This window comes from Spirosoma arboris, assembly GCF_009754945.1.
In the GTDB taxonomy this organism is placed as follows: domain Bacteria; phylum Bacteroidota; class Bacteroidia; order Cytophagales; family Spirosomataceae; genus Spirosoma; species Spirosoma arboris.
Genome location: NZ_WPIN01000001.1, coordinates 400,350 through 515,692, shown reverse-complemented (window position 1 = coordinate 515,692; position 115,343 = coordinate 400,350). Strand labels below are relative to the sequence as shown.

Sequence of the window (115,343 nt, the reverse complement as noted above, 5' to 3'; positions counted from 1 at the left end):
CCGACTGATTATCAACGATTCGCTGAGCACGCCATTGAATATTCTACGGATTGGGCACTATGAGCAGTTAGCGTCTATGAGAGCTTATTCAATTATTCCAAACATATCGTTTTCACAGCGTGATAGCAGCGATAAAAACACATATATCCACCTTGTTCGCCCAAATGATGCCCGATTTGATAAACTTACCATTTTAGTCAACGCTTCACTCCCATTCCGTCGTCGGGCTGATATTGGGCAGTTTCGTACCCGGAGGCTAAAACGAGGGCGTATTGATCATTGGTTTGAGATTGTGCGAACGATTGAGTTGAATTCAACCGATAGTAACGTAGTCGATCTACCAGGTTTAAAGGCGAAAGACCTATATGTTGTTGTTGCTAATGACGACAATCCACCGCTTGTTATTCGGGAGGTTCGAGCGTATCAGTTAACAACCTACTTGCTGGCTAATTTAACGGCTGGGCAATCCTACCAGCTTCATTTTTCGGCAGACAACACGGCCGCTCCAACTTACGATTTAACACCATTCAAAACAGTCGCTCTTACCAGCCAACCCATTATTGGTATTGGAAACCTCCGTTCAATTGGTGTCGATAGCGATCGGTCAACCTCCTTTTTCACTGACAATCGCGTTATCTGGCCAGCATTGAGTTTGGTCTTGCTGGTGCTAGGGATTATGTCGTATCGAATGCTGCGAGAAATGGGGCAGAAACAAACGGATGAAGTCTCTTAGGTAGCCAAACAAAAACGCCCAGCAATTGCTGGGCGTTTTTGTTTTTGACCGAACGGTCAAGCTCTATTCTTCTTTATCATCTTTCTTCTTATTCTTGTTCGGGTCACGCTTGCTGACAAGTTCACCATTTTTGAGTTTTTTCGATACAGCGATAAATGGTCCGGAAACGATCTGTTCACCGAGTTTAAGGCCCGACAGAATTTCGATATTTTCGAAATCGCTGATGCCCGTTTTCACTTCGCGCTGCATGGCTTTGCCACCAACATTCACAAAAACAATTTCTTTAGGCTTATCCTTTTTATCGACCTGACTGGCTGGTTTTTCTTCAACTGTCCCGTTACTATTATCTTTCATCTTCTCAGTATCAATAGCGGTCGAATCGGCGCCACGGGTAGTTACGGCAGCAATCGGTACTGATAGTATTCCTGCTTTTCGTTCTGTCAAAATCTCTACTGAAGCAGTCATACCAGGCTTAAATGGGTAACCTTTTTTGTCTTTTTCAGCCAATAAATCGGAGTAGGAATTATTTAAGATTTTCACCTTCACCTCAAATTCTGTTACGGCGTCAGTTGAGAGAGACGTTGCCGCTCCCGATGCGCTTGTTAATCCGTTTGCCGTATTTCCAATTTCATAGACAACGCCTTTGAATTTCCGACCAGCGGTCGTGTAGGAATCCACTTCAATATCAGCCGTATCACCAAGATTTACGCGTACGATGTCGTTCTCATTGACGTTCACGCGAACCTCCATATTTTGCAGGTTGGCAATTCGCATGATTTCGGTACCGGCCATTTGCGATGTACCAACTACGCGTTCGCCCAGTTCGACGTTCAATTTTGACACTGTTCCGTTTACGGGGCAATAAATAGTCGTTTTACGGAGGTTCTCGGTCGCATCGCGCAGGCTGGCTTCGGCGCTTTGAATGTTAAACTGTGCGGCCCGAACGTTGGCATTGGATGCTTCTACTTCCTGCTTAGCCACATTATAATTGGCTTCGCTGGTTTCCAGATCGGAAGACGAAATTACTTTATCTGCAAAGAGTTTCCGGTTGCGCTCATAGTCGGCTTTAGCCCGAATAAGCCGTGCCGCTGACTGCGCTACCGACGCTTTCGATTGCTCTAGTTGTGCCCTGCTTTGGTTGACTGTTGCCCGCGCCCGCGCCAGCAACGACTCATAGTTATCAGGGCGAATACGGCATAGCAACTGTCCGGCTTTAACGGGGTCGCCTTCATTGACATACAAGCCAATAATCTCCCCTGATACGTCTGGGCTTATTTTTACCTCAACTTGCGGTTGAACGCGCCCCGAGGCACTGACACGCTCAGTAATGTCAAGCCGTTTAACCAATGCAAAATCAACTTCTGTTGCCTTTGGCTTCCCGATTAGTCCGGTCTGTTTAGCAGCTACAAGACCACCCACGATCAGGACAACTAGTCCTCCCAATATCCACCAAATACGGTTTGACTTCTTCTTCATAATGAATGGTTGTGTGAATGAGCCAATAGGTGAATACAAGTTGACGCGAATTTATTCGCTCATTCACAAATTCATTCATTCACTAATTAAAACTAAGCGGTTTATTTTGGTAAAAATCTAAAATTTTGGTTCGAAACACATAATCGTATTTAGCCTGCACTAACTGCGCACGGGCATTATCGAATCGGAGTTTGGCAAGGCTATAATCAACAGCGTTGATGGCTCCAGCATTGAAACGACTTTCGGCTGCTTTAAACGCCCGTTCTAAAGATGACACTGATGCATCGGTAGCCCGGTAACGATTCGACGCTGCCAACAGATTGGTGTAAGCCGTTTCGATTTGCTGACGCAGTTGCAGACGTGTATTATCGGCAGTAAGTTGCGCATTTTGCTGCTGAATAATCGCAGTGGTTACGTTAGTGTGGTACTGGCGATTCGTAAAAATAGGAATGTTGAGGTTAAGCGATACACCCCGGTTGAGGGTATTGGTTAATTGCTCAAAAAATCCATAGGTCTGGTAAGTCCCCCCCGGCTGCGAGGTAACAATGGTAACTGGTTGCGTTATGCCACCTATAATAACATTAGCATCTGTCCTATTCTCTGTCGTTGTCCCGTCGGCAACAAACCGCTGAAGGCCTACTGTCGAATAAATCGACGATAAATTACCGCTGAGACTAAGACGTGGGTAAAGTCCCGCTTTTGCCACATCAATGCCAATACGAGCGCTTTCGGTACGAAGATCAGCAGCAATAATTTGTGGCTGTGTACTCAGAGCGGTTTCATAAACCTGCAACGCCGTTGCCGTATAGCCTTCTATACGTGGATCGGGCAGTTTGATATATTCAATTTCAAATGCCTGTCCACCAGGTAGATTCATAGCTTGTAACAACGCCAACTTTGCCAGATCAACCGTATTTTGTGCATTTACAATTGCTAGTTCATCATTCGCTAGTGTAGCCTTAATTTCAAACAGGTTCGCTTCGGGTGCCGAACCAGCGTTCACTAATTTTTGGGTACGCTCTACCTGTAATTGCGACGTTTCAGCCTGCCGCTTAGCAACGGTCAGCTGTTCAGCTCCTGTCAGTACATTCAGATACTGCTGAATAACATTAAGGATTACTGTATTTTCAGTTGCATCCAGTTCTTTTTCCGTCGCTTTAACAATCGTCTGGTTCTGACGAATCAGATTTCTTAACTGATAACCCTGAAAGACAGGCACCGAACCAGAAAGCTGAAAATTATTAGACCGTACGCCAACATCAACGAACTGGTTAGTACTGGGGTTGATGTTCCGTCCAGAACTAAAGCCTTGCGATGCAAAGCCGTTAACGGTAGGTAGCTGATTCAGCTTAGATTGTTTTAATTGCAGTGTACTACTTTGTACCTGCAATTGGCCTTGTCGAACGGTGATGTTGTTCTTTAAGGCAATATCAATGCACTGCGGTAAACTCAGCACGGGTAACGTATCCGCTTTGCCGGTAGTCGCGCCTGGCGCTACGGCTCCCGGTACGCTCTGCGCCTGTAAGCTTGTCAAGCTTATAGACAGCAAACAACCCACGATTCCGATTCCTAAAAAAAGCTTACGCTGCATACACATAATTTTGATGGTTCAATGTTACAAACTTACCTTCGACGCAGCTATCGTTTTAGGATAAACGGCGCAAACTAAGCATGTTTCTGGTTTATAATTCGGATATACTTTCTGAAAATGAGTTTTGCCTATTGGCAAATGACCGCGCGTTTCAGTACGGCGACGGTCTTTTTGAAACTATTCGGTACGAGAATGGACGGGTTTGGTACTGGCCCGATCACTTCGCCCGTCTTACAGCCGGGATGGCAGCCCTTCAACTCAATCAGCCAGATGGCTTCAGCACCGAAACGGTTTATCAGGGCATTCGACACTTACTTTCGGTAAACGATTTAACGGAACAGACCGCCCGAATAAAAATCCAGATTTGGCGGCAATCAGGGGGTCTTTATACGCCATCCACAAACGATGCTCACATTCTGATTTCGGCTCGTGCTGGACAGGGATTTTCGCTGACTGAGAAATCGATAACGGGCATTTATGAGGCATTTCGGCTCGTGCAATCGCCGGTTTCGGCATTCAAAACGCTCAATGCACTCCCCTACGTAATGGCTGGTCTTTACAGACAGCAGCATGCATTCGACGACGTTATTTTGCTCGATACAACTGGTAACCTCGCCGAATGTCTTGCTTCAAACCTGTTCTGGTATACTAACCAAACCCTGTTTACCCCTTCACTCCAGACCGGCTGTATCGGTGGTATTGTTCGACAGCAGTTACTTCGAATAGCTCCCTCCGTTGGCATTATTGTCTCCGAGGGAATTTTCAAACCAACTGTACTAACGCAGGCTGAAGTCGTGTTTTGTGCAAACGTAATGGGTATTCAGTCGTTGCGTCAAATAAGCGGTTTATCTCTGCTGAGTCAGGTATCAGGCTTTTCTACCAATTCATTACTTAACGCCCTGTTCGCTCAACTTCAGCGCTGAGTCTTCCAGCCAACCATCTTTCAGGCGAATCACTCGCGATCCATATTCGGCATTGAGTTCAGAATGAGTCACCTGCACAATAGTCACCCCATCTTTCTGATTCAATTCGCGGAACAGCTCCATAATATCACGGGCCTGATCGGAGTGCAAATTTCCGGTTGGTTCATCGGCGAATATAACGCTTGGCTCAGCGGCCAGCGCCCGCGCAATGCCGACTAACTGTTGTTGTCCACCTGACAATTGGGCTGGAAACAAATCTTTCTTGGCCACCATATTGAAGCGGTCAAGCAGTTCGGCCACACGGCTTTTGCGCTCAGATCCGCTCAGACCTTTGTAGAGTAGTGGTGTTTCAATGTTTTCATACACAGTTAGTTCGTCAATCAGGTGATAAGCCTGAAACACAAAGCCAATACGTGTTCGGTGAAGTTCGGTACGTCTTTTTTCCGACAGTTTCTGAACAGGTTGGTCGTCAAAGAAATATTCACCTTCGGAGGGTTCCTCGAGCAGGCCCAGAATGTGCAGCAAGGTTGACTTGCCTGATCCCGATGGCCCCATGATCGATACAAACTCGCCCTGATTAATTTCGAGGTTGATGTTACGCAACACATACACCCGACCAAAACCAGCGGGGTAGAATTTCGAGACGTTGCGGAGTTGAATCATATTTAATTACTTTAGTAAAGATTTTAGTTAAGTTAAGCCGATTGATCGTCAGGAGTGTTTACTGTTCAAAAATCAATTCGTATAAACAAATATCGCAAAGCAATTGAGCATTCACAGCGTATTCTGTTTATATCAATACGTTCGATTAACTAGTAGCGGCTCAAGCGTCATGCCAAACTCATAGCCTACTGATAAATAGACATTTACAGCGAGCAACTCTCATTATGGCGTCCGTTACCGGACAAAGATATCCTTAAAACCGGACATCTTTTTTCGGGTTATCATGCAACATTAATCTTCATTTTTGCATCTTCTTAATAAATCGAATCAAACACCTTCACCAATGAAAGCGATTATAGCAGGAATTTTCATACTTACGACCAGTATAAACTCAGCCAGTACTGACGATTGGAAGAAAGATCGTACCGTTTCTGGTTTTACTGGGCTGAGCGTCAGTAGCGGTATTGACGTTTATCTGACGCAGGGCAGCTCGGAGAAGTTAACTTTTGAAGCCAAAGGTATTGATGAAGATCGGGTAATTTCTGAAGTCAAAAGCGGCACTCTAAGACTCTATATCGAGCGTAAGGGATTTAGCGGCTGGAATTTTGGCCGTAATACCTACGTAAAAGCATACCTGACATTCAAGCAGTTGAACAATTTACAGGCGTCAGGCGGAGCCGATGTATTCGGGCAGGGCAAGCTGTCATTCGATGACCTGAACCTGGAAGCATCGGGTGGTTCAGATATAAAGCTGGATCTCAAAGCGGATAAATTGAATGTATCGGCATCAGGCGGAGCAGATGCTATTTTGCAAGGTTCGGCCCGGTCGCTTAACGCCAATGGCTCGGGTGGTGCCGATCTAGATGCCCGTAAACTGACCGTTGATATTTGCAATGCCAACTCGTCGGGCGGTTCTGACGTGTATGTCAACGCCAGTAAAGAGTTGACTATGAAAGCATCGGGTGGCGCAGATATCTATTATTATGGCTCAGCCAAAGTGCTATCCAAAAGCGAATCTGGCGGGGCCGACATTAAGCATAGAGACTAAAGAAAGGCTTACTAAGCAAGAAAAAGAGCGAAAGAGTGAAAGAGCGAAAGCACGAAGAGGTAACTTTGCGTGCTTTCGCTCTTTCACTCTTTCGCTCTTTCACCATTTTGACACCTACTATTGGCATTCTCGGCGGTGGCCAGCTTGGCCTGATGCTTCTGCAAGCCGCCATCGACTGGAATCTCCGCGTTCATATTCTCGACCCTGACGCTGAAGCCCCCTGTCGCCATCTCTGTACTCAATTCTCGCAAGGTTCACTAACCGATTACGATACAGTTTATCAATTCGGGCAGGCAGTTGATGTGCTGACCATTGAAATTGAGCGCGTTAATGTCGAAGCGCTCGAAGCGCTTGAGCGCGAAGGTAAACGAGTATTTCCTCAACCGTCGGTTATTCGGATTATTCAGGACAAGCGGCTCCAGAAACAGTTTTACCGCGACCATAATCTTCCCACCGCCGATTTTATTTTAACTGAAAATCGGGCCGATGTAGCCCTGGTCGAAATCTATCAGCCTGACTTTTTTCCGGCCTTTCACAAACTTGGTCGCGATGGCTACGACGGACGGGGTGTTCAACGCATCGCATCGGTGGAAGATGTTGGCAAAGCCTTCGATGCGCCCGGTGTATTGGAGAAAGCTGTTGATTTCGAGAAAGAACTGGCCGTGATTGTCGCCCGAAACGAACGGGGTGACGTACAGACATTTCCAACCGTTGAGATGGTCTTTCACCCGGAATTAAATCTAGTTGAATACCTATTTGCCCCTGCCGAAATCTCGAACGAAATCAATCAACAAGCGCAGGACATCGCTCGCCGAACTGCCGACGCCTTTGGAATCGTAGGCTTGCTGGCGGTAGAACTGTTCCTGGATAAGTCTGGTAATGTGCTGATTAACGAAGTAGCACCACGCCCACACAACAGTGGTCACCAGACCATCCGGGCCAACGTAACGTCTCAGTTTGAACAGCACTGGCGCGCCATTCTGAATTACCCCCTTGGCGATACATCCGCCTATCAACCAGCCGCCATGGTGAATCTCCTCGGCGAGGATGGTCACACAGGGCCAGCCGTTTACGAAGGTTTGGAACACCTGTTAGCTATGCCCGGAGTCTTCCCATTTTTCTACGGTAAAGCCATTACGAAACCCTTCCGCAAAATGGGCCATGTAACGGTCATGGACGATTCGTTGGATGCGCTTCGGGAGAAGGTTGCCGAGGTGAAAGCGGGAATTCGCGTAGTGAGTAAAAATTAGGCTAATTCACTCACATCAATCGCTTTAGCATTTCTGGTAAGTAGGTGAATAATGAGCCATGCTGTCAGGTACGTAAAGCCGCAAATGGTAAACAGGATGTTGTACCCTCCTGCCAGATTTCCGCTGGCTTTGTATTCATCCAGTAAACTACCAACCAGCATCGGAAACAGAATTCCGCCTAGGGCACCCGCTGTTCCTCCTATACCGACAACAGAACTAACCGCCTGCTTGGGGAACATATCGGAGGCTAATGTAAAGATGTTTGTGGCCCAGGCTTGGTGCAGCGCAACAGCCAGACTGATAAGCCCAACGGCTACCCAGACACCCGTAGCAAATTGGGCCAGAATAATCGAAAGTTCCAGGGTTGCCAATACGAGCAGAACAGTCTTGCGCGCTTTTATGGTAGGCCACCCTTTTTTAATTAACCAGGACGACAAATAGCCACCCCCAATACTGCCTACCGTAGTGGCCGTATAGATAAGCATTAGTTCCAGACTTGGCTTTTTCAGATCCAGATTGAATGTGGACGAAAAATAAGAAGGAAGCCAGAACAGGAAGAACCAGTAAATCGGATCAATCAATCCTTTGCCCGTAATGTAAGCCCAGGTTTGTGGGTATGTGAATAGCTTAAACCAGTTAACAGGCTGCGTAGTTGACGTTTCGCTATTGGCCGATTCCTGCCCACTCGTAATATAGTCTAGCTCTTCGTCAGTAAGGCGGCTTTGCTTTGCCGGAATCTCATAGAATAGTAACCAGAAAATAAGCCATACAAAACCCAGGGCACCTGTAATCCAAAACACTTCGTGCCAGCCGTAGTGATTTAATATCCAGGGCACAATCAGTACAGCGACAACCACACCAATGCTCGTGCCTGCATTGAACAAACCTGTGGCCAAACCTCGTTCTTTCTTGGGAAACCATTCAGCAACCGTCTTTACTGCAGCAGGATAGTTTCCAGCCTCGCCAATGCCGAGGCCAATGCGAGCCAGACTAAATCCTGTAACGCTCCGGGCTACAGCATGAAGCATACCCGCAATGCTCCAGATAATAATGGTAATGGAATAACCTGTCTTTGTTCCGATTTTGTCAATAATCCATCCGAATAACAAAAGCCCAACCGCATAAGCCGCTGTAAATGCCATGACGATATGCGCAAAATCGGTTTCACTCCAGCTAAATTCTTTTTCAAGAATTGGCTTCAGTAAACCAATTATTTGCCGATCGAGATAATTAATTGTCGTTGCAACAAATAATAGAAAAACAATAAGCCAGCGATAGTTTTTAATTTTCGAATTGAACATTTTAATAGACTATTAGAGAAGGGACCTAGGGCTTATATGAGTGAATTTTTATCAATCTTAAACGGCTTTACTCTTTTGTAAAAACTTTTCAAAATGTTCTTTCAAACCTGACCAGTTTTTCTGCTGAATGAGCGTCTTGTCAAATAGATGACTACCAATGCCCACGCCATCAGCGCCAGCTTTAAAATAGGCGGCCATATTATCAAGACTAATGCCGCCCGTTGGGATTACTTTCAACTGATTCAGCGGTGCTTTGAGATCCTTTATATAATCGGGGCCTAGTGACGTAGCGGGGTAAACCTTTACCATTGATGCCCCAAATGACCAGGCATTATAAATTTCAGAGGGCGTAAAGGCACCCGGAAAAATCGGCACGTTACGTTTCACGCAGGCTTTGATCACTTTCTTATTGACAATAGGTGTGACAATAAACTGTGCCCCTGCATCCAATGCCTTGTCAAGATCCTCTGTTGTACAAACCGTACCTGCGCCAATATTCAGCCCTTCGCTATTCGTTTCTAATGTCTGCTGAATCATGGCCTTGGCTCCGGGCGTATTCATCGTTATCTCAATGGTAGTCAGACCTGCTTCCCGATAAACAGGGAGAATCTGGGCAACCACTTCGGCAGATAAACCTCGAATAATTCCGACAATGGGCGCTTTTGAGAATAACTCCCAGGAGAATGAATTTTGTGACATACTATTTATTTGCTTAGGGATAACAGCTGATTCTTCGCTATCTTGACTTGTCCGGCAATCGTCGCTTTATCAATTAAATCGGCCGAAATAGTGATTGTCCGACCTATTAAATTTAGTTCTATCATTGCCTGCTTATATAGCTCATATAGATTGTTTCCGCTACATAAAATCAATTGTGAATCTGGCTGCTGTAATAATGATTTAAGCTCATTACCAATCAATAAACCACTTAAATAAAGAGCGTTTTGTCGCTTGGTCAACTGACTAAATAATTGATTTGTCCTGACTCTAAATAAGCTATTCAGAATTGACGAATTAGTTAATTGGTTGATGCCACTTTTAAAGGCCTTCAATTCACTTTCGTCAAAGACAGCCAAGCCTGTTGACTCTACAGAATCTTTTAAAATACTGTAATGTGACATGAGATTAAATACTTCTCCCGTCATAAACGTTTGAAAGTCGATAACCTGCTGATTCTGGATGTAGATGTGTTTCGAATGAGTACCCGGAAATAGTAGAATTGACTCTTCAGTATTAAGATGCAGATTATCCAATAAAGCTAGCAACCCAATTAATTGAGTTTCTTCGCCACGCATCACATCGTGCTCCGTTCTGACACCTGATATAAGTATAATGTCGTGCGCAAAATCGGGTTGTGTATCGAGTCGCTTAATGCTGGCCCGGCTTCCATCAATAGGAAACGGCAACGTAGCATACGGAACTTCGTCCATACCAATGGATGACGACGCCATGCCGGAAATTACCACCGGAATATCGTCCAGATTAATGGCCAGTTGCTTCGCCAGTAGATTAATCTGTCGCTGTAGCTGCACTCGAAAAAACTGCTCCCGAGAGATTCCTTTCGTTTCACTATTTGCTTTCCAGCGTGTGAATGTATTGGCGACGCCTTCCTGAGACGTAATTTCTCCAATGAGTTGGACATCGCTACTGTTTATGAGTCGTAGGCGGAAAGAGGACGTCCCCCAATCACAACCTAATAGATAGGATTTCATTGTTTCAATCGTTTTCATACACTACTTACGGCAATGCAAACGCAACATAAGAACCTCCTGGCTTTAAGCCATATCGGGTACCGCCGGCAGCTATAACTACGTATTGCTTTCCATTCGCCATGTACGTAATTGGTGTGGCAAAGCCTCCCGCAGGCAACTTATATTCCCACACGATTTTACCCGTTTTTTTGTCAAAAGCACGAATTTTTTCGTCATACGTAGCTGCAATGAAAAGTAAGCCCCCAGCCGTTACAATTGGCCCACCATGATTCTCCGTACCCGTAGGTGGCAAGCCTTGTTTGATGAGTTCAGGGTATTCGCCTAGTGGCACTTGCCAGAGGTATTCGCCGGTGTTCAGGTTAATGGCGTTGAGCGTTCCCCAGGGCGGTTTAATGGCCGGATAATTATCCTGATCCCGGAACTGTGTGTTCCCATTGTTCAGGTAAGGAGGCATGTACGGGAAGTCAGCGCCCTCGGCCACGGGTGACGTAACAACCGAACTATGGATGTCTGGCGCAGCGGGTTTCGCTTCTGTCTTCAGCAAAAAATTAATAATGGCATCACGATCCTCTTTGGAGAGGTGACCAAAGGATGGCATTCGACCGCGACCGGTTGCCAGGAGCGTGTTGATCTGCTCGCGATCCAGTCGTTTGCCCACATCGGTCAGGTCAGGATAGGCTTGCGCTGTAGATGCGCTTGCTTTGGCATCAGCACTTCCTTTGCCACTCATACCATGACAAACCGAACAGTTCGTGTTAAAGAGGGATGAGCCGCGCGTCATGGCTACGTTTTTTTCCTGCATTCGACTATCACGCATCTTGAGCCACCAAAGCATGGTGTTGGCATTCTGGTATAAAATACCCTCAGGATCAGCGGCATTCCCACCCCATTCGGCACCTCCACCAAAACCATAATACAAGGTTCCTTCTTCGCTTGGAGGCATGTATTTGCTGCCTTTGCGACTATCCTGGAACCGCTCCAATACGTACTTGTGGGCTTCGGGCGTGCGGGTTGTGATTTCGTTTTCCGTTAATTCCTGTCGAACAAAAGGAGCAGGTTTAGTTGGAACAGGCTGCGTTGGCCAGGGCTTTTCGCCGGGCAAAGCGGGCGACGTTGGCACTCGAACTTCATTTACGGGAAACAGCGGTTTCCCGGTATCCCGGTCAAACACAAACACATAGCCATCTTTAGTCGCCTGCGCTACTGCATCGACCATTCGGGGCCGACCGTCGGGGCCGTTGTGTTTAACCGTTATCAGGTTTGGCGGACAGGGTAAATCGCGGTCCCATAGGTCGTGGTGAATGGTCTGAAAATGCCATACGCGTTTACCTGTTTCGGCATTCAGCGCGATAACACAGTTGGCAAATAGGTTCTGTCCCGGACGAGCGCCCCCGTAAAAATCAACGGAGGGTGAGCCGGTGCCCGCATAGACCATACCCCTCTTTTCGTCGATGACCATACCGGCCCAGCAGTTCGCTCCACCCAGTTTTTTGTACGAATCTTTTGCCCAGGTTTCATACCCATACTCACCCGGCAACGGAATGGTGTGGAATACCCAGGCCAGTTTACCCGTACGGACATTAAACGCACGGATGTAGCCCGGAGGAGCATCTCCGCCCTCGTTAACGGCAGAGCCTGTAATCAATAAATCTTTGTAGATAACGCCAGGTGTTGTGACACGTATTGAGAAGTTCGTCAGATCGTGGCCAATAGTTTCCTTATCGCCAAGTCCTTCGTGCAAATCGACCTCGCCGTTCTTGCCAAAGCTCTCAATCAGCTTTCCCGTCGATGCATTGATGGCATACAGAAAAGACCCCACCGAGTATAGTATACGTTTATCTTCATCATCTTCCCAATAAACAACCCCACGAACCGGATGGAAACGAGGTCGTTTTTCGGGATTGGCAAAGGGGTCAAATTGCCAGAGTTGCTTACCTGTGGCGGCATCCACAGCAAAGAGTTTCATTCGGGGCGACGTACCGTAGAGCACTCCTTTTATGACAATCGGCTGACATTGAATGTCCATACCTCGTTGTCCAGGAGTGGTATTGTCGCCGGTTTCATAGGTCCAGGCAAGCGTCAGATTCTTGACATTCTGCGTATTGATCTGGGTCAGCGTTGAGTATCGGTTACCGGCATTATTGCCACCATAAGTCGGCCAATCATCAGCTGGCAACTGTGGTTTCACTACGTTACTATCCCAGTTAGCAGACAGGAAGCTCCCAAGAATCAGGGTTCCGAAGCAGGATTTCAGGAAGAAATTCATTGAAAAGTTGAGTTGGGTATTAGGTTAAGGAGAACGGGGACTTTACGGCTTCTGTTTTTCGTAAAATTCATAGGCTATTTTCCATTTCACCTCCTGGCCGGGTTCCGCTTTCAGTTGTATGTATGGCTCAGGGCACGACGTAGTGGCGCAAGCCCAGTACACTAATTTTTGAAGAGGTTGATCGCCTGTGATGTGCACGCCCGCTCCCGTTTTCTGATTTTCAATTCGAATGTCATAATCGGTCGATGTAGTACCAAACCCTTGGAGGCCAGCGCTATATACCTGCTCTTTTTTTGCCAATTCGCGTGAGTAAAGTAGCTGTTTTCCCTGTGGCAGAATGGTACTACCGAAGCCTTTGCCCTCCCCTTTCACTTCAAAAGGAAATTCGATTGCTACGGTTGGGCCAGTAGGTTGTTTGTCGATGATGAAGAAGTTGTGATCATAGGTGCTCGTTTCAATGGGCAGCTCACCCGTATTTTTCAAGCTGTGTTCCAGTACGAGTTCAGGTTTTCCTTTTGTGAGTTTCACCGTTTTGCGGTAAACGTATGCGTAACCCGTTGGACTAGTGAGTTCATGCGTAAACTCTAGGTAGTCTTTGTGCTTTTTCACTTTCCAGGTTCCCTGATCTACAATGTCATAGTACTTCGCGAAGGCATAGGTTTTATCGTCGGGTTTGCGAAGTGTGCCCACGCCAATCTTTACGAACGTATCGCCAGGTTTTGCGTCGGCGTATCCTAGCGGTGTAAACTCTTCCACTGGGCCGCTGATGGCATCGTGTAGTTTGGGGTCGTAATTTTCGAACCACGGCTCAATAAAACTGTGGCCTTTGTACGTCAAATCTTTAAACGCCCCCGACCAGTCGAAACGAGTGCCCTGGTAATAACCCTGGCTAGCATCTGGCAGGTATAGGGTCGTCTGAATAAGGTCGTTGGATAACTCAGCCTGTGGCCATTCGGCAAAAGGCATCATATTGCTACACAACCCCAATACTGTAAAAGTGGAAATGAGTGCCTTTTTCAAAATCGTATGTGATTAATGTGATTTACCCCACCCTAACCCTCCCCTGAAAACAGGAGAGGGAATTGACTCTCTCTGGAAGGTAGTTATTTGTCGCTTGGGAATCCCCCTCCCCTTGAACTAAGGGGAGGGGTTAGGGGTGGGGTAAAAGCACGGACTACAAATTCGGATTTATCGACGTATCCGTGTACGGAAGCGTGAACCAGTAATTCGCTTTGGTAATTGGTTTGATCGGTTGAAGATCATCCGGACTTTTGGCTGCGTTAGCGGCTTCTACCTGTTCGAGACGGATCAGGTCAAACCAGCGAGTACGTTCGCAGGCGAATTCCCAGGCGCGTTCCTGAACTACGGCATCCGCAAACTGGGCGGCTGTCAGGCCATCGCCGGGTGCAAGTGCCTTGGCTCCTGCTGGTAAACCCCGCAAGCGAACGGCATTTAGTGCATCATATGCCGTCTGATCCGGGCCACCTGTACCACGTGCTTTCGCTTCGGCATAAATGGTCAATACGTGTGGGTAGCGCATCATGACGGATGGCAACGAAATGCTGGACGTAACAATGTTGCCTTTGATGTACCACTTTTTGTAATAAGGGTGTTTCGTCAGGCTTTGTTGCCAGGGAATTGTGGTAGTACCCAAACCAAACGCGGTGCGGAACGTAGCGTCTTTCCGAGGACCTTCGGGGAAATTTTTGAAGAAATTAAGCTCGGCAAACATATCATCCCAGCCACCTTCTTCACCGGGCATCGTCGTGTTACCATAAGTAGCATTCGCGGTACCGCTGCCGCCTGTAAACCCGTTGATTTGAAACACTGATTCCGGAATAATCGCTACGGCTGGATCATTATCGAACACAGCGGCAAATGTCGGCATCAACGCAAAACCATACGTAGCGCGGTTGTCGATTACTTCTTTTGCCTTCGCTGCCGCCAGATCATATTTGTCGGTTTGCTTCAGCGGCCAGCCTGCCATCGTCAGGTAAACGTCAGCGAGAAAAGCTTTTGCCGAACCTGCGTTTGGCCGACCTGGATCACGTCGGGTGTTGGGCAACATGGTTTCTGCTTTTTTCAGGTCCGCAACGATCAGATCGTATACTTCAGCAGGTGTCGATTTTTTGATCGTGAGCAGATCGGCAGAGTATTCACCAGCCGTAACCAGTGGGATATTGCCATAAAAGCGGGTTAACCAATAGTAAGAAAAGCCACGAATGAAAAAGGCTTCGCCCGCAATAATATCAATCGTTGCTTTGGTACCAACCGTTTTCGAGTAGTTATTAATTACGTTATTGGCTCCCTGAATCGCTTTATAACAACCCGTATAAACGGCCCCAGAGCGCTGATTCGTGGTCGATACATTAAATTGATCGAATTCGCGCCAGTCGGCTTTGTTACTGGCTGGGTGCGTCGTTACGTCGTCGCTACCAATCGTAGCGGCATTGGCCGATGGGTGAAGAAATCCATACGTCCATTGGTTCCCAAGACCCCGGTAGGCTCCGGTCAGGGCCGATTCCAGCCCGTCCTGAGTTGAGAGAACGTTGCCGCCATAGAGTAGGCCGGTTGTATCTTCTTCGAGGTAACCTTTGCAGCCTACCGTGAGCATGGCTGCTAATCCAAGTATTGCTAATTTTTTCATGGTTCGTTAAAGGAGTTTAGAAGCCCAGGTTGATACCGAGTGTATATTGTTTTGCATTTGGATAGGAACCGTAGTCAATACCGATGGCTGTATCAGTAGCTGAACCAACCCGAGCAGATTCTGGATCTGGCCCTGTATACTTTGTGAACGTCAGTAGATTTGTAGCGCTGGCAAATACCCGAAGAGTTGCTTTGTTATGAATGAAACCGGTTGGTACGTTATACGAAAGGCTCACGTTTTTCAGCCGAACGAAGCTGCCATTTTCTAGGAATCGGCTCGATTGTGTGAAAGGCTGATAGGTTTTCGTAAACGCTGGAACATTAGACGTTTCATTACCTGGTCGGTAGTAATCCCGGATTTCAGATAGAATGAACTGCCGTGCATCGCCCGAACCGGACATAGCGGCCGCGCGCGTGTAGTTGAGTTTATCGACCCCAAACACCCCATTGAAGAATACGTTCAGCGTAAACCCTTTGTATGTAAATGTGTTGTTCCAGCCACCCGTTACTTTTGGGAAAGCCCGGCCTATGATCTGAAAGTCATCCGTCGTGATTGCGTTGTCGCCGTTAAGGTCCTGATAATGAGGATCGCCCGGTACGCGACCTTGTTTAGCTGCCGCATCAGCTTCATTTGGCTTCCAGGTACCCAAATAATTCAGCCCCCAATAAGAACCTAGCGGCTCGCCTGGTATCAGCATAAACTCATTGGTGGTCGACATCCCTGCACCGACACCCGTACCCTGGCCCAGTCGTGGCAGACCGCCCAAACTAATCACCTTGTTTGCCAAAGTGGAAAAATTGAAATTCGTTTCCCAACGGAAGCCCCCTGCTACCACAGGTGAACCGCCGATCGAAAATTCAAAGCCTTTGTTCTCAATTTCACCCACGTTCCGAGCCTGTGTTCCGCCACCAGCATAGCTTGGGATGGCTACATTCAGAAGAAGGTCGGTCGTATTTTTCTTGAAGTAATCGGCTTCAATATGCAATCGGCCGTTCAGGAATTCCATTTCCAGACCCACATCCACCTGCTTGGTTGTTTCCCATTTGAGATCAGGGTTGCCGGGGTTCCCCAGCAGTACACCGGCTGTAGCGGCTGAGTTGTTGTAGGCTACAACCGCTGTACTATAGGTCGACAACGTAGCATAAGGGTTAATGGCCTGACTACCTGTCATACCCCAGCTACCCCGCAATTTCAGGTTATTGAATATGTTCAGCTTTTTGATAAACTCCTCTTCCGACAGGCGCCAGCCCAGCGCTACAGACGGGAAAACGCTATATCGGTTGGCAGAAGCAAACTTAGATGATCCGTCACGCCGGACGGCGGCTGATACCAGGTATTTGTCCTTGTATCCGTAGTTTACGCGTCCCAGCAAAGACAGTAACGTCCATTTTTGATAACTCGAAGCCACCGTTGCGGCTGTGTTAAGCCCAATGTTGTCGTAGCCCAACTGAGGAAACCGTAGTCCCGATGCACTGGCTGTAAAGTCTCTACTTGTAAATTGCTGTGTTTCCAGAACGGCAACGGCATTAATCGAGTGATTACCTATTTTGACGTCGTAGTTCAAATTATTCGTGTTTTGCAGCGTCACCTGCTCCGCCGAATATCGGCTTGCTGTCGGTACGTTGTTCGATAGTCGCTTGCCCGTCAAATTCAGGTTTTGCAGATTCAGGTAGTTGACGGCATACTGCAAATCGAGTGACAGCCCTTTGATAGGAAGTTTATAGTTTAGACCGCCATTGACGTTGAGACCACTCTTGTTCGCATCAATCGATTGATCATACAAATAATCGAGCGGATTGCGATAAACCGAACCGATTGGATCTGTAAATGTAGGCTGGCCATCAGCACCGTAGGCAGGTGTTGTGGGGGCCCAGGCCAGTGCCTGAACAATAGCTCCTCCGTCGACAGTGTTGTGGTTTTTTGACTGCGTTCCCCACAAATTCAGTCGAAACGAAAGCTTATCGTTGATCTGTGTATTTATGTTGGTTCGCAGGTTATACCGCTTAAACCCACTGTTGTTCACGATACCATTTTGATTTAAATAGTTTCCCGAAATCAGAAAGGTCGTTTTGTCACTACCGCCCGATAGTGTAATCTGGTGTTGTTGTCCGCTGCCGTTACGGAATACCAGACTCTGCCAGTCGGTACCCCCGTTTTGTTTGAACTGAGCAATCTGGTCAGTTGTGAACGGCAGACCTGAACCAACAGCCGTGGCACGGGCATTAACAATTTCGGCAAACTCACCCGCTGGTAATACGTCGTATTTTTTGATGACTTCCGACGTACTGAACTGACCTTCATAGTTGACTTTAAGCCCTTTTGATCCTTTCTTGGTCGTAATGATCACAACTCCGTTGGCACCGCGACTACCATAAATGGAGGTCGATGCGGCATCTTTCAGGATCTGGATGGTTTCAATATCGCTGGGGTTCACGAAGTTAAAATCAGCACCAACAAACCCATCGACAATGTACAGGGGGTTGTTGCTGCCCAATACAGAGTTCGCACCTCTAATCCGGATACGGGCATCACCACCTGGCGCGCCGTTCGTTTGGCTTACCTGCACACCTGCAGCACGGCCTTGCAATACCTGATCCAGACGGGTAACGGGTTGTTGGGCAAACTCCTTGGTTGAAATGGCCGTCAGAGCACCCGTAACATCGGTTTTTTTCTGGGTACCGTACCCAACCACAACCACTTCGTTCAGGGTTTTCTGATCTTCGGCTAACTCTACATTGATGACCGAGCGTCCATTAACAGGCACCGTTTGTCCAACATAACCGATAGTCGAAAACACAAGAGACGCATTACTCGCTGCATTTAACGAAAAGTTACCCGATGCATCGCTGGATGTACCAACCGTTGTACCACTCACCTGAATATTGACACCAGGCAACCCCTGATTGTCTGGACCGGTAACTTTACCAGTCACTCTGGCATTCTGGGCGAAGACATAGCTTTGCCCCAGAATCAGTAGTAAAACCAATAGTTTTACAGTTTTTTTCATGATTATAGGTTTATTAAGGAAAAAGAAAATTGAAGGTATAGTCTTAATTACCAGTCTACTACGGAGCCATCGAGCGCATTATATACCTCGGGGTTTTTCCAGTCGTGACCGATTTTATCTTTCATGAGTGCTTCATCTAGTTCGACTCCCAGACCCGGTCCTTTGGGAATCATTACCGTACCGTCGCTTTGTAGCTTGAAGGGATTCTTGATGTAGCCATCCCCCAACGAGACTTGCTCCTGTACCAGAAAATTTGGTACGCTGGCCGCCAGATGTAGCCCTACCGCCAATGAGATTGGACCCATCGGGTTATGGGGAGCAATGGGAACGTAATAGGCTTCGGCCATACCCGCGATGATACGTCCCTCGGTAATGCCACCAGCATGACAGAGATCAGGCTGAACGATGCTGACGGCTTTCTTTTCCAGGAGCTCCCGGAAGCCCCATTTGGTAAAGATCCGTTCTCCAGCTGCTATCGGGAGGTGAGTACCCCGTGCGATGTCGGCCATAACATCCACGTTCTGCGCCTGGCAGGGCTCCTCAACAAACATGGGCTGAAAAGGCTCCAATTGCTTGATGAGCACCTTGGCCGTTTGGGGTGAAATGTTTCCGTGAAAGTCGATGGCAATGTCCATGTCCGGGCCACCGGCTTCACGTAACGACGCGAAATTGTCAACCGCGTACTTAATGAATTGGGGATTCTCGACAATATTGGCCGGGTTCTTATGCGCAACGCCTGTTTTGATAACCGTGTACCCTTCCGCTTTCCGCTTCTTAATGTCTTCCGCATTGCTGGCCCGACCGTATATCCGAACTCGATCGCGGGTAGGCCCGCCCAGTAATTCATAAACTGGTACGTTCAACAGCTTACCTTTAATGTCCCAAAGTGCATGGTCGATACCACTCAGCGCACTTGTCAGAATCGGCCCACCCCGATAAAAAGCATGTCGGTAAATAGCCTGCCAGTGGTGCACAATGTGGCGCGGATCTTTACCAATCAGGTACGGTTCTACTTCCTTAATGGCGGTTTGGATGGTCAGTGCCCTGCCTTCAAGAAGCGGTTCACCCAGGCCATATACGCCGACATCGGTGTGAATTTTAAGGAAAACCCACCGAGGTTTGACCAGAAAGGTTTCAAGTTTTGTAATCTTCACTTTGCTGTAATCGGCAAAATGACCGGGACTGGCAGAATAAGATGTTTTTGGCAATACCATCGTACTCATACCAGCAACACCCAATACGGATTGTATGACGCTACGTCGGGACACGCCTGTTTTTTTCATACGTTTTATTCGGCAAAGGTTTATTTAATCGATTAAGCAGTTCTAGAAAAAGAAGGGTTAAGTACAAGTTTACGGTGGTCTTACCAACCTATGTAAGTTCGTGATGTCAGGTTATAAACCCGACGCTCTGTAGTTGTGCTGTTAATTACGGCCGAATAATGGTTCCGTCCATCTTGCGAACCTGCCAGTTGGACTTGGTTGTGATGGGATATTTAGCTGCTTCTTTTTCGTCAATGTCGACACCCAAACCAGGCACCTCATTGACTGACATGTAGCCTTTGTTCATCGTCGGGCAACCGCTAAACACGGCCTGTGTTTTCTCTGAAAACTGTACTGCTTCCTGAATTCCGAAGTTCCATACGGCCAGATCGATGTGCGCATGAGCCGCGTGACCTACTGGTGAGACATCTCCCGGTCCGTGCCAGGCTGTGCGAATGTTGAACCACTCCCCTAATCTGGCTACTTTCATGGCTGGGGAGATACCACCAATTTGCGAGACGTGAATTCGGATAAAATCGAACCATTGATTTACCATTGGCTCTTTAAACTCATTGATATTGTTGAACAATTCGCCCATCGCGATAGGTACAGAAGTCGCCTGTCGGAGTTGGGCAAACCACTTCATATTCTCGGGCGAGAAGGGATCTTCAATGAAAAAAGGCCGGTATTCTTCCACCCGCTTTATCATATTGATGGCATCAATAGGTTGCACCCGTTCATGTATGTCGTGGAGCAACTCAATTTCATCTCCGCACTCCTTCCGAACAACTTCGAACATTTTGGGCACCGATTTCAGGTAGAGCCGCTCGTTCATGTAGTTATCGGTTTCTCCTCCGAAGTTGGCCACTTTGAAATCGGGTTTGTCGGCCGTAGCACCCACAGCGCCGTAGCCTCCCTGCTGAATTCGGATATATTTGAAACCATCGGCCATGAACTTCTTGACGCTATCGGCTGCGGCTTCAGGTGTGTTGCCGCCCGCGTGGGTATAGCAGGGAATAGCAAAGCGCACTTTACCGCCAAGTAATTGATATACTGGCATTTTTGCCCGTTTTCCTTTTATATCCCAAAGCGCCTGATCGAGTCCAGAAAGCGCGTTATTGAGCACGGGGCCGTTGCGCCAGTATGAACTGACATACGTAGATTGCCACATATCCTCAATATTGTCCACGTCTTTGCCGACGCAAAACTCATTCAGATACGTGTTGATAGCCACGATAACCGCAGCGGCTCGTTGGGTAAACGTAGCGCAGCCAAGCCCATAGAGCCCCGGTTCCGTTGTTTCAACCTTAACGACGATGAGGTTAGAACCCTGGGGCGCCGTGGCAATAGCCTTGACACTTTTGATTTTAACGGGTGGCGCCCCAACGGCATACTGGGGCTTACCTTGCTGTTCACGAGCTTCGGCAGTAGAGACGCCACCAAACAAACCGAGTAGTCCGGCTGATGAGCCAAATCCCAGCATTTTTAAGGTGTCCCGGCGGCTTTGGTCAAGGTGATTCATGAGAAAAAGAAAAGGGTTTAGAGACAGTATAGGGCAACGAGAAGACTAAACAAAGTCGATTTATCACTAATAAATAGAGCCAAAATCCAATTTTTGCAGAAGTAAAAAAATAAGTACCCATTCAGAACAAAGTTCCATGCGTCTATTTCCAGTTTAGATTTTGAATCGGTTTCCGGTACTTCTTTTCCTGCTTATATCTTTATTGCCCACCCTCTGCGGGCAATAAAGAACCGTGTCCTTACCAGTTATGAATCGCTCCGTCTGGGCTTTTCAAAACTGGGTGCGGGAACTGCGTCTTGGTCGTGACTTCCATAACGAACGTTGCTTTTTTAGGATCGAATTTCACCCCCAACCCTGGGTTTGGATTCAGATATAACTTACCATTTTTGAAGTTTATGAAATCCTCGTTGAAGTAAGCCGGACGTTCAGGTTCGCCACCACCCAATTCCATTAAACAGCGATTTGGACTGCTAGACCCTAAAACGTGTACTAAAGCCGCTGTCGATAAAGGACCTGTAAAATGTGGGATCATCCCTGCATAATGCGTCTCACAAATGGAAGCGATCTTTTTAAATTCACCAATGCCGCCGGTATTAGGTAGCGTAACGCGCGTGTAATCAATCAAGCGTTGTTCAATCAATTCATTAATATCCCAGCGATCGCCAAACTGCTCCCCAACTGCAATGGGTACGTTGGTCATCTGGCGCACCGTTTTGTAGACACCTGGGTTTTCAGAACGAACAATATCCTCTACGAAATAAGGCTCCAGATTTTCAAGCGCCTTGCATATTTTGATGCCCTCCGTTAAGTCAAATCGAGTATGCAGATCAAGTGCCCATTTGCCACCACCGCCCACGGCAGCGTCGATACGCTTACAGAATTCAATTGTCTTTTTGGCGTTATCGTAGAAATCAAACGGTTGCTCCCCATTGCCTCCCGTTGGCCCAATCCGATAGGCTCGTAAGCCAGCTTCTATGCAATCTCTGGCCCGTTCTTCCTCAGTTTTGGCTTTCGACGCCCGGAAACCAGTTGCATAACACTCAACATAATCGCGGGTAGCACCACCTAATAAATCATATACTGGTACGCCCAGCGCCTTTCCCTTAATGTCCCACAACGCCATTTCCAGGGCGCCCAACGCATGGAGCTTTTCGCGGCCTGGCGGATAAAACATGCCTCGATAGACATTCTGCCAAAGGTGTTCTACTCGGAACGGATCTTCGCCAATGATCATCTGCGCACATTGCTCAATCATATCTTTTGAACCACCTTCCCCGATCCCAATAATGCCTCCATCGGTTTCGATTTCGACAATTCCGCGTGCCTGATTAAACAAAGGTTTGTTGTACCCAGGCGCAGCATAATACCGGATTTTGGTGATTTTCAATTTAGGTGCAGCCAGAGTGCTTAGCGGTAAACCCGCTACAATGGCTGCTGAACCGACGAGGGACGATTTGAGAAAGTTTCTACGTTGCATGTAGTGTAAAGGAATAGGAATAGTCGAATCAATAATCAGCTTAAACGATTAAGCAACTAAATAAAATTAAGTATGAACAAGCTGTTTTGTCTTTGACGAATCTCGTATAATCAATTCTGCGTCCATGAGTATCTGAGATGGCTCTGCCTGAGGGTGTTTCAATTTTTTCATTAAGAATTCAACCGCTGTTTTGCCTAAAAGGCCAATGGGCTGCTTTACATACGTTATTGGACAATAGTACAGGTCAAATGCTTCTGCCTGCCCGAAACTGACAATGGCCAGATCAGTAGGAACGTTTAAGCGTAGTTCATTAATGTATTTTAAGCCACTGATAGCCAGGCTATATGTAGCAAAAACTATTGAGTCAATTGGTTGCTCCATTGCCAGCATTTCATCAATCGCAGCTTTTACACCTTGCTCAATTGTGCTGATACGTATCTGCTTTAACCAATGCTTTTGAAACGGTACGTTATTACCAGTCAATGCTTCTACATATCCTCTTATCCGTTCCTGCATATGAAAAAGCTGCGAGTCATAAGCAATCATTCCAATGCGTCTATACCCGTTTTTGACTAAGTGCGCCCCAGCATTAAAGGCTGCTTTATAATGGTCGGTGGATACGAAATCTGTTTGTATATCTGGAAAATACCGGTCTAATAAAACAAACGGAATGTTCTTCTCTTGTAGATCCCGAACTTGCTCGGCCGAATCTTCGGAGGAAACAATTATGAAACCATCTACCTGTCGATTAATCAATACGTTTAATAAATCCCGCGATTTTTCGGCGTTTTCGTCTGAACTACCAATAATGACGGTGTACCCATTCCGTTTTGCTTCGTCTTCAACTACCCGGGCAATATTCGCGAAAAAGGGGTTCGATATATCTGCAATAATTAACCCGATGGTATGTGTTTTGCCGCTTCGTAAACTTTTGGCTAAGTGGTTAGGCTGGTAGTGAAGTTCCTCAGCTATTTGCTTGATCTTACCAGCAATCTCCTGCCCTACCCGACTCTCTTTTTCTTTGCCATTCAGAACATAAGACACGAGCGCCATAGAAACACCCGCGCGTTGTGCTATATCCTTTAACGAAGTTTTTTTAGCACTCATCTAGTATTAATTGCGCTCAAATCTATGCTTAAACCTTTAAACAAAAAAGAATTTGGCAATATTTTTTTAATGCTTTTTAAATGAATAGTACTATTCATAACCAGACGGCGGTCAACTAGTCTCCTAAAAATTATGGGAGCGATAGACAACGAATTGCCTATGGCTCCCATAATTAACCGTAAATAAACTATGCTTATCTATTCGACGACATTCGTCAGTGTTCCAATTTCGCCAATACTAATGCTGATTTCGTCGCCAGCACGTAGCGTAAAATCATCAGGAGGAACGATACCGGTACCGGTCATCAGGAAACAACCGTGTGCAAAAGAACACTCTCGATAGAGAAACGAAACCAGTTCAGTATGTTGCCGCTTCATCTGATTGATAGCGATATTATTCGTAAAGACAGCCTGCCCATCCCGGACAATTTCCAGGCGAATCTGCGTTTCGGGAGCGATTAGCGTTTGAGGAACGTACAAACAGGGGCCTAAGGCGGCACTGCCGTCGTAGCTTTTTGCCTGGGGCAAATACAGCGGATTTTCGCCTTCGATACTCCGCGAACTCATGTCATTGCCACAAGTGTAGGCAACAATTTTACCCGACGATGTAATGAACAGCGTCAGTTCTGGCTCGGGTACGTTCCAGGTCGAATCGGCGCGAATACGCACATTAGCACCTTGTCCTACAACACGTTCGGGGGTGGCTTTAAAGAATAATTCAGGGCGGTCGGCATCATAAACGCGATCATAGAAATTATCACCACCCGATTTTTTAGACTCCTCCATACGAGCATCGCGGCTACGTAGATAGGTAACTCCCGAAGCCCATACTTCCTGACGACCAATGGGAGCTAATACGCTCGTTTGTGTCCAGATCTGGTATTCTTCCGATGGTTGAGTAATTGCAGTTGAGGTTACCAAAAAGTCATGCAAATTGTCGCGATTGACCAGTTCGTCCCAATCATCGGCAGGGATGGAATAAAACTGATTTTCGAATTCAGCAACGGTACCGAAGCGGGTTTTGTAGAGTTTCATGAAAGGCTAATTTATCAGCAATTATAGCGCACCCAGGCGACTTTTACAGTAAAAAGCGTTATATTAGATAGTTTACTGCTTTCCAGGAAATGCTGCAAAAAACCCGGGGCCTTGCTCTCAGTTACCTTCGTTACCGCGAAACGTCCATCATCGCCCGTATCTACACCGAAGAATTCGGTTTGCAAAGTTATATTGTCAATAGCGTCCGTACGGCCCGAAGTAAGAACAACAAAATAGCGCTGTTTCAACCGTTGACCTTACTGGACATGGTCGTTTACAATAAGCACGACCGGGATTTACACCGCCTTTCGGAGGTTAAAACCAGCTACCCATTTCAAAGCTTACCGTTTGAAGTAGCGAAGTCGACCATCGCGATGTTCGTGACCGAAATGCTGAATAAAGTACTGAAAGAAGAAGCTAGTAGCCCTATGCTATTTAAGTTCCTGGTCGATTCGGTCTTATTTCTGGAAGAAGCCCGCACGAACTACGAAAACTTTCACCTTGCTTTTCTGCTCAAGTTGTCCTTTTTCTTAGGCTTCGGCCCTGAGTCAGCTCGTGAGTTTGACGATCAGCTTCGCGAAAACTCCTATCCCTTTTTGCCAGACAATGAGATGGAAACGGCGCTGAACATCATGCTGCGTCAGCCAGTAGGAACGCCCATCAAACTGCAACGATCGGCACGGAATGAATTGCTTGATGCGCTGGTAGCGTACTACCAAATTCACATTGATTCGGTAGGAGAAGTGAAATCGCTACCGGTGTTAAGGGAAGTGTTGGGGTAAATAGTGTACCTACGGGCTTCAGCCCGTGTTGGCATTGAATTTATTTGAAACACGGGCTGAAGCCCGTGGGTACACTTATTAAATCTTCCGTTTTAACTCAAAATGCTGCCCCAGATACACCCGTCGCACTTGCTCGTCATTGGCTAAGTCTTCGGCGGTACCCTGTTTCAGAATTTTCCCTTCGAATAGCAAATAGGCCCGATCAGTGATCGAGAGGGTTTCGTTTACGTTGTGATCGGTAATGAGGATACCTATGTTGCGATGCTTCAACTTGGCAACGATGCTCTGAATATCTTCTACAGCAATCGGATCGACGCCCGCGAAGGGCTCGTCCAAAAGGATAAACTTCGGGTCGACAGCCAGCGCACGGGCAATTTCAGTACGTCGGCGTTCACCGCCGGATAGTACCTTGCCTTTGCTCTTTCGAACGTGCGTCAAACTGAATTCCTCTAACAACTCTTCTACTTTTTCCTTCTGTTGCTTCTTAGGGATAGACGTCATTTCGAGTACCGCCAGCACGTTTTCTTCAACGCTTAAATCGCGAAAAACGGAGGCTTCCTGCGCCAGATAACCCAGCCCAAGGCGCGCCCGCTTATACATGGGCAGATTCGTTACGTCCAGATCGTCGATGAAAACCTTTCCGCTGTTGGGCTTTACCAAGCCAACAGCCATATAGAACGATGTAGTTTTACCGGCACCGTTTGGTCCGAGCAGCCCCACAATTTCGCCGGTCTCAACCTGATACGACACATTGTTGTTAACCAACCGCGACCCGTATTTCTTAATTAAATTTTCTGTTCTAAGAAGCATAAATGAGTGGGTAAGTAGGTAAGTGGTAAGTTAGTCACTTGCTAACTTACCACTTACCTACTTACTAACTATATTTCAAATCTTTGAGCATTAGCTGCAAAGACACATTTCCGTTGTAAAAATTCTGCTCTACCTGATAACAGATCGAGAAAGGTTTGCCAGCCTGGAGCTGATCAGCAACATGTGCAAAACCAAAACCTATTGCTGTCAGTGTATGTCCTGTCCTGCCCTGCTTCACATTCAGTTTCAGGTGTTTCTCCTTCATGATAATCGGCTCTCCTACTATGTAGACATCGTCGGTCATGAAGGTCGGCTGTAAATTATGTGGGCCAAAAGGGCCCATTTGCTTCACAATTCGAACGAGCTTATCGTTGATCTCACTGAAATTTAAGGAAAGATCAATATCAACAAGTGGCGTTAAATGCTCCTCTTTAATAGTCCGAGCCACAACTTCTTCAAACTTCCGCCTAAACGCGTCGATATTATTGACAGACATCGTCATACCCGCAGCAAACGTGTGACCACCAAACTGCTCTAGTAAATCAGCGCACTCCTCAATAGCTTCGTATACATCAAAACCCGGTACAGATCGCGCCGACCCAGCCGCTTTATCGTTCGACTGTGTCAGAATAATCGTTGGTCGGTGAAAATGTTCGATACACCGCGAAGCCACAATACCAATCACGCCTTTATGCCAACTGGCATCATACAAAACCGTACTCTTCGCATGAGTCAGCACTTCACTTTCCCGGATCATCGCCAGCGCCTGTTCGGTAATGGTGCTATCAAATTCACGTCGGCTATTGTTATGCTTGTTAATAGCCATTGCAAACTCCTCGGCTTCCTCCTCCGATTCAGCCAATAGCAGTTGAACGGCAGCTTTCGCATGCTGAATCCGCCCAGCGGCATTGATCCGGGGACCTAAACCGAAAACCAGATTCGTAATATCCAACTCCCGCGTAAAACCCGCTATTTTGATTAACGCTTTCAGACCAGTACGTGGTGCCGCGTTAAGATATTTTAAGCCGTAATACGCCAGAACACGATTTTCACCTGTAAGCGGCACAATATCAGATGCGATGCTAACGGCAACTAAATCGAGGCAAGGATAAAGTTGCTCCAACTCAATGCCTTTGTGCATGCAAAATGCCTGAAGCAATTTAAATCCAACGCCACAGCCACTCAATTCTTTGTAGGGATACGGGCAATCGTTGCGTTTAGGGTCCAGAACAGCAGATGCGTCGGGCAATTCATCGCCCGGCCTATGGTGGTCGCAGATAATGAAATCGACCCCAAGTGCTTTGGCTTCAGCTACCCGCTCAATCGATTTAATGCCACAGTCGAGGGCGATAATTAATGAAAATCCGTTCTCAGCCGCCCATTCGATCCCCTGTCGTGAAATCCCGTAGCCTTCCTTATAGCGGTCAGGGATATAATAATCTATCTTTGTATGGTAGTTCTTTAAAAAGCCATACACCAGCGCCACCGAGGTTGTTCCGTCTACATCATAGTCGCCATAGATCAGGATTTTTTCCTCCCGTTCGGGTAGCATGGCCATTTGAAGACGCATGATGGCCCGATCCATATCTTTCATCTCGAAAGGATTATGCAGATGGCTAATTTCGGGCCGGAAAAACTCCCGCGCTTTATCATAGGTTGTTACACCCCGTTGTACCAGCAGAGCCGCCAGAAATGGACTGATGCCCAACGACTGCGTTAACAACTGAATCGCGGCTTGTTGCTCCTTCGAATCAGGGAACGGTTTGGGTATCCATCGTTTAGGTGGCGGGGACGGCTGGGCTATCATACTTGCAAGATAAATCCGTTTTTAGAAAAACACTGTGTCTATGCTCTTTTTGGTTTCGTTTCTCAGTCTCTTTTCATCTAGTTATAGTCCTGTAGCTTCACCACCCAAAGCTAGCTTAACGATTGACATTCAAAACATTCGCTCTCAGAAAGGCATGGTCTACATTGCGTTATTCAAACCTAATAGTGGATTTCCGGAAGGTCACCCGACTGATGGCAAAAAGGCAGAGATAAACGGCAATAGTACACAAACAACATTTTCGATTGAGCCAGGGGAGTACGCAGTAGCCGTCTTTCATGATGAAAATAATAACGGCGTACTCGATAAACGGCTCTTCGGTATTCCGAAAGAACCTTACGGATTCAGCAACAATTTCCGGCCCCGCATGTCGGCTCCAAAGTTCAAGGACTGCCAGTTTAGTGTCGGCACAGGTGAAACAACGATTAGTATTAAGTTGGAAGGCTTCTGAACCGGGATTACACTGATTTCAGGATTAATCTGATTTTGTTTCTGTTAAACTTGGACAACAAAATCAGATTAATCCTGAAATCAGTGTAATCCCGGTTCAGAAATTTTTCGTAGCTTTGTCTGGCAAATAACACAACCTGCTATTTGCTCATGAGCTTAGATACCAGTAAGTTCCTTTACGAGGCTCTCACCTACGACGACGTACTGCTGCTGCCTGCCTATTCGGAGGTTCTCCCACGCGATACACAAACCGTCACCCAGCTTACCCGCAACATTCGCTTAAACATTCCGCTTATTTCAGCGGCAATGGACACCGTCACCGAATCGGCACTCGCTATTGCGATGGCGCAGGAAGGTGGAATTGGCATTATCCACAAAAACATGAGTGTTGAAGCTCAGGCCGATCAAGTCCGAAAGGTCAAACGTTCGGAGAGTGGAATGATCATTGATCCAATCACGCTACTCGAAACCGCTTCGTTGGGCGATGCGCACAAGATTATGCGCGAGTTCAAAATCGGTGGTATTCCCGTTGTCGATGAATCTGGCAAGCTCGTCGGTATTCTGACTAACCGCGATTTGCGTTTCCAGCATGACATGACAAAGCCTGTCACCGATGTCATGACGCAAAACAACCTTATTACAGCACGGGAAGGCCTAACGCTTGAAGAGGCCGAGAGTATTCTCCAGCAACACCGTATTGAAAAATTGCCAATCGTCAATAACGATTATCGTCTGGTTGGGTTGATCACCTACAAGGACATCCTGAAGAAAAAGAGCCACCCCAATGCTTGTAAAGACGAGTTAGGCCGGTTGCGCGTCGGTGCCGCTGTCGGCGTAACGCACGATCTCACCCGACGTATTGAAGCGCTTGTGAAAGCAGGCGTCGATGTCATTAGCGTCGACACAGCGCACGGTCACTCCAAGGGTGTTTTAGATGCGGTTCGTAACATCAAAGAACAGTTTCCCAAGTTACAGGTGATGGCCGGTAACGTAGCAACAGGCGAAGGGGCAAAAGCCCTGGCCGATGCGGGTGCCGATGCCGTGAAAGTTGGCGTAGGACCGGGCAGTATCTGTACAACACGCATCATTGCTGGTATCGGGATGCCGCAACTGACGGCGGTTTACGAAGCCGCCAAAGCGTTGCAGGGAACTGGTGTTCCCGTTATTGCTGATGGTGGTATCCGTTTCTCGGGCGACATCACCAAGGCAATTGCTGGTGGTGCCAGTACAGTTATGATCGGTTCTCTGTTGGCTGGCACTGAAGAAGCGCCTGGTGAAGTGGTACTATATGAAGGTCGGCGATTCAAAACCTACCGGGGCATGGGGTCTGTCGAAGCGATGGAAGATGGGTCGAAAGACCGTTATTTTCAGGATGCCGAAGACGACATCAAGAAACTTGTGCCCGAAGGTATTGTTGGACGGGTGCCGTTTAAAGGTAAAGTCTCCGAAATTGTTTACCAGATGGTTGGCGGTTTGAAAGCCGGTATGGGCTACTGTGGTGCCATCGACATACCAACTTTACAACAAGCTAAATTTGTGAAGATTACAACGGCAGGTGCCCGCGAAAGTCACCCGCATGATATTTCGATCCAGAAAGAAGCGCCAAATTACTCGGCGCGGTAAGCATTCATCGTCAGGGAGGTACGACCTCCCTGACTTAATTTCCTATATTGATCCTACCAGTGCCCAGCTGAAGGATTTTTCCAGTGCCAATAAAGCGCAGCCCCTTCGCCTGAGCTACATAAGCGTTTGGAATAGTCACTGTATGTGTGTCCATAATCTGAACGGGGAGTGAGCCATCCGGAATGCAGTTACAGTTCCAGGTAGATGGCATATCCCAGTCTCCCGTCTTAATCGACGCAAATACCGCAGGAACAACGACCATCACCGTTACGTTTTCACTCTTGTCGCTCAAACAAACCCGTGTACCTGTGGTTCGTTCACAGCGTGCATAGTATTGAGTGGTAGCGGTTGGTGAGACAGGCATACTGACCTCCATATCATCGGCAGTCCGATACCATTTTAACACGGACCCTACATCTGAACAGCCGGTAGCATTGAGCGTAGCTGAACTACCTACTGTAATTGTTGTACTGGAAGCCACGGGGGGAGCAGTCGTCAGGATTGTGAATGTAGTAGCGACGCGGCAAACGCTTTGTTCGGGAGTCGATACATAAAATGTCGTCGTGCCAGCCGTTGCCGTATTGGGTATCCCCGATCCAGCCAATCCTACTGGATTAAATAATGAATTTATGGCTATTGGTGAATTACTCGTTGGGGTAGTAAACCAATTGGGAGTACCCGTGAAAAATAGAGGTGTACTCCCCTGTAATGTAAAGCTCCCTGTTACACCTCCATTATAGGTGGCAACTACCACAATGTAGGTTACGCCCTGCGTAAGCGAATGGGTAAGTTTAGACAAATAGGCGTTCCCATTATCATCGTCGCCATGCAGAAAATTGGTGGCAGGACTAGCTGGGTTAAACGATGTTTGATAGAGTGACAGGTATGTATCGTTGAAGGTATCGCTCAACGAAGCGGATATAATCTCAAACGTTTGAGGACCACTGGAAGGAGCAACAAATGTAAACGCCTGATAGTAAACTGGCTGGCCTGCGGAGTAAACTGTTACATTATCGCCAGTGGCACGTACATACGTTGGTGAACTACTTGATAGCGTTCGGGTAACTGTATTTGTTTGTACGATCTGCACAAGGAGTCCTTCTCCGTTAGGTACTGTTGCATTTTGACAAACCGAATAGGAGCCAATCGTAGGGATTATGGCTGGATACACAGTGACATCAACCGGCAGAAGCGAGGGACCGGCTCCACAACCACCCGGGCTTAACGAGAAGATGTAGCGAACTGTAATAGGCTGGCTGGTTGTATTGACCAGAGGCTCGTTGATGATCGATGAATTAGCCGTTGCACTGGCATTGCTGATACCGGATACGGCAGCACGTGTCCAGCTAAAACTTACGCCTGTTGTGCTTGATGTGGCAGTATACGTAAATGAAGTCCCCGAGCAAACGGTTGCGGTTGCTGGTGAATTTAGGGTACTTCCGCCAATAGGTGTATAGTCTTCGGTTACGATACGGTCGTCTGAAGAAACGCCCGTTGAGGCATTGGCTCCTAATCCTCGTCGGGTAAAAGCTCGGCCGATGGCACACCGATATCGCCCGCCAAACAGAAGTTGGTCGGCCTGAAGAATAGCATCGCGAGCCTGTACGAAGCTAGGACTGCAAGGCTGCAAACGCAGGCCTTCGGTCACAAGCTTCAACGACGCTATATTGCCGCGCATGGCTGTCAAGCTCGTCGGTGTGTCGTAGATGTTAGCCGTAATCTGGTTGTCCTGTAAGATAATTTCCCAGGTCATATCCCACAACATTGTCGCCCAGATAGACCCAATTCCATGTGGTATTGAGAAATTAGTATCGCCGACCTTCGCATACGTAACTGCCCCGTTGACGTTGGCCATGTCATACGAATACGCATATTGGCGAATGCCAAGCCCATTGGTTGGCTCTCCGGTTGCATACGTACCTATACTACGCGGCAGATTGGCGCTGGCTACGTTGGCACTCAACGATGCCCAATTGGTAGTTAACATTAAGGCTAGGTAGTCACTCCACCCCTCCCCCCCTTGTTCAGCGTTCTGTAAGCATGACGAGTTGCCGGGACCACCTGTCAATCGAGTTGACCAGCCGTGCCCATATTCGTGCGAGATAATGCCGTTATCAAAATCGCCATCAGGTTGGTACGTATTTGAGCTGCTCCAGAGGTACATCTGCATACGACCATTTGTCCCATCTACGGGTATGAAAAAATTGGCATTGTTCATACCACCACCATCCTGTGCATCCGCAAATACATAATCGTTTCCAAGCCCACCACGCTCCAGGTTATTATTCTGAAAATTGCCACTGGGTTCGTCGAAGCCAAACTTCCACAACACGTCGTGGAGTAGGTTATTCCAATAGAACAGGTTAGTAATGGCCGCATTCTGGTTGCCAGTTGCCGTGTTCAACCCAAATGTGTAAGGATAGTTAAACGATAGTGTGGCCGAGGAAGGGCTGGCTCCTACACCATTATTGTTATCGACGTCTTCCTGTGCCCAGACATTATTACCCCGTGTTGTTGTATAACTAGTGATCCCATCGTCGTGCCAGCCATTTGTTGCTCCAGGCCCAGTTCCAGTTGGTACAAAGCGAGCGTACGGATTTATCGACTCTGTGCGTGAACCATGATTAGGGCTTTCCAGAGGGTAGTCAAAGACGGTATACCCATTCGGAGAGAAATTCTTTTTCCCAAAACCAAAATAGGGAGACAAGCCAAGGCAATTATGGGGAGCTGTCAGGTGGTTCGGTGTACCGAAGTTGCAATGAACAACATCGTCCCGTTTCTGTAATATCTCACCTGACAATGCATCGACATGGATATTCCAACCGTTCTTAGCATCTTTTGTCAGGAAACGCACATTCCAGGTGAGCGCTAGCTTTTCAACTATTTTTTGCCCTTTTCTATCGGTTTCGACAGGAAGCCAGTACAGTTTTACGTCAATTTTTTCGTCGGACAGATCGGGAATCGAGTACAGGCTTTGCGTAAGGGTGCCATCGTTCAGTTTTTTAGTCGTTAACGCCTGTGTTTGCAATAAATTAGCTGCCACTAAACCAACATCGGATACTGCTTTCTGCAATGCCTCTAGTGGAGTAATCACGCCCTTTAGGGCCCCAGTTTTCGGCAAAAAATCTATACTGGCAACAAAATTGTGATTTAGATACGACACCTGATTGTCCACCAGCACAACATTCATCAGCCGATTATAAACTTCGATAGATTGATAAGCCTGGTTGAAGTAGACGTGATACCAACCCGTTGTGGGTGACTTGTATGCGCTTGATACAAGCAGTCCGGTAGCGTCGGTAGTGGTTAACTTTTGCTGCTCCACGTTAGCAAGCACATATTTGCGAGCAGTTTCTACTTCGACTTGGGCATATAACTGACCAGAACTTATAAGCAATAAGGCAATCCAGGCGAGCCAGATGCCCATGTATTTAATAGCATGAGAAGGAAACTGTTTTATCATTAGCAGAACAATGCAGAGTTCTTATCTTATTAGTAAAAATATATATTTTATCCAACTCCACAACTAAATAACCCAAATCATTATAGTCAAACTTGTTAACAGTGATATAAATATGGATATAGAAAAGTTTATTAGTTCGACATACGTAAACTTAACTTAACCTAATAAGCTATACTTAATCCATAATCCAGTGTAATTAGTAGAATTCCCAATTTGGTTCAGCTAGTTCAGAGATAATGCACCGCACTGGTCGTGCCATGCGTTGTGAGGTTGACTTCGCGGATACCAACACGGTAATTATCAACGGCAAATTCAGGAGTATCCTGCTTCATCTGATAGAAGGTTGAGGGCGAAAGTAATACCAGCAGGTTACCACGTTGCACAACTTTTTCGACATGATAGTGGCCACAAACGACCGTGACATGGCAAGGTAATTCATGCACTAATTCGAGAAATTCATCGCTTTGCCGAAACGGATACTTTGTATCCATAAACTCCACATCGGCAGGCAGGGGCGGATAATGCATTATAATCAGTACGTTATTGTCACGCAGCGCAGTCAAATAGTCGCGCAACCAGGTCCACTGCTCTGCCGAAAATTCACCTTTCGACGAATCTAAAAACAAGGCCGGTCGACCTTCGAGGGGTAGCGCATAATATAACTCATTTCCATGCAGATCGTGGTCCTTTTTAAACACATCGGCCAACATAACTGGGTCGTCATGATTGCCAGAAATAACGTAATAGGGTATAGGCAATTCATCCAGTTGCTTTTTTACCCATTCATAAATAGATCGGTCACCATGTTTGTTGCAGAGGTCTCCACCGATTACTAAGCAATTGGGCTTCAGATTGGTTAGAAAGTCCAGTGCATTCAGAAAATTCTGTCGGACATCAATGCCATGCAACTTTTCGCCCTCGGCACCAATGTGTATGTCTGTTATAAAAGCTATACGCATAATTTATGTAGAATGTCTGAACCAGGATTTAGTTGATTCAACAGATTGACATGGTTTCTGAAAAAGCAAAAATCATGTCAATCTGTTGAATCAACTAAATCCTGGTTCAAACGTTTTTGGCTTCATTCCAGTACACGTCCATTTCAGCTAGTGTCATTTCGCTTAACGTTTTGCCATTGGCACGGGCTTGTTCCTCCAGATACTGAAAGCGTTTGATGAATTTTTTGTTGGTCCGCTCAAGCGCCGTTTCGGGGTTGATATCGATGAAGCGAGCGTAATTGACCAATGAGAAGAGCAAATCTCCAAACTCCCCTTCAGCCCGTTCGTGGTTAATCGTTTCATTGGCTTCTGCATTAAATTCAGCCTTGAATTCCTGCATTTCCTCTTCTACTTTCTCCCAGACCTGTTGTTTTTCGTCCCAGTCGAAACCAGCGCCCCGAGCCTTCTCCTGAATTCGCATGGCTTTCACTAATGCCGGTAACGACCCAGGTACACCACCCAATACCGATTTATTGCCTTCTTTAAGCTTAAGCTGTTCCCAATTGGCTTTTACTTGCTCTTCCGTTTCGGCCACTACGTTCCCATAGATATGCGGATGTCGACTAATAAGTTTGTCGCACACACTATTCAGCACATCGGCCATGTCGAAGCTGCCTGTTTCAGAAGCAATTTTAGCATAGAAAACCAGGTGTAATTGAATATCGCCCAGCTCTTTCCGAATTTCTGGCAGGTCTTTTTCCAGAATAGCGTCGGAGAGCTCATAGGTTTCCTCAATGGTAAGATGGCGTAAGGTGTCCATCGTCTGTTTGCGATCCCACGGACATTGTTCACGCAACTCGTCCATGATGGTCAGCAGCCGGTCGAATGCCATCAGTTGTTCCTGACGACGAGAGGGTAATTGATCAAAATTCATTAAGAAGACTGTAAAACGCCACTGTTGCTTTTGGGTAAAACTAATGAAAAAGGAGGAAAGCAAATTGAAGCCATTCTGAACCGGTAGAAATATTTTTGCCAGTTTTCTTGACTGGCATTCTTTTTAGTTATTTACTTTGCAAAACAAAGTACTTTTTATATGCAACCTCAATACGCTTCTACCTACAATTCAGGTTTATCGTTACCTCGTGATACTCAGTCAGGAAAAGGGCTGCGGGCACTGACGCTTCTAACAGTAGCCGGGCTAAGTTTAGTGACAATGCGAGGTCTTTTAACAGGTAATTGGTGGTTCTTCGAAATGTTGGTCTGGAACCTGTTTCTAGCTTGGTTTCCGCTGGGAGTAGTGCTGGTTCTTCGAGATTTGCGGGCCGCTCGATTCGAAGGTCGCTGGCTCCTCATGGGAGGTCTCTTACTATGGCTGGTCTTTCTACCCAACGCACCTTATATCATTACCGATCTATCTCATCTCAATCACGTTGACAGGCCACTCCTCTGGTTCGATACCGTTACGCTGTTTCTATTCGCGCTAACAGGCTTATTGATTGGCTTATATTCTATTTTGCTCGTTCACCGAATGATTCGACCGTTGGCAGGACGCAGGCTGACCTGGGTATTGATAGTAATCAGTCAAATTCTGTCAGGGTTCGGTATTTACCTCGGGCGTATGGGTCGCTGGAACACGTGGGATATACTCACAAATCCCTCTTCGCTGACGTTAGCCATTATCCACGCCTACCGCGACCATTTGAGCATAAAACTGACGTTAGCTTATAGCTTTGTTCTGATCGTTTTATACGTGGCATTCTACTGGTATGCTGAGAACGACGAAAAGCCTGCTTAACGACGATCATAAGTGCGCTTATTTTAATGCTATGTTTGCCGAATGATTGATTTCCGCAAAGTCGTCCGTAGTTTTCGGTTTGCCGGTCAGGGTATTCTGGATTTGTTTCGTTTCGAGAACAACGCCAAGGTACACCTGCTCATTGCCGGGCTGGTTAGTATGGTTGGTTTATATTTGCAGTTGAGCCGCACCGAGTGGGCCATTATCCTGATGCAGATCGGGCTGGTTTGGGCTGCCGAAGCGTTCAATACGGCCATTGAGAAATTATGCGATTTTGTATCACCAAGTCGGCATCCACAAATAAAAGCCATTAAAGATATGTCGTCGGGTGCCGTACTTATTCTAGCTATCATAGCGGTGGTCGTTGGCCTTATTATTCTTGGAGGACGGCTGCTAGAGCTTTTTCAATAAAATAGTCATGCGTTACCTATTCAATTATTCACCTTTTTACTTTTTCGCTCTTTGACTATGTACGAATCGCGCGAACACCTGCAAACGCTGACGGAAATCCGCAGCCTGATGGAACGTTCTTCCAAGTTCCTGTCCCTAAGTGGTTTATCAGGCGTATCGGCGGGGGTAATTGCGCTTGCTGGAGCCGCTATTGTTGCCATGCGCCTGCAAACGGGCTTGTTCACTCGAATTAGCTCCAATCCGGAAGAAATCTATACCCAGACAAACCATCATGATCAGCGGCAGTTTTTAATCAGTGTCGCAGTCGGCGTACTTGTAGCTGCCCTTTTGGCGGGTACATATTTCACCGTTCGCAAAGCCCGACGACAAGGCCTGAGCGTTTGGAACCAATCGTCGCAGCGATTACTTTGGGCCATGGCTGTACCACTGGCAACCGGTGGGGCATTTTGCTTAGCGTTACTCTATTACAACCTGATCTGGCTGGCGTTTCCGGCAACGCTTATTTTTTACGGATTAGCCTTGTATAACGGTAGCAAATACACGTTTCGCGATGTCGAATCATTGGCCTACTGTGAGATTGTATTGGGCTTGCTATCTCTGATTTGGCCGGGTTATAATCTGTTGACGTGGTCAATTGGATTTGGTGTCCTGCACATTGTATATGGCCTGGCCATGTACTATAAATATGAACGTACTACTGCATGAAGAACGACCTGTTAGCTCAGTTTAACAAAGCCTTTGAAAGCAAAGCGCGACTAAGCATCATGTCGGTTCTGATGGTTAATGACTCCCTGAGTTTCAATGCGCTAAAAGAATTGCTTGGCCTTACCGACGGTAATCTGGCTACCCACCTTCGTGCGCTGGAAGAAGCAAGCTATGTAGCTGTACAGAAGCAATTTGTCGGCCGAAAACCCAATACCACTTACTCGGCAACACAGGCTGGTCAACAGGCATTTGCAGATCATCTAAATGCCTTAGAAGCTTTTATTAAGAACATGTAAACCAGTCAATGATTAGTATCAGTCAGTAAAACGCGACCTAACGAGCGCGTTTGGAAACCCTTATTTGTCTATTTTTTTTACTATTTAACTTTGTAAAACAAAGTACTTTTTATGGAAATAGAAACCAAAGAAACCCAACTCCAAGCTGGCTCGGAACGGCCAGTCGCTCAGCCAGATGACATCGAATACAATCTGTCCGTTTCTCCCAGATCGCGCTTTCTGGAGCCATTTCGCGATTCGACATTCGGGCTTGGCTTGTTAATGCTCCTGATTTCAGGTGGGGTGTTTTTAGTGTATGACTTTTTTAACCAACAAAAGGAAAGCACGACGAACAATGTATTCTTCATGCTTCATTACGGCCTGGCCTTATCCTTTTCGTTGGCTTTATGCTTACGCGGAATTCTCCATTTTCATTGGCAGCAATATGCCGATGGCCGTCCGGCCCGGTGGTTGGGTTTGCTGCTATGGCTCATTAGTGCTTACGCGCTAAATCGTGAAATATCCGTTTTTCAGCAATCGACGGAGTGGTTGTGCTGGGCACTGGTAATGGTTAGTACAGCTATGGCGCTATACGGCTGGAAAGAGTCGTTACCGATTCGGGTGCAGCAGTTGCTTTACATAATGCTGGCGTTTGGGTGGTGGCTATTTGTCTATATGGCAATCTATGTCATTCCGTTATACCTCATCAGCGTACCAATGCTGATTGGATTGGGACTATCCATTCATACATTCGTACCGATACTTTTCGCGATTACGCTCGGAAAACGACTCTGGCAGGATGGCAAACGCGAAGAACACTTACGGCTTGGTATTGGTATTGGGCTATTTGTACCGCTCCTGGCGATTGGCTTGTTTTTGAGTGGCTGGATTCGCGACCTTAACCATATGGAGCAAACTCATATGGAAGCCACAGTCCGCAAAACAAGCGATCTCCCTGACTGGGTGCTTATTGCTCAACAACTTAAACCAGACTGGATTACGAATCGATTGCTGCTCAGCAATCGGGTATATGATCAGGGGCAATTTTTCGGTGGTAATGGTTGGGGATTTAGCGGGCTAACTGCTTTCGATGACGTTCGAGAGCATGATCCTCTGGTCGTCATTGCCTCGCAATTGTTTCCAGCAGATGTATTGAACAGTACGGATCAACTAGCCTTATCAAAAATACTTTCGGGCAATCGACATGGCACCGAAGAGAAATTCTGGACCGGGCGTCACCTCACGATACAGGATGTTGTATCACAAGTGCGTATCTGGCCGCAGTTCCGGGTAAGTTACACCGAACAAACCCTCCGTATTCGGAATCAAGCCCGCAATCGTACCGAAGAAGCACTGGTGACCTTCCATTTGCCACCGGGTTCAGTCGTTTCGTCTATGTCACTTTGGGTAAATGGGCGCGAAGAACCGGCCCGCCTGACAACCGTTGCGAAAGCCGATTCAGCTTATCGACAAGTTGTAAACGTAGAATCGCGGGGCTTCGCCCGAGACCCATCTGTTGTATACTGGCAGGAAGGTAATCGGGTAACCGTGCGGGTATTTCCCTGCCGGGCGGGCGAAGATCGACGTGTAAAACTGGGAATCACATCGCCTTTGAAGGTTATTGCCAATCAACTAGCTTACCAGGTCCCCTATATTGAAGGGCCGGATGCGCGTTCAGCGAATGAGTTTATTCATATCGATTTTGATTCGACGCCAACTAGTCTGAAAACGCCCTGGTTATTGGAAGAATTAAACGGCAATATCCTCACGCACCGAGGCAGTTACAATCCAGACTGGAGCCTTCTCTTTGCCGCACCTCCGCTATCGTCTGATGCTTTTATACTGAAAAATCATGCCTATAAAACAGAGTTACTAAACTCAGAAAGTGAGCCGTTTAGTCCGACTGATGTGTATCTGGATGTGAACAAATCGTGGAAGCAGAACGAATTCATAACTGCTTTTCAGATCGCGACAAAGCAGCCTAATTGCCGGGTATGGGTATTCGACGATGGGCTAAAACAGCTAACCGAAACAGATCTTGAAACAACCTTTGAACGACTTAGTAAGCAATCGTTTAGCTTATTTCCAGTCTATCGAATTGTAAACTCAGCAACAGCTCTACTCATCACGAAGGGCACAACGATGTCGCCCATCCTGAACGATTTGCGGGATAGCCAGTTTGCCGATAATCTGGGGCAGTTAGCGAAGCAACAGGTACCCATACGCACATTCTGTTACTTGTCGGACAACGACGAATATGAACTTTCCCCTTACCTGAAAACGCTGGCAGAACTCCGTGTGCTAAACGTAACCAATGGCTACACGAGCGACCTGACCGAACAGTTTAAAACACACCAGTTCCCGCACCAACCCGACGAGTCGGACCTGATAGCCTTACCTGAAGCAGGAATCGCCATTCGCGAAACGCCAAGTCAGCCAGCCCAGGCATCACTGGCTCCTGATCACCTGGCCCGGCTATTTACGTACAATCATCTCCTTCATCAGATTGGGCGACAGTATTTTGTCAAGAATTATCAGACCGATGCACTTATTCAGGAGGCTCAGCAAGCCCACGTTGTCTCGCCCTTATCGAGTTTGGTTGTTCTGGAAACCACTGCCGACTACGATCGCTTTGGCATTAAAAAAGACAGTTCTGGACTTGACAATGCTACGCTGAAACAAGAGGGCGCCGTACCCGAACCCCACGAATGGGCTTTATTGATTATGCTGGCGAGTCTGATTGGTTGGGTAGTTTGGCGAAAAAAGTATGCTATCCATTGATCTGACAACCTTACTTTCTATTCTGCTGCTGATCTATGCCTGGTGGCCGGGTAGTGCAGGCAGGAGCCGTTGGACGGGCCGTTTAGTGGCCTTATGTCTACTCTCTCCGGGCCTGCGCTACCTGTCGGCTTTGTTCTCGTTTCCGATTCGACTGAAACTCAGTGCCTGGGCGGGCGTTTTGCTGAGATTGGCAGGCATGAATGTACAGGTTGAAGGGAATGTGCTTATCAAAACCACACAGGAAACGGGGCCTATTGACATGGCTGTCGATCCTGCCTGCATGGGTCTGCAACTAACGGGCGTATCACTGTTACTTGGGTTGTTTGCCCTGATCTGGCAGGAGCGCGTCCAACAAAGAAAGGTGGCACTAGGCTGGATAGTAGCTTACGAGTCCTTTGTTTTTGGCCTGACCATTTTTTGCAATTTGCTTCGAATTGTCCTATTGGTTGCTTTTAGTGCAATGCCTGGCACCTGGATACATGAGGGAATCGGGCTAGTATGCGTTATGGTTTATACCTGGCTACCTACCTGGTGGCTGGCGCGCTTACTGGTACAACGAGTCAGTCAGATAGAGCCGGAATCCTTACCCACAGACTCATCGATGAGTATGTTGAAATCAGCAGGTTGGGGATTGGGATTATTGGTGATTGGCCTCAGCATCAGGGCTTTTGCATCGCTGCCAAGTCATAAACCAGTTGAGTTATTCACAAGCGCGAAATCGGCACCAGCAATTGGATCTGCTTACGCGTCAGGCTGCCAGCGAAAAATTCTTGCCAACGGATTTATTCAATTCTCAAAGCCTGGTTTATTGCTCTACCTAAAACCACAGCCCGACTGGTTCAGTGCCGATCACAGCCCAATGGCCTGCTGGCAAGGTAGCGGCTATGAACTCCTTCGCGTTCGGGAAACAACAGTCGATGGGCATCTAGCTTACGTTGGGGAGTTGCGTAAAAAAGGTCGAGTTCTATACACAGCCTGGTGGTTTAGCAACGGGGCTATAACGACCATCAGCCAACTAACCATGCGGGGAAAAATGCTATGGGGTGCGAAAGACTTTGTGTTGGTGAATGTAACAATGGATAAGCCATTTCGCGATTTAACTGCCGATCCTGAGTAATAAAGTCCTACAAGTAAGCCGTCAACTTAGGGCTTAGTGAATACTTTTGTACTGGCTTTTGTTTACTGCGTATAAACGCACAGTTATGTTTGTTGTTCACTTGCCTTCGTTACGCCCGGATGGAATGGCTTTGTTTCCATTCATTTTAGTCAAGCGGCCAAACCCCGGCCCGACCCTGCTTAATCACGAACGAATTCATTTACGACAACAGGCCGAATTGGGGATTTTACCTTTTTATATTTGGTATGGCCTGGAATACCTCATTCGCTGGTTTCACTACCGAGATCATTATAGTGCCTATCGAAATATCAGTTTCGAACGCGAAGCTTTTTCCAACGATCAAGATCTGGCCTATCTTAAAAATCGGCCCTTGTGGAGATTTTGGCGATATATAAAAGAGTGATTAATCGCTCTTCACGCCTTTATCACCCAACAGGCCTACCATCGTAACGACAGACGACAGTACAACTACGAGCGTAGGTATGCCTTCGCGAAAACCCACTAACCGCAGGTCTTCAGGAATATTCAGGTAGAGCAAAATAGTGATTAGGCCACGTGGAGCAATCCAGAGCAAGGGTATCAAAGGACCCTGGTACGTTAAGCGAAGGGTTACCCAACGCCATGAAAAAATTACCCCAACAAATAATACACTGACGATCAGGGCATCTACCTGAACTAAATCGTGAGGAATAGTCGCGTAGCCCAAGATCAGGTAGAAAAACGTACGAACAACAAAGGCACCTTCGGCAGCTAGATTTTTGAGCTGATCAAGTTCCTTTTCAAATAAATCGTTTTTCAAAATCTGGCTTAACCGACCGCGAATAAATAGATCGGTATTATTTAGAAAAAGGCCAAAGATCAAAATCAACAGCAACGACGACATATGGTTGATTTCGGCAAGTGCATACACCAAAAACAGCACCGAAATAATAGGCAGGAATTTTATGCGGTGATTGATACGACCAATCAGGTAAAGCAGTAAAAAACAGCACCCTAACGAAATGATAGCCATAGCCAGTGTATCGCGTGTGAACGACCAAATGGCTCCAAAAATTGAACCCCGGCTTAACAATAGAAAGTTATAAGCCATGATTCCCAATATACTGGCATAAGCCGATTCGTAAACGGCGAACTCTCGCTGCCCTCCCGATAGGTTCGATACAGCCTGAACGGTTACTGTACTACTAACAATAGAAAATGGTAAGGCCGCAATCAGGCAATGGTAAAATGAATCATTCAGAAGCAGATAAAGCATGCTGGCCATAATGAAGGTTCCGCCAATAATGGCCAGAAGCGAAGCCAGCAACGTCCGACGGATAATACTGAGCCGATCGGTATGGAGTTCCAGATCGAGTCCTCCTTCCAGCACAATCAAAATTAGACCTAACGTACCCAGCGTAGGCAGAATGGTATTGATGTAGGGAACCTGAACATTGAAGTACTCCGTTGCCTGTCTGGTCAGCATACCCAGAAGAAGCAGTAGCAAAACTGAAGGTGTTTTGAACCGGCTACTGAACAAGTCAAAGGCATATGAAATTAGTACCGACAAACTCAGGACTATAATCAGTATTGATGAATCCATCCGGTAAGATTGTCAAAATTAGTGGAGTGAGTGCAGGTAAATGCAGTGAGTGAAGTAAGTAGCTTAACTATAAAAGGCACATAACCCTACTTCACCCACTACACTTACCTGCACTCACTCCACTAATTAGCTATTTTCTGGCGTAGTAATATAGATTTATCGATGCGGCATTGGCGCGTTCGCTAATGGTAAAGAATCCTTTATTGTCTTTATCAAAACAAACGGCTTCTCCTTGGGGCTCTGCACGCACAACTAATTGGCGGCTAGTACCATATTGTAAGGCATCGGCAATGGATTGACCAGCATCACGCTTCCAATAATACAGCTGGGTGTAGGTTCGCACCAGAATCTCAGCACCATCGGGCGAGATAGATGCGCCTGTTACAAATGTCATCGGCAACTCGCCATACGACTTAGCCACAGTTACTTCATTTACATTTTGAGGATAGGACAGGCTATACAAATGGACTTTTTCTTCCCGTTTCGATATAATATAAATGTCCTTTGTAGCCGGATCGACAAACATAGCCTCGGCGTCACGGGGACCATCGGGATAGCGGAAATTGATGCGATCAACTTGTGGTATCGACGCTTGTAGCGAAGCAGGCTCGGCTAACCGGTAAATTTGACAAAGCGAATTCTGTGCGTTGTTATCCCCTATATCACCAATGTAGATGTAATTCGTGCCGTCTTTAGGACCCGGTCCCAGCGTCATTTCCTCCCAGTCACGATTGGTGCTGTTTGGAATGCTGATTTTACCTTTTATTTTTCCATCATAGCCTAGCAAAGCTAGTTCGGCTGGACTACCGCTATCCTGCTCCACCCAAAGATTACCTGGCTGGGTACGACTGTCGACCATACCCGATGCTTCGTCAATCTGACCGGGCGTTACTGGCGTGGACGTTGGGTCTGAAGAAAACTGAGCTTCGTATACACTGGGTACAGCGAGCTTGCACGAGGCTAATGCCAACCAAAAAATTAACAGAATGAAATGACGCATGTAAACTCCGGTTGATTCAACTGCCAAAGTAACGAACAGATAGGCAAAAGTGATAAGCATGGCCTAATAAAGCTATTTACGCGTATAGTTTCTACAATTTGGCTGGCAACAGTACGCTAAACGTAGCGCCCAGACCTGGATGCCCTTCGGCATGAACATATCCCTGATGATTGTCAACAACTTTCTGGACTATAGCCAGTCCGATACCCGTTCCCTGGTATTCGCTTCGATTATGTAGGCGTTGAAATACCTGAAAAATTCGTTCGGCCTGATGTGGGTCGAAACCAATACCATTATCTGTCACGGCAATACGATGAAACAACCGATCTGCATCGTTAGCCGGAATGTTTATTTCGCTTACATCGCGTCCGCACATGAGCCGGGCCGTAATAGTAATAACAGGCGCAGGTGCCGTTGGACCTGATTTTGAAAATTTCAGCGCATTGCTTATCAGGTTTTGAAATAGTTGCCGCAGTTGGGCAGAATCGCCCAATACTGTTGGTAGCGAATCAACAGTTACAAGTGCCTGTTTCTCGGTGATGATTGTTTCTATATCCGTCAACACATCGCTAACAACCTGGCTAAGTGATACTTGATTAAGCGTTTCACGGATAGTGGCGACACGAGAATAAGCCAGCACATCTTTTATGAGTACCTGCATACGGGCTGCCGCCGACTGCATTCGATTAATCATGTCTGCCCCTCCATCGTCAACGACAGATGCGTATTGCGATCGAATAATATCGCCAAAAGCCTGAATCTTCCGCAGTGGTTCCTGTAGATCGTGACTGGCTACATAGGCAAATTGCTCCAGGTTTTTATTCGACCGTTGTAAGTCAACAACTGAGTTTTCTAGTTTTTGCTGGAGTTGCTTCTGCACCGATACGTCGGTGAAGGTAACCACAAGGCCATCGCCAAGTTTTTTAGCGGACACATCGATCCAGAAATCCAGCCAGTCATAATCATAGCGCATTTCAACTCGGGTTGACTCACCCGTTTCCACCGTCTGGACATACAGATCGAACAGTCCTGACTTTACACCATCTGGAAAAACCGACAAAAGGCGCTTCCCAATCAACTCATCCGTAGTTTTAATAACCATTCGGCAGGACGCTTCATTGGCAGAAAGAAACGTAAAGTCAACAATCTGTCCTGTTTCATTTCGAACAGCCGACAACGACATAATACCATTGAGCGAACTATCCAGTATGCTATTGAGCAGACTCGTTTGTTGTCGATTGGCTTGTTCAGCGCGTTTCAGAGAAGAAATGTCGCGTGTAACGCAGAGAATTCCGTCGCCCAGCTTGGAGCGACTCATTAGAAACCAGGAATCCAAGTGTGAATTAAAGAAATCATACTCGTGTGGCTGATTGGTCTGCATCACAACACACATCACCTGAAAACTTTTCTCTGTTGATCGCCTAAGTTGTTCATTATCGCCCAGCAAAAGGGTTCCGACAGATGCCCGATACACACCCTGGACCATTTCCTGCGACTTCTGATTGGCATAATCTATTCTAAAGTTTACAATCTCATTGTCTTCGTTACGCACTGTCCGCATCCAGACAACTGCATCTGGCAAGGCATCAAGAAGCTGCGCAAATCCTACGTCGGTAGACTGTTCGATTAACATTGAAAGCACAAGTTGGTGGTAATACTGGAAGCAAGTTACAACAATCAATTTGTTTTATTTCCCACGAAATGAGTCGATTGAGCCCTATTTTCAAGCCTATAATAGGCAATGATCAATAATTTCTGTAAAAAACTGCCTGCGGTATAATCCAACTGGTAACCTGATCGAATGTCAAAATACGATGTAATCGCAAACTATACTGGTTAGTTTCTAAACTACTCATGCTTTATGTAGTGGGCACCCCACAAACATAACTCGCCCTATTTGTATGAAAAATCGGCTGACTTTTTTTGCGGCTCTGCTGCTGCTGGGCTTTTGTCTCAGTTTTACCCTTCGTCCATCTGCCGATGGCTGGGTTAGTATTTTCGACGGCAAGACGTTTAATGGCTGGAAAGTTACTGAAGATAGCCCCTCAACGTTTACCATTCAGGATGGTGCTATTGTCGTCAATGGACCACGGGCTCATTTGTTTTATGAAGGCCCGGTGAACAACCACAATTTCAAAAATTTCGAGTGGAAAGCGCAGGTTAAGACAATGCCTGGCTCTAACTCGGGCATGTTTATTCACACAGCCTATCAAACAACAGGCTGGCCATCTAAAGGCTATGAAATTCAGGTAAATCAATCGCATACCGACTGGCGGAAAACCGGTAGCGTTTATGGCGTTCAGGATGTAAAGGAGACTTTTGTAAAAGATGATGAGTGGTATACCGAACACATTATCGTACAAGGCAAAAAAGTGATGATCAAAATCAATGACAAACTCATCAACGACTACACCGAACCCGATAGCATTAGTACTGGCAAATCCACGAAGAAGCTCAGCACTGGTACAGTGGCACTACAAGGTCACGACCCTAAAAGCAAGGTGTATTACAAAGACATCATGATTAAGGTATTGCCAGATTAATTGCCCGGAGCAAGGTGCCCGGAGCGGAGTAGATCATTCCCCGCTCCGGGCACCTTGCTATTTAAACGGCTGAATACTATAGGTGCCTGCCTTCCCTCTGGACACTGACGGCTCGCAGAAAACTCGATTCATTCAGGAATAATAGGTGTATTGAATTAACGTACTCAATGAGCTGGTTAAGGCTGAAAACTATCTGGTCTCTTTTGCGTTTTAATAGCATACTAAATCGCTATCGTTATGAACCACATGACCACCCTGACCGAAGTGATGGAAGATCTCCGGACCAAAGGCTACACACACGAGTTTGGTCCTAAAAAAGACTATCTGGAAGAAAAGAGTACCGAAACGAAGCTGAAGAGTGAAGACTTCAATGTCGATAAGTTTTACCGGTTTGAAGGCACCTCAGATCCTGGCGATGAAATGACTCTATATGCTATTACCGCTTCCAATGGTATGAAAGGTGTTTTTGTATCGGCCCAGGGTACGTATGCCAATGAAGTATCACCCGAGTTGATGGCAAAATTTAACATTACCGACCGTGCACACGTTAATACAGAGGGTTCTGTTCAGCCAATTGGCCATCCAGAAGCAACTCACTAGTCATTTCTCTGATATTTGCAAGAAAACTACCCGAAAAATTTGACTTTTTTCGGGTTTTTTACTATCTTTGCGCCCTTTACAAAAAATGCACCGTTCTTTTTCGTGCTGATATCCTATGAAGTTATCCGAATTCAAATTTGATTTACCCGAAAGTCTTATAGCAAAATACCCAGTTGAGCGGGGCGAATCACGGCTGATGGTCGTTGACCGAAAAGCCAAAACTATTGAACACAAGCAATTTTCGGATATGCTGAGTTACTTCGGTGATGGCGATGTAATGGTGATCAATAACACTAAGGTTTTTCCGGCGCGGCTATATGGCAACAAAGAAAAAACGGGAGCCAAAATTGAAGTATTCCTTCTGCGCGAGCTAAACCGCGAAATGAAACTCTGGGACGTGTTAGTTGACCCGGCCCGTAAAATTCGTGTTGGTAACAAACTCTATTTTGGCGATAGCGATCTGGTTGCTGAAGTAATTGATAATACAACATCACGTGGACGGACAATTCGCTTTTTGTTTGACGGCAATCATGAAGAATTTATGAAAGCCGTTGACGAATTGGGCGAAACACCAATTCCTCGTGCCATGAACCGGGAGGCTGAAGAGGCCGACCGTGATGACTATCAGACTGTTTTTGCCCAACATGTTGGGGCCGTAGCGGCTCCTACCGCTGGTTTGCACTTCACCCGTGCTATGATGAAGCGGATGGAAATCAAAGGAATTCACTTTGCTCCTATCACACTGCACGTTGGTTTAGGTACCTTCCGTCAGGTAGATGTCGAAGATCTGACCAAGCACAAGACAGATTCCGAAAACTATAAGATCTCTGAAGATTCAGCTCAGATCGTTAATACTGCTTTGGATGCAGGTAAACGTGTGTGTGCAATCGGCACGACCTCTCTTAAAGCTATCGAGTCATCTGTGTCGGCAAACAGCCGTTTGAAACCCGTTGAAGGCTGGACTGATCGGTTTATTTTCCCTCCCTACGACTTTAAAATAGCAAACTCGCTTCTGACGAGCCTGCACTTACCAGAGTCGATCCTGATTATGATGACCAGCGCCTTTGGTGGTCACGAACTTATCAAGGAAGCTTATCAGGTGGCTATCAAAGAAAAATATCGCTTCTTTAGCTATGGCGATGCCATGTTAATTATTTAACCGGACGCCGTAGTCGTTAATAAGTGTTTAAGTGGTAAGTAGTAAGTAGTTTTGTCATATGTGTTAGCCCGCTTATGACTTACCACTTACCGCTTACCACTAATTTTTTTGCCATAATCGTAGCTGGTGGCAGTGGCAGTCGAATGAAATCCGACGTGCCCAAACAATTTCTTCTGCTCAATGGAAAACCCATTCTCCAGCATACCATTGAGCGTTTTCTGGAAGTAGTACCCGCTCCACAACTTATTTTGGTTCTCCCAACAAAAGACCAATCAATCTGGGAAACTCTCTGTGAGCGGCATAATTTTCACCCGAGTATCCAAATAGCCAATGGTGGATCGACTCGCTTCCAGTCGGTTCGTAATGGTCTGGCAATCATTGAAAAAAGTGATGGTTTAGTAGCTGTTCATGATGGTGTCCGTCCTTTTATTTCTCCAGAAATCATCCAGAATAGTTTCGATACAGCTGCTCGAACAGGATCGGCAGTGACCTGCGTACCGGTGAAAGATTCGGTACGGGTAGTGGGTGCCGATGGAGTTAGCAAAGCTGTTGATCGTAGTCAGTACCGCCTTGTTCAAACACCCCAAACGTTTCAGTTGACGGCATTTCGGCAAGCGTTTCAAACCGAAGAGCAAGCGTTTTTTACCGATTGCGCCAGTGTGATGGAATACGCCGGTTTCCCGATTACTCTGATTGAAGGGTCTTACGAAAATATTAAGATTACCACGCCGGAGGATCTCGTCTGAACCAGGATTTAGAACCGGGATTTTTGTGATTAGATTGATTTTTATGATTTCTTAGACCATACATGATTAATCTTGGCTATAATATTTTTCAAATCTTAAGAGAAAAGCAAAATCCTGAAAATCAATCTAATCACAAAAATCTCGGTTCAGAATGCGCCAACGATTCCCCGCCCATCATTATATCAACGGCATCCTGACCGGCGACCGGCTGGTGCTCAGTCAGGCCATCACCCTTGTGGAGAGTCGTCTGGTCGATGATCAGGCGTTAGCGCAGCAAGTACTGGAGGCTATTTTGCCCAAAACAGGGAACTCGATACGAATTGGGATTACGGGCGTGCCAGGCGTAGGAAAAAGTACGTTTATTGAAGCGTTTGGTTCTTATCTGACCAAGTTAGGGCATTGGTTGGCGGTGCTTACAGTTGATCCCACCAGTCAACGTTCGGGTGGCAGTCTGCTGGGTGACAAAACGCGTATGGAATCGCTTTCCATGAACCCAAGCGCCTACATCCGCCCCTCACCAGCAGGCGATTCGCTAGGTGGAGTAGCGCACCGAACCCGCGAGACAATCCTCTTGTGCGAAGCAGCCGGCTTCGATACCATTCTGGTTGAAACTGTAGGTGTAGGACAGTCTGAGACTGTTGTGCATGGCATGGTTGATTTCTTTCTGCTGCTCATGCTGGCAGGCGCTGGCGACGAATTGCAGGGGATGAAACGCGGTATTATGGAACTAGCCGATGCCTTGGTGATTACAAAAGCTGATGGTGACAATCGAGCAGCCGCCAATCGTGCTCGTGTTGACTATCAAAATGCTCTCCACTTATTTCCTCCAACCGGAACAGGCTGGTTTCCACCTGTATTAACCTGTTCAGCTCTACCAGATCATAGTGCTAGCCCATCTGGGATAACCAATGTATGGCAAATGATCGAGCAACACCAACAACTAACAACCCAGAACGGTGTTCGTAATCGCCGACGACAGGAACAACAATTAACCTGGTTCCGATCTCTATTGCGGCAGCGGCTCGAAGGACAATTTTATAACCAGCCAGGTATCAAACAGCAACTTGATCGACTTGAAAATCAGGTTCTGGCGGGTACTCTCCTCCCCGCCCCTGCCGTAGACATCGTGTTAAAACAATCGCTCGACAGCCATTAGAGTTAGGCGATTTTTACTTTTAACGATATGTCTAAATTGTTACTGATTGTGAGCCTTTTGCTATCGACGCTGCCAACACATGCTCAACGCGATACGCTGATTACTATTACCACATCGGCAGGTCTTCAATTCGACCAGAAACGTTTGGTTATCAAGCCAAACTCGCGATTGCGACTCATTTTTCGAAACAAAGATGACATGGCTCATAATCTCGTTGTAACGCGACCTAACTCGCGGTTACGCGTGGTGGAGTTCGCACTGGCTTTGGGCAATAAAGGACCGGCTCAGCATCATGTTCCTATTATCGACGATGTACTCGCTCATACCGTAAGCGTGGAACCGGGCAATATCGATTCTCTGGTCGTTACGCTGCCCGAAGGAGCTTATCCGTTCGTGTGTACCTACCCCGGTCATGGTTCTGTTATGTATGGAATTATCTACGCCACCAACGAACCAAAACGACTTCCGCCACTAAATGATGATCTGAACATCCCCAATCCTGACCGTATTGCCGAAGCCAGTCATCAACATCATCAACCCGCCAATCATCCTTATGCGCTAACACTCCCCGCTGTTTATCGCACGTTTATGCCCGATTGTGGGCCGGCAGCGATTGCCGTTGGCCTGCCCGGTTCCGAAGGTGGCCAATCCTACGTATTCGATGCAGGACAATGTCGCCTACGTTATGCCTGGTCGGGTGGGTTTGTCGATAACGCGGAGCAATGGGATGGTAAAGGTCAGCGATTGACGAAGATTGTTGGGGAAATTTATTATCGGGATACAGGTGGTTTTCCCTGGAAGATAGGGTCAGGCACGCAACAGGCTCCTCAATTCAAAGGCTATCAATTAGTAAATCGGTATCCTGAGTTCCGCTATAGTATTAATGGGGTCGAAATTCGTGAACTTATCAAACCACTGTCTACCGGGCGAGGTCTTGTACGAACCTTTGCGTTCAGCCCAACTAAACAAGCTATTACGCTCATAACCACTGCCCAACCCGGTATTCGATTACGACCATCTATTGGCCAGTTAAAGAACGGGGAAGTTCGACTTCCTGCTGGCACCCGTCAATTCACCCTAACAATGTCAAAATGATGTAGGCTGTAAGGTATATGATGTATGATATAGCTGACGCAAAATAGAAATACATTCCATATCCTACGTACATCATACATCCAATATCATATACACTTTATGCTTGCCTCTCTGCTCCTCTCCGCGCTGCTAACTGTCTTTCCGACAGATACTATTTCCGATTATTATGAGGTTGAGACGATTCCTACTCCGCCCGGTTTGGTGGCTGAAACGGGTGGTCTTTCATTTCTGCCTGATGGGCGAATGGCAGCCTGTTTTCACCGGGGTGAAGTGATGCTTTATAACCCCAAAACCAAAATCTGGAAACTCTTTGCCGAGGGATTACATGACCCTTTGGGCGTAATAGCAATCAATAATAGGGAACTGCTGGTTATTCAACGACCCGAACTCACTCGCCTGACTGATACTAATGGCGACGGTCTGGCAGACAAGTATGAGACTGTTACTGACCAATTTGGCATGTCGGGGAATTATCATGAGTTTGCTTTTGGGCCTGTTCGCGATGCCAAAGGGAATATATATATCAGTCTGAATACAGCATCTAATGGCGCGGGGATTCGCGACGAAGTTCGGGGGCAATATGATGCGCTCGGTCGGCAGGGCAGGATGTATGCTTGTGTGCCTTACCGAGGATGGGTTATGCAACTGACACCCGATGGAAAGCTAAAGCCTTACGCCTGTGGATTTCGGTCGCCCAATGGGCTTGGTTTCGACGCGCAGGGACGTTTATTCGTGACCGACAATCAGGGCGACTGGCTAGGTACCAGCAAACTGTTTCATGTTGAAGAAGGTAAATTTTATGGACATCCAACCAGCTTAGTCTGGCGGCCCGGTTTCCCGGATGTAGACCCACTCACATTGTCCGTAAAAAGCCTCGATAGTATGCGTACGGTGGAAAGCATTGCTTTTCCACATGAGTTGATGGCGCATTCACCTACACAAATTGTACTGGATAATACAGGTGGAAAATTCGGTCCATTTGCCAATCAGCTATTTGTGGGCGATATGGATTTTGCCCATTTGCTACGTATCCTGCCCGATGAGGTTGATGGGCAGATTCAGGGAGCGTGTGTGCCGTTTTATAGCAAGGCGGGCTCAAAGGGTGTTGCTATGCGGATTGGCAATAATCGGCTGGCTTTTGCTCCTGATGGTAGCTTATATCTGGGACAAACCGATCATGGCTGGCTGGGAGCAAAGGGTATTCAACGATTACGTTATAAAGCAGGCTCAGGTGTTCCACTCGATATTATGGCCATGAAATTAACCCCCAATGGTTTTAATCTGACATTCACGCAACCCATCGATGAAGCGACTGCCCGTGATCTGACGAATTATAACTTTCGGAGTTATTATTACGAGTATCACCGCGCTTATGGCTCTCCACAAATGGATGTTCAGGCAGTGCCTGTTTCGTCTATCCAACTTTCCGCCGATCGAAAAACGGTTTCCTTGACCCTAGGAGGGCTAAAATCTAACCGCATTTATGAGCTAACATTAGGTAATTTACAGGCAAATAATGGGCAGAAAAAGTTGATGAATCACCTGGTATGTTATACCTTGAATCGGCTAATGAAGTAACTGATAGCTTCTACTAGTATGACCCCTTCAGGGTCAAATGTTTATAGAGAATAACTTTCTATAAACATTTGACCCTGAAGGGGTCATAGACTAATTGAGTTCCTTACAATTTACGCGTTACCCAGTGTCCGCTCAGGCTCGTTTGAGCGAGTAGCCGGAACGGTTTCGTCAGTTGTGCTGGTAGTCCAATCAGGGTTACCCTCTCCGTTGTTTACAGGTGGCTGCCCCCAGGAAGCCCGTTTCGACTCCTCGATATCTTCATTGGTAATGCCGTTCTCCTGATCCGCTTCGGCAGCTACAGCGTCTGCTTCGGTCACATCGCCCGGAACATCGGTATCGTTACTGGCGGCTACACGAGAGGGTAGCTCATTATCCAGATTTTTGTCGTTTAGTTGTGCCAACGCTGGGGGAATACCCATTGTGTTGTGCATTGCCTGAGCCGCAAATGACTCAGTGCTTTCTTTGCGGGATTTGCTACTTACGCTCATAACGTTGTTTTATTTAGTGTTGAGAAAGAAAAGTTAATATGTAGGTTTATTATTCAGATCGGTGCCAGTCTCGGCAACTTCTTCTTCGCGCTCTTTTTGAGTCTCATCTTTTGAAGAGGCTTTTTTAGTATCGTTCTGCTTTTTGGCAGCTTCCTCCGCTTTGGGCACCGGAACTTCGTCAGCAGAAGCATAATCGTCAGGACCATGTGTCGTTACATCCACCATAGCCGTATTTGTCTTTGCTTCATCGGCGACTGCACTAGTTAGACCCTCTTCTGTTAATTCAAGCGTACTGTTGGCATTATCTCCCATACGCAGTACGCCGTTTTTGGTATCCATATCTGTGCTGGCAATGCCTCGTTCATTCCGGCCATCCTGACTTCCCCGAACCTGTCGGCTGTCAAGACCATTGGCTGAATTTTCCTGATCGTATTGGTTACGATTATCAGATTCAGATCTGTCGACGGCGGTATCGTCAGAACCAAATGGACCATTTGTCCGGCCGTTTAGTTGAGCATTATCATGGTCTATATCTTTTTCGTCTTTCATGGCGTTGAGTCGGCTAATTTTATAGAATAACTTCGTATTAGGCAAAAAGTTTGGGAGCGGGTAGCGAGTCTATTCGACTGTGACAATCTTCTTTGATCATTATTCGTCTGCGCCTTCTGTACGCCTGCTTCTGTCGGATTCTCTACCGAAAAATTAATATAGCTACCGAAAAATATACATTAGACTAGGCCTGCTATGATTTTAATAAGAATAGCGCTTACTTTCTATTAGAATCTGTTACATAACCGGATTTAATCACTTCATAACCAGCATCATTACAGACAAAATGCTGACGATTAAATCTGGTCTGACCTAGATCTTGTTAGCCGCTCTGGCATTACATATAGATAGTAAATTTAATAGTTGGATAAAGCGTAATGCAGAAAGCGGCCCGATCATATCGGCCCGCTTTTTTTATGGGGTAGTCTATGCGTAGCATAAAAAAAGAGGCCATCGTACGATGGCCTCTTTTTTATAAATAAACTGTTAGAATTAGCTAACTAGTCAACGTCCCAGAACAGTTTAGTAGCAAATACATCTACAGTACCTTGTGCAGTCACATTTGCTACGTTTGAACCAGCCTCTGTATTCGGATAGAAGAGACGCGTAGGACGCTTGGTATCAGGAACCTGAATACTTTGTGGCGTAACCGGTAGGTTTGTCCGGCGGTATTCAGCCCAGGCTTCCAGACCATTGAAGTTCGTCAAGGCAATCCATTTCTGGATGGCAATAGCTGCCAGTTTATCCGTTGACGAATCAAAGTCATAGTTTTCAATCTTGCTACCTTTAAACGCAGCAGCACCGGCAGTGTTAGCCCCCAACACACGGAACGACTGAACGATGCCTTCTTCAAAATAAGCCTTAGCCGTATTAGGTAGGGTCACATCTGAGTACCGTTGTTTAGCTTCTGCCAGCAGGAACTGAACTTCTGATGCAGTCATGAGAACGTATGGCCGATTATAGTCACCTTTTACCAACAGGCTTGGTCCTACTGATGAGGTATTTGCTGGTAAATAACCAGAGCTGGCTCCAAATGGTGTTCCTACGTAGTTGGCGGCAATTTCAGCTTTGGTACTTACGCCAGGTGTGTTACCATTTTCGCCACCAGCGGCATAAGCAATCCGCTTCAGTCGAAGAGTATCACCTGCGGCTTTCAGTCCGTCGATCAAGAACTTCGTTGGACGAGGGAAGTTATTCAACGCACGTTTAGCACCAGTGGCATCATAACCCCAGCGGTCATAAACTGGGTTCAACTGTCCTGCCGCTGGTTGGAAGAACGATGGGCCTCCAATACTAGCCTCATATCCCGTAAGAAAGCCTGAGCCTTCGGTCACAATCTTGTTGATTTCAGTCTTGATATACGCATCACTACCTGCCACTTTAGATTGACGAATCAATATCCGCATCTTGAGTGAGTTCGCAAACTGAACCCATTTCGTAATGTTACCACCGAAAGCAATATCTGAAGTACCATAGCTGCCGCTAAACGCATTAGCTTTCAAATCAACAATCGCTTCATCAAGCAATGTGATTAACGACGCATAAATCGCTTTCTGATCATCAAATTTTGGCGCTAGTACAGCAGCACCCTTCAGCGCATCTGTATAAGGCAAATTACCATACAGATCAACCATCTGCTGATACAGCATGGCTTTCATCACCTTAGAAGGTCCTTTTAAGAACTTCTGGTTATTAGCATCGGCATTGTTGATCACATACTGATAATCTTGCAGATTGTCATAATAACCATCCCAATAGTTGAAATCACCATTGGTGAACTGGTAGGCAAATTGGGTAGTAACAATAATGTACCCGTTTCCCTGGGTCCACTGACCGGCCCAGTAAAAACCAAGTTCATTTGAACCCTGCCCGTTTGTATTTCCCGCTATGTTCGTCGCTGTAGTGTTCAGCGCATTTGTAAATACATAGTTTGGTGATGAAGTTGGCAACTGGTTTGGGTTCGTGTTAATATCCAGAAATTGCTTGGTATTGCAACTACTACCACCCAATGCCACTAAAGCAGCTATAATTAGTGATTTGAATTTCATATTAGTTCTGTGTTGCTTTTTACTAGAATGTCAGGTTGATGTTTACACCGTACTGGCGTACTGGGGGAGTTTGACCCGTCGTATTGATACCAATACCAACAGATGAGTTCGTTGTAGGTACTGCAGTGGCCTGGCTACCTGGTGCAGGGTTACCCTGATAACTGAATTCAGGATCTGTATAGTAGTTCAGCTTGTCTACGATTGTGATCAAATTCCGCCCATAGACTGCAATACTGGCGCCGGAGAAAATCTTCGTTTTACCCAGCAGGCTTTGTGGTAAACGATACGACAGGTTAATGTCCCGGAGTTTGATGAACCAGGCTGGTGTAACAAAGGCCTCTGAAATTAACCGGTAGTTATCTACCCACAGAGAATATTCAGCTTCACGAACGTTCGTCGTGTTAGGCGACACACTGCCATCGGCATTCAGAATGGCCGAGTTCGGGAAAACGTGAGGAGCACGATCTTCAGTCCATTTACCCGTTCCGGTGAAAGTCATCTGACGGCCCAAGTCACTGAACATTACGTTACCACCCCGATACTCGAAGTTAAACGTAAAGCCGAAGTTACCATATTCCATTTTGGAACCTAAACCAGCAATGTGACGAGGTAGAACACCACCCCGAGGCAATAACGACGTATTACGTAATGGGTAACCTGTCGTTGCGTTTGCCAGAATGCGGCCAGAATTATCTGGAGCATACTGATAGCCATCTGTTTTCAGGATCGGGAAACGGGAATCTTTGATTACGTTGGTATTGGCGTACGAGAAACCACCAATCTGGAATTCGTTGATACCTGGATAGAGGTCAACAACTTTGTTGTCGTTGTACGAGTAACGAACACTAGCATCCCATGAGAATTTACCACCTCTGGCAATCAAATACTTCAATTCAGCTTCATAACCCCAGTTCTTGGTTTCACCAACGTTAATCAGCAGGTTACTGAAACCTGTTGAGTTAGGAACCCGAACCGTAATGACCTGTCCTTTTGACGTTTGCGTGTAAGCCGATACATCAATATTGATGCGGTTGTTCAGCAATTGGAATTCACCCCCAATTTCGGAAGAATAAACCGTTTCAGGTTTGAGGTTGGGATCAGGTAGAACGTTACCAACTGTTAGACCAACCGTGTTACCATAAGGGAATCCAGTTCCGTTTGGATAGGTCAGATCTAAGCCGTATAACGGAATGTTGTCGTTAGCGTTTTTGTTATAGTTAGCCCGTAACTTAAAATAGTTCAGGAACTCACTCTTGATGCTTGGGAAAGCGTCGGTGGCAATAAACGAAACGGCTGCTCCATAATACGGATATGACCAGAAGTTAGACGCACGAGTTGGCTTGTAGAACTTAGACGTCTGATCGAAGCGGAACGAACCGTTCAAAATCAGGAAGTTCTTATAGTTCATCGTCAAGTCAGCATAATAGCCCAAACGGCGCTCTTGAGTAAGAATCTGACCACCTGTCAGGATACCTTGCCGGTTCGATACGTTATATACATCGGGAACCACGATGGAGCTTGATCCTACAGCAATATTGTTAGTGGTGCGCTGATACAAGCTGTTACCCAAAATCAATCGATTTGACAACGGACCAAAATCCTTCGCTAACTGAATCTGGAATTCGTTGTTAATGACATTTTCTGTACCCGAATAGTCCATTACAGAACCTGGAATATCTGTAATGGCCCGATAGATACCTGTGCCATCACCATCCCGATAGAAGGGAGCCGGGATATAGGATTTGGTTTTAGCCCAGTCAGAATACGTAAACTTACCAGTCGTATTTTTACCCGTCCGTGAGTTGTTCATAACACCCACCCGGTTCGTGAACGACAGCCAGTTGGTTGCTTTGAGCGTAAGGTTCAAGTTACCGTTCAGGTTGGCATCCTTGTAGTTCAACCGGTTGTTATCGGCCTCAAAATAGGGGTTGTTATAATAATCGTTATAAAAGCCATTCGGATTCGCCAGCGGATTGTTCCGCCAATCGCGCAAGTCACTCAGGGGTAAGTTGGCTGGCTGATTCAGTACGTTATTATAGAAGTCTGACGACGTACGATTATATACACCCTGTACATAGCCTGCGTTAAAGCTGGCAGTCAGTTTACCATACTCTTTCGTAGCCGACAGACGTGTACCTGTACGGACACTCTTGTCATTCGGAACAATACCATTTACCGACTGATTCTCAATCGACATGTAGAACGAACTCGTTTCATCGCCACCCTGGAAATTGACCTGGTTATTCACCGAAACGCCTGTATTAAAGGCTTTCCGGCGCGCATCTGGAACTGCTGAATACGGAATCAGGAGCTGGCTACCATCTTCGGCAGTACGTCCCTGAATCCGGATTGAACCATCAAAAGGATCTCCAAACTGCTGGTTTTCGTAGGCGCGCCAGTTATCTTTCATACGCTGCAGATAATCGGTCTGATACCCTGTTGTACCGAATGCAGTAGCATAGTGCGAGCCAGAGCCGTATTTATCCTGAATCTGAGGAAGGAAGCTGATTTGTTCAAAGTTCGTACTGTTTGAATACGACACTTTCAACTTGCCTTTTGCGCCCTTTTTGGTTGTAATGATCAGGGCTCCATTGATACCTGATGATCCATACAGCGTAGCTGCCTGACCACCTTTCAGAATGGAAACACTCTCAATGTCATTGGGGTTGATCGTAGACAAGACGGTCGAAGTCGTCTGCATACCATCAAGTACGACCAGAGCTTCGTTATTACCGGTTAGAGAGCGATAACCACGCAAAACGATTTTCACGGCTGGATCAACGCTGTTGTTAACGTTATAGACGGCCAGACCAGTTACTTTTCCGGAAAGAGCCTGCGCTAATTGCGGAGACCGGCCAACGGTTACGTCTTCGGTAGCTACTTTAGAAATAGCGTACCCAATTTCCCGCTGATTTTTCCGAATACCCTGGGCCGTTACCACAATTTCCTGAAGCTGTGAAGCATCAGGTTTCAGCGCAAGATTAACAGAACTCTGATTCTCAATCTTAACACTTTCGGTAGCAAAACCAATAAAGCTTACTTGCAATACGTCACCTTTTGTTGCATTAATCTGGAAGGTACCGTCTGAACTAGTCGTTGTTCCCTGATTCGTTCCTTTAAGAAGGATAGTAACACCTGGCAGGGGAGAGCCGTCTTCTGATGAAGTGATCTTTCCAGTGATGGCCCTGTTTTGAGCAAGCAATGGAATAGCGAAAAAACACAGTAAGAGCTGTGTTAGTAAAAATTTACGCATAGAACGTTGTTTTAAGTTAAGAAGTGATACTTAAGTATAAAAACTAAATCAAATTTATTAAAAAAACATTAAACACAACATTTTTTCAAATTCATAAAACAATCAACTAAAAAGCACATACTTTCTCATTAGCAAAATATTATTTGGCAATTTTCAATAAGTACATATTTTCTTTTCAAAATAAAGATTAAATTATATTTTTTATTCTTTAATTATAATTTAACACACATATCAATTCACATTAAAATAAGTAAAAAACTGGTGACCTAGACCACCCATTTTCTTCTTAGAGCTGTTATTACTTCCTGAAAGCTGATTTTCAGGTAGAAAAACGGTTTTCAGTGCATAGCTCACAATTATTATAAAATAACTAGAAAATACTGACATTCGATATAATATATAGATTATATCGAAATAATGAGAATTATCTATCAATATAATCCTTACTATCGTTATCTCCCGTAGCTTCTACCTTAAGTATAATCACCTAAAAATACAATTCCTTCAATCCATAAATCGGGCAAATAACTGGTTTGTCAGCTGGTTTTTTTTCAAGCAGATCGGCCTTATATTACCAGCTTATTACCATATCTTGGCATTAAAACAGGATAAATTTTACATTTCTTAACTTTATTATTTCACAATTTTTCCATCAACACATATGAGAAAAATTCTAATTGGAAGCTGGTTACTTTCGCTCCTTTTCTGCTTGCCATTATTGGCTCAGGATGCGGCTGTAACAGGGCGCGTGACTTCGTCAGACGATGGGTCTGGTCTGCCAGGTGTGAGTGTCGTCGTTAAAGGTGCCAGTCGAGGTACAACCACCGATGTAAACGGGAATTACCGAATCAATGTGGGAGCTAACACAACCTTAACATTCTCATTTGTTGGATTCAAATCTCAGGACGTCGTTGTGGGTAGTCAAAGCACAATCAATGTTGTTTTAGCTGCGGATGCATCAACACTAAATGAAGTGGTCGTCACGGGTTTTGGTATTCAGCGTACAGAACGGGAGATCGGGACGTCAATTGCCCGAATCAGCAATGCTCAAATTACTCAGGCAGCCCCTATTAATGTGGCGAATGGATTAACCGCCAAGGTTTCTGGTCTTCAAATCAGCACGACCAACAACGGTGTGGGAGCGGGTGTCCGACTTACTTTACGGGGTAACCGGTCCTTTCTCGGTAATAACCAGGCTTTATTGATTGTTGATGGTGTTATATCAGACATCACCTTCTTAACATCTATTAACCCAAATGATATTGAAAATACAACTGTACTAAAAGGACCCAGCGCAGCAGCTCTATACGGATCAGATGCATCCAATGGAGCCCTCATCATTACGACAAAACGGGGCGCTCAAAACAACAAACCTCAGATTACCTACACGAATAACACGCAGTTCGAGAGCATTTCATACATGCCCGGACTACAGACTCAATTTGGAGCGAATGGCGGAGAAGGCGTTCCGTTTTTCGACCGCAACTACGCGCGTACGTATGTTCCTTACGAAAACCAGCAGTTCGGAAGCCCTTTCGATGGATCGATTCAACCGCTTGGTTATGGTGTTCAGATCCGGGACGCCAACGGAAATGTTCGGCTCGATACGCTGAAAGTTCCCTATTCAGCCCCATCTAAAGATCCTCGTAAGGCGTTTTTCAATACGGGCGTTACACAGCAGCACGACATTTCGTACCGCATCGGCGATAATCTGAATTATTTCGGGTTGAGCTTACAGCGGGTGGATCAGAAAGGTGTTGTGCCGAATGATAAGTATCAGCGAACCAACATCAGTATTAAAGGTGGCCGAGCCGTCGATAAGTTTACTGCGAATGCAGGTGTGCAGTTCTCCTATCAGAATACTAATACGGAGAATGGCGACTTTAATCAGAACCGCCCTGTATACTGGAACGTCCTGAATCAGCAGCCACAGGCACCGTTGAATAGCTATCCGCTCAACGATATTACGTCTCCTTATGGTGATGTAAATGGCTATTACAATGCTTATTATCCAAATCCATACTGGCAGATAACGGGCGACAATTCGCGAAAAATTACAGATCTATATACCATCCAAGGATCGGCAGATGTAGCCTATAAATTCACCAATTGGCTGAGTGTATTGTATCGGGTTGGTGGCCAAGTTTATAACTCTCAGCTGAAAGCGCATATTGCCGACGTAACGTTTTCTGATTATGCCACTGGCGACCCCTGGGAAGCAGGCAACATTGCTTCATCGGCGGGTGGTCATACCAATGCCAGCGTGCAGGATGCCACTCAGTTAAAAACACGCTTCACGGGCGACCTGCTCGTTACTCTGAGCCCTACATTTGGCGATTTCTCAACCAAACTGATTCTGGGTCAACAGACGCGGCAGGAGTACTTACGAACCACGTACGACTATGCCGGTGCACTTGTTGTACCGGGTACATATAACGTTGCCAACCGATTGGGGAATGCTACGCTGGCGGAATACAGCAGCCAAAGCCGATTACAGGGTGTATTTGGTGACCTTACGCTGGGCTACAAAAATGCGTTATTCGTTCACGCAACGGGTCGCAATGACTGGACTTCTCTATTAGCTCCCAGCAATCGTTCGTTCTTTTACCCAAGCGTCGATGCGTCGGTGGTGTTAACCGAATTGATTCCGGCCCTGAAAAGCAATAGCGTGCTTAGCTACGCCAAAATTCGGGGAGGTTTGTCTAAAGTAGGCCAGGTAAACGTTGCTCCTTACCAACTGCAAAATGTGTTTAATCCGGGTACAGGCTTCCCATTCGGTAGTCAGGCAGGTTTTGAACAGAGCAATCAGCAGAATGATCCGAACCTGAAACCCGAGTTTACCAACAGTCGGGAAGTGGGTATTGAGTTGGGTTTATTTGACCGGTTCAATTTCGAAGCCGTTTATTACAACACGCTGACTACGAATCAGACTGTACCGATCGGCATATCGCAGGCAACAGGCTACTCTACAGCTTTGATCAACACAGGCACGATGAAAAATCAGGGCTTTGAGCTGGATTTGCGTACGATACGTCCGTTAGTAAATGCAGGTGGTTTTACGTGGGATCTTAACGCAAATTTCACCTACCTGGAAAGCAAGGTAACTGATTTGTATCAGGATCTTCCTCGTATCAATATCCCCTACGGAAGTGATCCATACCGGCCGAACCTGGCTGGCGGAGCGTCAAATGTATACGCAGCCAAGGGGTATGCCTATCCAGCTTTGTTTGTCAGCGACATTCAACGCGTCCAGTCAACCGATCCGAAAGCACCTAACTACGACCCATCCGGACAGTACGCTGGCCGACCTGTAGTTGATGCTACGGGTTATCCTATTCTGGACCCAACGCTCAAGTATGCCGGTACAACGCAGCCTAAATACCGCTTCGGCCTGACGAATACGTTTAAGTTCAAAGGTCTGACGTTATCGGCGGTTGTTGAGTATCGTGGTGGCGCTGTCATCTACAATGCCCTCGGCAATGCGCTCGAATTTACAGGAGCTGGTATTCGGTCAACCTATGCAGGCCGGCAGAATTTCGTGTTCCCAAATTCGGTACTGGTGACCAACAACCCAGATGGTACTACAGCCAGTGTTACGCCCAATACGAACGTGACCACTAAAGATGGCAACCTGGTTTTCTGGACAAACTCGGGCTACCATAACGCAGCTTCCAGCTACGTAACAAGCGCTGACTTCTGGAAACTTCGTGAGGTAGTTCTGAGCTACAACATTCCGAGCCGGATTATCAATTACACCAAGTTTATTAAGTCGCTAAATATTGCGCTGACAGGTCGGAATCTGATTATGCTACGTCCCAAAACGAACGTATTTACAGATCCTGAGTTCTCTGGGGGCTCCAATGCCAATGATACCAGCAATGCAGTTGGTACAACAACTGAATATCAGACGCCACCGACGCGTCTCTATGGATTCCGGCTCAGTTTTGGTTTTTAAGAACTTAATCAGCAAACAACAATGATTCATATAAAACGACTGACAGCCGGTATGCTGGCTGTACTGCTGGCTGTAGTAGCTGGCTGCAAAAGCGATTACCTCGACGTTAATAACAACCCAAACCAGGTTACGGCAGCTACTCCACAATTGGTTTTGCCTGATGCGCTGGCTACTACGGGTTGGTATCTTACCGGCAATGCGCCTAGTGGGGCCGCAGGTAGCTTCTATTTCCTGAATTTGTGGATGGGGTACTGGAACTGGAGTGGTAACTATTCGATTGCCACATCGGATAAAAACTATCAGTTCACGCAAGGTTTCAATAACAGTGTCTGGACGAGCGCTTACCTCAACCTGAAAAACTATAATTATGTAGATACTCAGGCAGCTGCACTAGGACAACCCCTTTTGCAGGGTATGGCAAAAATCATGAAAGCCCTGCATTTCCAGCTTCTGGTGGATACCTACGGCGATATACCTTATACTTCTGCTTTGCAGGGTACGGGTAATATTCTGCCTAAATATGACAAGGCGCAGGACATTTACGACGATCTGTTTAAGCAAATTGACGCTGGGATAGCGCTGCTAGGCAAAGGAGATGGTACCCTTAATCCAGGTGCAAATGACATCATGTTTCAGGGTGATATCAATAAGTGGCTCAAGTTTGCCAATACCCTTAAACTACGCATGCTGCTTCGTCAGTCGGAGAAAACCGATCGGGCTTCGTTCATCCAAACGCAGTTGGCAACTATTAAAGCATCGGGCAATGGCTTCTTAGGTGCAGGTGAAAACGCGAGTGTAAGTCCAGGTTACACAAACTCGCAAAACATGCAGAATCCGTTATACGGTGCGTTTTATGCGATCAATGGTAATCCAACAACGCTCAATAACCAGTATAAAGGGAATTTGTACGGAATCACGTTTTACAAGAGCACCAACGATCCTCGCCTGGGTGCCTATTACAGACCAGTAGCAGGAACGACAACTACCTTCAACGGTACTCTTTTTGGTACTACGGATGTGTTGGTAAATAGTCTGGTTTCAGATGTTGGGCCGGGCATATTGAAGAGTGTCGATCAACGCTCGCCGATTCTGCAATCGCACGAAAGTCTGTTTATGCAGGCAGAAGCAGCACAACGGGGCTGGATCACGGATGATCCCAAAACTTTGTACCAGTCAGCAATTACGGAGTCATTCATCAATGTAGGACGTACAGCTGCTGAAGCAACCACTTACTATTCACAAGCGGGCTTGAATGACGTAAACTGGGATGCATCGACCAATAAGATCGAAGCGATTATTACGCAGAAATGGGCTTCAGAAAATGGGACAGCACCCTTTGAAGCCTGGTCGGATTATCGCCGGTTGGGCTTACCAGCTGCTGTTCCTATCTCGCAGGACCCAAGCACAACGGTGAAGCAAATCCCGCTTCGGTTGCTTTATCCGACTTCGGAATACAGCAATAACGCAGCTAACGTAGCTGCTCAGGGCACCATTAATCAGTTTACGAGCAAAATCTTCTGGGAGAAGTAATGCCTAACCAAAACAAGCAAACAACCATGAACAAGTTATTTCATATTATCGTGGCCGCGAGTTTGGCAGTTGGACTGACTTCGTGCCTTAAAGACGACGAACACTTTGTCGATTTCGCCAGTGCTGGCTACGTAGCCGAAATTCCTTATGTAGCCAACCGGAGCATCCTAAAAACGGTGGCCGTATCAGCCACCAGTACATCGCTTGTGGCTCCGGTCGACATTAATATTGCGTCGCCTAATCCACCATCTCAGGATGTCCCGGTAACGGTAGCCATCGATCAGGCAGCTTTGACGGCGTATAACACGGCCAACAAAACAAATTATACGATTCCGCCAGCAGCCGCTTTCCAGTTAACGAATCCGATGGTGACGGTTACGGCAGGTCAGCGTATTGCTACAGTAAATGTTAATTTCGTAGGTACACAAGTACCTGCAACGGGTGGTCCTTACGCGATACCTATTAGCATTACAACGGTGCCCAGCAATGTGGTCATCAGTGCAAATTACCATACGCAAATTCTGGTCGTTTCATTGACGAAGTAACAGTTTATCAATGTTCTCGCTTGGCTTTGCCAAGCGAGAACTGAAGAAATCTAAAATGGAAAAGCCTTTCCGCGAACGCGGAAAGGCTTTTCCATTTTAGATTTCTAATTAAGCAACTATCTCGTTAGTAACCGTTTCCGGTTTGGGCTGCCCGGTTAACTCAGCCAGGAGTTCTTTTACATTGACGGTTGCAAAACTGCTGGCGTAATCGGCCATTGCGTACGGAATAATCAATTCTTCGTTATTGATAAGGCCGCCACAGCTATAAACCACGTTTGGTACGTAGCCTTCCCGCTCGTTTTCGTCGGGGCTGAGAATCGGTTCGACGGTTCGACCAATTACTTTACTGGGATCGTTCAGATCGAGCAGGAAAGCACCAATGGCATATTTACGCATCGGTCCTACACCGTGACTCAGCACCAGCCAGCCCGCTTCTGTTTCAATAGGCGAACCACAATTACCTAACTGCACATACTCCCAATGATAGGTTGGTTTCAGCAAGATGTCTTTGGTCTGCCAGAAATACAGATCATCGGAATACATCAGGTAAATATTTTCCCCATCCTGGCGAGAAATCATAGCATATTTCCCATTGACTTTGCGTGGGAATAGGGCCATACCCTTGTTCGAAACTTCGGCCCCATTGAGTGTGCTGACACTGAAATGAGTGAAATCTTTGGTTTCGAGCAGTTGCGGAAATGTTACTCGCCCATTATAGGCTGTATAGGTCGCATAGTAGGTTATCTGCCCATTTTCGTCCGTAAACTGCACAAAACGGGCATCTTCAATCCCGTTCGTTTCATTCGGTGAATTGGGAAAAATGCAGCGCTCGTCTAAACTCTGGTCATCATCAAAGTGAACTTCGTAGTTCGACTTGGCTAAGGCCAACAAACCGCTCGCAATGGTCTCATACTCCGCGTTATAGCGAAACTGTGCTGAGACTCGTTTAATCTGGGCTTCAAGTTCGAGTAAACTAAATTCGTCGCCCAGGCCCGCCATCATTTTTTCCTGAATACTGTTTTCCAGCCGCAATTCATACAATTTGCGCTCAAATACAGCTCGATTAAATACATGATTGGGCACCATGTCGGGCGATGTCACATAACGGGATGGTTTCCTCAATACGATTTTTCCGCTTTCATCGATATAGCCCATTCGAAACGAAATCGACGAAACGTGGCCCTCCCCTGTTGCGCGCAGGCTCAGAATAAATCGTTTATAACCCGGCGGTACATTGCTTTGATCTGGATGCCAGATCATGGATGGATTGAACAGCGCAGCCGATTCGAGCGAGTACTCCATGGTGAAGTAGGCACCAAGCAGTAATTTGCGATCTTCGGTTAACGGCTCATCGGTCAGTAATTGCGGCTTAAGCTGCTCAAATCGCTGTAGCAAAAATCGTTCGAGTTTATAATGACGCCCACCAAACTCGCGAATTACTTCGTCAAGCTTTTCTTCAGCTTCTTTATCGGTCATACTGCCGACACGAGCAATAATTTTTAGTGTGCGAGTCGTACTTCCCAGTTCAAATGGGCGAAACAGTACCCGAGTAGGATCGGGCCGCAGAACAATACCTGTTCGGGTGGCTTTTATACTCATCAGTGTCAGTAAGAAGGTGGTCAATCAGACAGTTATCCTATTCTCGGAAAGAGTCTGAGTAAATATATTAACTGTCCAACTGATAAACGCTGCAACTGTTCGACAAATTACCCATTTAGTAAAGCGGGCATCTTAACATGCACTGGTTTCACTTCGACCCTTTTCTTTTGGGCCATGTAGAGTTCCGCCAAGGTAATTAAATAGGATAGTGTCGACTCAGCACCCTGATTTTGATTGACTCGGTCAATGTGCAGACCATCTCGGCACCCACCTGTCTGCTGATCATACAAGGGCAGACCCAGATCATTAAAGCCCGAAAACCACTTAAAAACCCGAATTGCAGTTCGCTGCCATTCAGCTTCACCCGTTACTTCGAAAGCTGCCAGGCAGGCCGATACGGTACTTTGCGCTTCGAGTGGTTGCTGATCGAAGTAAGCGCGGGCCTGACCTTTTGTATAAAACCCATTTGAACCAATGGGCTGGAAATGTCCGTAGGGAGCCGTTTGCAGGTTTATCAACCAGCGGAGTGATGTAAGACCCATATCTATCAGCCGCGTATCGCCTGAGCGGAGCAACGCGTGTGTTAGCACTGCATTATCGTAAGACAACGTGTTTTCGAACCAGGGCCATTCTTCCGTAGCGGTTTCGGTATAGCGAAAAACCAGTTTATCGAGCAATTGTCGCTGAATGGTTTTGGCCAGTCGGTCGTCGTTGAATTTCTTTTGATACTCGTGAATACCCAGCAACGAAAATGCCCAGGCGCGGGGTGACGTCATAGCAACGACACTTGGCAGCACATTTTCCAGCAGATTCATCGCCCAGCTAACGGTATTTCGATCCGTTGCCCGACCAATACAGGTACCCAACGCCCAGATGGTACGACCTGTGCTATCGTCAGAACCCACCTCTTCGAGCCAGCGACGGTCATAACTCATGAAGTTTCGGAACCGTCGGTAATCGTGCGCATAGGCATGGTTGATAAACGCGCAGTAGTTATCGGCCGTGCGAGCCAGTTTGGCATCACTCATGCCAGCCTCCTGCAAAATCTGCGTCAGAATCAGAGCACGGGCATTATCGTCGGTGCAATAGCCTTCTTCGTAATACGGCAGATGGTGTCGGGCATGCTGCACAATACCCGTCGAATCAGTTAGTCGGAACAGGTGATCAAGTCGAAGATCAGGCAGTTTAAAGGCAGCGCTACTATGGCCACCCATCGCATAAGGTACCTGGCTGTTAATGGTGCTCATGCGTTCCTGCCGAGCCTGTGTAAATGAATGGGCATACAATTGAATAACTCGTTCCCAGATCATTTCACGCCCCATCATATAGGCTTTCTTGCGCATCGAGTGTCGCGCAGGTTCGTCCGTTAGCAGATTAATAACCTGATTGGCGATAGCTTCTGAATCACCAAAAGGTACCAATATACCCCGACCATCTGCAAGCAACTCTTCGGCATGCCAGTACGGGGTCGATATGACCGCTTTTCCGCAACCAAACGCGTAGGATAGTGTACCCGAAGTAATCTGAGCCGGATTCAGATAAGGTGTAATGTAAATATCAGCAGAACCGAGGTACTCACGCAGGTCTTCTAATTCGACAAATTGATTATAGAATCGTATATGATCCCGAACGCCCAGGTCAGCCGCTAATTTTTTCAAACTATCGCGATACGCTTCACCTTCATGTTTCAGTAGATGAGGATGGGTTGCTCCCAGAAGCATATATACCACATTAGGATGCTGTTTAACAATTCGAGGTAATGCCCGGATCACATTCTCGATGCCTTTATTAGGCGACAGCAAGCCAAATGTTAAAACTGTTTGCTTGCCTTCCATGCCAAATTTATCCTTGTAGAAATGCGGATCAACGAAGGGCATATCGGGAATACCGTGCGAAATAACGTCAATTTTATCTCCGGGAATTTCGTAAATATTGATCAGGAAATCCCGGCCTTTTTCGCTCATACAAATCACCCGCGACGACAGATCAGCTATGCTTTTAAGAACAACTAACTGTTCTTCGTTTGGGTCTTTCAAAATAGTATGGAAGGTAGTTACTACTGGCATGGTCAGATTCTGTAGCAGCGTCAGAATATAGCTCCCTGCCGAACCACCATAGATACCATATTCGTGTTGCAGACAGACAACATCGACATCTTTTGAATTCAAAAACTCAGCGGCTTTACGATAGGCGTTCTGATCGTGCTGGTAAAAATCATACCGAACTTCTGACGGATAATCATAGCCATCAGGCGTATCGTTTACCGATATAACTAAAGCGTTGGAATCAGGAATAAATGAATTGTACGATTGATAGAGATCAGCTGTAAACGTAGCAATGCCGCACTGTCGGGGTAAATAATCTCCGACAAACGCTACATTTTTGGGATTATGCTCCCAAACATTTAACCGTTGATCGCCCTGATTCGCTATTCCGCTAAAGTTTGTATGAGTTGTCATATGGTTGAGTAGGGTTATCTTACTACATGGTGTATTACCTACTACTACAATCGACTTATACCCCCTTTTGTTTGGCAAGACCGAACATTTTAATAATGTAGCGGCCCCATTTGTTGATTCGACAAATTATTATCCAACTAAAACTTTATTTTACCCTATAAACAATGGCAAGTCCTGTCAATACTCTGCCCAAAAACAGAGATTGACAGGACTTGGGATATAACACTATTCTGGGGAGAAAGGCCCATGTTTATCGGACTGAATAAGGGCCTAGATGCATTCAAGAGATCGATCAACATCCCTTCACGCTACAGGCTTATTCTTACGAAAACCCTCGTTACTAGTGTAGTAGAATTTTAAAAATACCGTTTTTAAAGCGAGCGGTTTGAACTGTTTTATCAGATAGCTCAACTTCGAAAGCGCCTTCAATCGCTTGTTGACTCGCATTGTAGCCAGTAATCTGAATCCAACCGACGCTGCTGCCCTGAGAAGTATACGTTTTTAGAATACTATCTCCTCCGAGAAGCCAATAGTACAAAACAGCGCCATCCTGCGCAGCGCACAAATTCAGATCTGAAATGTTGTACTTACCCACAGCCAGTGGAACATTGTGAAAAGTCAATAGTTGGGTTGGGATACAATTTCCTAAACAACCTGTGACCGTTTGCTTAGGGGCGGTATTAGTAAAAGGTAAGTCTGTGGAGAAACTGATGTCTATCCTATTTTTTGTACAAGTATTCTCTGTACCTAAAGTCACTGTTTTAGAGGCAGAAGCAGATCCATACCACGTTGAGTCATTAAGTGTAGCGGTTACTCGGTATGGTCCATCGATTGTTGCTGCTTCTGGCGTAGTCGCCGATTTTGAACAGGCCAGACAGCTAACTACTAAATAGAAAAACCACTTCGACATATTCATAGGAATTCCATTTATCTTGATGCAAGATCGTTATTCTATTGCTTATAGACCCAACCGAAGCCGGGCTGATGTGCTTATAGTTAATAGTCCACCAGACCTATATTCAACTCGTAATGCTCTGGCCACAACGCTATTTGGAATGGTTACCGCATGGCCTACCTGAACCAGGTCGGTTTGAGTAGGCACGTGGTTACAGGACCAAACAGTGGGATCGTCCCAATTACCCACTTTAAGCGTGTACATTATTGTGCAGGGGTTGACCGTCACTATAGCACTACCAATTACGCTACCGGTACTACAGCCACTAGCTACCTGCCCCAACGTATAAGTTGTGCTGACGCTTGGGGCCACTGTGAAACTAAAGGGCGAAGCGGAGATACCCGTAAAGATAGTAGGCACACCACTACTGGAATTAACCGTTAATGAAAAAGGGGGACCACCGGTCAGGCTAGTTGTGAGCGTAGCCATTTGCCCAGCCGTAATTGTGGTTGACCCAACAAGGCTGGCAGCTGGCGCGATACAGGCTGGCTTAATAACCAATATATAATCCTCTGTTTCACCATAGGCATAACCTCCACACGGATCTGAAGGAACAGTTAAATAAGCAACCACAACCCGCATAGCAACAGTATTAGCGGTGATACTGGCCGGAATGAACAGGCTCCCTGAAAACGTACTGGCCGTATTAACGACTGACATTTGATATAGCTGTTCACTTGTTTCAAATATGCCGTTATTATCCAGATCAACCCATATGCTGCCGCCCATACCGTTCCATGCGCCTTTAGTGACGGTAAAGGTTGATGATTGACCAGCCGTAACTGTTCCACTCACCCCCGTAAATGAAGTATAATAATTGCTGCTACTGGGCGAACAGCCCGAATTTTGACTTAAAGTTGTACCATTAATGGCTACATCCGTTATGTTAATGGAATAAGGACAGCCATCACTCGCAAAATAAGGGCTACAATAGGGAGCTATCACCATAGTGGTTGTACTGATGCTGCCCGTGGTCGTATTAGAGGCTCTAATTCGGTAGTAATATCTGGTACCATTTGTAAACGACATGTCAGTAAATGAAGTGACGTTAGGTTCTACACCACCCATTGGCGTAAAGCCCGTTGTGGGTAAAGTTGATCGCTCGATAAAATAGCCCATTTCATTACTGGAATTATCCTGCCAGGTAATTACGATGGCACTATTAACTATGCTCGCAACCACATTCGACGGCGCTGTCATAACTGTCTCCGGAGCATCGAGGGTATATTGCGTGTGGCTCTGACGTATTGCTAGTCCTGCCTGAATACGGTCGTATTGCCCTGCGGTGAAATCATGTACGCACGGGTAATAATAGGACATAATATTAGTAGGCGAGGGTGTATAGAGATTGCGCAGATCATCAAAAAAACTACACATATACGTGGAAGGGCATTCAGATATACAGGTGTAATCTGCGCCTGAGTACCGCCCATAAGGGTCGGCGGGCGTGTCACAGACCAGATCACCTGCTGTAGTGCAGTTAGCTCCAGGGCCACGCGTCACTAATTCGTAGCCATAAAATGACTCAAAGGTGTGCAATAGATTGAACGTATGACCTAATTCATGCGGTACTAATCGGTTGCCCATGTCGTCATCATAATTTTCATCCAGAATGATCGTACGAGTAGATCCGACATTATCGGCGGGGAATTGTGCATAACCGCCCAGCGAAGTATTATCGAATGCATGGACATAGTACTGGTTCAATGCATTAGTCACATCGCGGGGAGCTACCGTGGCATCATCAATGGTTTGTCGATACTGGGTATACAAAGCATCATTGTCTATATAATCAGGGGTAGTACCTGCAAAATAGAATTGAATACCGTTTCCATTCTGAAGATAATAGTTGTTGGTGAGAGCCATTACATTATTAAGACTGGTCATACTATAGCCCCCTGTACCATCAGCTTTTCGAATAATATGTGGCCTGATGGGGACATAGGTAATCGTATTGAGAGCCATTCCGGAAGCTTGTTTTAAACGAAGAGCTAAAACCGCTTCGGCTTCAAGGGCCTTCTGTGTGGCAGGTGACAGGCTTTCTGTACCACATTGAAATATAGGTCGATTAATCCGTTGGGCTGATACTGACAGAGGTATCGAGAATAGTAAGCAGATCAACAATCGACTACCTGATTGACCAGAATTCCTTAAACAGGCAATCACACTTAGTAACTTAATTATTAAATCAGGAAACATAAATTATTATTTCACATATTATTGATAAAATACAGTTTATTGTTGTTTTTTCACAATTAAAGAAACTAAACAATCAACTCGCCACGCGTTCAAATATATAAAATATATTATAATAGATACATAATCCCAAATCAAAGTTCAAATTCCTCAGATGAAACGCCAGCGTTTTTCCGTACCTTGCGGCCTTACTTTGCGTTAATCAGGAATGATCTGGCACCGTATCTCATCGTTCATTTTAGGTAATAGAATTGCGTTAATCGTAGTTGTTTTGCTCAGTACGGCCTTTATGGGCTATCAGGCCAGCAAGGTTAAACTCTCCTATGAATTAGCTAAAATCCTACCTGTCACAGACCCTGATTACCAGCGTTACGAAGCCTTTAAATCACGCTTTGGTCAGGATGGCAGTGTGATGGTGTTGTGCATTGAAACAGATAGCATGTACCAGCTTGGATTCTTCAATGATTGGTATGCATTGAGTCAGAAAATTCGAAAGATCGAGGGAGTTAAAGATGTGGTGTCGAATGCCAATCTGTTTGGTATTATTCGCGACGATTCGGCACACACTTTCCGCATTCGTCCTTTAGTAGCGCGACCGCTTACTACACAGATTGGCTTAGATAGCCTTCGCACGCGAATTGCCGCCCTACCCTTCTACCGGGGTTTAGTAAGCGACAGCAGTGGGCGTGCACACCTAATGGCCATTACCTTCGATCAGAAAGTGGTAAATACGAAGAACCGGATTAATCTGGTTCGCAAAGTCGAAGCTGTAGCCGATTCTTTTGGTAAACAACATATTCTGTTAGGCTCTGGAACTCCGCAGGTAATTGATGGATCAGGAGCTGCCGGTACGGTACACATGTCGGGAATGCCCTATATCCGTACGGAATTTTCGGCAAAGGTCAGTAAAGAAATGAGCCTGTTTATGGGGCTGGCGTTTCTGGTAACGGGCCTGATCCTCTTTTACTTCTTTCGTTCCTTAACCATCGTGCTGGCCGCTCTGGCAGTTGTAGGGGTAGGAGTCGTTTGGGCAACGGGCTATATTGTTTTGTTCGGTTATGATATTACGTTGCTAACGGGTCTGATTCCTCCATTAATCATCGTTATCGGCGTTCCGAACGCTATTTTTCTGCTCAATCGCTACCATGAAGAACTGAATCGAAAGCGTACTCAAGAGGAAGCATTAACTATTGCGACGGAGAAAATTGGAGAAACTACCTTCTTTGCCAATGTAACCACGAGTATCGGCTTTTTCGTGTTTTATTTTACTGGTAGCCCGCTCCTACTACAGTTTGGTTTGGTGGCCGCTTTTGGCATTATGACTACCTATGTTGTATCGTTAATTCTGATTCCAATTATTTTCAGTTACCTATCCGTTCCATCGGCCAAACAACGTGGGCATTTAGAACGTCGACAGGTAAGTGGTTTTCTGACGTGGGTAAATGAACTAGTGCATACGCGCCGGACAGCCATCTACCTATTTATTGGTCTTGTTACAGCCATTTCGATCGTGGGTGCTTTTCGCATCAATCCAATTGGCTACGTGGTGGATGATTTACCCAAAAACGACCCGATTTACACGGACCTGAAGTTTATTGAAAGTCGGTTTAAGGGTGTCATGCCATTTGAAGTAAGTATTGATACCAAACGGCCTGGCCGGGTACTTACCCCTCAAACGATGACCAAAATCAAAGTGCTTGAACGCGAATTCAGCAAGTATAATGAATTTACAAGGCCACTCTCGCTGGTAGAAGCTGTCAAGTTTTTTTACCAATCGTACCGGGGTGGCGATCCGAAATATTTTGCGTTACCCGGTGCACTCGAGTTGAGCCAATTAGCGAGCTATGCCCCTCAGTTGAAAGGCGCTAAGAATGCTGCAGGTGGATCTGCGTTTAAGGCGTATATGGATACTACGTTCAGGTATACCCGTATCAGTTTTCAAATGCCCGATGTTGGCACTGTGCGTATTACAGAACTAGTAAATGAACTCCAGCCAAAAGCTGATTCTATTTTCAACATAGACCGTGCCACCGGCAAGCGCGTTGCTACCGATGAGCAATACGAAGTAACTATTACGGGAAATAGCGTGGTATTTACGCGTGGCAATGCTTACCTGCTGAAAAACCTCGCCGAGAGCACTGTATTGGCGGTCGTGCTGGTATCGATCATTCTTATTATTCTACTCCGCGATATTCGATTAAGTCTGATTGCCATTCTGCCTAGTGTAGTTCCTTTGATCGTTACGGCAGGTCTTATGGGATTCTGCGACATTCACCTTAAACCGTCTACGATACTGATTTTCAGCATTGCCTTTGGCATTTCCTCCGACGGCACTATTTATTTCATCACGAAGTACCGGGATGAATTGCGGAATCAGAAACTGAGTTTAGATCAGGCTATTTCGGAAACCATACGCTATACTGGCATCAGCATGTTCTACACGGCTATGATTTTGTTTGCGGGTTTCGCCATTTTTGCCGCATCTACGTTTCAGGGGACTGTTGCACTAGGCATTCTGGTATCAATCACGTTGCTCATGGGGATGGCCTCTAATCTGATTCTACTCCCCGCATTTCTGCTGACAATCGATAAAAAGCGAAAAGGCGTGCGGAAGGAATAATGAAGAATAGCAATTCCGTCTACACGCTTTTTAAACGTCTTCAAGAAAAGTATCGAAAGAAACAAACTGATTGCCAAATCGATGCTGAATACGTTGACGCAGTGCATCTGCATGGATTTCCTGGTATGTCGTATAAGCATCCAGGGTATCGAAATCGAGTTGGATTGAGAAGGTTGTTCCACCATTGTCGAGTTCAGTCAGCAAGCGTAAAACCCGGTGACTCACAGGGAGTTCAGTTGCCATAGCGGCTGGCAGAAAAAATCGTTTCATCCAGCGAAGCCAGTCGTTCGCAACTTCATTAGAAACGCTATACGTAGTATTGTAAAGAATCATATAGGAGACAAACAAGCAATCGACAAGGTAAGTTGGCGGTTTGGTTGTTTCTTTGCTTCGAGAAATCAATTTATCCGTTAAACTGACCAAGTTATGTATTCTGGATTAGTACATGCTCACTCGGGACTTCGCTGGGTAGCCCTTATTCTGTTAATCGTCGCTGTTATCACTGCTATTGGTAAATGGCAGGGCCGTAGCGGCTACACCGATGGCAATCGTAAATTATATCTGTTCACGCTGATTTCAGTACACACCCAACTACTACTGGGTCTAGTCCTATTTTTCATCAGTCCGAAGGTTGACTTTAGTAAGATGAGTGACAGTTTTTACCGATTCTATGATGTCGAACACACGACGGGTATGTTAATTGCCATTGTACTGATTACGATTGGTTACTCCCGTTCCAAACGTGCGTCTGACGCCACGACCAAACAACGATTAGTCGGTATTTTTTATGGCTTAGGGCTTTTGCTTATTTTGGCTTCTATACCCTGGCCGTTCCGTATTATTGGCGCAAACTGGTTCTGATACCTCGCGCATCTTATAGATTGGCCTTATTGATGAGTAAGCTCTACTTGTTAATGAGGCCAATTCTGTTTTACGGCAGTAGTTTTTAGCTATATGTATTCTACTCTGAAAAAAATATCAAAATTTAACTCCTTAATTACTTTACGGTCAGTTACTTGCTAATTCTGGCACAAAAAAAGTTTGGCAAAATGTGGAAATTTTTCCTCATCTGATAGGTAGTTTCCCCATATTACGATACTTTTATAAACGTAACTTGGATTTGACCTACTTCTATGATGAGAAAAATGCTCCTGGCAGTAGTTTGTACTGTCTCGTTTGGCATCGTTCAAGCTCAAACCGTACCCACCGTACATAGTGACATACCCGCCGTAACTGACGTACCCACCGTAACTTCAAACAAGGCAAGTTTCTACGAGCAGATTCCGCTCGTTAACGATGTCATCAATTACGCCAAAGAGCATCTATCCGTCCGTTACCGATCCGGTGGTACAACCACTCGGGGCTTCGATTGCTCAGGATTTACCCGTTTCTGTTTTAATAAATTTGGAATTTCACTTCCGCACTCAAGTGCCGCTCAAGGCAGTGTAGGTGAAGCTATTGATAAAGAAGCAGCCCAACCCGGCGACTTAATTCTATTTAAAGGCCATAGCTCAGGCGGTAGCCGAATTGGCCATGTCGGTTTAATTACCGAAGTAATTGGCGATCAGGTCAAATTCATTCACTCTGCCTGGAATGGTGGTGTTCGTTATGATTACCTAAATGCCAGCTATTACCAACGACGATTCATGGGTGTCAGACGTGTTGCCCATTTGTTAGCAGAGAAATAAGGTATTGATTAAAGTAGGTGGAGTGAGTGAAATAGGTGTGGGAACAATAACCCGTTTTACCTACTTCACTCACTCCACTTACTTTAATTAGCTTTTCAACGTCGTTCCAACTCCTTGATTTACAGCATTGGCTAACTCATCAGCGTGGCAAATAATCACTTTCGACACCCCATTTTCCAACGCTTTAAAGGCATTGTCCAGCTTTGGAATCATGCCTTTATTAATAGCTCCTGCAGCTTTATAGTCAGCATAAAGAGCGGGTGTTAACTCGTTAATAACACTGTTGTCATCAGTAGGATCTTTCAGTACGCCTTTTTTTTCAAAGCAATAAATCAGCGTTACAGTATTGTGCCTAACCATATCGACAGCAATTGCCGAAGCCATTGTATCGGCATTGGTGTTTAATAAATCACCGGCAGCACTGTACGTGATTGGCGCAAAGACAGGCGTTAAACTCTGACGCAGGAAAAACTGTATTTGACCGGAATCAACCTCCTCTATATCTCCAACCATTCCATAATCAATATCTTTCACCGGGCGTTTTTTTGCCAGCACCGTACCTGCATCAGCTCCCGTCAAACCAATTGCATTAATATCCAACGCCTGGAGTTTAGCTACGATTTGTTTGTTGACCAAGCCTCCATATACCATCGTTACCACATCGAGCATAGGCTGATCAGTAATGCGTCGTCCTTCGACCATAGTGGTTTCAATACCAAGTTTATCCGCCACCTGCGTAGCTACTTTCCCCCCACCATGAACCAGTAGTTTAGGCCCTGCTAAACCAGCAAAGACCGTCAGAAAGCGTTTCAGGGCAGTTGGGTCGTCAATGACATTCCCGCCAATCTTAATTACAATTAAAGAATCCATTCTTAAACGCAGAGATTCGTGAGGTTTACGCAGAGAACGCGGAGGATTCTCTGTTACCTCTGCGCTTTCTCTATTTCTCTGCGTTTACATTGTTATTAAAATTTCCTTCAATACAGCCTGCGCCGACCACTCGCGGTTTGCAGCCTGTTCAATGACGAGCGATTGGGGGCTATCTAATACCTCGTCAGCTACTTTCAGATTACGTCGAACGGGTAGGCAGTGCATGAACTTTCCATTGTTCGTCAAACGCAGGTCGGCCATTGTGACTGCCCATGAAGAATCTTGCGTGAGCACTTGTCCGTAGTGCGCATATGACGACCAGTTTTTTCCGTAAATGAAATCAGCACCTTCAAATGCTTCGTCCTGATTGTGTGTCACACGGGCGTTTCCAACAAATTCGGGAGCGAGCTCATACCCTTCTGGATGCGTTATAACAAACTCAACGTCACGTGCATTCATCCATTCGGAAAACGAATTTGCAACGGCTTGCGGCAACGGCTTGAAATGTGGCAACCAGGTTAGCACAACTTTTGGTCGGGCTGGTATTAGCGAAGATTTCAGTTTGGCCTCTTCAATGGTGATGCAATCGGCTAGTGATTGCAACGGGTGGCGGGTTGCCGATTCAAGATTAACAATGGGTACTCGGGCATATTTCGCAAACTGATGCATGACCTGTTCGCGATAGTCTTTGTCACGATCTTTAAGTTCGGCAAAAGCTCGAATCCCGATAATGTTACAATAGCGCCCCATGACGGCAGCCGCTTCGCGAACATGTTCTGCTTTGTCGCCATTCATCAATACGCCTTCTTCCATTTCAAGCCCCCAGCTATCCTGGCCAACGTTCATCGTCATCACGTTCATGCCGAGATTTTGCGCTGCTTTCTGAGTGCTCATCCGCGTCCGCAGGCTGGAATTAAAGAAAATCATGCCAATCGTTTTGTTTTTGCCGAGGTGCTGATCGGCAAAAGGATTGGCTTTGGCATCGAGGCCAGACTGGATAAGGGCGTCAATATTGCTGACGTCGGCAAGAGAGAGAAAATTAGTCATTTATTTTAAACGCAAGGGGCGCAAGGAGAAGCGCAAAGAGCGCAAAAAAATTAAAGATTATTAACCACACGACGCATACCATTTTTTAGTAGAGTTACATTGAAATTTATTAGCAAACCCAAGCGGCATCCTGATAAACGTAAATAAGTCATAATCTGTGCCAGATGAACGTCAGTTAGTGCTTCGACTGCTTTTAATTCAATTATCACTTTTCGTTCAATCATCAAGTCAACCCGGTAGCCCGTATCTAATTTGATTGACTCATAAATGATAGGGAGCGCTTTTTGCCTTTCAATATATACATCTGCATTGAGTAATTCATAGGTCATGCATTCTTTATAAGCAGACTCAAGTAACCCAGGACCAAGCGTTCTATGAACTTTCAGGGCACAATCAAACACAATTCGTGATAACTCATTTTCTGTCATTGCGTTGCGTACTTTGCGGAGCCTTTGCGCCCTTTGCGTTTAAACAACCGTTGCGTTTAGACACACTCGCAGTGCGTCCAGGAACATATCGGCTTCATCGACGCCAATGGCCAGCGAAGGCAGTAGTCGAATGATGGTTTTACCGGCTACACCTGTAAACTGCTTGTGTTCGAACAGAAGTGTTTTTCGCAATGAATCAACTGGGAAATCATATTCAATACCAATCATCAGGCCGCGGCCGCGAAGTTCTTTGTAGCCACCAATCTGCCGAATGCCGTCCATGAGGTAGGTCCCCATACGCGTTGCATTTTCCATCAGGCCTTCGTCCTTCATAATGTCTAAAACAGCAATCCCAGCCGTACAGGCCAAATGATTACCGCCGAACGTAGTACCTAACAGACCGTAGCTAGCTTTGAATTTGGGTGAAATCAAAATTCCGCCGATAGGAAAGCCATTACCCATACCCTTCGCCATCGAGATAATGTCGGCTTCGATACCGCTGAACTGGTGCGAAAAGAACTTACCCGATCGGCCATAGCCGCACTGAACTCCATCCAGAATGAGCACAGCACCTGTCTCGTCGCAACGCTGACGGAGGGCTTTCAGAAATTCGTCCGTTGCTACCTGAATACCGCCAACTCCTTGAATACCTTCGACAATAACCGCGCAAGTATCCGATGTGATGCCTGCTTTAGCGGCTTCGACGTTATTGTACGGCAAAAAGCTAACGTGTTGATTATAATTGACCGGAGCCACAATGGCCGGATTATCGGTAACGGCAACGGCCCCGGCGGTGCGGCCGTGAAATGATTTGGTGAAAGCAACAACCTTTGTCCGCCCATTATGGAACGACGCCAGTTTCAGCGCATTTTCGTTAGCCTCAGCTCCTGAGTTGCATAGAAACAACGAATAGTCAGGATGGTCGGAAAGTGCGCCCAGTTTATCGGCCAGTTCCTGTTGTTGCGGAATCCGGACGGAATTCGAGTAAAAGGAAATCTTGTTCAACTGATCGGTCAGTGCCTGCACATACCGAGGATGCGTATGCCCAACCGAAATGACGGCATGACCGCCGTAGAGGTCTAAATAACGGGTGCCATTGACATCCCAAAGATAGCTGCCCTGTGCGCGAACAGGTTCAATATCGTATAGCGGGTAAACGTTAAACAGCTCTGCCATTCTTTTTAAAGCTATAAATGCCCCGATTAATGTATATTATCCGGGGCCTGACCATAAATGAGGTGCAAGTTTACGGATAATCAGTTGAAAATGGGCTTAAAACACAAAAAGGGAGCCTACAAGCTCCCTGATTTATACGTACATAATGTCAAAATCAGAGTTGACCCATAAATGACCGAAGTACCTGACTAGATTCGGCGGGTTGCTCGATCATACTCAAATGACCAGCCTGCTCAATAGTTGCCACGCTAATTCGATCAGAAAGGCTGGCTAATTGCGCCGTTTTTTCGTAAGGTATAAGCTGATCCTGGCGACCGAGCACCAGTAAAATGGGAAACTGAGCATCTCGTAAAACGTGCGTTCGGTCGGGACGATTGGCGATGGCTACCATCCCGGCAATTAGTGCATCGGCAGGTAAGTTCAGAAAGCGTTCCACTAAGTTCTGCGTTTTCTCCGATGGATAATCAGGAGCAACCATCTTAGGCAGTTGTTTCTGAATAAACGGGGCAGTACCCTGCGTTTTCAATCCTTCAATCACCTGCCTACGGACTTCCCGCCGAGCTTCATCATCCGCAGTGGCCGTTGAATGATATAAAACCAGACCTCGAACCATCTCCGGATGGCGTTCGGCAAAGGCCAGCGCCAGATAGCCTCCCATCGAATGTCCGACCAATATTACGTTCTCGACCTGTCCTGTCTGTAATCGGGCGTACAAATCTTCGGCATAAGCTTCAATTGACGTGTGGTTCGCCAAACGGGAAAAATCGGGTTTCAACACGGAGGCATCTAATGCCAAATCGGCGTAGATGCCATCCCAAATGGAAGCATCTACGCCGTGACCGTGGATGAGACAAATAGCAATTGACTGACTCATTCCAAATCCATTTACTCCATCAGTTAGGCGTTAACAACACCTATCAGGATAAGAACTAAACCAACAATAAAGCCGATGAGACCAAGAATACCCAATACGCTACCACCACCCAGCAATAACAGCAGTAAGCCAATGATACCAATAATAAGTCCCAATCGAATATTCGAATTCATGACCTTCGTTTGATCGGGGGCCACATGATTCTTAATTTTCTTGTCAATTTTCTTGAGCATTGTCCGCTCCATAAACGTCATCTTTTTAGCAGACGTTACGTTCGTCGATGTTACCGCCTTATCACTGGCCGAAGTCATTAGTGTGTTCAAACGGGCCATACGTTGGGTCAGCTTTTTGTTCGAAGCCAGTTTGTTGTCATTACGAACATATGCTTCAAGTTGACCCACGGCTTGTTTAGCCTGAGCGATCTGCTCAGCAGCAGCTGGCGCAGGGGTTGCTTCGGGCGTTGCTGGAGTAATTTCCGTAGATTTTGCCGTTTCAACGGGCGTTACAGTAGCAACTGCATTGGCTTGGGGTGATTTAAACTGTTCTCGTGCACTGGGCTGAAAATAGGCAACAGGACGGCTACAAGATGAAAGAATAACCGTGCCCAGACATACGGCAACGAGCGACTTGGTAAGCGTTCTCATAGATGAGGGGTTAAAAGTGAACGATTGAGATATCATCCCAACAACTGCAACTTTATGCATTTGTTGGCTTAATCCAAAAAAAATATAGCTTAAAGATGGAAAATCTATACTTAACTGCATCGTCAGCCACCGAAAATAATGAGCTTAACGAGGGGTTTATCCGTTGATAGTCAGTTACAGCAAACCAAGCAAAAGAAGAACAGCACCCACAATTAAAGCGATTACCCCAACGGTGAAGGCCGTGCCTGTTGTTAATAAAATCAGCAATAGACCTACAATGACTAATACAGCTCCAGTAGCCAGCGTCCCGGAATTTATCATTGCCTTATCGGGATTAGCAGGCGCGAGTTGTTTGCTGATTTTCTTATTCATTTTCTTGACCATCATGCGCTCCATCAAATTCATCTTTTTAGGAGCAGCTGTTTCGGTAGGAGCTAGATTAGCTTTGGTCGAAGCGGAAGCCAACAAAGTACGAACCCGATTCAGACGTTTCTGAACGGTTTTGTTAGAGGCCAGTTTGCTATTGTTGCTTACCAGCGCATCGATCTCATTCAGCGAGGAGTTAGCTTGAGCAAGCTGTTGGACAGGGCTTGTTGTTTCGGCTGCTGCTTGACTTACAGATGGCTGAGCGGCAACAACTGGTGCGACTGGAGAAGGAGCAGCCACGATGTGTTCACGTGCACTGGGTTGAAAATAAGCGACTGGGCGGCTACAAGATGATACAATGATTAGTCCTAGGAGTGCAGCGAAAAGTTGCTTCGAAAATGTGTTCATAATGTGAGAATTGAAGTGAACGATTAAGTTATCATCTTCAACAACTACAACTTTATTCGTTTGTTAGGAGGGGACTAAAAATAAGCCAGATTGACTTCAAAAAATCTAAAAAATCGTACGATTTCCAACAGAAAACCAAGCTTTTTGCTGCTAAAAATTGTACGATCCATCAATGAGTCAGCTTTATAAAAGTTCGATTAACAGGATTACTAATCCAGTAGCTAATGCGATAGCACCAAGCGCAAAGCCTCCACCAGTAGTCAATGCCACTAATAGAATACCACCCAACACCAGTATTGCTCCCAAAACCAGAATACTTTTACTAGCCAATGTTTTTTCGGGGTTAGTGGGTGCGAGTTGCCTGCTGATTTTCCTGTTCATTTTTTTAAGCATCAACCGTTCCACGAAAGTCGCTTTCTTAAGAGCTATAGTTTCGGTGGGAGCCAGGGTAGCTCTCGTTGCGGCAGAAGCTAACAGCATACGAACCCGGCTTAGACGTTTTTGACCCGTTTTATTACCCGCTAATTTGCGATCATTACTAACCAACGCATCAACTTCATCAAATGTCATCTTGGCTTGCGCAACTTGTTGGGCAGGACTGATCTCCTGAGCGGGGTTTTGGTCCAATTGAACTGGCGTAACGTTTATGGTCGCGGTTTGTGAAGATACCGGTACTATCTGCTCATGTGCACTGGGTTGAAAATAAGCAACAGGGCGACTACATGAAGTAACCAATAAAAGCAACAGTAAGCTTCCCAGAAGTTGGCAGGTAATAGTTCTCATACGAAACAGATAGTGAATGAAGTAATGAAATGAGTTATTGCAATGAACATACTAACCATTCGGGAGTGGTGTGGTTTATTAAAAAATTCTCTGGCACAAAAAAACTCCACGCCGGATTAGACGTGGAGTTTTGGCTATCTATGGTTGATTAAGCTACTGAGCGAAGTTGGTAAGTACTGGTTTTGCCAAATTTTTCGCGGGCATATTCCAGACTGATTGTCAATTCTTTGACGCCCGTTTGCGAGGGCATTTCAAACATAGCATCTGTAATGATCGACTCACAGATGGAACGCAGTCCACGAGCACCAAGACCATATTGCAAGGCCTGATCAACGATATAATTTAATGCAGTAGGGTCCCAATGAAGTGTAATACCCTCCATCTGAAAAAGCTTGTCATACTGCTTGGTGATGGCATTTTTGGGTTCAGTCAAAATCTGCATCAAGGTTGTACGATCGAGCGGTTCGAGGTGAGTTAGCACGGGTAAACGGCCAATTAGTTCTGGAATCAGTCCGAACGATTTCAGGTCCAGGGCCGAAATGTAACGCATCAGGTGACCTTTTTCAAACGTTTCGTTCAATCGCCGGTCGCCCGAGAAACCAATAGGTCGTGTATTGATCCGTTTGGTTATATGTCGCTCAATTCCATCAAATGCTCCTCCGCAGATGAACAGAATATTTTCGGTATTCAACGCGATCAGCCGTTGATCGGGGTGCTTCCGTCCACCCTGAGGTGGTACATTCACGACTGAGCCTTCCAGTAGCTTCAGCAGCGCCTGCTGAACTCCTTCTCCACTCACATCACGGGTAATACTGGGGTTATCTGACTTACGGGCAATTTTATCGATCTCATCAATGTAGACGATGCCTCGTTCAGCCGCTTCAACATTATAATCAGCAGCTTGTAACAGCCGGGTCAGGATTGTCTCTACATCTTCGCCAACATAACCAGCTTCGGTAATGACCGTAGCATCGGCAATGCAGAAAGGCACTTCAAGAATTTTAGCAATAGATCGGGCAAGATAGGTTTTACCCGTACCCGTTTCGCCCACCATAATAATGTTCGATTTCTCAATCGTTACATCATCATCAGTTTTGGGCTGCATTAAACGTTTGTAATGATTGTAAACGGCAACAGTGATGGATTTTTTGGCATCATCCTGACCAATAACGTATTGGTCGAGATGCCGTTTCATATCAATCGGCTTGATGAGATTAATTTTTACCTCACTTGGTTCACTACGTTTGGGGCGCATTTCTTCCAGCACCACCTGGTGCCCCTGCTCAATGCAGTAATTACAGATGTGTGCATCGATGCCTGACAGCAGCAGCATCACTTCGTTTTTGCGCCGTCCACAGAAGGAGCAACTAATTTGTGGCATGAACGTTTGCAGGGTGAATTGGGAGTTAGCGGACCCAGGTGATCGATACGCCTGTCATCCATTTAAACAGATCTTAAAAAACTTTGTTAGCCTAAATTTCGGCAGAAAAAAAATGACTCAGGCGAACCTGAGCCATTCGTAGTTAGCAAAGTTATTAATTGGTAAGCAAACGGTCAAATCGGGTTACCGTTTAATTGCCTCTTTCAGCGAGTATTACGCTTATTTATCGCGATGAAGAACTTCGTCGATCAAGCCATACTCTTTGGCTTCTTCGGCTCTGAACCATTTGTCGCGGTCAGAAGCTTGTTCGATTTCTTCGTAGGTACGGCCTGAATGACTAGCCAGAATCCGGTACAGATCCTTCTCCAGCTCAAGCATTTCTTTCATGGTCACCTGCATATCTTTTGAGGTTCCCTGCGCACCACCCGATGGTTGGTGAATCATAACCCGGGCGTGTGGTAAGGCAGAACGCTTACCAGCAGCACCGCCAGCCAGCAGAACAGCACCCATTGAAGCAGCAAGGCTCGTACAAACCGTGGCTACGTCAGGACGAACGTACTGCATAGTATCGTAAATACCCAAACCAGCATATACTGAACCACCGGGGCTATTCAGATACATCAGAATATCTTTCTTAGGATCAGCTGACTCCAGGAACAGCAGTTGGGCTACGATGATATTGGCGATATTATCGTCAACAGGCAAGCCCATGAAAATAATACGGTCGGCCATGAGCCGCGAGAACACATCTACTTCACGGAAGTTCATTGGCCGCTCTTCAATAACCGAACGGGTCATGTTTTCAACCGAACTGTTCTGAATGGTGTGTTTCACATAGCCGTCTACTGTCAGGCCATTGAGGCCCATGTGATGCACCGCGAAATTGCGGAATTCTTTTTCGTTATTCATAATGGGGTTTACTTCGTTAATTTGAAAACCAATAATGATTGGTGTAAGTTCGAGAATCGTTTCGTTACAAAATTGCGTTATCCTACCGAAAAACCCTGTCAGTTTTGGTTTAGATTTTATCGTTGTTACTTGATATGAGCACCATCACCTCTCGTGGCCCAGCCGAAAAAATACGCTTAGAACGGCTTCAGCGCGGTTTATCGCAGGAAAATATGGCCGATTTACTTAATCTGTCTACCACAGCTTATGGTGATATTGAACGCGGCAAAACCGATCTGACCCTTTCGCGCCTGACCCAAATTGCTACTGTTCTGGAGGTCTCCCCATTAGCCCTTCTCTCCGACGAAGCCATAACAGCGCAGGTTATTGAGCCAAAATCGGAGGCAATTATCAGCCACGAACTTGAAACCCTCCGCCTAACAGTCGAGAAACAGGAAGTTGAGTTAGACAAACTTCGCCTGGAAGCTGACTATTGGAAACGCAAATACGACGAACGGATCGCGATGGAATTACTCCGCTCCATGGGCGTCGAGCAGAAACGCGAGCGGATTGGGTTTTGATTCTTTTTAAATTACCTTACCTATACACAATGAACGAACAAAGCAAAAGCTTCCTGTACAAGTACCTTAACAATGCCTCTCCCACCGGTTTTGAATCATCGGGGCAACAGATTTGGCTGGATTACCTTAAACCCTACATCGACGAATATATTGTCGACACCTATGGCACAGCCGTTGGTGTCATTGGGCCGGGTAAAGATTACAAAGTGGTTATCGAAGCTCACTCCGATGAGATTTCGTGGTTTGTCAATTACATCTCCGACGACGGCTATATTTATGTTCGGCGCAATGGCGGTTCCGATGCCCTGATTGCGCCATCCATGCGAGTGAATCTGCATACCAAGAAAGGCGTAGTCGAAGGCGTGTTCGGCTGGCCAGCTATTCACGTTCGGGATCTGGCTAAAGATACAGCCCCTAAAGTGACCGATCTGTTCATCGACGTGGGTGCCGCAACTAAACAGGAAGTAGTAGATATGGGCATTAACGTAGGTACGGTCTGTACATTCGTTGATGGTCTGACAGAATTGAATAATCGCTATTATGTTGGGCGGGCGTTGGATAACCGGATGGGTGGCTTCATGATTGCCGAAGTGGCCCGCCTGTTGAAGGAAAACAATGTAACCCTACCATTTACGCTGTATATCGTCAACGCAGTACAGGAAGAAATTGGCTTGCGTGGCGCCGAAATGATTGCCCGTCGGCTTAAGCCCGACCTCGCCATCTGTACCGATGTAACGCACGACACCCAATCGCCGAAGTACGACAAAAAAGAACAGGGAGACTTAAAATGTGGAGCTGGCCCCGTACTTTGCTATGGACCCGCTGTTCAGAATAATGTGCTCGACTTTTTGATTGCTGTGGCAGAACAACAGGGGATTGATTTTCAACGTCAAGCCGTTAGCCGCTCGACTGGTACGGATACCGATGCGTTCGCCTATGCTACCGAAGGCATCGCTTCAGCTCTGATCTCACTGCCGCTGAAATACATGCACACAACTGTCGAAACCGTTCACATGGATGATGTGCAGAATGTTATTAAACTGATGTATGAAACCCTCCTGGCGTTGAAAGGCGGAGAAGATTTTCGATATATAAAATAAGTAACTCTTCTGGGCTTTAGCTGGTACAGCTAAAGCCCAAATTCTTTTCTGGCTATAATACATGCATAAAGTATCCTATTTTCGTTATCATACTTTCAGAAAGTTATTCTAAAAAACAGCCTGTTCTCTATATCAAATTCGAAAGAAATTATTCTAGCGATTTTTACTTTAGTAAGCTTTAAAATTACCTATTGTAGAACTACCTAATTCTCATTTTCCTTAGCTACTCTTTTATTTTATTTCCCTCTATAATAATAAGCAATCATTACTTTCTGACTAGAAAGTAATTAGCTATCTATTCATTTTATTTTACTAAAAAATACCTAGAAATATACTCAATTTATTATACCTATAATTCCTTGAAGTTATAAGTATAATAAATTTTACTATTTACGCAGTCGATCTACTTAATTGACAGATAATCAAACAATTGAACATGCAATGAATTTAATGTCGTTTTAATACACTCTGCACGTATCCCTATCTAATATTGCTGAAAAGGCCTTTCGTTCTACGAATTTCCACACTATTTATGAGCCCGGCAAGTCAAAAAACTATCGAAAGGGATAGACAATAAGTAGTATATAAAACCCTTAAAAGCATTATGAATTTAAAAATTACAGGCCACTTGTTAGGCATGTTATTGCTAGTTCTACTCGTTTCATGCCGTACTAATTATAATGCACATAGTAATGTCACCAATCAGCCACCTTCTGATCAAGAAAAAATAGATCTTCCTGTATCACAAGGAGTTGGAAATAATTACAAAGATTTCGAAAAATTAGGTTATCAGAAAGAGGCAAAAATTCCAAACTTCACGTTGTTTTCGCCCGAAGGATTAAAATTTACGCTTTCGGAAGCGTTGACAAAAAAGAAGCCGCTCCTATTAATATCAGGCAGTTATACATGCGATATTAGTCGCCATAATATAGCTGATATTAACGCGCTAATCGGGAAATATAAAGATAAGGTAACCATCTATATGGTATACACGATTGATGCACATCCATCAGATACTCCCAGCCCTTATTCAAAAAATAATAAAGTCGAAATAGCGCCGGCAAATGTTAAGGAGCACATAGAAGCCCAACAGCCTAAAACCTATGGCGAGCGAAAAACACTGGCAAAGAAATGGCAGCAGCAGAATTATATTATAGCTCCTGTTCTGGTCGACGGTCCAACAAATGATTTTTGGTTGTCATTCGGTCAAGCCCCGAATATGGCCTACTTAATTGATCCTGATGGAACCGTTTATTATAAACAGACCTGGCTAAAGTATGTCAGTCTGGATAATACCATTAAAACCTGGCTACGTGAGCATCCATAAGTGCCTGTGAGTTCTTAGCAAAAGACTTAGTTATTCCGCCGGAAACCACCACCATTACGTTGCCCTCCCCCATTTTGCTGTTGGAATGGGTCTCTGGGGGCAGTAATTCCAGCGCTAAATCGGCGTAGGTTATACACGAAGCTGATCATGAAATAACGGTTCAAGACCCGACTCCGGACTTCCTCCGTATACGTATCCGTTACGTTCCGTACGATGCTCTGATTCTGATTCAGCAAATCGAATGCCTGGAACCGAATTTCACCCTGATTCTGCTTGAACAACTGCCGGGCCAGTGTTGCATTCCAGAGCGTATACGACTGGTTGTAGCTGGCCGAACTACCTCCGTAATGGTTAAAGTAAACGTTCGTTGAGAAGGTAAACTTAAGCGGTAACTGGTAGTAGACATCAAGCGTAACCGTCTGATTTAGAAAGGTTGTGTTCTGCTGCGGTTGCAACGAATACTTCGCTGACTGCCAGTTGATGTTACCCGACAAATTCAGGTCTAATTTCTCCGTAAAGTTTGAACTTATGGTGGCCCCCTCACCAATCAGCCAGTTTTTTGCCTGATTAGATTGGTTGTTTATGAAACTCATTCCCTGATTGTAGGTCAGGTTCGTCGATAGGTTCAGGTTCGTTTTCTGTGCGCCTAGTTTAAGCGGTCGACCAATAACAAACGACCCATTTACAGTATAATAACCATTCGTATTGACAGGCATGGTTGTCTGCGCGCCCGATGGCGTGAACGTTGTCGAATTAACGATTTTGTTATCTGTCCGACTCGCATTCAGGAAGACAAACATGTTACGGAACGTTGCCGCATCGAACTGATTGTAATTCAACGATATCGTATGGCTATATTCGGGTTGCAGGCCAGCGTTACCCAGTTGAATATTAAGCGGGTTTGTATTATTGGGTACAGGCTGTAACTGGCTCACCGACGGTGCATTGATACGAGTACGGTAGTTGACTCGCAATCTTCGGCTCTTCGCAAAATTATAGGTAAGCAATGCATTGGGCAACAGGTTTGAAAACGTCCGATTCAGATTTGTTTCCCGACTTAGGTTGTTGGAATTAAGACTCGCCTGTTGCGCGTCCAGCCCAAATGCATACGTATATTTCAATCGTTTTGTCTGCCATGTTAATCCACCTCGATTCGTTACGTAGTCATTTATAAAATTATTGCTCAACGTAGTATTCAGTAGATCATATTGGCTCGATTGCCCATTAAAATCGTTTACTGCCCGGTTTGACGTGTTGTGATTATCCGACAGATTGTAGTGAAATTCAAGCGTTTGACGAAGTGACAGCGGTTCTGTATAGCTTACATTGACCGTATTGGTCATCGAGTGCGTTTCCTGGTCATTCCGTTGATTAATGGTCTGCGTGATGATGCCGGTTACCGTATCTTTTGTAATGACTCCAGACGTCAGACTCGTCGACGATCCATTAAACTGGTTAACCGATTTATTAATACCCTCATTATCCTGATTATTGAGCGCAATAGTCCAGTTTACCGAAAAGCTTCGTCCTTTCTTCTGAAATTTACGGAACAACAGCAATTGGTTATTTCCCGTAAAACCAGTCCCGTTTGAATTATAATTGGTCACGCTCGAATTAGCCATAACCCCTTCATTGGTAAGGGTTCGTGCTTCGCTCTGATTGGTATAATTTGAATTTAGCCACGATAAACTCGGGATAATCCGGATCGTAGTCATTGTATCAAGTCGATAATCGAGTCGCAGGTTGACCCGGTGATTTGTATTGGTATTATCAGAGCCATTGGTTTGATCACGAACAAAGCCAGCCTGTGATGCTGTAGTTGTTGTACCAGACGTGCCGCTCGGAATTATGTTTTCCCGGTGGCTTTGCTGGTTGGTAAGCGTGTTGGTATTACTGGCGTTGTAGCTACTCACTACATCAATCTTTTTGCCCCAGCCATCTCGGTAGTTGATACCGGCTGCCCACGAAGTAGTGATGGCACTGCTACCTACCTGACCAGCTCCATTACCGCTGCCGCCACCGGCTCCACCACGAACCACATTGCTTCCACCTCCACCGCCTTGTCCTTGACCAGCGCCACCAAAATTGTTACCGAGACCCAAATCACTCGCGGTAAAACCCTGCTGGTTAACGTTGTTGGCCATTCCCAGCATGGAAATCTGACGACCATTATTAAACTGGTTGAAGCTCACCCGACCCGAATAACGGGCGTCATCGCCAGGTTTTGGCCCAGCGCCAATAGTCTGCTGCCCAAACGATCCTTTACGTTTGTCTTTCTTAGTGGTGATGTTAATCGTTTTCTCCCGATCGCCATCGTCCACACCCGAAAAGGCAGACTGCTCCGATGCCTGATCGAAAAGTTGAACTTTGTCGATAATATCGGCGGGAAGATTACGGGTGGCCATTTTAGGGTCATTGCCAAAAAACGGTTTTCCATCGACCAGTACTTTTGTGATCGCTTGCCCCTGCGCCTTCACATTACCATCCCGGTCGACTTCCACCCCCGGCAGTTTTTTGAGTAAATCCTCAACCTGTGCGTTGGGACGGGTTTTGAACGAGCCTGCATTAAACTCCAACGTATCGCCCTTTACCGCAATCGGAGCGCGTTCTCCCTGAACCGACACTTCCATCAGCGTTTGTGATTGCGCAACTATATCAATTGCTCCAACATCGACCGTTGGATTATTTTGCGAGACGGCAACACGCTGGGAGCGACCACGGTACCCAACGTACGTTACCAACACCCGATATTGGCCCAAGGCTACTTTAGGAAACTCAAATTTTCCATCTCCATCGGTAATTCCAAAAGTCACCAGCGACGAATCGCGGGCTAACAGCAAGGATACAGATGCCTCCATCAGCGGTTTTCGACTCACCGAATCGACCACCGTTCCCTTAATAATACCAGAAGATTGAGCAAAGGCCTTGTTAATGAATAAAGTACTAATGCATAATGTGCTCCAAAGCAACCATTTCGTAATAGTTCGTCTTTTCATCGTGCATTTGGGGCCGCACAGGCCATTTACGGTATACATTATTCATTATAGCTTATTAGAAAACTGTATTTGTTTGTATGCCCTCACCCCAACCCCTCTCCCAAAACGGGAGAGGGGCTAGAACTTAATTCCGGGGAGCTGACATATTCATGTTTTGCATCATTTTCTGCCGGAAATCGGCCATTCCTTTCCGACGTATCTGTTCCATTTCGTCAGACGATATGGCTTTGGCATCTTTTGGTGGTTCAACAGCCGTAGCTGCAATAGCCTCCATCGATACGCCGGTTGCCTTATACGATTCTGTATCCGATTCGATCAGTAAGACTACGCCTTGTGGAGGTGTCAGATCAGCAACGGGCGAATAGGTGAACGGCAGATCGGTGGTGTACCAGATTGTGTAAGGCAGTTTACGGTGCGTAGCGGTAGCTTTGTGGCAAACGTAGCCTGCGATCTTTTTCGTTTTATCGCTGGCTTGCCAATCAGTTGCTGCTGGCATTGGTTTCTCGGAGCGATAGGTCTGACTTGCTGAATCTTTTTTCACGACCAGCACATCAATCCGCTGACGATTGGCTAAATCCAGGTAAGTCTGCTGTTCGAACGGGAAATTTGCCCGCATATTACCACCTCGATTAGGGCGATCACCAGCAGCTCCGCCTGCACCATCGGGGGCTCCATCGCCACCTTGCCGACGAAACATCATGCCTCCTTGCGGGCGGTCACGTTCTTCTTTGGCCATATTGCCGGCAAAGACGAGTTTTTGCGTAAATGATATAACGTCTGGCGCACCTTCCGGCGCATCGGGAGCGCCAGGGGCTCCGGGCCGAACTTCCTGCCCGTTAATGTTCATACGCATTTGCGATCGGTCGATCTGACGCATGCCTTCGTAGGTAATTTTACCAGATACCGAAGCGGTGGTTTGCGCAAGCGATGCTGTGGCAACCAGGCCGGAAATGAGACAGGTGAAAATGGCTTGTTTCATGGCGAAATGAGAGATTCTTGCTGTAAACGTTGCACAAATTTTTCAACTCGTAGCCAAAATCTCGTTAAAAGCAGCTAAATCGGCGCTGAGTCGGTTATTTTACTGGCCGAATGCCTAGTTATGAACCGTATTATTTCGCTTGTACCCTCGCAAACCGAATTGCTCTTCGATCTTGGGGTAGACGATCAGGTTGTCGGTATCACAAAATTCTGCATTCACCCGGCCACTAAAGTTAAGCATAAGCCAATCGTAGGCGGCACTAAAACGCTGAACATTAACAAAATTCTAATGCTCCAGCCCGATCTCATTCTTGCGAACAAAGAAGAGAATACGCGTGAGCAAATCGAGGAACTCCAGCATCATTACCAAGTTCACGTTACGGATGTAGTAACCCTGCCCGACGCGCTGGCAATGATCCGGGAAGTGGGCAAACTGGTGAAAAAGAATACCGAAGCGGAGCAGATTGCTCAACAAATTGACATATCTCTAACTCCCCTACCACGTTCCTCACGACCTTCTGTTGCTTACTTCATCTGGCGCAAGCCGTACATGGTTGCTGCCAACGATACGTTCATTCACTCGATGCTGGAAATTGCCGGTTTTCGTAATGCATTCACCAATCAGACACGTTATCCAGAAATTACACCTGACGAACTGAAAGCAGTACAACCCGACCTGATTTTCCTATCATCGGAACCATACCCGTTTGACGAAAAACACCGAGCTGAGTTTAATGCGATTTGCCCTTCAGCGAAGATATTGATTGTTGATGGCGAGCTATTTTCCTGGTATGGCAGTCGGTTATTGCGGTCGTCGGACTATTTTAAGAACTTGCGTAACGAAATTACCCAGTATAATGTATGATCACTGACATTTCGCAACTCGATCCAAACGGCACCTATACGTATGCCGACTACCTGAAATGGCAGTTTGACGAAAGCGTCGAACTGATTAAGGGGAAGCTATATCGAATGTCGCCTGCACCAAAACGTGCGCATCAACTGGCTGTTAGTCATTTACTTGTTGACATAAGCCTTTACTTGGGTAATGGAGGATGTGAGATTTATGTTGCTCCATTTGACGTCAGGCTTCCTATTCGAAATGAACGTAAACCCGACCAATTACATACAGTCGTTCAGCCAGACATTTGCGTAGTGTGCGATGCCAGTAAATTGGATGATAATGGTTGCTTAGGAGCACCTGATTGGGTCATTGAAATTACATCGCCCAGAACAGCCAAAAACGACTTTAACGAAAAGTTTAATCTGTACGAAGAATCTGGCGTACGTGAATACTGGATTGTTCAGCCTAAAGAAAAAGCAGTTAACGTTTATGTACTCGAAAATGACCACTATGCCTTAGTGGATGTGTACGAATCCGGCGAAATACCAAGCCGTATTTTTCCCGAATTAATTATCTCTCACGAGCGTATTTTTCGTTAAATGCTAACCACTGGCGATACCCTCTCGGTTGCTTCAATCAACCTGATTTTATTTGCGGCCCAGCAACGTGGTGCCGACACTGACGCATTAGCTCAGGCTGTAGGTATCAGTTCCGAACAGTTACGTGATCCCGACGGGCGCGTGCTGGTTCGGCAGGTGCAGGCGCTGTGGCGCGAGGTTATATCGGCCATTGGTGATCCAAACATTGCCTTACAACTTGGCGAACTGGTGAATCCAGTGTCTATAGGCGTGCTGGCTTATGTAATGATGCATAGCCCAACATTAGGAGGGGCATTTGACAAACTCTGTCAGTATCAGGATATTGCTTGTGAAGGTATCCGAACAACGGGAGCACTAATAGACTCAGGCACATCAGGCAAGCAATTCTTATTATCACTCCAAATAACAAGTGCCGATATTATTTATCCACAACATGCACTCAATTCCGAATTGTCGGTTTATTTGTCGGTCATGCGGGCTTTAACGGGCCATCGTGTATCAGCTAGTGAAATTCGGTTTTCCTACTCGCGTCCGCTTGATACGAGCGAGCATGAGCGCGTGTTTGCGCCCGCTCGTCTGGTGTTCGATGCGCCCGAAACATCAATGATTGTCGATGCGACTTTGCTCGATCTGCCCGTGTTGAATGCCAGTCCAACTCTGTCTTTGCTTTTTGAGAAACACGCGAATGATATTCTTAGCAAGCTCAAAGCGCCGTCGCTAACCAGTCGTGTTAAATCAGAAATTGTCACAATCATGAAAGGCGAAGAGCCGACCCTGGCCGCTGTCGCAGATCGGCTAGCCATGGGCGTTAGAACGCTCCAGCTTCATTTGAAAGACGCTGGTACGTCTTATCAGCAACTATTAGACGAAACTCGAAAAGAGTTGGCTGTTCGCCATCTACGAGAGCATAACCTAAGCACAACCGATATTGCTTATCTACTGGGCTTTGCCGAACCGAGCGTCTTTTTTCGGTCATTCAAAAAGTGGACGGGCCAAACACCAGGTGCCTATCGACTGGCGCAGGCTTCGTAGCGTGGACGGTCGACCGTTGCCGTAGAAACTCGCACTACAAACTCTCCAGACTTGTGTGTTTGAAACTGTCGAAATATTTGAGACCGTAGCCAAGCATCCGATCCATACTGGAGTGGGCGAAGAGAACAATGCCCGTCAGCATCAGATATGGGTTACCTGTCATTAGGCCGAACAAGCCAATTACAATGGCCAGTCCTTTATGATGCACAATGTTGTATAATACTGCCCCAACAGCTGGGTTGATGACATAACCAATCATACCCAGATCAGGTACAAGTATAAGAGCCGGGAACCACCACCAGGCAAAATTCAGGCGAGAGAATAAATAAATAGCTCCCAGAAATTGGATCAGTTCTTCGGATTTCAATAGCGTTTTCATTTGATCAGTTGTTTTTAGTAGGTGTACGATGTCGTAAATTCAGGTCCGTATTAGGCAAATACAGTCGGCTTTCCTGTATTCACAGGCGTAAATGGCCGTTTTAATTCATGTTCAGAAAACCATGTCAGGGTTTCAGTCAGGGCTTGTTTCATAGGCGTTGGGCAAAAATCGGGGAATAGGGCATGTACTTTCTGATCATCGAGCAGAATCGTATTTTCGTAGAGATAGAGCATCTCCTTTACTTCCCGCAAAACGGGCATAAACAAGCCCAGAACGCTGATAATAAATCGACTATATAACTGCACGTTCAACGAATTTCCAGTTATTGAGGTAATCTGCTCAAACCAGGCTCGCATGGACGGCAGCACTGTTCCGCCATAATTCCAGACTTCGTATGGTTTAATCGTTGACGTGGTTTGTGTTTGCAGCGCCCAATCCCGCAAGAGTAATCGGACAATAATTTCAGCGGCATCTTTCGTGTAAACCGATTGGTGGGGAATATCAGCGTTCACAATCCAGGGGAGTGCTTTGCCATTGAGCGCGTTTTCAAAGATGGGCTTTACACCTTCGTTCAACACATTCGGCCCCCAGAAGTCAGGAAGCCGTACATTCATAACACGGCACTGACCTGCATTGGCAGCCTGTTCCAGCATAGCTTCAATAGCAACCCGTAGCTGACCCTTACGCGTACAGGGATTTGGTTGGCTATCTTCCCGAATCGGTTCGGTTGTATTACCAAAATTATAGACGTTGCCCGGCAAAATAATGGTCGCGTGATTCTGTGCAGCCTTTCGAGGCCGGGCTGCATCAATCACTTTCTGCGTAGCGGTATCCATGTTACCAAACCACTTGTTGTACGGATAATTGATTCCATGAAAGATGAAATCCTTATCCATAGAAACACGATTCAGTAGTGTTGCATCCTGCACATCGCCTTCGATAATGGTGAGAGTGGATCGGTTCAGGAACAAAGCTTCTGCTTTAGCCCGGTTACGCACAAGAATGGTTACAGGTAAATGGCGAGCAAGCAGATTAGCCGTAACGGCATAACCGATGCTACCGGTTGCGCCAAGGACAAGGGTTTTCGGTGTCGTATTCATGAGGTTCGTGCGTCTGTTAGTACATGACAAAGGTCTGCCTAACTCGCTGATTGGTCGCTGACGAACTACGCAAATTGAATGACCGATTGCGAAAATTTGAGAGCAACACTGGCATTATTGACCCAGTTGTAATAGAACTTTCTAGCAGGCAGCAACGCTGACGAAAAAAGATGCGTAATTGGTGTAATATTTATCCTATCGTCTGTTCGATCAGGCTTATAGTCACCATGAAACACATTTCACTTCTTCTATTTCTATTAAGCTTAGCATCATCGGTACTAGCTCAGGAGGTTGTGATTGATACAAATTATTACGCCCCCCCTCCTGTCGTTCGTAAGAAGGTGTTAACAGCCGATCCGGATCAGAATCCGGATCGGCGCCGGTCCGTTAACCGACAAAAAACCGATTATTCGCCAGCCTATCAACTTAAGGAAACACAGACCTGGTATGTGAGTCTTGAGGGTGGTTTTCGTACCGATGGCAGCCTGCTAAATAACTCATTTGACGGGCTTTTTAGTAGTTCATCTACTACGAAGTCAGCCTGGAGTGCGCTACTAGGCTATACGTATCGAAACTCCTGGACTGTTGAAACGGGCTACACCTATGCACCTATTCACCTGAATATTACGATTCCCAATGGGTCAAGACCACTTATCTACAACTACCAGAATAGTGGTTACGGTATCCCTTTACGCATAAAACGACGTATTGGCTCTGCAAGTCATGCGACAAACGGCACGGGATTCTGGCTGTCAGCAGGTGCCTGGCTTGTTCCAAACGGAAAAGTCAATACAGATGATTTTCGACTTGTTGGGTACACATACCATAACAATAGACCCCGAACAGCCGATACAATACGGCTCGACAATACCACCACAACCAAAAGCATCTCGGGTGTCGCCGAACTAGGAATCGATTACTCAGTCCGGCTGTCTTCTTCTATAGAATTTAGCACCTATGTACGTAAATACTGGGGGCTTGGTGAGGCCATCCGCTCTGATATAACCTATACTGTCAATAGTATCGTACAACCGCAATCGTCGATTACGGCCAACGGAACAGGCTGGGGTTTTGGCCTTTCTCTTCGCTATATTTATGGACGACAACAGGAGGTAAAAAAGCCCCAAAACGGACATCCGTAACGGACTGTCTCCGAGATCCTGATTATGACGAAAAGGGCTATGCGTTATCAAGTCTACACACCCTGCGACAGGCTAAAACCTTATGTTAGGCATCTAGCTATTTCGGAAGCAAGCGATGAGCAGGCGTATACAGTATTGCCTGATACGTCGCTGGTGATGGGATTTCAGTATCAGGGGAAGATCGCAACTGTAAACGGGCCAACTACGCTTCCGTTAGCTACAGCTGGTATTACGGGAATTCAGGATGGGTTCCGCATCTTCAAAAACGAACCAGCTACGGGTTCGGTGTTGGTTGTATTTACAGAAACGGGGGCAGCCTCGTTTTTCAATGAACCCATCCATGAGTTGTTTGGCGAAAGTGTAGGTCTCGACAACTTTCTGAATTGGGCCATACTTAATACACTCGAAGATCAATTGGCGGGAGCAAAAACTGATCAGGTACGGATTGAGCTTGTTGAGCAATTTCTACTTTCGAGACTCCAGAAACCTAAATCCGATGCCCTTGTTGTAGCTGCGATCCAGCACATCTACCAATCGAAAGGAACGATTCGGATGGCCGCACTCGCTGATACGCTTTGTATCAGTCAAAGCCCGTTAGAAAAGCGCTTTCGGCAGTTGGTTGGCACCTCTCCAAAGAAGTTTTCGGCCATTGTTCGAATGAAACAGGCGATTGGTTTATTCTCAAAAACGGGTAGCTTGACCGAGGTAAGCATAGAGTCCGGTTACTTTGATCAGGCCCACTTTATCAATGGTTTCAAAACGTTCACGGGCGTAACCCCAACGGAGTTTCTAAAGAATTTACCCGCACGCTGACTGGAAGAAAAACGATTTTTTACAAGTCTAAGGGTGGTCGTTCTCCGACCTTTGTGATGAACAAAACGAAGAGAAAATGTCGATCGAAGAACTAGTAAAGCAAGCGTATGCCACCGCTAAAAACTATCCTGACTTAGCCCAAAAACTCGTTGATGCCGGAGTTCAGTCTTACACGGTTGAGGTGTCGTCCAGCAGTATACTGTATCGATTAGCCGAGGGCGAAACCCTACTACACGCAACCGTAATGGAGCCCAGGCCCATTACCACCACCTTTGATGAAGCTGGAACAATTCAGGCAATTCGCGATAATCAGCAAGGAAAAACAGACTACCCGCAATTTATGAGCGAGATAGCTCAAGCAGGTGTACGTTTCTACGACGCCATCCTGACAGGCCTGAACAAACGGGTTATTTACGTAGGCATTGGTGGTCACTACGACGAGAAAATTCCGATAGCCTAGGCTGTTCGTCTACTCATAACAGCTTTTTCACATCCAGTACCTTTACCTTATTCTGCTCCGCTTTTTTAAGCGTTTCGGGCGAATAGATAGACAGCCGCACGTTTTCCTGCATATCGGCCCGTTTCTGGATATGATTTTCCAGATAACGATCGAGGTGTTTACCCTCCAGACCGTAGCTAAAGAATAAGGAAACGCGTTCACCTTCCTGCTCACGGAACAGAAAATCGGGTAGTCGATTTTCAAGGCCAACGTGTAGCGGGAGGTTATTGAGCACCTTCATCCGGCGGGCATTACCGCTGTGAAGCGTACGCATATTCCAGACCACAATGTCGCCCGCACGAGTGTCGGCAAACACGTCGGCTCCGTCGGCGGCATCGTGACTTCCGGCTTTGAAACGGATGCCTCCACTATAGGTGTCGTGGTTCTGCAAGTAAATACCGAAGCGAATCAATGGATATGCGCCCTCCCAATCAGCCCCCTGACCGAACTGATAACGGTCGATATTATCGCGGTGAAAACCCCGCGTTCCAGTGCCAATTTGATAGGTACTGTCGGAGAAGTAAACAGGCGTGTCGCCCAGTAATTCGGTAGCAATAGCGACGATACGCGGGTCGTAAATCACCCAACCCAGTTTCTCTTTACTTAGCAAATCACCTTTTACGGAAGCCGCCTGTTTTACCTTCGCGACCAACCCTAGTTTCTGCTGCTGATCGCGGTAGTCGTAGGCAGACTGTCGCAATTGGGCCACTTCGTCGGATGTGAAAACATTACGGACGATGAGATAGCCCTGTTGGTCAAATTGTTCCTGACGTGTCATTTTTTTATTGTTTCAGGTTCAAGGGTTCAAGTTCAAAGTTTAATGTTCAAGGGTTCAAGTTTCAGTCAGTGCGTACTGGAACTTGAACCCTTGAACATTAAACTTGAAACAATTCATCAATAAAGTCAACTGTTGCTACTCTCGCCATATCGTCCCAAAAGCTTGGGTATGATTTATCGACAACTCTTGGCTCTTCAATGATAATCTCTTCACGCATGGCTACCGGAGCAAAGGCCATCGCCATACGGTGATCGTCGTAGGTTTTAATCGTGGCGGGGACCGTATGGCTTGCTGTTAATTGATGTACTTCGTAACGATGGTTTGGCTCAAGTTCAACCAGTTCGGCACCAACTTTTTGTAGCTCAGCCTGCAAAGCTGCGACCCGGTCGGTTTCCTTAATTTTCAGGCTTTCGATACCGGTCAAATGTAGGGTCACTCCTTTCACAGCGGCACAAACAGCAACGGTTTGCGCCAGATCAGGGCAATCGGTAAAGTCCCAGGCAAGGAATTCACTGGTCGGGCATTTGGTCAATCGAACGCCCGATTCGGTAAACGTACTCTCTACGCCCAACGACCGCATGATGTCCACAATAGCACTATCGCCCTGTAAGGATTTCGATTTCAAGCCCAGCAGGTTGATTTCTGCCGTTTCGTCTTGAGCTAAAGCCGCTACACTATACCAGTAACTCGCTCCCGACCAATCGGATTCGATGGCGTAGGGTTTGGGAGTGTAGGGTTTAGGAGTAATCGTAATCGTGTTTGTCGCCCAATCAGCCTGAACATCGGCTCCGAAATAGGCCATCTGTTCCAGTGTCATTTCAATATACGGTCGCGATCCAATGGCGCCGGTCAATTCCAGCGTCAGGCCGTTCGGCAACAGCGGAGCAATCATCACCAATGCCGAAATATACTGGCTGCTCACATCTCCCCGAATGCTGATCCGGTTGCTCTCTGAGGAGCTGAAACCATTGATTTGCAATGGCGGATAGCCTTCTTTGTTGAGATAGGTAATATCTGCACCCAGTGTCCGCAACGCATCCACCAGAATACCAATGGGGCGCTCGCACATACGCGGTGTACCCGTCATCGTTTTTTGTTGTCCCGTTACGGTAAAATAGGCCGTCAAAAAACGCATTGTCGTGCCAGCATCCAGCACATCAGCCGTATTGTCCTGCGATTTCAGCAATCGAATCATCGTTTGCGTATCGCGGGCGGTCGATAGATTTTTTAGATCACACTGAAAGCCAGTCAGGGCATCAATGATAAGGGCACGATTGCTTTCACTTTTCGACGAAGCCAGGGGTATAGTCACCTGGACGATACCAGGATTCGTCAGCGTAGCGGGAGGAGATAAACGAACAGCGTTCAAGAGATAAACAGATTGGTACTGACACGAAATAGTTCGCAAAAAAACGAAATTACTGCTAGATTCCGGCCATCATTGGCTTGTTAGCCGACATGAAACCGCTTTTTTCGTATGAATCAGTTTATCAACGCCACCGTTTTTACCGGCGAAGAATGGCTTTCCAACGCGTCAGTGCGCATTGACAATGGTCGTATCCAGGAGATCTCAACCGCAGAAACTTCTACAGAATCCAGTGATCCAACCGTAATCGACCTCAATGGCGACTACCTGCTTCCGGGTTTCGTGGATTTACAACTTTACGGTGGGTCAAGCCAATTCCTGAACGATCAGCCAACACCCGAAACCGTCCGGCATATTTACGACTCCCATGTCCGAAACGGCACCACTACGTTGCTCCCCACGATTCACTCGACTTCGCTCGATATCATGCAGCAGTCGATGGCAGCAGTACAGGTCGTGCGAAAAGAGAATCCGTTGGGGGTTCCGGGTATTCACATCGAAGGGCCTTATTTCAATCCCATCAAGCGGGGAGCGCACAGCATGGCCTACGTTCGAACGCCTGCCGATGGTGAACTGGAAACCCTATTTGGTACGAATGCCGATGTCATTCGAATTTTGACACTGGCTCCCGAAATTCTGACTCCTGAGCAATTCAACACGATTAAACGACTTAAGCACGCCAATACACTTCTTTCCCTCGGGCATAGCAACGCGACCTACCAGCAGGCCACGGCAGCATTCAATGATGGCATGCCACTGGCAACGCATCTATATAATGCCATGCGTGGATACGAAAGTCGTGAGCCAGGTGTAGTGGGTGCCGTATTTGATCACCCAACCGTCCGGGCCAGTATCATTGCTGATAGCTATCACTGCAATCCGACCACTATTCGCATTGCCTACCGATTATTGGGGGAGCGACTCTTTCTGATTTCGGATGCGCTATTTGCCAATCCCCCCCGGCACACGTTTGAACTAGGCCAGTTTATCGTGCACTTTGAACCCGACGCTAATGGACCGGGCCGCTATGTCAATAACGAAGGAAATCTGGCAGGCTCAGCCATTACGCTGATCGACTGCGTCCGGATTGCCGTTGAACAAGCTGGTATTCCATTAACGAATGCCCTGAGAATGGCCTCTGTAATTCCGGCAGAAATCATAGGGTTAGGCGACCACATAGGAAAAATTAAAGCGGGCTATGCAGCCAATCTAGTTAGAACTACTAATTCATTGGAGACAAAAGGCGTCTGGGCATCTGGCGAAAAAATAGCCTAAAAACTACTCATTACTAGCGAATGTGTTATTGAGTAATTATTCTAAAGAATGCTTAATGCAATTACTCAATAACACATTCCGATAGCTTATACTAATAAATCCTATTGCTATAAATATAAATAGACTCTTATTGTATTGTATTTTTTAAATAATTCGATATAATATTCTAAATAATACTTTTTTAACATTATTAAAGTTGGTACTTTCGATTAAGTACAACAAATAATACTCCCAGCCATTATCTGTAATATCCTTTAGGGAGTCCATCTATTCTGGAAATATGTCGCTGATCAACCTCACATAAGAGGATTGGCGACATTATAATTTTAAGCAAATACACTGGGTAGTTTTATCAAGCCAATTTCTGGCTTCAGCTATGCTATTGCCCAAATTTATCTGTATCCATTTCATGTGAATTTCTCCAACTTCCCAACATAAATCCCCCAATTAACATGCAAAGAAAATTACGTAGACATGACATTTTACCGGTAGCAGTCATCCTATTTATTATGGCTGCTATGAGCCCTATGGACGTCTGGGCGCAGGCTAAAAGAATAACAGGTAAAGTGTATACCAGCGGGGCTTCCGAAGCCTTACAGGGAGTCAATGTACTGGTCAAGGGTAATAGCCGGAAGGGCGCAGTTACCGATAATCAGGGCATGTTTTCCCTGGAAGCCTTACCAACTGATATCCTGGTCGTTAGCTTTATTGGCTTCAAAGCCCAAGAGATAAAAGTAGGCGATAAAACTAATTTTGATATTCCGTTAGAGGAAGATGCAACGCAGCTAACGGAACTCGTGGTAACCGGAACACGAAACGTCGGACGTACTATCATTGAGTCGCCCGTGCCGGTAGATGTCATTTCGATCAAGGACATTATGGGCTCTCTTCCTCAAATGGATCTGGCCCAAATGCTGGCCGTTGTGGCACCTAGTTTCAACTCTGTTCGCTCACAGGGTGGTGACCTAAACTCGCACGTCGATCCGGTTCAGTTACGAAATATGGCTCCTAATCAGATCCTTGTTCTGGTTAACGGAAAGCGACGCCATACGTCTGCTCTGCTCATCACCGAAACGGCGGTTGGTAGCCCATCTACTACCGTCGATTTAATGACTATTCCCGTATCGGCTATTGATCGGGTAGAAATTCTTCGGGATGGCGCTGCTGCCCAGTACGGTTCAGATGCCGTAGCTGGGGTAGTGAACATCATCCTGAAAAAAGGGACGAACAAATTAACCGCCAGCCTGACCGGTGGCGGCTACGCCAATACAGGTGGGCAAGCCGGAGCGCTAACCAAAACGGGAAAGCCAGATGGCTTTAACTATCAGTTTGATGCCAACTACGGGTTCAAAATTGCAGAAAAAGGATTCCTGAATATTTCAGGTCAGATTACCCAGCGCCGGCCTACACTTCGCCCATTTGTCAACGACTGGGGTTTCTTTGACAACACCTATCTGAATAACCTCCGAACCGACAAGAACGGCAACCCAGTCATCACCAATCCGGAATTAATCAGTGCTCAGGTGGCAGGCAACACCTCGCTGATGACGTCGCTGAAAACAGAAGATGGTCTGATGAGCGCTCGCGGATTGACAAAGGCCGATTTTGCAGTATACGCCGGGATGCCCGCCATTACGCTTGGTAGCATGTTTTATAATGCAGGCTACGAGATCAATCCAACCACTACATTCTACAGTTTTGGTGGCGCTTCGTATAAGTATCTGGAAGGCTTCTCGTGCTATTTCCGCCGGCCCGCTCAAACCGACCGGTTCAATTATTTGCTCTATCCCAACGGCTATCGGCCCCAGATGACCTCCAACACATCTGACCTTTCGAACACCGTAGGTATTAAAAGTAAGATGGGGGAATTCAACGTTGACTTCAGCAATACCTTCGGAAGCAATACGATGCGCATTGGTATGGTCAATACGATCAATGCCTCTATGGGTTCCAACTCGCCGGTGAACATGAATATCGGTACCCACCAGTTCACGCAGAACTCGACTAACCTCGATTTTTCCCGCTATTTCAAAGGGGTGATGAATGGCTTGAACGTTGCCTTTGGTGCCGAAATGCGCGTTGAGAATTACAAAATCATGAAAGGCCAGGAAGAAAGCTATACTTATGGCGATGCGGGTATACTGACCGTAGGTCAGGCCGGGCTTCTGGTCGGGCCAGACGGCAAACCTCTGGAAAATGAAGCGAGCGCCCCAATTGTTGATGCCACCGGAAAGCCATTATCGGTTTATGCAGGCCAACAAGTGACGGTTAAAAACCTGTCGGCAAACTGCCAGTGTTTTTCAGGCTTTGGTCCTAAGAATGAACGCAATGAATTCAGAACGACGATGGCGGCTTATCTGGATGCTGAATTGGAGCTCACCCGAAACTTCCTGGTCGCCGGCGCTTTCCGCCTGGAAAACTATTCTGATTTTGGTGGCGTAACCATCGGTAAACTGGCCGCCCGGTATTCGATCTCAAAAACCCTTTCTATCCGCGGTTCTATTGCCAGCGGTTTCCGGGCTCCTTCGCTACAGGAATTGAACTATACGCACACGGCTACGGCATTCGTACCGGATGCAAATGGAATTCCGCAGCCGCTGGACGTAACTACGTATCCAACAAACAGCACGGCTGCCCGTGTTTTGGGTATTAAAGGCCTGAAACAGGAGCAATCACGTACCTACGGATTTGGGCTTACCTATCAGCCCGTTCGTGGCTTTGAAGTAACAGTAGATGCTTACCAGATCGACGTAGACAACCGTATTTTCCAGACCAGCTATTTCAACGCGTCGGAAGTTGGCAATAATTATCAGGAAGTAATCGGAGATGGGGAAGCTCAGTTTTTTGTGAATGGTGCTGATGTTCGCTCTAAAGGGATCGAAGTTGTTGGAAACTATTCGCTCGCACTTCCGAAAGACAAAAGCCTGACGTTCACGCTGGCCGCTATTTTGAGCAAAAACTCAGTGCTGAACCGGAAGTCGCTGAACCTGAATGTAGCCAATCTGACCGAAGATCAGGTTGTTGAAAAATACCTGAGTCGCAGCGTCATAGGCCAATTTGAGACGGGAACCCCACGAACAAAACTAATCGCTTCTGTTGCCTATCGTTTCAACAAATTTGACGCCATGCTACGGGGCACCTACTTCGGATCGGTTACAGAGCGCTCCACCTCTGCTGATAACGACGGCAATTATTATGACCAAACATTTTCGGGCCAGGCGATTTTTGACCTAAGCTTCGGCTACAGCATAAACCGTAATGTGAAAATATCCATTGGAGGCAGCAACATTTTCGATAAATATCCTCAAATCCTCCGCCCGGAGAATCAGGGTTTTTATCTGTACTCTAACAACCAGCAAGGTTCCAATGGTGCTTATTATTATGGCCGTGTAGCGTTTAACTTCTAACTGTAACTCCAGCTATGAATCGATATTTCACTAAAAGAAGCATTTTACCTTTACTGGGTCTTTTCTTTTCCGCAGTTATTTTTCTGAGTTCGTGTGAGCAGAATAAATACGAACCCAACACAAGTGTGGCACCGGGCGGTGGTACTGTAACGACGTATAAGTCATATACGCTAACATCAGCATCAGGGGCGACTGTTTACGGACGCGTGGTATTTTACAAGTACAATTCTTCGGTTACTCTGGTCGAAATAGGGCTCTATAATACCGTTTCAGGAACGTCCTATACGTCCTCTATTTATCAGGGTAAGCTTTCGGATAATGCTACCACGGCGCTCAAACCGCTTGACGCCATTAGTGGGGCTACCGGCGAGTTTTCCAGCAATAAATACTTTACGATCAATGAAGCGGGTTTCTACGACAAGTTGAGCACCTACAGTGCCAATGTCAAAGTACTATCCGGTACAACACTGGTAGCCAGTGGTGATATAGGTGCAAATGCCGCACCCGTTGCCCAATCGAATTAGGAATTTTAAGAGTGATGCTTGCTTAAATGGCCCCGGATTCGTTTTCGGGGCTATTTTTATAAATCGTCAGTTCATCCTCCCCTATCATTTCTCTGCTGCTCAACGAACCTTGCACGGCTGGAGCTTTTATCGCACCGGCGAACCGCCCTTTTCCCAGCATCATTCGGCTACGAAATACCCGCATTTCATCCCACAGACCAGCCTCGATAAACGACTGCAAAAGTTTCGCTCCACCTTCAACTAATACAGACTGAATCTTACGTTCATGAAGGTCATTTAATAAGTGAATGAGGATTGGACCGGCGTTCCGGGGAGTGATTGAGTGAATGACGTTGGGGCGCTCTTCTACAATTTCTCCCTCACTTTCATGATAAACAATAGTAGATTGTGTTCCGTCAAATAAATTGAGGTCAGCAGGAAGGGATAAGTTCTTATCAATGACAATCCGTGTTGGGTTTTTCCCTGGCCACAGGCGCGTATTCAATCGGGGGTTGTCCATTCGGGCGGTGTTTGTGCCTACCATAATCGCATCTTCTTCACTCCGCCAGCGATGTACTAGCCGGTTCGCCAAGTCGCCACTTATTTTAACAGGCTGACCACCCTCTGCTCCAATAAAGCCATCGGATGTTTCAGCCCACTTCAGCATGATGTAAGGCCTACTCTGCTCAAAAAAGGTAAAAAAACGAGCGTTCAACTCACGCCCGATTTCGGATAAAAAGCCTGTTTCAACGGTAATACCAGCTGCCCGTAGTTTCGCAAAGCCCTGACCACTTACCAATGGATTCGGGTCGTCGTTACAGCAAACCACGCACCCAATCTGCTTTTCGATGAGCAAATCTGCGCAAGGGGGCTGCTTACCATAGTGCGAACAGGGTTCGAGGGTTACATAAGCTGTGCTTTGGGGCAGTAAAGGCAAATCTTCGGGCCGAACCGAGGCTATCGCATTTCGTTCAGCATGCGCTTCTCCGTAACGTTGATGCCACCCCTCGCCAATGATTCGCGGTTCAGTTCCTTCTGGATCATGCACAATGACACAGCCGACCATTGGATTGGGGCTGACATACCCTCGTCCAAGCGTAGCTAATTCAAGAGCCCGACGCATGAATTGATTCATAATTTGTACTTTGTGACTTATCGTTTCAGATTTTAGGTTCCATGATGGCAGAGGTCCTGGGAACATGGAACTCGAAACTTGAAACGATAAACCGTAAACTTCCCTATTTTTGACAAAATTACTTGACAGAACTCAATGGCCACCGCCAAACCTCTATACGACCGCCTAAGCAAGAACATTACAGCCTACCCACCCGAAGAAGCGAGGGAAATGGCCTTTATGCTGCTCGAGCATTACTTCGGGTTGCGCAAAACGGATGTACTGACCGATAAGCCCTTACCTCCAAATCGTACAGAACCCGACTGGTTTAAGATCTTGGAGCGTCTGAACCGACAGGAACCCATCCAGCACGTTATTGGCACAACCATTTTCTGCGGTTTAGAATTCGAAGTATCCCCTGATGTATTGATTCCAAGACCCGAAACCGAAGACCTGGTACGGCTAATTATGCACGATTTTGCTGACCGGACCGACGATGTCCCTATCGTGGACATTGGTACGGGCAGTGGGTGTATTGCCATCACGCTGGCTCGATTTCTTCCCCAGTCGGTTGTAACAGGTTGGGATGTTTCAGATGAAGCCCTCACTCTTGCCCAACGGAATGCCCAAAATCTTAACGCCGATGTTATTTTCGAGATTCAGGATATTCTGAATGTACCCGCGGATTTCAGCCGTCGGTTCGATTGTGTGGTGAGTAACCCGCCTTATGTAACCCGTTCAGAAGCCGCCGATATGCACCGCAATGTACTTGAGTATGAACCCGGCCTTGCGTTGTTTGTAGAAGACAATGATCCGCTGGTGTTTTACAAAGCGGTCGCCGATTTTTGTGTTCGTCATCTAACGAAAGATGGATCTTGTTACGTTGAAATTAATGAACGCTTTGGCGAAGCCACCAGACAGGTATTTGCCGAACGGGGCTTCACTAAAATTCAGGTCTATAAAGATATTCATGGCAAGGATCGAAGCATACGGGCAACATTTTAAAAATGCAATCAACCACCTCTTTTACCTACCATACTAAAATTCGCGAAGTTTTCAGCGAGATGAGCCAGGTTGTGGTTGGGCAGGAGCGCCTGCTCAATCGGCTGCTTATTGGTCTGTTTACAGGCGGCCACATTCTGCTTGAAGGCGTCCCTGGACTAGCCAAAACATTGACAATCAACACACTGGCCAAAGTACTGGAATTAGATTTTCAGCGCATCCAGTTTACGCCCGATCTGCTACCCGCCGACCTGATTGGGACGATGATCTTCAATCAGAAAACGGCTGAGTTTGAGGTAAAACAAGGCCCCATTTTTGCCAATCTGATTCTGGCCGATGAAGTCAATCGTTCCCCCGCGAAGGTGCAGGCAGCACTGCTCGAAGCCATGCAGGAGAAACAGGTAACGATTGGCGAAGAAACGTTTGTTCTGGACCGACCTTTTCTGGTACTGGCAACCCAAAATCCTGTGGAGCAGGAAGGTACCTATCCATTGCCCGAAGCCCAGGTAGACCGCTTCATGATGAAAGTCTTTGTCGATTATCTAAGCAAAGACGACGAACTGGAAGTCATGCGCCGAATGTCGAACATGAATTTTGACTATGAGGTGCAACCAGTATTAGGCAAGGAAGAGTTGGTGGCCATTCGCAACGAAATCAATGGCATCACCATCTCTGAAACCCTTGAACGCTACATCATTGAGTTGGTATTTGCCACCCGCCGGCCACTGGAATATAGCCTCCGCGATGAAGCCCGCTATATACAATTTGGTGTATCGCCCCGTGCCAGTATCAACCTGAATCTGGCAGCCAAAGCCCTCGCCTATTTCGACCGGCGTGACTATGTCCTGCCCGAAGACATTAAAGAAGTAGCCCCGGACGTATTCAACCACCGTATCATGCTCAATTACGAAGCTGAAGCCGACGGTGTTACGACGTTACAGATTATTGATTCCATTCTGCGTAAAGTAGCAATCGGACGGTAGGGTCATGAAACCAACTCAGCTATTTATACTGATTGCCATACTGTTAGCTGGAGGATTATGGCTCTATGGCACTTACTTTGCGAAGCCCCGTCCTCCGCATAAACGCCCTGCGGGTGTCACCTCGCCTGGCGACCGTCGGGTTGAAAAGACAGATTCCGAATGGAAGCAAATCCTTTCACGATCAGCCTACAACATTACCCGCGAACAAGGCACGGAGTGGCCTGGCAGCAGCGAATTAACAAACGAACACCGACAGGGCGTTTACACTTGCGTCTGTTGCCGTAACCCGCTTTTTGCTTCCACAACTAAGTTTGATTCACACACTGGATGGCCCAGCTTCTACGCGCCCATCATTCCAAACGCAGTTTATAATGAACCCGATGGCAACCGAACAGAGGTCCGTTGTTCGGTTTGCGATGCCCATTTGGGCCACGTATTCAACGATGGTCCAGAGCCTACTGGCCTACGGTATTGCATGAATGGCGTAGCACTGACGTTTGAGCAGGGGAAGTAAAAACGATTCGCAATTCGCGAATCGCGAATTATTTAGATAGAGCTTACACCCAAATCAGAACTGGAAATAAATGAACTGGTTCGAGGAGAAAACGCCGAAGAGATAGGTCATAAAGGTAATCAGCGCGAATAATACGGCAAATCGGAATGTGCTGCGGGTTGGAATAGTCAGATAAAAATATTCTTTCACCATCAGGAAAGCGATTAAAAAGATGCTGAACCACATTTCAACCGAATTCATCGGACTATCGATGTGGTCATTGATCGATAAGGTCGCAATCTGTTTCAGAATAAGGAAGGCATCGGCGAGGTTACGGGCACGAAAAAACACCCATGTCAGCATAATCAGGACGAAGGTGATCAAGGTATTCACAACCACACGCACGGGTGATTTTCGGCTTTGGGTATCATGAACAGGCGAGGTAACCAGACTGGGGGGTGTACTCGAAAAACCCATTTTGGATAGTAGTTTGTCGCGCAGAACAGCCAGAATCTGGTAGACACCATTCAGTCCACCCCAAATCACGTATGTCCAGTTTGGGCCGTGCCAGAGGCCGCTAGCCAGAAACACAATCAGCATGTTGAGGTACTGTCGGAATTCGCCCTTACGGTTCCCCCCCAATGGGATATAGAGGTAATCTCGAAACCAGGTCGAAAGTGAAATATGCCAGCGTCGCCAGAATTCCGAAATAGATTGGGCAATATAAGGCGTTCGGAAATTTTCCATGAGATCGAAACCCATGACCCGTGCAGCGCCGATAGCCACATCGGAATAGCCAGAAAAGTCGCAGTAAATCTGGAATGTATAGAAAAATGTGGCTGCCAGTAGAGTCAACCCATTTTGTTCTGATGGATTACCGTAGCTGTAGTCAACAAGCATAGCCAGACGGTCGGCAATAACAAGCTTTTTAAATAGCCCGAATGCCATCTGCATAAGGCCAGCCTTTACGTTTTCAATATCGTACTTGAAGTACTCGTGAAACTGCCACAAAACGTTTTGCGGGCGCTCAATGGGACCAGCCACCAACTGCGGGTAGAACATCACGTAGAGCGCATAAATACCAAAATGCTTTTCGGCTTTATAATTCCCCCGATACACCTCAATGGTGTAACTCATGGCCTGAAATGTATGAAACGAGAGGCCAATGGGCAGAATGCTCATATTGTCTTTATACGACGATATGCCACTCTGACCAAATACATGTAATACCTTCACAAATACTCGATTCACCAGATTTGTGACAGATTCGGCCATATGCGGCATCTGAAAAGCATCGAATAGAGCGGCAATATTTTCGGTAAAAAAGCCGAGATATTTAAAAAATGCCAGAATACCGAGATTTGAAATCAGGGATAGAATCAATAGCCATCGTCGTGATTTCCCGCTTGATTTCTCAATCCAGATACCCGCAATGTAATCAATGACAATGGTTAGGAACAGAATCAGGATATACGTGGGCTGGAAAACCATGTAGAAGTAGCAACTGGCTACTAACAACAGTATCCATCGCCCTTGCCACTTCAAGCTGAAGTAGCTTAGGGTAACGACAATAAAAAACAGTAAAAATTGTAGTGAATTAAATAACATTCTCCTGGGGTTTCTGGCCGTTTACACCGGATAAGGGCTGACGTTGCTGTTGCCGGATAACTTCCCGAACAACATAAAGCGGGCGACCTTTGGCCTGGAAAAATATGCGTAACACATATTCACCAATCAGTCCCAGTGCAATCAATTGTATACCACTGAACAGAATAATGAAGAACAACAGGGCCGTAAAGCCTTGTGGTACATCGTGATAAATAAATCGTTTGATGAGTGTCTGTATCAAATAAATTCCGGCTACACCTAACGTAAGCATACCCATTCGGGTAATAATTTTGACAGGGTATTCACTGAAGTTAAAGATTCCATTGTAAGCCAGCCGCTGGAGCATCTTGAAGGAATATTTCGACTCTCCGGCCTGACGGGCATCCCGCTCATATTCGAAGCCTATCTGCCGAAATCCAATCCAGCTCCGCATTCCCCGAATAAATCGACTTTCTTCAGGCATTTGATTCAATACATCGGCTACCCGACGGCTAATGAGTGAAAAATCACCACTATCCAGGGGCATATCAACGTAGGAAATCGAACGCATAAACCGGTAAAACAACGCATAGGCAGACCGTTTAAACCAGTTTTCCTTTCGCTTCTTCCGAACGGCATAGACGACATCGTAACCTTCCTGATATTTCTGATAAAAGTCTGTTAGCAGTTCAGGTGGGTCCTGTAAATCGCCATCGATAATAAATAGCGCTTCTGTAGCACAAGCCCTTGCGATACCCGCCGATAACGCAATCTGGTGCCCATAGTTACGAGACAGAAATACACATTGATACCGACCATCGGTCAGAGCCAGCTGCTGCATCTGTACAGCGGTATCATCACGACTCCCATCATCAATTAATACAACTTCAATAGTCAGGGGTGAATTCTCCATCACGGCATTCAGCCGCGCTATAAGACGTGGAAACGACTCGGTTTCGTTGTACAGTGGAGCAATAATTGAAATCTGAGGATTTGGCAAAACAATAGCTAGTGAGTCAGTGGCACAGTTGGCAAAAGTAAGCTTTTTTGACATTGAGGGGATAATCCTCACTAGTTTCTTAAGGAATGGTCATTCGCTGATTGCTAAAGTGACCGGATTTCTTGCCGCCTAAAGCGGCTAGTATATATATACTATAGTGGCCTGACACAATAGTCGGATCACTACTTCGGGACTATAGGTGTGGATTGGTTTCTAATAGCAGTTATCGAAGCCAATCTGTTGATTCATAGGTCGCTATTGGCTTCTCATTCTGTATATACAGCTTTAGAGGACTTGCCACTTCGCTGGTTTTTTAGTAAACTCAGCGTTTCTTCGATTGTCGTCTCGGGCAAAAAATTAATACGTTCGTCAATAATAAATTCCGGGCGGTTCTTTATCTCATCAAAAATCGAACTAATATATTCGCCCAGTACACCAATCGTTAGCATCTGAATTCCTCCAAAAAACATAATGACAATGAGCAAAGATGCCCATCCATGAACAAGTTGATTAGGTAGAAAAATAATATTATACACGACCCAAAGCAATAATACCATAGCTATTCCAACACTGATAACGCCCAGCGATGAAGCCATTCTGAGCGGCTTATGGCTGAAATAGAGTAGACTGGAGTGGGCGAACTTCAGCATTTTACCGAGCGTGTATTTGGTGCTTCCAGCAAAGCGTTCGGCCCGTTGATAATAGATGGGTTCTTGTTTGAAACCTACCCAACTTATCAGTCCCCGGATGTACTTATTGTGTTCGGATAATTGGTTGAACGCATTGATAATCTTCCGATCAATAAGTCTAAAATCACCCGTATCGGCCGGCAACGGCACTTCCGCTAAATAATTGATGATCCGGTAAAACGCTTTAGCGGTCAATTTTTTGAAAAAGGTTTCTCCTTCACGATTGCTGCGTACAGCGTAGACTACGTTACAAGCCTTATCCTTCCAAAGCTTCACCATGTCAGGAATCAGCTCAGGCGGGTCCTGCAAGTCAGCATCTATAATTATAGCCACCTCCCCTCTACAATTAGCGATACCCGCCGAAACAGCTGGCTGGTGTCCGAAATTTCGCGAAAACGAAAGAACAGAAACGTTGGAGTCATCGGCTGCCATCATTTTCAGGATGGGCAGCGTCGCATCGCGACTTCCATCATTAATGAATATTAATTCATATCGTGTAAAATGGGCCTGCATCACCTGCGTCAGCCGGGCATATGTCTCACTAAGAACCTGCTGTTCGTTGTAACAGGGAACAATAACGGAGACAAAAGAAGAGTACATCGGCATCTCGTTCATGGTGGTACAGTTTGCCTAAATAGCTTTAGAAGTGAGCAATTGCCTTAATTCGGCGTAAATTTTCCGGCCTACCGAACCGTAATATGCTGCTTAAGGTACTGGATAGCCGGACCAGATACGGGCGATAGTAGAATGCCTAACTGATAGGTGCCGGGATAGAGCGAGGTTTTTAATAACTGTGCTCTCAACACAGGCACTTTACGCCCCAGAAAAAATGACGTTGGATTGAAGAGTGTCGGAACGGGAAATAGGTAAGTTCGTTCAGGTGATTTGGCAATGAAGCAGGCGTTTGACAAGTGTTCAGGCACCTGCCATCCTTCCGTCTGAACCGAGAAATAATCAGGCTGCTCGTCAATAAGGAGATTAATTGAGGTAGTCGGTTGACCAACAGCCGGCTTCAGTAGATCCTGTTCATAAGGCGTATAAAAAGCACGGGGGTATTGGTAGAAGCCTATCGCAACGGCACTATCCATCCACCATTTTGCTGCGGGAGCGAACGGTGTTCCCAGGGTTGCCCCCAGGCCCACTCCATTGTGTTTTTGATTAAAGGAGAAAGCTTCAAACATTTGCTTCCGTTCGGCCACGCGGGTCCAACTCTGAAAATACATTGCACTCCAGACAATGAGCCCCAGACACAACCCTACCGTTATCCATTTTCGCTGGATGTCCCAACGGCTAAATTCACTCAATCCATTCAGATACAGCAGGATAGCTAATAGCGAAGAATACATTGTATAATTACTAATGAGCATTACCGAATACCCGAATCGGGGACGTAGAAAGGCGATAAGGACGGCATTTATCAATATAAATCCGTAAGCTCCAACCAGGAAATTACGTCGTACGGACCTTGCGTCTGGCTGAGTGCTCGCAGCGGGCCAAGGCAACAACATCCGTTTCAGCATCCACAGCAACACGCCGATTAAGCCAAAGCCAGC

General features: G+C 46.3%; 95 protein-coding genes (2 of these 95 cut by a window edge). 42 read left to right on the top strand and 53 right to left on the bottom strand.

Going from position 1 to position 115,343, the window contains the following annotated elements; genetic code table 11:
- Positions 1 to 733, top strand: partial view of a hypothetical protein gene (locus GO755_RS02115; RefSeq protein ID WP_157582913.1) — the 3' portion only. The gene continues 512 nt to the left of window position 1, outside the view; 733 of the gene's 1,245 nt are visible here — the last part of the coding sequence; its start codon lies off the left edge, out of view; the stop codon is at positions 731 to 733.
- Between the two features lie 63 nt (positions 734 to 796).
- Here GO755_RS02115 and GO755_RS02110 read toward each other — a convergent pair whose 3' ends face one another.
- Both GO755_RS02110 and GO755_RS02105 read right to left on the bottom strand, forming a co-directional pair.
- Positions 797 to 2,209, bottom strand: a complete 1,413-nt coding sequence (locus GO755_RS02110; RefSeq protein WP_157582912.1) for an efflux RND transporter periplasmic adaptor subunit — start codon at positions 2,207 to 2,209, stop codon at positions 797 to 799.
- A gap of 82 nt (positions 2,210 to 2,291) precedes the next feature.
- Positions 2,292 to 3,800 carry a TolC family protein gene (locus GO755_RS02105; protein WP_227686833.1) on the bottom strand — a complete coding sequence of 503 codons (1,509 nt, stop codon included), beginning with the start codon at positions 3,798 to 3,800 and terminating at the stop codon, positions 2,292 to 2,294.
- Positions 3,801 to 3,880: 80 nt separating this feature from the next.
- On the opposite strand from GO755_RS02105, the gene GO755_RS02100 reads away from it, so the two are divergent.
- Complete coding sequence (locus tag GO755_RS02100) at positions 3,881 to 4,723, top strand: aminotransferase class IV (RefSeq protein ID WP_157582910.1); 843 nt, start codon at positions 3,881 to 3,883, stop codon at positions 4,721 to 4,723.
- Here the strand turns inward: GO755_RS02100 and GO755_RS02095 are convergent.
- Positions 4,688 to 5,386 (bottom strand): ABC transporter ATP-binding protein, encoded by a 699-nt coding sequence (locus GO755_RS02095; protein ID WP_157582909.1) that lies wholly within the window; start codon positions 5,384 to 5,386, stop codon positions 4,688 to 4,690. The genes GO755_RS02100 and GO755_RS02095 overlap by 36 nt on opposite strands.
- A gap of 343 nt (positions 5,387 to 5,729) precedes the next feature.
- Between GO755_RS02095 and GO755_RS02090 the strand changes: the two genes are divergently transcribed.
- A complete protein-coding gene (locus GO755_RS02090) occupies positions 5,730 to 6,434 on the top strand; it encodes a head GIN domain-containing protein (protein WP_157582908.1) in 705 nt (234 codons plus the stop codon).
- Positions 6,435 to 6,541: 107 nt separating this feature from the next.
- Complete coding sequence (locus GO755_RS02085) at positions 6,542 to 7,684, top strand: 5-(carboxyamino)imidazole ribonucleotide synthase (RefSeq protein ID WP_157582907.1); 1,143 nt, start codon at positions 6,542 to 6,544, stop codon at positions 7,682 to 7,684.
- Here GO755_RS02085 and GO755_RS02080 read toward each other — a convergent pair.
- The 12 genes from GO755_RS02080 to GO755_RS02025 form a co-directional block, all read right to left on the bottom strand.
- Positions 7,681 to 8,985, bottom strand: coding sequence for an MFS transporter (locus GO755_RS02080; RefSeq protein ID WP_157582906.1), 1,305 nt, complete (start codon positions 8,983 to 8,985; stop codon positions 7,681 to 7,683). The two genes, GO755_RS02085 and GO755_RS02080, sit on opposite strands and share 4 nt — an antisense overlap.
- A gap of 57 nt (positions 8,986 to 9,042) precedes the next feature.
- Positions 9,043 to 9,684, bottom strand: a complete 642-nt coding sequence (locus GO755_RS02075) for a bifunctional 4-hydroxy-2-oxoglutarate aldolase/2-dehydro-3-deoxy-phosphogluconate aldolase (protein WP_157582905.1) — start codon at positions 9,682 to 9,684, stop codon at positions 9,043 to 9,045.
- 5 nt (positions 9,685 to 9,689) lie between these two features.
- The gene (locus tag GO755_RS02070) at positions 9,690 to 10,715 is read right to left on the bottom strand and encodes a 2-dehydro-3-deoxygalactonokinase (RefSeq protein WP_227686832.1); all 1,026 of its coding nucleotides are present in this window, start codon (positions 10,713 to 10,715) and stop codon (positions 9,690 to 9,692) included.
- Positions 10,716 to 10,722: 7 nt separating this feature from the next.
- A complete protein-coding gene (locus tag GO755_RS02065; protein ID WP_157582904.1) occupies positions 10,723 to 12,963 on the bottom strand; it encodes an outer membrane protein assembly factor BamB family protein in 2,241 nt (746 codons plus the stop codon).
- A 42-nt stretch (positions 12,964 to 13,005) separates the two neighbouring features.
- Positions 13,006 to 13,983: a hypothetical protein gene (locus GO755_RS02060; protein WP_227686831.1), complete on the bottom strand. Its 978-nt coding sequence runs from the start codon at positions 13,981 to 13,983 to the stop codon at positions 13,006 to 13,008.
- 154 nt (positions 13,984 to 14,137) lie between these two features.
- Positions 14,138 to 15,610 (bottom strand): RagB/SusD family nutrient uptake outer membrane protein, encoded by a 1,473-nt coding sequence (locus tag GO755_RS02055; protein ID WP_157582903.1) that lies wholly within the window; start codon positions 15,608 to 15,610, stop codon positions 14,138 to 14,140.
- Positions 15,611 to 15,626: 16 nt separating this feature from the next.
- Positions 15,627 to 18,617 carry a SusC/RagA family TonB-linked outer membrane protein gene (locus tag GO755_RS02050; protein ID WP_157582902.1) on the bottom strand — a complete coding sequence of 997 codons (2,991 nt, stop codon included), beginning with the start codon at positions 18,615 to 18,617 and terminating at the stop codon, positions 15,627 to 15,629.
- Positions 18,618 to 18,664: 47 nt separating this feature from the next.
- The gene (gene dgoD / locus GO755_RS02045; RefSeq protein ID WP_157582901.1) at positions 18,665 to 19,900 is read right to left on the bottom strand and encodes a galactonate dehydratase; all 1,236 of its coding nucleotides are present in this window, start codon (positions 19,898 to 19,900) and stop codon (positions 18,665 to 18,667) included.
- A gap of 145 nt (positions 19,901 to 20,045) precedes the next feature.
- Positions 20,046 to 21,401: an enolase C-terminal domain-like protein gene (locus GO755_RS02040; RefSeq protein ID WP_157582900.1), complete on the bottom strand. Its 1,356-nt coding sequence runs from the start codon at positions 21,399 to 21,401 to the stop codon at positions 20,046 to 20,048.
- Between the two features lie 238 nt (positions 21,402 to 21,639).
- On the bottom strand, positions 21,640 to 22,878 hold the full coding sequence (locus tag GO755_RS02035; RefSeq protein ID WP_157582899.1) for a mandelate racemase/muconate lactonizing enzyme family protein: 1,239 nt from the start codon (positions 22,876 to 22,878) through the stop codon (positions 21,640 to 21,642).
- A 66-nt stretch (positions 22,879 to 22,944) separates the two neighbouring features.
- Complete coding sequence (locus GO755_RS02030; protein WP_157582898.1) at positions 22,945 to 23,985, bottom strand: LacI family DNA-binding transcriptional regulator; 1,041 nt, start codon at positions 23,983 to 23,985, stop codon at positions 22,945 to 22,947.
- 197 nt (positions 23,986 to 24,182) lie between these two features.
- A complete protein-coding gene (locus tag GO755_RS02025) occupies positions 24,183 to 25,019 on the bottom strand; it encodes a fumarylacetoacetate hydrolase family protein (protein WP_157582897.1) in 837 nt (278 codons plus the stop codon).
- An 89-nt stretch (positions 25,020 to 25,108) separates the two neighbouring features.
- On the opposite strand from GO755_RS02025, the gene recO reads away from it, so the two are divergent.
- Positions 25,109 to 25,801: a DNA repair protein RecO gene (gene recO / locus GO755_RS02020; RefSeq protein WP_157582896.1), complete on the top strand. Its 693-nt coding sequence runs from the start codon at positions 25,109 to 25,111 to the stop codon at positions 25,799 to 25,801.
- A 78-nt stretch (positions 25,802 to 25,879) separates the two neighbouring features.
- Here recO and lptB read toward each other — a convergent pair whose 3' ends face one another.
- Both lptB and recJ read right to left on the bottom strand, forming a co-directional pair.
- Positions 25,880 to 26,611 carry an LPS export ABC transporter ATP-binding protein gene (gene lptB, locus GO755_RS02015; RefSeq protein WP_157582895.1) on the bottom strand — a complete coding sequence of 244 codons (732 nt, stop codon included), beginning with the start codon at positions 26,609 to 26,611 and terminating at the stop codon, positions 25,880 to 25,882.
- 64 nt (positions 26,612 to 26,675) lie between these two features.
- Positions 26,676 to 28,418, bottom strand: coding sequence for a single-stranded-DNA-specific exonuclease RecJ (recJ, locus tag GO755_RS02010; protein ID WP_157582894.1), 1,743 nt, complete (start codon positions 28,416 to 28,418; stop codon positions 26,676 to 26,678).
- A 40-nt stretch (positions 28,419 to 28,458) separates the two neighbouring features.
- Between recJ and GO755_RS02005 the strand changes: the two genes are divergently transcribed.
- Positions 28,459 to 28,887 carry a DUF2141 domain-containing protein gene (locus tag GO755_RS02005; RefSeq protein WP_157582893.1) on the top strand — a complete coding sequence of 143 codons (429 nt, stop codon included), beginning with the start codon at positions 28,459 to 28,461 and terminating at the stop codon, positions 28,885 to 28,887.
- 149 nt (positions 28,888 to 29,036) lie between these two features.
- A complete protein-coding gene (gene guaB, locus GO755_RS02000; protein ID WP_157582892.1) occupies positions 29,037 to 30,509 on the top strand; it encodes an IMP dehydrogenase in 1,473 nt (490 codons plus the stop codon).
- A gap of 34 nt (positions 30,510 to 30,543) precedes the next feature.
- Here the strand turns inward: guaB and GO755_RS01995 are convergent, their stop codons facing one another.
- The 3 genes from GO755_RS01995 to mazG all read right to left on the bottom strand — a co-directional run bounded on the left by GO755_RS01995 (position 30,544) and on the right by mazG (position 35,844).
- Positions 30,544 to 33,972 (bottom strand): M36 family metallopeptidase, encoded by a 3,429-nt coding sequence (locus GO755_RS01995; RefSeq protein WP_227686830.1) that lies wholly within the window; start codon positions 33,970 to 33,972, stop codon positions 30,544 to 30,546.
- Positions 33,973 to 34,199: 227 nt separating this feature from the next.
- On the bottom strand, positions 34,200 to 34,931 hold the full coding sequence (locus GO755_RS01990) for a metallophosphoesterase family protein (protein WP_157582891.1): 732 nt from the start codon (positions 34,929 to 34,931) through the stop codon (positions 34,200 to 34,202).
- A gap of 106 nt (positions 34,932 to 35,037) precedes the next feature.
- The gene (gene mazG / locus GO755_RS01985) at positions 35,038 to 35,844 is read right to left on the bottom strand and encodes a nucleoside triphosphate pyrophosphohydrolase (RefSeq protein ID WP_157582890.1); all 807 of its coding nucleotides are present in this window, start codon (positions 35,842 to 35,844) and stop codon (positions 35,038 to 35,040) included.
- 159 nt (positions 35,845 to 36,003) lie between these two features.
- Between mazG and GO755_RS01980 the strand changes: the two genes are divergently transcribed.
- The 7 genes from GO755_RS01980 to GO755_RS01950 all read left to right on the top strand — a co-directional run bounded on the left by GO755_RS01980 (position 36,004) and on the right by GO755_RS01950 (position 42,397).
- On the top strand, positions 36,004 to 36,705 hold the full coding sequence (locus GO755_RS01980) for a DUF1361 domain-containing protein (RefSeq protein ID WP_157582889.1): 702 nt from the start codon (positions 36,004 to 36,006) through the stop codon (positions 36,703 to 36,705).
- A gap of 42 nt (positions 36,706 to 36,747) precedes the next feature.
- Positions 36,748 to 37,116: a diacylglycerol kinase family protein gene (locus GO755_RS01975; protein ID WP_157582888.1), complete on the top strand. Its 369-nt coding sequence runs from the start codon at positions 36,748 to 36,750 to the stop codon at positions 37,114 to 37,116.
- 57 nt (positions 37,117 to 37,173) lie between these two features.
- Positions 37,174 to 37,821, top strand: coding sequence for a hypothetical protein (locus tag GO755_RS01970; protein ID WP_157582887.1), 648 nt, complete (start codon positions 37,174 to 37,176; stop codon positions 37,819 to 37,821).
- Complete coding sequence (locus GO755_RS01965) at positions 37,818 to 38,117, top strand: winged helix-turn-helix domain-containing protein (protein WP_157582886.1); 300 nt, start codon at positions 37,818 to 37,820, stop codon at positions 38,115 to 38,117. The genes GO755_RS01970 and GO755_RS01965 overlap by 4 nt, the downstream gene beginning before the upstream one ends.
- Positions 38,118 to 38,228: 111 nt before the next feature.
- Complete coding sequence (locus tag GO755_RS01960) at positions 38,229 to 40,877, top strand: XrtN system VIT domain-containing protein (RefSeq protein WP_157582885.1); 2,649 nt, start codon at positions 38,229 to 38,231, stop codon at positions 40,875 to 40,877.
- Positions 40,864 to 41,994 carry an exosortase N gene (xrtN, locus tag GO755_RS01955; RefSeq protein WP_157582884.1) on the top strand — a complete coding sequence of 377 codons (1,131 nt, stop codon included), beginning with the start codon at positions 40,864 to 40,866 and terminating at the stop codon, positions 41,992 to 41,994. Before GO755_RS01960 ends, xrtN begins: the two co-directional genes overlap by 14 nt.
- A gap of 85 nt (positions 41,995 to 42,079) precedes the next feature.
- Positions 42,080 to 42,397 carry a hypothetical protein gene (locus GO755_RS01950; RefSeq protein WP_157582883.1) on the top strand — a complete coding sequence of 106 codons (318 nt, stop codon included), beginning with the start codon at positions 42,080 to 42,082 and terminating at the stop codon, positions 42,395 to 42,397.
- On the opposite strand, the gene GO755_RS01945 is transcribed toward GO755_RS01950, so the two are convergent.
- The 3 genes from GO755_RS01945 to GO755_RS01935 all read right to left on the bottom strand — a co-directional run bounded on the left by GO755_RS01945 (position 42,398) and on the right by GO755_RS01935 (position 46,209).
- On the bottom strand, positions 42,398 to 43,576 hold the full coding sequence (locus GO755_RS01945; RefSeq protein WP_157582882.1) for a cation:proton antiporter: 1,179 nt from the start codon (positions 43,574 to 43,576) through the stop codon (positions 42,398 to 42,400).
- Positions 43,577 to 43,706: 130 nt separating this feature from the next.
- Positions 43,707 to 44,576 (bottom strand): PE-PGRS family protein, encoded by an 870-nt coding sequence (locus GO755_RS01940; protein ID WP_157582881.1) that lies wholly within the window; start codon positions 44,574 to 44,576, stop codon positions 43,707 to 43,709.
- A gap of 91 nt (positions 44,577 to 44,667) precedes the next feature.
- The gene (locus GO755_RS01935) at positions 44,668 to 46,209 is read right to left on the bottom strand and encodes a sensor histidine kinase (RefSeq protein ID WP_157582880.1); all 1,542 of its coding nucleotides are present in this window, start codon (positions 46,207 to 46,209) and stop codon (positions 44,668 to 44,670) included.
- 268 nt (positions 46,210 to 46,477) lie between these two features.
- Between GO755_RS01935 and GO755_RS01930 the strand changes: the two genes are divergently transcribed.
- The 7 genes from GO755_RS01930 to GO755_RS01900 all read left to right on the top strand — a co-directional run bounded on the left by GO755_RS01930 (position 46,478) and on the right by GO755_RS01900 (position 53,453).
- Positions 46,478 to 47,119 carry a 3-keto-disaccharide hydrolase gene (locus tag GO755_RS01930; RefSeq protein WP_157582879.1) on the top strand — a complete coding sequence of 214 codons (642 nt, stop codon included), beginning with the start codon at positions 46,478 to 46,480 and terminating at the stop codon, positions 47,117 to 47,119.
- Positions 47,120 to 47,356: 237 nt separating this feature from the next.
- The gene (locus tag GO755_RS01925; protein WP_157582878.1) at positions 47,357 to 47,719 is read left to right on the top strand and encodes a hypothetical protein; all 363 of its coding nucleotides are present in this window, start codon (positions 47,357 to 47,359) and stop codon (positions 47,717 to 47,719) included.
- A 115-nt stretch (positions 47,720 to 47,834) separates the two neighbouring features.
- Positions 47,835 to 48,878, top strand: a complete 1,044-nt coding sequence (queA, locus tag GO755_RS01920; RefSeq protein WP_157582877.1) for a tRNA preQ1(34) S-adenosylmethionine ribosyltransferase-isomerase QueA — start codon at positions 47,835 to 47,837, stop codon at positions 48,876 to 48,878.
- Positions 48,879 to 48,952: 74 nt separating this feature from the next.
- Positions 48,953 to 49,624, top strand: a complete 672-nt coding sequence (locus tag GO755_RS01915) for a 2-C-methyl-D-erythritol 4-phosphate cytidylyltransferase (protein WP_157582876.1) — start codon at positions 48,953 to 48,955, stop codon at positions 49,622 to 49,624.
- A gap of 151 nt (positions 49,625 to 49,775) precedes the next feature.
- Positions 49,776 to 50,780 (top strand): methylmalonyl Co-A mutase-associated GTPase MeaB, encoded by a 1,005-nt coding sequence (meaB, locus tag GO755_RS01910; protein WP_157582875.1) that lies wholly within the window; start codon positions 49,776 to 49,778, stop codon positions 50,778 to 50,780.
- Between the two features lie 27 nt (positions 50,781 to 50,807).
- Positions 50,808 to 51,875: a plastocyanin/azurin family copper-binding protein gene (locus tag GO755_RS01905; protein WP_157582874.1), complete on the top strand. Its 1,068-nt coding sequence runs from the start codon at positions 50,808 to 50,810 to the stop codon at positions 51,873 to 51,875.
- Positions 51,876 to 51,974: 99 nt separating this feature from the next.
- On the top strand, positions 51,975 to 53,453 hold the full coding sequence (locus GO755_RS01900; protein WP_157582873.1) for a PQQ-dependent sugar dehydrogenase: 1,479 nt from the start codon (positions 51,975 to 51,977) through the stop codon (positions 53,451 to 53,453).
- 110 nt (positions 53,454 to 53,563) lie between these two features.
- Here GO755_RS01900 and GO755_RS01895 read toward each other — a convergent pair whose 3' ends face one another.
- The 4 genes from GO755_RS01895 to GO755_RS01880 form a co-directional block, all read right to left on the bottom strand.
- Positions 53,564 to 53,941, bottom strand: a complete 378-nt coding sequence (locus tag GO755_RS01895) for a hypothetical protein (protein ID WP_157582872.1) — start codon at positions 53,939 to 53,941, stop codon at positions 53,564 to 53,566.
- Between the two features lie 33 nt (positions 53,942 to 53,974).
- Positions 53,975 to 54,490 carry a hypothetical protein gene (locus GO755_RS01890; RefSeq protein ID WP_157582871.1) on the bottom strand — a complete coding sequence of 172 codons (516 nt, stop codon included), beginning with the start codon at positions 54,488 to 54,490 and terminating at the stop codon, positions 53,975 to 53,977.
- Between the two features lie 500 nt (positions 54,491 to 54,990).
- Positions 54,991 to 56,538 (bottom strand): SusD/RagB family nutrient-binding outer membrane lipoprotein, encoded by a 1,548-nt coding sequence (locus GO755_RS01885; RefSeq protein ID WP_157582870.1) that lies wholly within the window; start codon positions 56,536 to 56,538, stop codon positions 54,991 to 54,993.
- 22 nt (positions 56,539 to 56,560) lie between these two features.
- Positions 56,561 to 59,791 carry a SusC/RagA family TonB-linked outer membrane protein gene (locus GO755_RS01880; RefSeq protein ID WP_157582869.1) on the bottom strand — a complete coding sequence of 1,077 codons (3,231 nt, stop codon included), beginning with the start codon at positions 59,789 to 59,791 and terminating at the stop codon, positions 56,561 to 56,563.
- Positions 59,792 to 60,452: 661 nt separating this feature from the next.
- On the opposite strand from GO755_RS01880, the gene GO755_RS01875 reads away from it, so the two are divergent.
- The 3 genes from GO755_RS01875 to GO755_RS01865 are packed head-to-tail and all read left to right on the top strand — an operon-like array spanning position 60,453 to position 65,821.
- On the top strand, positions 60,453 to 63,746 hold the full coding sequence (locus tag GO755_RS01875) for a SusC/RagA family TonB-linked outer membrane protein (RefSeq protein ID WP_157582868.1): 3,294 nt from the start codon (positions 60,453 to 60,455) through the stop codon (positions 63,744 to 63,746).
- 21 nt (positions 63,747 to 63,767) lie between these two features.
- On the top strand, positions 63,768 to 65,276 hold the full coding sequence (locus tag GO755_RS01870) for a SusD/RagB family nutrient-binding outer membrane lipoprotein (RefSeq protein WP_157582867.1): 1,509 nt from the start codon (positions 63,768 to 63,770) through the stop codon (positions 65,274 to 65,276).
- A gap of 26 nt (positions 65,277 to 65,302) precedes the next feature.
- On the top strand, positions 65,303 to 65,821 hold the full coding sequence (locus GO755_RS01865; RefSeq protein ID WP_198174728.1) for a DUF1735 domain-containing protein: 519 nt from the start codon (positions 65,303 to 65,305) through the stop codon (positions 65,819 to 65,821).
- A 108-nt stretch (positions 65,822 to 65,929) separates the two neighbouring features.
- Here GO755_RS01865 and GO755_RS01860 read toward each other — a convergent pair whose 3' ends face one another.
- From GO755_RS01860 to GO755_RS01845, 4 genes are all read right to left on the bottom strand, one after another.
- A complete protein-coding gene (locus GO755_RS01860; RefSeq protein ID WP_157582865.1) occupies positions 65,930 to 67,420 on the bottom strand; it encodes a glycoside hydrolase family 130 protein in 1,491 nt (496 codons plus the stop codon).
- Between the two features lie 107 nt (positions 67,421 to 67,527).
- The gene (locus tag GO755_RS01855) at positions 67,528 to 69,879 is read right to left on the bottom strand and encodes a glycosyltransferase family 4 protein (RefSeq protein WP_157582864.1); all 2,352 of its coding nucleotides are present in this window, start codon (positions 69,877 to 69,879) and stop codon (positions 67,528 to 67,530) included.
- A 340-nt stretch (positions 69,880 to 70,219) separates the two neighbouring features.
- A complete protein-coding gene (locus GO755_RS01850) occupies positions 70,220 to 70,795 on the bottom strand; it encodes a hypothetical protein (RefSeq protein ID WP_157582863.1) in 576 nt (191 codons plus the stop codon).
- 42 nt (positions 70,796 to 70,837) lie between these two features.
- Positions 70,838 to 72,799 carry a GEVED domain-containing protein gene (locus GO755_RS01845; protein ID WP_198174727.1) on the bottom strand — a complete coding sequence of 654 codons (1,962 nt, stop codon included), beginning with the start codon at positions 72,797 to 72,799 and terminating at the stop codon, positions 70,838 to 70,840.
- 439 nt (positions 72,800 to 73,238) lie between these two features.
- On the opposite strand from GO755_RS01845, the gene GO755_RS01840 reads away from it, so the two are divergent.
- The gene (locus GO755_RS01840; RefSeq protein ID WP_157582861.1) at positions 73,239 to 75,650 is read left to right on the top strand and encodes an efflux RND transporter permease subunit; all 2,412 of its coding nucleotides are present in this window, start codon (positions 73,239 to 73,241) and stop codon (positions 75,648 to 75,650) included.
- A gap of 30 nt (positions 75,651 to 75,680) precedes the next feature.
- Here GO755_RS01840 and GO755_RS01835 read toward each other — a convergent pair whose 3' ends face one another.
- Positions 75,681 to 75,983 (bottom strand): DUF4286 family protein, encoded by a 303-nt coding sequence (locus tag GO755_RS01835; protein ID WP_157582860.1) that lies wholly within the window; start codon positions 75,981 to 75,983, stop codon positions 75,681 to 75,683.
- Between the two features lie 93 nt (positions 75,984 to 76,076).
- Here GO755_RS01835 and GO755_RS01830 point away from each other — a divergent pair, with 93 nt between their 5' ends.
- Both GO755_RS01830 and GO755_RS01825 read left to right on the top strand, forming a co-directional pair.
- Positions 76,077 to 76,511 carry a cytochrome B gene (locus tag GO755_RS01830; protein ID WP_157582859.1) on the top strand — a complete coding sequence of 145 codons (435 nt, stop codon included), beginning with the start codon at positions 76,077 to 76,079 and terminating at the stop codon, positions 76,509 to 76,511.
- A 272-nt stretch (positions 76,512 to 76,783) separates the two neighbouring features.
- Positions 76,784 to 77,338 carry a C40 family peptidase gene (locus GO755_RS01825; RefSeq protein WP_227686829.1) on the top strand — a complete coding sequence of 185 codons (555 nt, stop codon included), beginning with the start codon at positions 76,784 to 76,786 and terminating at the stop codon, positions 77,336 to 77,338.
- Positions 77,339 to 77,425: 87 nt separating this feature from the next.
- On the opposite strand, the gene argB is transcribed toward GO755_RS01825, so the two are convergent.
- The 10 genes from argB to GO755_RS01775 form a co-directional block, all read right to left on the bottom strand.
- Positions 77,426 to 78,208 (bottom strand): acetylglutamate kinase, encoded by a 783-nt coding sequence (gene argB, locus GO755_RS01820; protein ID WP_157582858.1) that lies wholly within the window; start codon positions 78,206 to 78,208, stop codon positions 77,426 to 77,428.
- Between the two features lie 84 nt (positions 78,209 to 78,292).
- Positions 78,293 to 79,255, bottom strand: a complete 963-nt coding sequence (locus GO755_RS01815) for an N-acetylornithine carbamoyltransferase (RefSeq protein ID WP_157582857.1) — start codon at positions 79,253 to 79,255, stop codon at positions 78,293 to 78,295.
- A gap of 50 nt (positions 79,256 to 79,305) precedes the next feature.
- Entirely contained in the window at positions 79,306 to 79,683 is a 378-nt protein-coding gene (locus tag GO755_RS01810) for a GxxExxY protein (RefSeq protein ID WP_157582856.1), read from the bottom strand.
- A 39-nt stretch (positions 79,684 to 79,722) separates the two neighbouring features.
- Positions 79,723 to 80,859 carry an aspartate aminotransferase family protein gene (locus GO755_RS01805; RefSeq protein WP_157582855.1) on the bottom strand — a complete coding sequence of 379 codons (1,137 nt, stop codon included), beginning with the start codon at positions 80,857 to 80,859 and terminating at the stop codon, positions 79,723 to 79,725.
- 154 nt (positions 80,860 to 81,013) lie between these two features.
- Positions 81,014 to 81,733 (bottom strand): alpha/beta fold hydrolase, encoded by a 720-nt coding sequence (locus tag GO755_RS01800; RefSeq protein WP_157582854.1) that lies wholly within the window; start codon positions 81,731 to 81,733, stop codon positions 81,014 to 81,016.
- Between the two features lie 23 nt (positions 81,734 to 81,756).
- A complete protein-coding gene (locus tag GO755_RS01795; RefSeq protein WP_157582853.1) occupies positions 81,757 to 82,377 on the bottom strand; it encodes a hypothetical protein in 621 nt (206 codons plus the stop codon).
- Positions 82,378 to 82,551: 174 nt separating this feature from the next.
- Positions 82,552 to 83,151: a hypothetical protein gene (locus GO755_RS01790; RefSeq protein ID WP_157582852.1), complete on the bottom strand. Its 600-nt coding sequence runs from the start codon at positions 83,149 to 83,151 to the stop codon at positions 82,552 to 82,554.
- A 183-nt stretch (positions 83,152 to 83,334) separates the two neighbouring features.
- Entirely contained in the window at positions 83,335 to 83,934 is a 600-nt protein-coding gene (locus GO755_RS01785) for a hypothetical protein (RefSeq protein ID WP_157582851.1), read from the bottom strand.
- A gap of 148 nt (positions 83,935 to 84,082) precedes the next feature.
- Positions 84,083 to 85,315, bottom strand: a complete 1,233-nt coding sequence (clpX, locus tag GO755_RS01780; protein ID WP_157582850.1) for an ATP-dependent Clp protease ATP-binding subunit ClpX — start codon at positions 85,313 to 85,315, stop codon at positions 84,083 to 84,085.
- Positions 85,316 to 85,534: 219 nt separating this feature from the next.
- A complete protein-coding gene (locus GO755_RS01775) occupies positions 85,535 to 86,224 on the bottom strand; it encodes a ClpP family protease (RefSeq protein WP_157582849.1) in 690 nt (229 codons plus the stop codon).
- Positions 86,225 to 86,358: 134 nt separating this feature from the next.
- Here GO755_RS01775 and GO755_RS01770 point away from each other — a divergent pair, with 134 nt between their 5' ends.
- From GO755_RS01770 to GO755_RS01760, 3 genes are all read left to right on the top strand, one after another.
- Complete coding sequence (locus GO755_RS01770; RefSeq protein ID WP_157582848.1) at positions 86,359 to 86,784, top strand: helix-turn-helix domain-containing protein; 426 nt, start codon at positions 86,359 to 86,361, stop codon at positions 86,782 to 86,784.
- 29 nt (positions 86,785 to 86,813) lie between these two features.
- Positions 86,814 to 87,884 carry a M42 family metallopeptidase gene (locus tag GO755_RS01765; protein WP_157582847.1) on the top strand — a complete coding sequence of 357 codons (1,071 nt, stop codon included), beginning with the start codon at positions 86,814 to 86,816 and terminating at the stop codon, positions 87,882 to 87,884.
- A gap of 604 nt (positions 87,885 to 88,488) precedes the next feature.
- A complete protein-coding gene (locus tag GO755_RS01760) occupies positions 88,489 to 89,211 on the top strand; it encodes a deiodinase-like protein (RefSeq protein ID WP_157582846.1) in 723 nt (240 codons plus the stop codon).
- Positions 89,212 to 89,237: 26 nt separating this feature from the next.
- On the opposite strand, the gene GO755_RS01755 is transcribed toward GO755_RS01760, so the two are convergent.
- Both GO755_RS01755 and GO755_RS01750 read right to left on the bottom strand, forming a co-directional pair.
- Positions 89,238 to 92,207 (bottom strand): outer membrane beta-barrel family protein, encoded by a 2,970-nt coding sequence (locus GO755_RS01755; RefSeq protein ID WP_157582845.1) that lies wholly within the window; start codon positions 92,205 to 92,207, stop codon positions 89,238 to 89,240.
- Between the two features lie 124 nt (positions 92,208 to 92,331).
- Entirely contained in the window at positions 92,332 to 93,186 is an 855-nt protein-coding gene (locus GO755_RS01750) for a GLPGLI family protein (RefSeq protein WP_157582844.1), read from the bottom strand.
- Positions 93,187 to 93,306: 120 nt separating this feature from the next.
- On the opposite strand from GO755_RS01750, the gene GO755_RS01745 reads away from it, so the two are divergent.
- From GO755_RS01745 to GO755_RS01735, 3 genes are read left to right on the top strand one after another with little or no spacing between them, the layout of a single operon-like run.
- The gene (locus GO755_RS01745) at positions 93,307 to 94,050 is read left to right on the top strand and encodes an ABC transporter substrate-binding protein (RefSeq protein ID WP_157582843.1); all 744 of its coding nucleotides are present in this window, start codon (positions 93,307 to 93,309) and stop codon (positions 94,048 to 94,050) included.
- A complete protein-coding gene (locus tag GO755_RS01740) occupies positions 94,047 to 94,628 on the top strand; it encodes a Uma2 family endonuclease (RefSeq protein WP_157582842.1) in 582 nt (193 codons plus the stop codon). The genes GO755_RS01745 and GO755_RS01740 overlap by 4 nt, the downstream gene beginning before the upstream one ends.
- Positions 94,629 to 95,660: an AraC family transcriptional regulator gene (locus GO755_RS01735; RefSeq protein ID WP_157582841.1), complete on the top strand. Its 1,032-nt coding sequence runs from the start codon at positions 94,629 to 94,631 to the stop codon at positions 95,658 to 95,660.
- 34 nt (positions 95,661 to 95,694) lie between these two features.
- On the opposite strand, the gene GO755_RS01730 is transcribed toward GO755_RS01735, so the two are convergent.
- Positions 95,695 to 96,039, bottom strand: a complete 345-nt coding sequence (locus tag GO755_RS01730) for a DUF4260 domain-containing protein (RefSeq protein ID WP_157582840.1) — start codon at positions 96,037 to 96,039, stop codon at positions 95,695 to 95,697.
- A 50-nt stretch (positions 96,040 to 96,089) separates the two neighbouring features.
- Positions 96,090 to 97,139: an NAD-dependent epimerase/dehydratase family protein gene (locus tag GO755_RS01725; RefSeq protein WP_157582839.1), complete on the bottom strand. Its 1,050-nt coding sequence runs from the start codon at positions 97,137 to 97,139 to the stop codon at positions 96,090 to 96,092.
- 227 nt (positions 97,140 to 97,366) lie between these two features.
- Here GO755_RS01725 and GO755_RS01720 point away from each other — a divergent pair, with 227 nt between their 5' ends.
- The 3 genes from GO755_RS01720 (at position 97,367) to GO755_RS01710 (ending at position 99,554) form a co-directional block, all read left to right on the top strand.
- On the top strand, positions 97,367 to 98,281 hold the full coding sequence (locus tag GO755_RS01720) for a hypothetical protein (RefSeq protein WP_157582838.1): 915 nt from the start codon (positions 97,367 to 97,369) through the stop codon (positions 98,279 to 98,281).
- Between the two features lie 39 nt (positions 98,282 to 98,320).
- Positions 98,321 to 99,094, top strand: coding sequence for a helix-turn-helix transcriptional regulator (locus tag GO755_RS01715; RefSeq protein WP_157582837.1), 774 nt, complete (start codon positions 98,321 to 98,323; stop codon positions 99,092 to 99,094).
- Positions 99,095 to 99,170: 76 nt separating this feature from the next.
- Positions 99,171 to 99,554: a DUF1398 family protein gene (locus GO755_RS01710; protein ID WP_157582836.1), complete on the top strand. Its 384-nt coding sequence runs from the start codon at positions 99,171 to 99,173 to the stop codon at positions 99,552 to 99,554.
- 13 nt (positions 99,555 to 99,567) lie between these two features.
- On the opposite strand, the gene GO755_RS01705 is transcribed toward GO755_RS01710, so the two are convergent.
- Together GO755_RS01705 and GO755_RS01700 are read right to left on the bottom strand one after the other, a co-directional pair.
- Entirely contained in the window at positions 99,568 to 100,371 is an 804-nt protein-coding gene (locus GO755_RS01705; RefSeq protein WP_157582835.1) for a phytanoyl-CoA dioxygenase family protein, read from the bottom strand.
- Positions 100,372 to 100,468: 97 nt separating this feature from the next.
- Complete coding sequence (locus tag GO755_RS01700) at positions 100,469 to 101,740, bottom strand: 3-phosphoshikimate 1-carboxyvinyltransferase (protein ID WP_157582834.1); 1,272 nt, start codon at positions 101,738 to 101,740, stop codon at positions 100,469 to 100,471.
- 108 nt (positions 101,741 to 101,848) lie between these two features.
- On the opposite strand from GO755_RS01700, the gene nagA reads away from it, so the two are divergent.
- The 3 genes from nagA to GO755_RS01685 all read left to right on the top strand — a co-directional run bounded on the left by nagA (position 101,849) and on the right by GO755_RS01685 (position 106,943).
- Entirely contained in the window at positions 101,849 to 103,012 is a 1,164-nt protein-coding gene (gene nagA / locus GO755_RS01695; protein WP_157582833.1) for an N-acetylglucosamine-6-phosphate deacetylase, read from the top strand.
- Positions 103,013 to 103,464: 452 nt separating this feature from the next.
- Positions 103,465 to 106,419, top strand: coding sequence for a TonB-dependent receptor (locus GO755_RS01690; protein WP_157582832.1), 2,955 nt, complete (start codon positions 103,465 to 103,467; stop codon positions 106,417 to 106,419).
- Between the two features lie 14 nt (positions 106,420 to 106,433).
- On the top strand, positions 106,434 to 106,943 hold the full coding sequence (locus GO755_RS01685) for a hypothetical protein (protein WP_157582831.1): 510 nt from the start codon (positions 106,434 to 106,436) through the stop codon (positions 106,941 to 106,943).
- A gap of 22 nt (positions 106,944 to 106,965) precedes the next feature.
- Here the strand turns inward: GO755_RS01685 and ribD are convergent, their stop codons facing one another.
- Positions 106,966 to 108,057, bottom strand: coding sequence for a bifunctional diaminohydroxyphosphoribosylaminopyrimidine deaminase/5-amino-6-(5-phosphoribosylamino)uracil reductase RibD (ribD, locus tag GO755_RS01680; protein ID WP_157582830.1), 1,092 nt, complete (start codon positions 108,055 to 108,057; stop codon positions 106,966 to 106,968).
- 135 nt (positions 108,058 to 108,192) lie between these two features.
- Between ribD and prmC the strand changes: the two genes are divergently transcribed.
- The 3 genes from prmC to msrB are packed head-to-tail and all read left to right on the top strand — an operon-like array spanning position 108,193 to position 110,535.
- Positions 108,193 to 109,041, top strand: a complete 849-nt coding sequence (gene prmC, locus GO755_RS01675; protein WP_157582829.1) for a peptide chain release factor N(5)-glutamine methyltransferase — start codon at positions 108,193 to 108,195, stop codon at positions 109,039 to 109,041.
- A 2-nt stretch (positions 109,042 to 109,043) separates the two neighbouring features.
- Positions 109,044 to 110,021, top strand: a complete 978-nt coding sequence (locus tag GO755_RS01670) for an AAA family ATPase (RefSeq protein WP_157582828.1) — start codon at positions 109,044 to 109,046, stop codon at positions 110,019 to 110,021.
- A gap of 4 nt (positions 110,022 to 110,025) precedes the next feature.
- Positions 110,026 to 110,535 carry a peptide-methionine (R)-S-oxide reductase MsrB gene (gene msrB / locus GO755_RS01665; protein WP_157582827.1) on the top strand — a complete coding sequence of 170 codons (510 nt, stop codon included), beginning with the start codon at positions 110,026 to 110,028 and terminating at the stop codon, positions 110,533 to 110,535.
- Between the two features lie 54 nt (positions 110,536 to 110,589).
- On the opposite strand, the gene GO755_RS01660 is transcribed toward msrB, so the two are convergent.
- From GO755_RS01660 to GO755_RS01645, 4 genes are all read right to left on the bottom strand, one after another.
- Complete coding sequence (locus GO755_RS01660; protein ID WP_157582826.1) at positions 110,590 to 112,122, bottom strand: MBOAT family O-acyltransferase; 1,533 nt, start codon at positions 112,120 to 112,122, stop codon at positions 110,590 to 110,592.
- Positions 112,112 to 113,155, bottom strand: a complete 1,044-nt coding sequence (locus GO755_RS01655; RefSeq protein WP_157582825.1) for a glycosyltransferase family 2 protein — start codon at positions 113,153 to 113,155, stop codon at positions 112,112 to 112,114. Before GO755_RS01655 ends, GO755_RS01660 begins: the two co-directional genes overlap by 11 nt.
- A gap of 212 nt (positions 113,156 to 113,367) precedes the next feature.
- Positions 113,368 to 114,405 (bottom strand): glycosyltransferase family 2 protein, encoded by a 1,038-nt coding sequence (locus GO755_RS01650; RefSeq protein WP_198174726.1) that lies wholly within the window; start codon positions 114,403 to 114,405, stop codon positions 113,368 to 113,370.
- A 68-nt stretch (positions 114,406 to 114,473) separates the two neighbouring features.
- On the bottom strand, positions 114,474 to 115,343 hold the 3' portion of the coding sequence (locus GO755_RS01645; protein ID WP_157582824.1) for a hypothetical protein. The gene runs 822 nt beyond the window's last position; 870 of the gene's 1,692 nt are visible here — the last part of the coding sequence; the start codon falls outside the window, past its right edge — the gene reads right to left on this strand; it ends in the stop codon at positions 114,474 to 114,476.

Coding starts and splice junctions, on each gene's coding strand:
- GO755_RS01840 (WP_157582861.1), top strand. CDS start 73,239: ATGATCTGGCACCGTATCTCATCGTTCATTTTAGGTAATAGAATTGCG.
- GO755_RS02090 (WP_157582908.1), top strand. CDS start 5,730: ATGAAAGCGATTATAGCAGGAATTTTCATACTTACGACCAGTATAAAC.
- GO755_RS01930 (WP_157582879.1), top strand. CDS start 46,478: ATGAAAAATCGGCTGACTTTTTTTGCGGCTCTGCTGCTGCTGGGCTTT.
- GO755_RS01980 (WP_157582889.1), top strand. CDS start 36,004: ATGCAACCTCAATACGCTTCTACCTACAATTCAGGTTTATCGTTACCT.
- GO755_RS02075 (WP_157582905.1), bottom strand. CDS start 9,684: ATGTCACAAAATTCATTCTCCTGGGAGTTATTCTCAAAAGCGCCCATT.
- mazG (WP_157582890.1), bottom strand. CDS start 35,844: ATGAATTTTGATCAATTACCCTCTCGTCGTCAGGAACAACTGATGGCA.
- meaB (WP_157582875.1), top strand. CDS start 49,776: ATGCGCCAACGATTCCCCGCCCATCATTATATCAACGGCATCCTGACC.
- GO755_RS01870 (WP_157582867.1), top strand. CDS start 63,768: ATGATTCATATAAAACGACTGACAGCCGGTATGCTGGCTGTACTGCTG.
- GO755_RS01935 (WP_157582880.1), bottom strand. CDS start 46,209: ATGTTAATCGAACAGTCTACCGACGTAGGATTTGCGCAGCTTCTTGAT.
- GO755_RS02105 (WP_227686833.1), bottom strand. CDS start 3,800: ATGCAGCGTAAGCTTTTTTTAGGAATCGGAATCGTGGGTTGTTTGCTG.
- recO (WP_157582896.1), top strand. CDS start 25,109: ATGCTGCAAAAAACCCGGGGCCTTGCTCTCAGTTACCTTCGTTACCGC.
- GO755_RS01965 (WP_157582886.1), top strand. CDS start 37,818: ATGAAGAACGACCTGTTAGCTCAGTTTAACAAAGCCTTTGAAAGCAAA.
- GO755_RS01770 (WP_157582848.1), top strand. CDS start 86,359: ATGAGCACCATCACCTCTCGTGGCCCAGCCGAAAAAATACGCTTAGAA.
- xrtN (WP_157582884.1), top strand. CDS start 40,864: ATGCTATCCATTGATCTGACAACCTTACTTTCTATTCTGCTGCTGATC.
- GO755_RS01785 (WP_157582851.1), bottom strand. CDS start 83,934: ATGAGAACTATTACCTGCCAACTTCTGGGAAGCTTACTGTTGCTTTTA.
- GO755_RS01830 (WP_157582859.1), top strand. CDS start 76,077: ATGTATTCTGGATTAGTACATGCTCACTCGGGACTTCGCTGGGTAGCC.
- GO755_RS02005 (WP_157582893.1), top strand. CDS start 28,459: ATGCTCTTTTTGGTTTCGTTTCTCAGTCTCTTTTCATCTAGTTATAGT.
- GO755_RS02055 (WP_157582903.1), bottom strand. CDS start 15,610: ATGAAAAAATTAGCAATACTTGGATTAGCAGCCATGCTCACGGTAGGC.
- GO755_RS01950 (WP_157582883.1), top strand. CDS start 42,080: ATGTTTGTTGTTCACTTGCCTTCGTTACGCCCGGATGGAATGGCTTTG.
- GO755_RS02065 (WP_157582904.1), bottom strand. CDS start 12,963: ATGAATTTCTTCCTGAAATCCTGCTTCGGAACCCTGATTCTTGGGAGC.
- GO755_RS01960 (WP_157582885.1), top strand. CDS start 38,229: ATGGAAATAGAAACCAAAGAAACCCAACTCCAAGCTGGCTCGGAACGG.
- GO755_RS02095 (WP_157582909.1), bottom strand. CDS start 5,386: ATGATTCAACTCCGCAACGTCTCGAAATTCTACCCCGCTGGTTTTGGT.
- GO755_RS02050 (WP_157582902.1), bottom strand. CDS start 18,617: ATGAAAAAAACTGTAAAACTATTGGTTTTACTACTGATTCTGGGGCAA.
- GO755_RS01855 (WP_157582864.1), bottom strand. CDS start 69,879: ATGACAACTCATACAAACTTTAGCGGAATAGCGAATCAGGGCGATCAA.
- dgoD (WP_157582901.1), bottom strand. CDS start 19,900: ATGAAAAAAACAGGCGTGTCCCGACGTAGCGTCATACAATCCGTATTG.
- GO755_RS01915 (WP_157582876.1), top strand. CDS start 48,953: ATGACTTACCACTTACCGCTTACCACTAATTTTTTTGCCATAATCGTA.
- GO755_RS01795 (WP_157582853.1), bottom strand. CDS start 82,377: ATGAGAACGCTTACCAAGTCGCTCGTTGCCGTATGTCTGGGCACGGTT.
- GO755_RS01655 (WP_157582825.1), bottom strand. CDS start 113,155: ATGTCAAAAAAGCTTACTTTTGCCAACTGTGCCACTGACTCACTAGCT.
- GO755_RS01740 (WP_157582842.1), top strand. CDS start 94,047: ATGATCACTGACATTTCGCAACTCGATCCAAACGGCACCTATACGTAT.
- msrB (WP_157582827.1), top strand. CDS start 110,026: ATGAAACCAACTCAGCTATTTATACTGATTGCCATACTGTTAGCTGGA.
- clpX (WP_157582850.1), bottom strand. CDS start 85,315: ATGCCACAAATTAGTTGCTCCTTCTGTGGACGGCGCAAAAACGAAGTG.
- GO755_RS01650 (WP_198174726.1), bottom strand. CDS start 114,405: ATGAACGAGATGCCGATGTACTCTTCTTTTGTCTCCGTTATTGTTCCC.
- guaB (WP_157582892.1), top strand. CDS start 29,037: ATGAGCTTAGATACCAGTAAGTTCCTTTACGAGGCTCTCACCTACGAC.
- GO755_RS01790 (WP_157582852.1), bottom strand. CDS start 83,151: ATGAACACATTTTCGAAGCAACTTTTCGCTGCACTCCTAGGACTAATC.
- GO755_RS01970 (WP_157582887.1), top strand. CDS start 37,174: ATGTACGAATCGCGCGAACACCTGCAAACGCTGACGGAAATCCGCAGC.
- GO755_RS01775 (WP_157582849.1), bottom strand. CDS start 86,224: ATGAATAACGAAAAAGAATTCCGCAATTTCGCGGTGCATCACATGGGC.
- recJ (WP_157582894.1), bottom strand. CDS start 28,418: ATGATAGCCCAGCCGTCCCCGCCACCTAAACGATGGATACCCAAACCG.
- GO755_RS01755 (WP_157582845.1), bottom strand. CDS start 92,207: ATGAAAAGACGAACTATTACGAAATGGTTGCTTTGGAGCACATTATGC.
- argB (WP_157582858.1), bottom strand. CDS start 78,208: ATGGATTCTTTAATTGTAATTAAGATTGGCGGGAATGTCATTGACGAC.
- GO755_RS02110 (WP_157582912.1), bottom strand. CDS start 2,209: ATGAAGAAGAAGTCAAACCGTATTTGGTGGATATTGGGAGGACTAGTT.
- GO755_RS02070 (WP_227686832.1), bottom strand. CDS start 10,715: ATGAAAACGATTGAAACAATGAAATCCTATCTATTAGGTTGTGATTGG.
- GO755_RS01995 (WP_227686830.1), bottom strand. CDS start 33,972: ATGATAAAACAGTTTCCTTCTCATGCTATTAAATACATGGGCATCTGG.
- GO755_RS01940 (WP_157582881.1), bottom strand. CDS start 44,576: ATGCGTCATTTCATTCTGTTAATTTTTTGGTTGGCATTAGCCTCGTGC.
- GO755_RS01760 (WP_157582846.1), top strand. CDS start 88,489: ATGAATTTAAAAATTACAGGCCACTTGTTAGGCATGTTATTGCTAGTT.
- GO755_RS01975 (WP_157582888.1), top strand. CDS start 36,748: ATGATTGATTTCCGCAAAGTCGTCCGTAGTTTTCGGTTTGCCGGTCAG.
- GO755_RS01890 (WP_157582871.1), bottom strand. CDS start 54,490: ATGAAAGACGAAAAAGATATAGACCATGATAATGCTCAACTAAACGGC.
- GO755_RS01670 (WP_157582828.1), top strand. CDS start 109,044: ATGCAATCAACCACCTCTTTTACCTACCATACTAAAATTCGCGAAGTT.
- GO755_RS01725 (WP_157582839.1), bottom strand. CDS start 97,139: ATGAATACGACACCGAAAACCCTTGTCCTTGGCGCAACCGGTAGCATC.
- GO755_RS01825 (WP_227686829.1), top strand. CDS start 76,784: ATGATGAGAAAAATGCTCCTGGCAGTAGTTTGTACTGTCTCGTTTGGC.
- GO755_RS01865 (WP_198174728.1), top strand. CDS start 65,303: ATGAACAAGTTATTTCATATTATCGTGGCCGCGAGTTTGGCAGTTGGA.
- GO755_RS02025 (WP_157582897.1), bottom strand. CDS start 25,019: ATGAAACTCTACAAAACCCGCTTCGGTACCGTTGCTGAATTCGAAAAT.
- GO755_RS01720 (WP_157582838.1), top strand. CDS start 97,367: ATGAAACACATTTCACTTCTTCTATTTCTATTAAGCTTAGCATCATCG.
- GO755_RS01800 (WP_157582854.1), bottom strand. CDS start 81,733: ATGAGTCAGTCAATTGCTATTTGTCTCATCCACGGTCACGGCGTAGAT.
- GO755_RS01900 (WP_157582873.1), top strand. CDS start 51,975: ATGCTTGCCTCTCTGCTCCTCTCCGCGCTGCTAACTGTCTTTCCGACA.
- GO755_RS02080 (WP_157582906.1), bottom strand. CDS start 8,985: ATGTTCAATTCGAAAATTAAAAACTATCGCTGGCTTATTGTTTTTCTA.
- GO755_RS01875 (WP_157582868.1), top strand. CDS start 60,453: ATGAGAAAAATTCTAATTGGAAGCTGGTTACTTTCGCTCCTTTTCTGC.
- GO755_RS01815 (WP_157582857.1), bottom strand. CDS start 79,255: ATGACTAATTTTCTCTCTCTTGCCGACGTCAGCAATATTGACGCCCTT.
- GO755_RS01880 (WP_157582869.1), bottom strand. CDS start 59,791: ATGCGTAAATTTTTACTAACACAGCTCTTACTGTGTTTTTTCGCTATT.
- GO755_RS02100 (WP_157582910.1), top strand. CDS start 3,881: ATGTTTCTGGTTTATAATTCGGATATACTTTCTGAAAATGAGTTTTGC.
- GO755_RS01685 (WP_157582831.1), top strand. CDS start 106,434: ATGAATCGATATTTCACTAAAAGAAGCATTTTACCTTTACTGGGTCTT.
- GO755_RS01710 (WP_157582836.1), top strand. CDS start 99,171: ATGTCGATCGAAGAACTAGTAAAGCAAGCGTATGCCACCGCTAAAAAC.
- GO755_RS02030 (WP_157582898.1), bottom strand. CDS start 23,985: ATGAGTGCTAAAAAAACTTCGTTAAAGGATATAGCACAACGCGCGGGT.
- prmC (WP_157582829.1), top strand. CDS start 108,193: ATGGCCACCGCCAAACCTCTATACGACCGCCTAAGCAAGAACATTACA.
- GO755_RS01745 (WP_157582843.1), top strand. CDS start 93,307: ATGAACCGTATTATTTCGCTTGTACCCTCGCAAACCGAATTGCTCTTC.
- GO755_RS01750 (WP_157582844.1), bottom strand. CDS start 93,186: ATGAAACAAGCCATTTTCACCTGTCTCATTTCCGGCCTGGTTGCCACA.
- GO755_RS01925 (WP_157582878.1), top strand. CDS start 47,357: ATGAACCACATGACCACCCTGACCGAAGTGATGGAAGATCTCCGGACC.
- GO755_RS01805 (WP_157582855.1), bottom strand. CDS start 80,859: ATGGCAGAGCTGTTTAACGTTTACCCGCTATACGATATTGAACCTGTT.
- GO755_RS01835 (WP_157582860.1), bottom strand. CDS start 75,983: ATGATTCTTTACAATACTACGTATAGCGTTTCTAATGAAGTTGCGAAC.
- GO755_RS01765 (WP_157582847.1), top strand. CDS start 86,814: ATGAACGAACAAAGCAAAAGCTTCCTGTACAAGTACCTTAACAATGCC.
- GO755_RS01895 (WP_157582872.1), bottom strand. CDS start 53,941: ATGAGCGTAAGTAGCAAATCCCGCAAAGAAAGCACTGAGTCATTTGCG.
- GO755_RS01810 (WP_157582856.1), bottom strand. CDS start 79,683: ATGACAGAAAATGAGTTATCACGAATTGTGTTTGATTGTGCCCTGAAA.
- GO755_RS01845 (WP_198174727.1), bottom strand. CDS start 72,799: ATGGCTCTCAATACGATTACCTATGTCCCCATCAGGCCACATATTATT.
- nagA (WP_157582833.1), top strand. CDS start 101,849: ATGAATCAGTTTATCAACGCCACCGTTTTTACCGGCGAAGAATGGCTT.
- GO755_RS01715 (WP_157582837.1), top strand. CDS start 98,321: ATGCGTTATCAAGTCTACACACCCTGCGACAGGCTAAAACCTTATGTT.
- ribD (WP_157582830.1), bottom strand. CDS start 108,057: ATGAATCAATTCATGCGTCGGGCTCTTGAATTAGCTACGCTTGGACGA.
- GO755_RS01730 (WP_157582840.1), bottom strand. CDS start 96,039: ATGAAAACGCTATTGAAATCCGAAGAACTGATCCAATTTCTGGGAGCT.
- GO755_RS01905 (WP_157582874.1), top strand. CDS start 50,808: ATGTCTAAATTGTTACTGATTGTGAGCCTTTTGCTATCGACGCTGCCA.
- GO755_RS01850 (WP_157582863.1), bottom strand. CDS start 70,795: ATGAATATGTCGAAGTGGTTTTTCTATTTAGTAGTTAGCTGTCTGGCC.
- GO755_RS01945 (WP_157582882.1), bottom strand. CDS start 43,576: ATGGATTCATCAATACTGATTATAGTCCTGAGTTTGTCGGTACTAATT.
- GO755_RS01705 (WP_157582835.1), bottom strand. CDS start 100,371: ATGACACGTCAGGAACAATTTGACCAACAGGGCTATCTCATCGTCCGT.
- GO755_RS02040 (WP_157582900.1), bottom strand. CDS start 21,401: ATGAATCACCTTGACCAAAGCCGCCGGGACACCTTAAAAATGCTGGGA.
- GO755_RS02035 (WP_157582899.1), bottom strand. CDS start 22,878: ATGCAACGTAGAAACTTTCTCAAATCGTCCCTCGTCGGTTCAGCAGCC.
- GO755_RS01735 (WP_157582841.1), top strand. CDS start 94,629: ATGCTAACCACTGGCGATACCCTCTCGGTTGCTTCAATCAACCTGATT.
- GO755_RS01690 (WP_157582832.1), top strand. CDS start 103,465: ATGCAAAGAAAATTACGTAGACATGACATTTTACCGGTAGCAGTCATC.
- GO755_RS01885 (WP_157582870.1), bottom strand. CDS start 56,538: ATGAAATTCAAATCACTAATTATAGCTGCTTTAGTGGCATTGGGTGGT.
- GO755_RS01990 (WP_157582891.1), bottom strand. CDS start 34,931: ATGCGTATAGCTTTTATAACAGACATACACATTGGTGCCGAGGGCGAA.
- queA (WP_157582877.1), top strand. CDS start 47,835: ATGAAGTTATCCGAATTCAAATTTGATTTACCCGAAAGTCTTATAGCA.
- GO755_RS01860 (WP_157582865.1), bottom strand. CDS start 67,420: ATGAGTATAAAAGCCACCCGAACAGGTATTGTTCTGCGGCCCGATCCT.
- lptB (WP_157582895.1), bottom strand. CDS start 26,611: ATGCTTCTTAGAACAGAAAATTTAATTAAGAAATACGGGTCGCGGTTG.
- GO755_RS01660 (WP_157582826.1), bottom strand. CDS start 112,122: ATGTTATTTAATTCACTACAATTTTTACTGTTTTTTATTGTCGTTACC.